127 protein-coding genes, 7 tRNA genes and 1 rRNA gene (1 of these 135 running past the window's edge) are annotated in these 111,878 nt (G+C 41.4%); 86 read left to right on the forward strand and 49 right to left on the reverse strand.

Annotated elements, in window-relative coordinates; all coding sequences use genetic code 11:
- Positions 1-406 precede the first annotated feature (406 nt).
- Positions 407-1,891 carry an HD domain-containing protein gene (locus VJH67_02025; GenBank protein ID HEY4515944.1) on the forward strand — a complete coding sequence of 495 codons (1,485 nt, stop codon included), beginning with the start codon at positions 407-409 and terminating at the stop codon, positions 1,889-1,891.
- 435 nt (positions 1,892-2,326) lie between these two features.
- Positions 2,327-2,545 carry a DUF378 domain-containing protein gene (locus VJH67_02030; GenBank protein HEY4515945.1) on the forward strand — a complete coding sequence of 73 codons (219 nt, stop codon included), beginning with the start codon at positions 2,327-2,329 and terminating at the stop codon, positions 2,543-2,545.
- Here the strand turns inward: VJH67_02030 and VJH67_02035 are convergent.
- Together VJH67_02035 and xerA are read right to left on the reverse strand one after the other, a co-directional pair.
- The gene (locus VJH67_02035; protein ID HEY4515946.1) at positions 2,537-3,346 is read right to left on the reverse strand and encodes an exodeoxyribonuclease III; all 810 of its coding nucleotides are present in this window, start codon (positions 3,344-3,346) and stop codon (positions 2,537-2,539) included. The two genes, VJH67_02030 and VJH67_02035, sit on opposite strands and share 9 nt — an antisense overlap.
- Before the next feature lie 37 nt (positions 3,347-3,383).
- Entirely contained in the window at positions 3,384-4,304 is a 921-nt protein-coding gene (xerA, locus tag VJH67_02040; protein HEY4515947.1) for a site-specific tyrosine recombinase/integron integrase, read from the reverse strand.
- A gap of 138 nt (positions 4,305-4,442) precedes the next feature.
- Between xerA and rpsO the strand changes: the two genes are divergently transcribed.
- From rpsO to VJH67_02065, 5 genes are read left to right on the forward strand one after another with little or no spacing between them, the layout of a single operon-like run.
- Positions 4,443-4,706: a 30S ribosomal protein S15 gene (rpsO, locus tag VJH67_02045; GenBank protein HEY4515948.1), complete on the forward strand. Its 264-nt coding sequence runs from the start codon at positions 4,443-4,445 to the stop codon at positions 4,704-4,706.
- Between the two features lie 9 nt (positions 4,707-4,715).
- On the forward strand, positions 4,716-5,228 hold the full coding sequence (locus VJH67_02050) for an NYN domain-containing protein (protein HEY4515949.1): 513 nt from the start codon (positions 4,716-4,718) through the stop codon (positions 5,226-5,228).
- 37 nt (positions 5,229-5,265) lie between these two features.
- Positions 5,266-6,210 carry a hypothetical protein gene (locus VJH67_02055; protein ID HEY4515950.1) on the forward strand — a complete coding sequence of 315 codons (945 nt, stop codon included), beginning with the start codon at positions 5,266-5,268 and terminating at the stop codon, positions 6,208-6,210.
- Positions 6,211-6,223: 13 nt separating this feature from the next.
- A complete protein-coding gene (locus VJH67_02060; protein HEY4515951.1) occupies positions 6,224-6,589 on the forward strand; it encodes a TraR/DksA C4-type zinc finger protein in 366 nt (121 codons plus the stop codon).
- A gap of 10 nt (positions 6,590-6,599) precedes the next feature.
- On the forward strand, positions 6,600-8,150 hold the full coding sequence (locus VJH67_02065) for a YifB family Mg chelatase-like AAA ATPase (GenBank protein HEY4515952.1): 1,551 nt from the start codon (positions 6,600-6,602) through the stop codon (positions 8,148-8,150).
- 263 nt (positions 8,151-8,413) lie between these two features.
- Here the strand turns inward: VJH67_02065 and VJH67_02070 are convergent, their stop codons facing one another.
- Entirely contained in the window at positions 8,414-9,325 is a 912-nt protein-coding gene (locus tag VJH67_02070) for a peptidoglycan DD-metalloendopeptidase family protein (GenBank protein HEY4515953.1), read from the reverse strand.
- Positions 9,326-9,660: 335 nt separating this feature from the next.
- Here VJH67_02070 and VJH67_02075 point away from each other — a divergent pair, with 335 nt between their 5' ends.
- From VJH67_02075 to VJH67_02100, 6 genes are all read left to right on the forward strand, one after another.
- Positions 9,661-11,604, forward strand: coding sequence for a UvrD-helicase domain-containing protein (locus tag VJH67_02075; protein HEY4515954.1), 1,944 nt, complete (start codon positions 9,661-9,663; stop codon positions 11,602-11,604).
- 12 nt (positions 11,605-11,616) lie between these two features.
- Complete coding sequence (gene rsmA / locus VJH67_02080; protein HEY4515955.1) at positions 11,617-12,417, forward strand: 16S rRNA (adenine(1518)-N(6)/adenine(1519)-N(6))-dimethyltransferase RsmA; 801 nt, start codon at positions 11,617-11,619, stop codon at positions 12,415-12,417.
- Between the two features lie 7 nt (positions 12,418-12,424).
- Positions 12,425-13,273: a hypothetical protein gene (locus tag VJH67_02085; GenBank protein ID HEY4515956.1), complete on the forward strand. Its 849-nt coding sequence runs from the start codon at positions 12,425-12,427 to the stop codon at positions 13,271-13,273.
- Between the two features lie 19 nt (positions 13,274-13,292).
- The gene (locus tag VJH67_02090; GenBank protein HEY4515957.1) at positions 13,293-14,576 is read left to right on the forward strand and encodes a hypothetical protein; all 1,284 of its coding nucleotides are present in this window, start codon (positions 13,293-13,295) and stop codon (positions 14,574-14,576) included.
- Positions 14,577-14,642: 66 nt separating this feature from the next.
- Positions 14,643-16,841 (forward strand): hypothetical protein, encoded by a 2,199-nt coding sequence (locus VJH67_02095; GenBank protein ID HEY4515958.1) that lies wholly within the window; start codon positions 14,643-14,645, stop codon positions 16,839-16,841.
- Between the two features lie 3 nt (positions 16,842-16,844).
- Entirely contained in the window at positions 16,845-17,369 is a 525-nt protein-coding gene (locus tag VJH67_02100; protein HEY4515959.1) for a hypothetical protein, read from the forward strand.
- 388 nt (positions 17,370-17,757) lie between these two features.
- Here VJH67_02100 and VJH67_02105 read toward each other — a convergent pair whose 3' ends face one another.
- Positions 17,758-18,180 carry a PrgI family protein gene (locus tag VJH67_02105; protein ID HEY4515960.1) on the reverse strand — a complete coding sequence of 141 codons (423 nt, stop codon included), beginning with the start codon at positions 18,178-18,180 and terminating at the stop codon, positions 17,758-17,760.
- A gap of 36 nt (positions 18,181-18,216) precedes the next feature.
- Between VJH67_02105 and VJH67_02110 the strand changes: the two genes are divergently transcribed.
- From VJH67_02110 to VJH67_02135, 6 genes are read left to right on the forward strand one after another with little or no spacing between them, the layout of a single operon-like run.
- The gene (locus VJH67_02110; GenBank protein HEY4515961.1) at positions 18,217-18,852 is read left to right on the forward strand and encodes a hypothetical protein; all 636 of its coding nucleotides are present in this window, start codon (positions 18,217-18,219) and stop codon (positions 18,850-18,852) included.
- 33 nt (positions 18,853-18,885) lie between these two features.
- Positions 18,886-20,706, forward strand: coding sequence for a DUF87 domain-containing protein (locus VJH67_02115; protein ID HEY4515962.1), 1,821 nt, complete (start codon positions 18,886-18,888; stop codon positions 20,704-20,706).
- 14 nt (positions 20,707-20,720) lie between these two features.
- On the forward strand, positions 20,721-21,182 hold the full coding sequence (locus VJH67_02120) for a hypothetical protein (GenBank protein ID HEY4515963.1): 462 nt from the start codon (positions 20,721-20,723) through the stop codon (positions 21,180-21,182).
- Between the two features lie 12 nt (positions 21,183-21,194).
- Positions 21,195-22,208 (forward strand): hypothetical protein, encoded by a 1,014-nt coding sequence (locus VJH67_02125; protein HEY4515964.1) that lies wholly within the window; start codon positions 21,195-21,197, stop codon positions 22,206-22,208.
- Positions 22,209-22,216: 8 nt separating this feature from the next.
- Complete coding sequence (locus VJH67_02130) at positions 22,217-23,011, forward strand: pilin (protein ID HEY4515965.1); 795 nt, start codon at positions 22,217-22,219, stop codon at positions 23,009-23,011.
- Positions 23,011-24,249, forward strand: coding sequence for a hypothetical protein (locus VJH67_02135; GenBank protein HEY4515966.1), 1,239 nt, complete (start codon positions 23,011-23,013; stop codon positions 24,247-24,249). Before VJH67_02130 ends, VJH67_02135 begins: the two co-directional genes overlap by 1 nt.
- Here the strand turns inward: VJH67_02135 and VJH67_02140 are convergent.
- Genes VJH67_02140 through rpmH form a run of 3 tightly spaced genes read right to left on the reverse strand, consistent with a single transcriptional unit; the run spans position 24,229 to position 25,419 of the window.
- Positions 24,229-24,960 (reverse strand): YidC/Oxa1 family membrane protein insertase, encoded by a 732-nt coding sequence (locus tag VJH67_02140; GenBank protein HEY4515967.1) that lies wholly within the window; start codon positions 24,958-24,960, stop codon positions 24,229-24,231. The two genes, VJH67_02135 and VJH67_02140, sit on opposite strands and share 21 nt — an antisense overlap.
- Positions 24,944-25,273 carry a ribonuclease P protein component gene (locus VJH67_02145; GenBank protein ID HEY4515968.1) on the reverse strand — a complete coding sequence of 110 codons (330 nt, stop codon included), beginning with the start codon at positions 25,271-25,273 and terminating at the stop codon, positions 24,944-24,946. The genes VJH67_02140 and VJH67_02145 overlap by 17 nt, the downstream gene beginning before the upstream one ends.
- 11 nt (positions 25,274-25,284) lie before the next feature.
- Positions 25,285-25,419 (reverse strand): 50S ribosomal protein L34, encoded by a 135-nt coding sequence (rpmH, locus tag VJH67_02150; protein HEY4515969.1) that lies wholly within the window; start codon positions 25,417-25,419, stop codon positions 25,285-25,287.
- A 78-nt stretch (positions 25,420-25,497) separates the two neighbouring features.
- On the opposite strand from rpmH, the gene dnaA reads away from it, so the two are divergent.
- From dnaA to VJH67_02165, 3 genes are all read left to right on the forward strand, one after another.
- Complete coding sequence (gene dnaA, locus VJH67_02155) at positions 25,498-26,901, forward strand: chromosomal replication initiator protein DnaA (GenBank protein ID HEY4515970.1); 1,404 nt, start codon at positions 25,498-25,500, stop codon at positions 26,899-26,901.
- A gap of 217 nt (positions 26,902-27,118) precedes the next feature.
- The gene (dnaN, locus tag VJH67_02160; protein HEY4515971.1) at positions 27,119-28,225 is read left to right on the forward strand and encodes a DNA polymerase III subunit beta; all 1,107 of its coding nucleotides are present in this window, start codon (positions 27,119-27,121) and stop codon (positions 28,223-28,225) included.
- Positions 28,226-28,291: 66 nt separating this feature from the next.
- On the forward strand, positions 28,292-28,543 hold the full coding sequence (locus VJH67_02165; GenBank protein ID HEY4515972.1) for a hypothetical protein: 252 nt from the start codon (positions 28,292-28,294) through the stop codon (positions 28,541-28,543).
- A gap of 126 nt (positions 28,544-28,669) precedes the next feature.
- Here VJH67_02165 and VJH67_02170 read toward each other — a convergent pair whose 3' ends face one another.
- Together VJH67_02170 and VJH67_02175 are read right to left on the reverse strand one after the other, a co-directional pair.
- Positions 28,670-28,981: a hypothetical protein gene (locus tag VJH67_02170; GenBank protein ID HEY4515973.1), complete on the reverse strand. Its 312-nt coding sequence runs from the start codon at positions 28,979-28,981 to the stop codon at positions 28,670-28,672.
- Between the two features lie 109 nt (positions 28,982-29,090).
- The gene (locus VJH67_02175; protein HEY4515974.1) at positions 29,091-31,220 is read right to left on the reverse strand and encodes a transglycosylase domain-containing protein; all 2,130 of its coding nucleotides are present in this window, start codon (positions 31,218-31,220) and stop codon (positions 29,091-29,093) included.
- A 48-nt stretch (positions 31,221-31,268) separates the two neighbouring features.
- Here VJH67_02175 and tyrS point away from each other — a divergent pair, with 48 nt between their 5' ends.
- Entirely contained in the window at positions 31,269-32,465 is a 1,197-nt protein-coding gene (gene tyrS, locus VJH67_02180; protein ID HEY4515975.1) for a tyrosine--tRNA ligase, read from the forward strand.
- On the opposite strand, the gene VJH67_02185 is transcribed toward tyrS, so the two are convergent.
- The 5 genes from VJH67_02185 to VJH67_02205 all read right to left on the reverse strand — a co-directional run bounded on the left by VJH67_02185 (position 32,443) and on the right by VJH67_02205 (position 36,731).
- On the reverse strand, positions 32,443-32,571 hold the full coding sequence (locus VJH67_02185; protein HEY4515976.1) for a hypothetical protein: 129 nt from the start codon (positions 32,569-32,571) through the stop codon (positions 32,443-32,445). The two genes, tyrS and VJH67_02185, sit on opposite strands and share 23 nt — an antisense overlap.
- A gap of 50 nt (positions 32,572-32,621) precedes the next feature.
- The gene (ruvC, locus tag VJH67_02190; GenBank protein ID HEY4515977.1) at positions 32,622-33,137 is read right to left on the reverse strand and encodes a crossover junction endodeoxyribonuclease RuvC; all 516 of its coding nucleotides are present in this window, start codon (positions 33,135-33,137) and stop codon (positions 32,622-32,624) included.
- The gene (locus tag VJH67_02195) at positions 33,127-33,660 is read right to left on the reverse strand and encodes a YebC/PmpR family DNA-binding transcriptional regulator (protein HEY4515978.1); all 534 of its coding nucleotides are present in this window, start codon (positions 33,658-33,660) and stop codon (positions 33,127-33,129) included. The genes ruvC and VJH67_02195 overlap by 11 nt, the downstream gene beginning before the upstream one ends.
- Positions 33,661-33,664: 4 nt before the next feature.
- Positions 33,665-34,681, reverse strand: a complete 1,017-nt coding sequence (gene ruvB / locus VJH67_02200; protein HEY4515979.1) for a Holliday junction branch migration DNA helicase RuvB — start codon at positions 34,679-34,681, stop codon at positions 33,665-33,667.
- Between the two features lie 370 nt (positions 34,682-35,051).
- The gene (locus VJH67_02205) at positions 35,052-36,731 is read right to left on the reverse strand and encodes a GspE/PulE family protein (GenBank protein HEY4515980.1); all 1,680 of its coding nucleotides are present in this window, start codon (positions 36,729-36,731) and stop codon (positions 35,052-35,054) included.
- A gap of 134 nt (positions 36,732-36,865) precedes the next feature.
- On the opposite strand from VJH67_02205, the gene VJH67_02210 reads away from it, so the two are divergent.
- The 4 genes from VJH67_02210 (at position 36,866) to VJH67_02225 (ending at position 40,960) form a co-directional block, all read left to right on the forward strand.
- Positions 36,866-37,300: a hypothetical protein gene (locus VJH67_02210; protein HEY4515981.1), complete on the forward strand. Its 435-nt coding sequence runs from the start codon at positions 36,866-36,868 to the stop codon at positions 37,298-37,300.
- Between the two features lie 88 nt (positions 37,301-37,388).
- Positions 37,389-37,829 (forward strand): tRNA (adenosine(37)-N6)-threonylcarbamoyltransferase complex ATPase subunit type 1 TsaE, encoded by a 441-nt coding sequence (gene tsaE / locus VJH67_02215; protein HEY4515982.1) that lies wholly within the window; start codon positions 37,389-37,391, stop codon positions 37,827-37,829.
- Positions 37,798-40,242 carry a DNA polymerase gene (locus VJH67_02220; protein HEY4515983.1) on the forward strand — a complete coding sequence of 815 codons (2,445 nt, stop codon included), beginning with the start codon at positions 37,798-37,800 and terminating at the stop codon, positions 40,240-40,242. The genes tsaE and VJH67_02220 overlap by 32 nt, the downstream gene beginning before the upstream one ends.
- A 1-nt stretch (position 40,243) precedes the next feature.
- The gene (locus VJH67_02225) at positions 40,244-40,960 is read left to right on the forward strand and encodes a hypothetical protein (protein HEY4515984.1); all 717 of its coding nucleotides are present in this window, start codon (positions 40,244-40,246) and stop codon (positions 40,958-40,960) included.
- 1 nt (position 40,961) lies between these two features.
- On the opposite strand, the gene VJH67_02230 is transcribed toward VJH67_02225, so the two are convergent.
- Together VJH67_02230 and VJH67_02235 are read right to left on the reverse strand one after the other, a co-directional pair.
- A complete protein-coding gene (locus VJH67_02230; protein ID HEY4515985.1) occupies positions 40,962-41,294 on the reverse strand; it encodes a hypothetical protein in 333 nt (110 codons plus the stop codon).
- Position 41,295: 1 nt separating this feature from the next.
- The gene (locus VJH67_02235) at positions 41,296-41,853 is read right to left on the reverse strand and encodes a sigma-70 family RNA polymerase sigma factor (GenBank protein HEY4515986.1); all 558 of its coding nucleotides are present in this window, start codon (positions 41,851-41,853) and stop codon (positions 41,296-41,298) included.
- A gap of 202 nt (positions 41,854-42,055) precedes the next feature.
- Between VJH67_02235 and VJH67_02240 the strand changes: the two genes are divergently transcribed.
- Positions 42,056-42,128: transfer RNA gene (locus tag VJH67_02240), tRNA-Lys, on the forward strand.
- A 3-nt stretch (positions 42,129-42,131) separates the two neighbouring features.
- Here VJH67_02240 and VJH67_02245 read toward each other — a convergent pair.
- Entirely contained in the window at positions 42,132-42,536 is a 405-nt protein-coding gene (locus tag VJH67_02245) for a DoxX family membrane protein (protein ID HEY4515987.1), read from the reverse strand.
- A 17-nt stretch (positions 42,537-42,553) separates the two neighbouring features.
- Here VJH67_02245 and VJH67_02250 point away from each other — a divergent pair, with 17 nt between their 5' ends.
- Together VJH67_02250 and VJH67_02255 are read left to right on the forward strand one after the other, a co-directional pair.
- Positions 42,554-43,033 carry a TrmH family RNA methyltransferase gene (locus VJH67_02250; protein HEY4515988.1) on the forward strand — a complete coding sequence of 160 codons (480 nt, stop codon included), beginning with the start codon at positions 42,554-42,556 and terminating at the stop codon, positions 43,031-43,033.
- Positions 43,034-43,176: 143 nt separating this feature from the next.
- Positions 43,177-43,854, forward strand: a complete 678-nt coding sequence (locus tag VJH67_02255; protein HEY4515989.1) for a hypothetical protein — start codon at positions 43,177-43,179, stop codon at positions 43,852-43,854.
- 364 nt (positions 43,855-44,218) lie between these two features.
- Here VJH67_02255 and VJH67_02260 read toward each other — a convergent pair whose 3' ends face one another.
- The gene (locus VJH67_02260; GenBank protein HEY4515990.1) at positions 44,219-44,584 is read right to left on the reverse strand and encodes a four helix bundle protein; all 366 of its coding nucleotides are present in this window, start codon (positions 44,582-44,584) and stop codon (positions 44,219-44,221) included.
- 35 nt (positions 44,585-44,619) lie between these two features.
- Between VJH67_02260 and VJH67_02265 the strand changes: the two genes are divergently transcribed.
- Positions 44,620-45,633 carry a reverse transcriptase/maturase family protein gene (locus VJH67_02265; protein HEY4515991.1) on the forward strand — a complete coding sequence of 338 codons (1,014 nt, stop codon included), beginning with the start codon at positions 44,620-44,622 and terminating at the stop codon, positions 45,631-45,633.
- Here the strand turns inward: VJH67_02265 and VJH67_02270 are convergent.
- The 4 genes from VJH67_02270 to ruvA are packed head-to-tail and all read right to left on the reverse strand — an operon-like array spanning position 45,623 to position 49,412.
- Entirely contained in the window at positions 45,623-46,552 is a 930-nt protein-coding gene (locus VJH67_02270) for a hypothetical protein (GenBank protein ID HEY4515992.1), read from the reverse strand. The two genes, VJH67_02265 and VJH67_02270, sit on opposite strands and share 11 nt — an antisense overlap.
- A gap of 17 nt (positions 46,553-46,569) precedes the next feature.
- Entirely contained in the window at positions 46,570-47,436 is an 867-nt protein-coding gene (gene mutM, locus VJH67_02275; protein HEY4515993.1) for a bifunctional DNA-formamidopyrimidine glycosylase/DNA-(apurinic or apyrimidinic site) lyase, read from the reverse strand.
- Positions 47,437-47,445: 9 nt separating this feature from the next.
- Positions 47,446-48,825 carry a UDP-N-acetylmuramyl-tripeptide synthetase gene (gene murE / locus VJH67_02280; protein ID HEY4515994.1) on the reverse strand — a complete coding sequence of 460 codons (1,380 nt, stop codon included), beginning with the start codon at positions 48,823-48,825 and terminating at the stop codon, positions 47,446-47,448.
- A gap of 20 nt (positions 48,826-48,845) precedes the next feature.
- Complete coding sequence (ruvA, locus tag VJH67_02285; GenBank protein HEY4515995.1) at positions 48,846-49,412, reverse strand: Holliday junction branch migration protein RuvA; 567 nt, start codon at positions 49,410-49,412, stop codon at positions 48,846-48,848.
- Between the two features lie 156 nt (positions 49,413-49,568).
- On the opposite strand from ruvA, the gene rpsT reads away from it, so the two are divergent.
- Positions 49,569-49,826, forward strand: coding sequence for a 30S ribosomal protein S20 (gene rpsT, locus VJH67_02290; protein HEY4515996.1), 258 nt, complete (start codon positions 49,569-49,571; stop codon positions 49,824-49,826).
- On the opposite strand, the gene VJH67_02295 is transcribed toward rpsT, so the two are convergent.
- Together VJH67_02295 and VJH67_02300 are read right to left on the reverse strand one after the other, a co-directional pair.
- Positions 49,823-50,371 (reverse strand): PsbP-related protein, encoded by a 549-nt coding sequence (locus VJH67_02295; protein HEY4515997.1) that lies wholly within the window; start codon positions 50,369-50,371, stop codon positions 49,823-49,825. The two genes, rpsT and VJH67_02295, sit on opposite strands and share 4 nt — an antisense overlap.
- 42 nt (positions 50,372-50,413) lie before the next feature.
- Positions 50,414-50,488: transfer RNA gene (locus tag VJH67_02300), tRNA-Arg, on the reverse strand.
- 49 nt (positions 50,489-50,537) lie between these two features.
- Between VJH67_02300 and VJH67_02305 the strand changes: the two genes are divergently transcribed.
- The 4 genes from VJH67_02305 to VJH67_02320 are packed head-to-tail and all read left to right on the forward strand — an operon-like array spanning position 50,538 to position 51,913.
- Entirely contained in the window at positions 50,538-50,771 is a 234-nt protein-coding gene (locus VJH67_02305; protein ID HEY4515998.1) for a type II toxin-antitoxin system HicB family antitoxin, read from the forward strand.
- A complete protein-coding gene (locus VJH67_02310; protein HEY4515999.1) occupies positions 50,755-50,868 on the forward strand; it encodes a type II toxin-antitoxin system HicA family toxin in 114 nt (37 codons plus the stop codon). Before VJH67_02305 ends, VJH67_02310 begins: the two co-directional genes overlap by 17 nt.
- Before the next feature lie 4 nt (positions 50,869-50,872).
- Positions 50,873-51,418, forward strand: coding sequence for a GNAT family protein (locus tag VJH67_02315; protein ID HEY4516000.1), 546 nt, complete (start codon positions 50,873-50,875; stop codon positions 51,416-51,418).
- A gap of 6 nt (positions 51,419-51,424) precedes the next feature.
- On the forward strand, positions 51,425-51,913 hold the full coding sequence (locus tag VJH67_02320) for an NUDIX hydrolase (protein HEY4516001.1): 489 nt from the start codon (positions 51,425-51,427) through the stop codon (positions 51,911-51,913).
- 4 nt (positions 51,914-51,917) lie between these two features.
- On the opposite strand, the gene VJH67_02325 is transcribed toward VJH67_02320, so the two are convergent.
- From VJH67_02325 to VJH67_02335, 3 genes are read right to left on the reverse strand one after another with little or no spacing between them, the layout of a single operon-like run.
- Complete coding sequence (locus VJH67_02325) at positions 51,918-52,385, reverse strand: hypothetical protein (protein ID HEY4516002.1); 468 nt, start codon at positions 52,383-52,385, stop codon at positions 51,918-51,920.
- Between the two features lie 27 nt (positions 52,386-52,412).
- The gene (locus VJH67_02330) at positions 52,413-52,781 is read right to left on the reverse strand and encodes a methionine--tRNA ligase (GenBank protein HEY4516003.1); all 369 of its coding nucleotides are present in this window, start codon (positions 52,779-52,781) and stop codon (positions 52,413-52,415) included.
- A 2-nt stretch (positions 52,782-52,783) separates the two neighbouring features.
- The gene (locus VJH67_02335; GenBank protein ID HEY4516004.1) at positions 52,784-53,299 is read right to left on the reverse strand and encodes an RNA polymerase sigma factor; all 516 of its coding nucleotides are present in this window, start codon (positions 53,297-53,299) and stop codon (positions 52,784-52,786) included.
- A 215-nt stretch (positions 53,300-53,514) separates the two neighbouring features.
- On the opposite strand from VJH67_02335, the gene VJH67_02340 reads away from it, so the two are divergent.
- The 4 genes from VJH67_02340 to VJH67_02355 all read left to right on the forward strand — a co-directional run bounded on the left by VJH67_02340 (position 53,515) and on the right by VJH67_02355 (position 55,452).
- Entirely contained in the window at positions 53,515-54,069 is a 555-nt protein-coding gene (locus VJH67_02340; GenBank protein ID HEY4516005.1) for a PAS domain-containing protein, read from the forward strand.
- Positions 54,070-54,079: 10 nt separating this feature from the next.
- Positions 54,080-54,439 (forward strand): YggT family protein, encoded by a 360-nt coding sequence (locus VJH67_02345; GenBank protein ID HEY4516006.1) that lies wholly within the window; start codon positions 54,080-54,082, stop codon positions 54,437-54,439.
- Positions 54,440-54,463: 24 nt separating this feature from the next.
- A complete protein-coding gene (locus VJH67_02350) occupies positions 54,464-54,715 on the forward strand; it encodes a GlsB/YeaQ/YmgE family stress response membrane protein (protein ID HEY4516007.1) in 252 nt (83 codons plus the stop codon).
- A gap of 62 nt (positions 54,716-54,777) precedes the next feature.
- Positions 54,778-55,452 (forward strand): peptidoglycan-binding protein, encoded by a 675-nt coding sequence (locus tag VJH67_02355; GenBank protein HEY4516008.1) that lies wholly within the window; start codon positions 54,778-54,780, stop codon positions 55,450-55,452.
- A gap of 119 nt (positions 55,453-55,571) precedes the next feature.
- Here VJH67_02355 and VJH67_02360 read toward each other — a convergent pair whose 3' ends face one another.
- The 3 genes from VJH67_02360 to VJH67_02370 all read right to left on the reverse strand — a co-directional run bounded on the left by VJH67_02360 (position 55,572) and on the right by VJH67_02370 (position 56,855).
- A complete protein-coding gene (locus VJH67_02360; protein ID HEY4516009.1) occupies positions 55,572-56,021 on the reverse strand; it encodes a pyridoxamine 5'-phosphate oxidase family protein in 450 nt (149 codons plus the stop codon).
- Between the two features lie 15 nt (positions 56,022-56,036).
- Positions 56,037-56,121: transfer RNA gene (locus tag VJH67_02365), tRNA-Ser, on the reverse strand.
- Positions 56,122-56,636: 515 nt separating this feature from the next.
- Positions 56,637-56,855 (reverse strand): DUF5652 family protein, encoded by a 219-nt coding sequence (locus tag VJH67_02370; GenBank protein HEY4516010.1) that lies wholly within the window; start codon positions 56,853-56,855, stop codon positions 56,637-56,639.
- Between the two features lie 28 nt (positions 56,856-56,883).
- On the opposite strand from VJH67_02370, the gene ruvX reads away from it, so the two are divergent.
- From ruvX to VJH67_02400, 6 genes are read left to right on the forward strand one after another with little or no spacing between them, the layout of a single operon-like run.
- Complete coding sequence (gene ruvX / locus VJH67_02375) at positions 56,884-57,273, forward strand: Holliday junction resolvase RuvX (protein HEY4516011.1); 390 nt, start codon at positions 56,884-56,886, stop codon at positions 57,271-57,273.
- A gap of 35 nt (positions 57,274-57,308) precedes the next feature.
- A complete protein-coding gene (locus VJH67_02380) occupies positions 57,309-58,265 on the forward strand; it encodes a hypothetical protein (GenBank protein HEY4516012.1) in 957 nt (318 codons plus the stop codon).
- A 6-nt stretch (positions 58,266-58,271) separates the two neighbouring features.
- The gene (locus VJH67_02385; GenBank protein HEY4516013.1) at positions 58,272-58,811 is read left to right on the forward strand and encodes a hypothetical protein; all 540 of its coding nucleotides are present in this window, start codon (positions 58,272-58,274) and stop codon (positions 58,809-58,811) included.
- 1 nt (position 58,812) lies between these two features.
- Positions 58,813-59,346, forward strand: coding sequence for a hypothetical protein (locus VJH67_02390; GenBank protein HEY4516014.1), 534 nt, complete (start codon positions 58,813-58,815; stop codon positions 59,344-59,346).
- A gap of 1 nt (position 59,347) precedes the next feature.
- Positions 59,348-59,629: a hypothetical protein gene (locus VJH67_02395; protein ID HEY4516015.1), complete on the forward strand. Its 282-nt coding sequence runs from the start codon at positions 59,348-59,350 to the stop codon at positions 59,627-59,629.
- Between the two features lie 45 nt (positions 59,630-59,674).
- The gene (locus VJH67_02400) at positions 59,675-60,022 is read left to right on the forward strand and encodes a hypothetical protein (GenBank protein HEY4516016.1); all 348 of its coding nucleotides are present in this window, start codon (positions 59,675-59,677) and stop codon (positions 60,020-60,022) included.
- Between the two features lie 147 nt (positions 60,023-60,169).
- Here VJH67_02400 and VJH67_02405 read toward each other — a convergent pair whose 3' ends face one another.
- From VJH67_02405 to VJH67_02425, 5 genes are all read right to left on the reverse strand, one after another.
- A complete protein-coding gene (locus VJH67_02405) occupies positions 60,170-60,448 on the reverse strand; it encodes a hypothetical protein (GenBank protein HEY4516017.1) in 279 nt (92 codons plus the stop codon).
- Positions 60,449-60,463: 15 nt separating this feature from the next.
- Positions 60,464-60,760, reverse strand: coding sequence for a hypothetical protein (locus VJH67_02410; GenBank protein ID HEY4516018.1), 297 nt, complete (start codon positions 60,758-60,760; stop codon positions 60,464-60,466).
- Between the two features lie 69 nt (positions 60,761-60,829).
- Complete coding sequence (locus tag VJH67_02415; GenBank protein ID HEY4516019.1) at positions 60,830-61,069, reverse strand: GIY-YIG nuclease family protein; 240 nt, start codon at positions 61,067-61,069, stop codon at positions 60,830-60,832.
- 154 nt (positions 61,070-61,223) lie between these two features.
- A tRNA-Arg gene (locus VJH67_02420) sits at positions 61,224-61,298 on the reverse strand.
- A 373-nt stretch (positions 61,299-61,671) separates the two neighbouring features.
- A tRNA-Val gene (locus VJH67_02425) sits at positions 61,672-61,744 on the reverse strand.
- A 79-nt stretch (positions 61,745-61,823) separates the two neighbouring features.
- Between VJH67_02425 and VJH67_02430 the strand changes: the two genes are divergently transcribed.
- Positions 61,824-62,567 (forward strand): RluA family pseudouridine synthase, encoded by a 744-nt coding sequence (locus VJH67_02430; protein HEY4516020.1) that lies wholly within the window; start codon positions 61,824-61,826, stop codon positions 62,565-62,567.
- 76 nt (positions 62,568-62,643) lie between these two features.
- Positions 62,644-63,354: a hypothetical protein gene (locus tag VJH67_02435; protein HEY4516021.1), complete on the forward strand. Its 711-nt coding sequence runs from the start codon at positions 62,644-62,646 to the stop codon at positions 63,352-63,354.
- Between the two features lie 443 nt (positions 63,355-63,797).
- Here the strand turns inward: VJH67_02435 and VJH67_02440 are convergent, their stop codons facing one another.
- On the reverse strand, positions 63,798-64,142 hold the full coding sequence (locus VJH67_02440) for a four helix bundle protein (GenBank protein ID HEY4516022.1): 345 nt from the start codon (positions 64,140-64,142) through the stop codon (positions 63,798-63,800).
- A 55-nt stretch (positions 64,143-64,197) separates the two neighbouring features.
- On the opposite strand from VJH67_02440, the gene VJH67_02445 reads away from it, so the two are divergent.
- The 4 genes from VJH67_02445 to VJH67_02460 all read left to right on the forward strand — a co-directional run bounded on the left by VJH67_02445 (position 64,198) and on the right by VJH67_02460 (position 65,874).
- Complete coding sequence (locus VJH67_02445) at positions 64,198-65,196, forward strand: reverse transcriptase/maturase family protein (protein HEY4516023.1); 999 nt, start codon at positions 64,198-64,200, stop codon at positions 65,194-65,196.
- A gap of 29 nt (positions 65,197-65,225) precedes the next feature.
- Positions 65,226-65,675 carry a 50S ribosomal protein L19 gene (rplS, locus tag VJH67_02450; protein ID HEY4516024.1) on the forward strand — a complete coding sequence of 150 codons (450 nt, stop codon included), beginning with the start codon at positions 65,226-65,228 and terminating at the stop codon, positions 65,673-65,675.
- 29 nt (positions 65,676-65,704) lie between these two features.
- A tRNA-Leu gene (locus VJH67_02455) sits at positions 65,705-65,786 on the forward strand.
- A gap of 14 nt (positions 65,787-65,800) precedes the next feature.
- Positions 65,801-65,874 (forward strand) — tRNA-His (locus tag VJH67_02460).
- A 545-nt stretch (positions 65,875-66,419) separates the two neighbouring features.
- Here VJH67_02460 and VJH67_02465 read toward each other — a convergent pair.
- Positions 66,420-67,073: a VTT domain-containing protein gene (locus tag VJH67_02465; GenBank protein HEY4516025.1), complete on the reverse strand. Its 654-nt coding sequence runs from the start codon at positions 67,071-67,073 to the stop codon at positions 66,420-66,422.
- Between the two features lie 18 nt (positions 67,074-67,091).
- Here VJH67_02465 and VJH67_02470 point away from each other — a divergent pair, with 18 nt between their 5' ends.
- Positions 67,092-67,955, forward strand: coding sequence for a class I SAM-dependent methyltransferase (locus tag VJH67_02470; protein HEY4516026.1), 864 nt, complete (start codon positions 67,092-67,094; stop codon positions 67,953-67,955).
- A gap of 46 nt (positions 67,956-68,001) precedes the next feature.
- Here the strand turns inward: VJH67_02470 and VJH67_02475 are convergent, their stop codons facing one another.
- The gene (locus tag VJH67_02475; GenBank protein HEY4516027.1) at positions 68,002-68,550 is read right to left on the reverse strand and encodes a DeoR family transcriptional regulator; all 549 of its coding nucleotides are present in this window, start codon (positions 68,548-68,550) and stop codon (positions 68,002-68,004) included.
- A 113-nt stretch (positions 68,551-68,663) separates the two neighbouring features.
- Between VJH67_02475 and VJH67_02480 the strand changes: the two genes are divergently transcribed.
- Positions 68,664-69,458, forward strand: coding sequence for an SIMPL domain-containing protein (locus VJH67_02480; GenBank protein HEY4516028.1), 795 nt, complete (start codon positions 68,664-68,666; stop codon positions 69,456-69,458).
- 70 nt (positions 69,459-69,528) lie between these two features.
- On the opposite strand, the gene rplK is transcribed toward VJH67_02480, so the two are convergent.
- From rplK to VJH67_02505, 5 genes are all read right to left on the reverse strand, one after another.
- On the reverse strand, positions 69,529-69,951 hold the full coding sequence (rplK, locus tag VJH67_02485; protein ID HEY4516029.1) for a 50S ribosomal protein L11: 423 nt from the start codon (positions 69,949-69,951) through the stop codon (positions 69,529-69,531).
- A 17-nt stretch (positions 69,952-69,968) separates the two neighbouring features.
- Positions 69,969-70,514, reverse strand: coding sequence for a transcription termination/antitermination protein NusG (nusG, locus tag VJH67_02490; protein ID HEY4516030.1), 546 nt, complete (start codon positions 70,512-70,514; stop codon positions 69,969-69,971).
- 47 nt (positions 70,515-70,561) lie between these two features.
- Positions 70,562-70,738 (reverse strand): preprotein translocase subunit SecE, encoded by a 177-nt coding sequence (secE, locus tag VJH67_02495; protein ID HEY4516031.1) that lies wholly within the window; start codon positions 70,736-70,738, stop codon positions 70,562-70,564.
- 97 nt (positions 70,739-70,835) lie between these two features.
- Positions 70,836-71,720: a hypothetical protein gene (locus tag VJH67_02500; protein ID HEY4516032.1), complete on the reverse strand. Its 885-nt coding sequence runs from the start codon at positions 71,718-71,720 to the stop codon at positions 70,836-70,838.
- On the reverse strand, positions 71,704-72,600 hold the full coding sequence (locus VJH67_02505; GenBank protein ID HEY4516033.1) for a hypothetical protein: 897 nt from the start codon (positions 72,598-72,600) through the stop codon (positions 71,704-71,706). The genes VJH67_02500 and VJH67_02505 overlap by 17 nt, the downstream gene beginning before the upstream one ends.
- Before the next feature lie 121 nt (positions 72,601-72,721).
- On the opposite strand from VJH67_02505, the gene VJH67_02510 reads away from it, so the two are divergent.
- The 16 genes from VJH67_02510 (at position 72,722) to VJH67_02585 (ending at position 95,147) form a co-directional block, all read left to right on the forward strand.
- Positions 72,722-74,215: a thymidylate synthase gene (locus tag VJH67_02510; protein HEY4516034.1), complete on the forward strand. Its 1,494-nt coding sequence runs from the start codon at positions 72,722-72,724 to the stop codon at positions 74,213-74,215.
- Between the two features lie 92 nt (positions 74,216-74,307).
- Complete coding sequence (gene argS, locus VJH67_02515) at positions 74,308-75,915, forward strand: arginine--tRNA ligase (GenBank protein HEY4516035.1); 1,608 nt, start codon at positions 74,308-74,310, stop codon at positions 75,913-75,915.
- Positions 75,916-76,185: 270 nt separating this feature from the next.
- Positions 76,186-79,656 (forward strand): class I tRNA ligase family protein, encoded by a 3,471-nt coding sequence (locus VJH67_02520; protein HEY4516036.1) that lies wholly within the window; start codon positions 76,186-76,188, stop codon positions 79,654-79,656.
- Positions 79,657-79,667: 11 nt separating this feature from the next.
- Positions 79,668-80,210 (forward strand): recombination protein O N-terminal domain-containing protein, encoded by a 543-nt coding sequence (locus VJH67_02525; GenBank protein HEY4516037.1) that lies wholly within the window; start codon positions 79,668-79,670, stop codon positions 80,208-80,210.
- A gap of 13 nt (positions 80,211-80,223) precedes the next feature.
- Positions 80,224-82,155, forward strand: coding sequence for a hypothetical protein (locus tag VJH67_02530; protein ID HEY4516038.1), 1,932 nt, complete (start codon positions 80,224-80,226; stop codon positions 82,153-82,155).
- A 41-nt stretch (positions 82,156-82,196) separates the two neighbouring features.
- The gene (locus VJH67_02535) at positions 82,197-83,531 is read left to right on the forward strand and encodes a glycine--tRNA ligase (protein HEY4516039.1); all 1,335 of its coding nucleotides are present in this window, start codon (positions 82,197-82,199) and stop codon (positions 83,529-83,531) included.
- Positions 83,532-83,582: 51 nt separating this feature from the next.
- A complete protein-coding gene (locus tag VJH67_02540; protein HEY4516040.1) occupies positions 83,583-84,998 on the forward strand; it encodes a sigma-70 family RNA polymerase sigma factor in 1,416 nt (471 codons plus the stop codon).
- A gap of 124 nt (positions 84,999-85,122) precedes the next feature.
- Positions 85,123-85,896 carry a hypothetical protein gene (locus VJH67_02545; protein ID HEY4516041.1) on the forward strand — a complete coding sequence of 258 codons (774 nt, stop codon included), beginning with the start codon at positions 85,123-85,125 and terminating at the stop codon, positions 85,894-85,896.
- Between the two features lie 295 nt (positions 85,897-86,191).
- Positions 86,192-86,722 carry a hypothetical protein gene (locus VJH67_02550; GenBank protein HEY4516042.1) on the forward strand — a complete coding sequence of 177 codons (531 nt, stop codon included), beginning with the start codon at positions 86,192-86,194 and terminating at the stop codon, positions 86,720-86,722.
- A 101-nt stretch (positions 86,723-86,823) separates the two neighbouring features.
- Positions 86,824-88,098 (forward strand): pitrilysin family protein, encoded by a 1,275-nt coding sequence (locus VJH67_02555; protein HEY4516043.1) that lies wholly within the window; start codon positions 86,824-86,826, stop codon positions 88,096-88,098.
- Between the two features lie 12 nt (positions 88,099-88,110).
- The gene (locus VJH67_02560) at positions 88,111-89,163 is read left to right on the forward strand and encodes an AI-2E family transporter (protein ID HEY4516044.1); all 1,053 of its coding nucleotides are present in this window, start codon (positions 88,111-88,113) and stop codon (positions 89,161-89,163) included.
- The gene (gene metG, locus VJH67_02565; GenBank protein ID HEY4516045.1) at positions 89,138-90,619 is read left to right on the forward strand and encodes a methionine--tRNA ligase; all 1,482 of its coding nucleotides are present in this window, start codon (positions 89,138-89,140) and stop codon (positions 90,617-90,619) included. Before VJH67_02560 ends, metG begins: the two co-directional genes overlap by 26 nt.
- Before the next feature lie 79 nt (positions 90,620-90,698).
- The gene (locus VJH67_02570; GenBank protein HEY4516046.1) at positions 90,699-91,049 is read left to right on the forward strand and encodes a hypothetical protein; all 351 of its coding nucleotides are present in this window, start codon (positions 90,699-90,701) and stop codon (positions 91,047-91,049) included.
- Between the two features lie 435 nt (positions 91,050-91,484).
- Complete coding sequence (locus VJH67_02575; protein HEY4516047.1) at positions 91,485-91,748, forward strand: hypothetical protein; 264 nt, start codon at positions 91,485-91,487, stop codon at positions 91,746-91,748.
- An 84-nt stretch (positions 91,749-91,832) separates the two neighbouring features.
- On the forward strand, positions 91,833-92,642 hold the full coding sequence (locus tag VJH67_02580; protein ID HEY4516048.1) for a TatD family hydrolase: 810 nt from the start codon (positions 91,833-91,835) through the stop codon (positions 92,640-92,642).
- Positions 92,643-92,657: 15 nt separating this feature from the next.
- Complete coding sequence (locus VJH67_02585; protein ID HEY4516049.1) at positions 92,658-95,147, forward strand: hypothetical protein; 2,490 nt, start codon at positions 92,658-92,660, stop codon at positions 95,145-95,147.
- 19 nt (positions 95,148-95,166) lie between these two features.
- Here the strand turns inward: VJH67_02585 and VJH67_02590 are convergent, their stop codons facing one another.
- Positions 95,167-95,952 (reverse strand): hypothetical protein, encoded by a 786-nt coding sequence (locus VJH67_02590; GenBank protein HEY4516050.1) that lies wholly within the window; start codon positions 95,950-95,952, stop codon positions 95,167-95,169.
- A 187-nt stretch (positions 95,953-96,139) separates the two neighbouring features.
- Between VJH67_02590 and VJH67_02595 the strand changes: the two genes are divergently transcribed.
- From VJH67_02595 to VJH67_02610, 4 genes are all read left to right on the forward strand, one after another.
- Positions 96,140-96,622 carry a 30S ribosomal protein S6 gene (locus VJH67_02595; protein ID HEY4516051.1) on the forward strand — a complete coding sequence of 161 codons (483 nt, stop codon included), beginning with the start codon at positions 96,140-96,142 and terminating at the stop codon, positions 96,620-96,622.
- Between the two features lie 56 nt (positions 96,623-96,678).
- Complete coding sequence (gene ssb / locus VJH67_02600; protein HEY4516052.1) at positions 96,679-97,137, forward strand: single-stranded DNA-binding protein; 459 nt, start codon at positions 96,679-96,681, stop codon at positions 97,135-97,137.
- 76 nt (positions 97,138-97,213) lie between these two features.
- Entirely contained in the window at positions 97,214-97,420 is a 207-nt protein-coding gene (rpsR, locus tag VJH67_02605; GenBank protein HEY4516053.1) for a 30S ribosomal protein S18, read from the forward strand.
- A 21-nt stretch (positions 97,421-97,441) separates the two neighbouring features.
- Positions 97,442-97,801, forward strand: a complete 360-nt coding sequence (locus VJH67_02610) for a hypothetical protein (GenBank protein HEY4516054.1) — start codon at positions 97,442-97,444, stop codon at positions 97,799-97,801.
- Between the two features lie 47 nt (positions 97,802-97,848).
- On the opposite strand, the gene VJH67_02615 is transcribed toward VJH67_02610, so the two are convergent.
- Positions 97,849-98,445, reverse strand: a complete 597-nt coding sequence (locus VJH67_02615; GenBank protein HEY4516055.1) for an elongation factor P — start codon at positions 98,443-98,445, stop codon at positions 97,849-97,851.
- A 45-nt stretch (positions 98,446-98,490) separates the two neighbouring features.
- Here VJH67_02615 and VJH67_02620 point away from each other — a divergent pair, with 45 nt between their 5' ends.
- Positions 98,491-98,784, forward strand: coding sequence for a hypothetical protein (locus tag VJH67_02620; GenBank protein HEY4516056.1), 294 nt, complete (start codon positions 98,491-98,493; stop codon positions 98,782-98,784).
- Between the two features lie 47 nt (positions 98,785-98,831).
- On the opposite strand, the gene VJH67_02625 is transcribed toward VJH67_02620, so the two are convergent.
- From VJH67_02625 to VJH67_02640, 4 genes are read right to left on the reverse strand one after another with little or no spacing between them, the layout of a single operon-like run.
- The gene (locus tag VJH67_02625; protein ID HEY4516057.1) at positions 98,832-99,164 is read right to left on the reverse strand and encodes a hypothetical protein; all 333 of its coding nucleotides are present in this window, start codon (positions 99,162-99,164) and stop codon (positions 98,832-98,834) included.
- Positions 99,165-99,185: 21 nt separating this feature from the next.
- Positions 99,186-100,232 carry a recombinase RecA gene (recA, locus tag VJH67_02630; protein HEY4516058.1) on the reverse strand — a complete coding sequence of 349 codons (1,047 nt, stop codon included), beginning with the start codon at positions 100,230-100,232 and terminating at the stop codon, positions 99,186-99,188.
- Between the two features lie 16 nt (positions 100,233-100,248).
- On the reverse strand, positions 100,249-100,644 hold the full coding sequence (locus tag VJH67_02635; GenBank protein HEY4516059.1) for a hypothetical protein: 396 nt from the start codon (positions 100,642-100,644) through the stop codon (positions 100,249-100,251).
- Positions 100,628-102,793, reverse strand: a complete 2,166-nt coding sequence (locus tag VJH67_02640; GenBank protein HEY4516060.1) for a DNA translocase FtsK — start codon at positions 102,791-102,793, stop codon at positions 100,628-100,630. Before VJH67_02640 ends, VJH67_02635 begins: the two co-directional genes overlap by 17 nt.
- 153 nt (positions 102,794-102,946) lie before the next feature.
- On the opposite strand from VJH67_02640, the gene VJH67_02645 reads away from it, so the two are divergent.
- The 11 genes from VJH67_02645 to VJH67_02695 form a co-directional block, all read left to right on the forward strand.
- Complete coding sequence (locus tag VJH67_02645; protein ID HEY4516061.1) at positions 102,947-103,603, forward strand: DeoR family transcriptional regulator; 657 nt, start codon at positions 102,947-102,949, stop codon at positions 103,601-103,603.
- A gap of 292 nt (positions 103,604-103,895) precedes the next feature.
- Positions 103,896-105,881, forward strand: coding sequence for a peptidoglycan-binding protein (locus VJH67_02650; protein ID HEY4516062.1), 1,986 nt, complete (start codon positions 103,896-103,898; stop codon positions 105,879-105,881).
- A gap of 105 nt (positions 105,882-105,986) precedes the next feature.
- Entirely contained in the window at positions 105,987-107,324 is a 1,338-nt protein-coding gene (locus VJH67_02655) for a PKD domain-containing protein (GenBank protein ID HEY4516063.1), read from the forward strand.
- Positions 107,325-107,512: 188 nt separating this feature from the next.
- Positions 107,513-108,001, forward strand: coding sequence for a 50S ribosomal protein L10 (rplJ, locus tag VJH67_02660; GenBank protein HEY4516064.1), 489 nt, complete (start codon positions 107,513-107,515; stop codon positions 107,999-108,001).
- Positions 108,002-108,023: 22 nt separating this feature from the next.
- Positions 108,024-108,431: a 50S ribosomal protein L7/L12 gene (gene rplL, locus VJH67_02665; GenBank protein HEY4516065.1), complete on the forward strand. Its 408-nt coding sequence runs from the start codon at positions 108,024-108,026 to the stop codon at positions 108,429-108,431.
- 275 nt (positions 108,432-108,706) lie between these two features.
- Positions 108,707-109,294: a hypothetical protein gene (locus tag VJH67_02670; protein ID HEY4516066.1), complete on the forward strand. Its 588-nt coding sequence runs from the start codon at positions 108,707-108,709 to the stop codon at positions 109,292-109,294.
- A 117-nt stretch (positions 109,295-109,411) separates the two neighbouring features.
- A complete protein-coding gene (locus VJH67_02675; GenBank protein ID HEY4516067.1) occupies positions 109,412-109,630 on the forward strand; it encodes a hypothetical protein in 219 nt (72 codons plus the stop codon).
- Positions 109,631-109,633: 3 nt separating this feature from the next.
- A complete protein-coding gene (locus tag VJH67_02680) occupies positions 109,634-109,885 on the forward strand; it encodes a type II toxin-antitoxin system RelE/ParE family toxin (protein ID HEY4516068.1) in 252 nt (83 codons plus the stop codon).
- A gap of 60 nt (positions 109,886-109,945) precedes the next feature.
- Entirely contained in the window at positions 109,946-110,524 is a 579-nt protein-coding gene (locus VJH67_02685) for a hypothetical protein (protein HEY4516069.1), read from the forward strand.
- A gap of 101 nt (positions 110,525-110,625) precedes the next feature.
- Entirely contained in the window at positions 110,626-111,312 is a 687-nt protein-coding gene (locus VJH67_02690; protein ID HEY4516070.1) for a hypothetical protein, read from the forward strand.
- 486 nt (positions 111,313-111,798) lie between these two features.
- Positions 111,799-111,878 (forward strand): 23S ribosomal RNA (locus tag VJH67_02695) (its annotated part continues 2,730 nt past the right edge of the window); the annotation flags it as partial.

A 111,878-nucleotide genomic window follows, 5' to 3' on the forward strand; every position in this document is an offset into this window, starting at 1 on the left:
TTCATACCATTTCTAAAAACACCCCCCGCCAAAAAAGAAGAATGATTGCATTTGCGGGTGAGGGCGAGGGGCAGAACGGCGAGGCTCTGCGAGCCGTGAGCGGAATTCATTTTAGAGTTAAGTGGCGATCCGAGCGTAAGAAATGATACAAAGTTACGAGGCGCGCGGAGCGTGCGAGTTGTTCACAATTTTTCAACATTCTGCCCTTCGTAAAAAGTTCGAGCAAAGTGTAGTATTAGGGCACAGAAATAGAAATCTTAAAGACAGAGTCCTTAATTTATTAAAATAGGCCTAAACTGTGGATAAAACTGTGTACACTGTGTAAAAGTCAAAGTCATTATAAAGGCCTAGAAATTACTAAATGGCTCAAAATAAGGAGAAAATAAAAAGACAGACAAAATAAGCTATGAATAAGGCAAAAATAGACAAATTCGATATACCAGAAGAAGTTTCCCGTGTAACAAGTGCTTTAAAAAAAGCTTCTTTTAAAGCACACCTGGTAGGAGGATGTGTCAGAGATCTTTTTATGGGGAAAAAACCAAAAGACTGGGATATAACTACAAACGCAACCCCAGAACAAGTAATCGCCCTTTTTTCTAAAACATTCTACGAAAATAGTTTTGGCACAGTGGGAGTAGTAGACGAGGAAGCCAAAGAAGAAACATTAAAAATCATAGAAATTACTCCATATAGGCTCGAAACTACTTACTCAGACAAAAGACATCCAGATTTAGTCACTTTTACAGACAAAATAGAAGATGATCTGAAAAGAAGGGATTTTACTATAAACGCTATCGCTTATGATCCTGAAAATGGCGAAATCGTAGACCCTTTTGGAGGAGTGGCTGATCTTTCACGTGGAACAATAAAGGCTGTAGGTGAGGCAAATGACAGGTTTAACGAAGATGCTTTAAGAATACTGAGAGCTATTAGGTTTCATGTGGAACTAGACTTCCCTATTGAACCGTCCACAGAGAAGGCAATTTTAGAAAACTCCCATCTAATATCTAAAGTTTCCCGTGAAAGAATAAGGGATGAGTTTGTAAAGATAATTATGTCTAAAAGACCTATGGATGGTTTATTGATTTTAAACAAATTAAGGCTTCTAAGCTATATTGTGCCAGAACTAGAAAAATCTATAGGTGTAGAGCAAAATAAGGCCCATTCATATGATGTTTGGACTCATTTGCTTAAAACACTACAACATTCAGCTGACAAGGAGTACCCATTGCATGTGAGGTTAGCAGCTTTATTTCATGATATATCAAAGCCAGAATGCCGCAGGTGGAATAATGAAACAAATCAATGGACATTCTACGGCCACGAAGTAGTAGGTTCACGTGTAACAAATAAGATACTAGAAAGTCTAAAGTTTTCACGTGAAACTATTAATAGAGTCACGAGTCTAGTTAGATGGCACATGTTCTTCTCCGACACTGAAACAATCACTCATTCTGCAGTAAGAAGACTGATCGTAAGTGTAGGTAAAGAAAATGTTTGGGATTTAATAAACGTCAGACTTTGTGATCGAATCGGAACTGGGAGGCCGAAAGAGAATCCATACAGGTTAAGAAAATACCAAGCCATGATAGAAGAGGTAATGGAGGATCCAATATCTTTAAGCATGCTTAAAGTAGACGGTAAAAAAATCATGGAAATCACGGGTATAAAGCCAGGACCTGAAATAGGACACATCCTGTACGCTCTTTTTGAAGAAGTGGTAGAAAATCCAAAACTCAATAACGAAGATTACTTATACAAAAAGACAACGGAACTACTAAAAATGTCTCTTAAAGATCTACGGGTACTTGGTGAAAAAGGTAAGCAAATAAAGGATTTTAAGGAAGAAGGAAGAATCAAAAATATAAGAGGTAAGCACTATGTAGATTAAAAAATAAAGTTTGAATTGACAGAAATCTTGTCAAGCTTATCCACAGTTGTCCTTTACAATATTTTAAAAGACAATATGATGTATATCAGACGTCGCCGCAAATTGCCTCGTACATAAAATAATGGGGCGACATTGATCTTTATAGTTGTACAACTGGGAGAAGTTCTGGTAGACCCGAAGTACTTGTTACACACACCCTCACTTTTTTATTAAAATAGGGGTAACGTGACGACTTTGGTCCGCGCGTAGTTTACTGGACCTTTCTTCTTAATTAGCCGGCTCTCATGAGCCTTAGCTTGTAAACCGCCTTGACGCCATCCTCCACTGCGTCGGCGGTTTTGTGCTTTACATAAAATTAAGGGTTTTCAACAGAAAAATTACTCTGAAACAGAATGGCCAGATATAATTAGCTCATTATCAAATAGTACACAAAGTATGAAAAGTAAAGGTTTACACACGATTACTTACATTCTCCTTATAATAGGAGGCCTAAACTGGGGACTAGAGTTCCTAGGATGGGGGATAGGTAGCTTCCTACCGTCAGGACTTGCAAGCCTCATATACTTGCTAGTCGGACTTTCAGCTCTATACGAGCTTTTCACTCACAAGAATTCCTGCAAACACTGTGAGGTAAAGCCTATGCAATCAATGTAGTTCGATCATCACAGGACAGTGGTCTGAACCCAAAACATCGGCAAGAATGGCCGATGTTTTGATTTTAGGCAAGAACTCTTTATTTACAAAGAAATAATCGATCCTCCAACCAATATTCCTCTCTCTAGACTGCCTCCAGGGAGTCCACCAAGTATAATGCCCTTTGCCCTTAGTAAAATGTCGAAAAGTATCTACAAAACCTGAATTTATCACATTATTTAGCCCCTCTCTTTCTTCTACAGTAAATCCATGCTCGCCTTCATTTTCTTTAGGGTTTGCAAGGTCATCTTCAGTGTGGGCTACATTTAAGTCGCCGCAGAAAACAACATTCTTTTTCTTCTTTAGGCTAGAAACGTACTCGAGAAAAGCCGGGTCCCACTGTTTGTGACGAAGGGGGAGGCGAGTTAGATCACCCTTGGAATTCGGAGTGTACACGCAAATAACATAGAATCCGCCAATCTGCTGACTACCAAATTCTAAAGTCAAAATCCTACCTTCTTTGTTTGGGTCGCCATAACCATCCTCCGTTAGCTTATATTTTTTGACCAAATCTTCTGGTAAACCGTAAAGCACTTTTAGAGGCTTTTCTTTGGTAAAGATGGCAGTGCCACTATAGCCAGCCTTTTCGGCTGAATTCCAATATTCTTCATATTCAGGCAGATCAACCTCACTTTGATGCTCTTGAGCTTTGGTTTCCTGCAAGCAGATAATATCCGGCTTATATTTATCCACAAAAGGAGCAAAAAGCCCCTTCCTATGCACTGCCCTTATACCATTCACATTCCAGGAAACAATTTTCATTTGGATATTGTAAACCTCCTCAAGGTTTAGAGCAAAATCATCTCTTACTATGGAATTTTTGATGGATTTCTTTGAGGTGTTTGTCAGTAACGTGAGTGTATATCTGGGTAGTGCCAATATGAGCGTGGCCCAGAAGAGCTTGCACGGAGCGGAGGTCGGCGCCGTTTGAGAGAAGATCGGTAGCAAAGCAATGACGGATAATATGCGGAGTGACTTTCTTCGATATCCCAGCTTTCACTGCATAATATTTTACTATCCTAGCCACCGATCTTTTATCAATTCTGAGACCTTCTTTATTTTTGGAGTTTTTATTTTTCGAAAGTTGAATAAACATAGCATCATCGAAATCAGTACGTTTAGCCAGATAACTTTTTAAAACATCTTTAGCCATATCAGAGAAAAAGACTACTCTTACTTTACCTCCTTTGCCTCGAATGGAGTGCTCGCTTTTACCTAGATCAATATCTCTATCAAGAGAACAGAGCTCGGAAACACGCAAGCCGGTAGAAAAGAGAAGCTCTAGCATGGCCCTATCCCTCAAACTTTTTAGATCACTGCCTTTGGGGGATACAAGTAATCGGGAAAGCTCTCCGTCGCTTATAAGGTCGAGTGATCTTTCGGCCACTTTCGCAAGCTCAATCCTCTCCGGAGGCAAGCTTGCGACCCCCTGCCTTGCCAAATATTTTAGGAAGGAACGCAGAGCAATAAGGTAATAGTTCTGAGTTTTTTTACTCAGAGTTTCCCTGATCTTGTAGGTACGGACCGGCTGACGATTGAGCCAGAGCCTAAATTCCCTTACTGCGGTATCACTAATATCATTTGGCTTGGTCGCTTTAGTCTGCTTCAAAAAAACAGTCAAATAATGGCCATAATTTTCAACGGTTTTTAGAGATCTGCCTTTTTCTATCTCCACATATTCCAAAAACTGCCTTTTTAATTGTTCTAATGTTTGAGCCATATCTCAATTATTCTAACACTTAACCCACCCCACCCTGCACCCTCCCCTTATTAAGGGGAGGGAATACGGAATCGGGTACATTTGATAAAGATTTGATGACTTGCTAGTGCTTAAGCTTCGTGCTATGGTATTAGGGCAATGTTAACTAAAACAAAAAAAGCTAAGATTATAAAAACTGTAGCAGTACATGATACTGACACCGGTTCTGCAGAGGTGCAGATAGCTGTACTCTCACGCAGGATCGATGACCTGACCTCACATTTGAAAAAAAACAGGAAAGATAAACACTCGAGAAGAGGACTCTTAGGACTTGTGGCTGATAGAAAATCACACATGAAGTATTTGGAAAAAAAGAACCTAAAAAGGTACAGCACTCTCGCCAAAAAACTCGGCTTGAAGTAAAATAGAAGAATGGCGGTAATAAAACAGAAGGAACAGCGCGTAGGAATTTTTATAGATACACAAAATCTCTACCATAGCGCTAAAAATATTTATAATGGGAAAGTAAATTTCGGTAATGTCTTGGAAGACACTTTGGCCGGAAGGATACTAGTGCGAGCTATAGCTTACGCAGTGACCACCGAGGCGGGAGACGAGAGCGAATTCTTAGAAGCCCTTGAAAGAGTAGGTATCGAAACCAAAACAAAAGATTTGCAGGTTTTCGCTGGAGGAGCCAAGAAAGGCGATTGGGATGTGGGCCTGGCTGTCGATTGTATCAAGTTTGCTCCAAAATTAGATGTCGTGGTCATCGTGTCGGGTGATGGCGACTTCGTACCTCTCGTTGAACATTTGAAATCAGAAGGTTGCCAAGTGGAAATAGCTAGTTTTGGCAAATCAACTTCAGCTAGACTGATCGAAGCAGTTGATGATTTTATCGATTTGGACGAAAACCCTCGCAGATATCTATTACGAATGAGGAGGTAGATTTCGATTTTATGGCCACCCATTGTAGAATAGAGTGGTGGAAGAAGAACTTAAACCAAATGCGGAAAATCTAGAGGACGTAGGCCTTACTCTACCTAAGGTTCTGCCCACTTCAGAAGAAAAAATGGGGGCTCTCGCTCAAAATTTACATAAAAAAGGTTTGTTACCTAGACTGCGAACTTTCAAAGGAGACATAGCCAGCTTGATACAAAGAAAGGATGAAACTGTTACCAGTATCGCAATCAAAGAAAATGAAAAAAGAAGGGAAGAGAGGACAGAAGCAAGAGGTAATTCTCATTCAACTAATTTTTTAATTTATATAATCGGTATAGTCCTGATCGTGGGGACAGTAGCGACTATGGTATACCTCACCGTACTCAAAATGCGCCAAATCCCAGTAAATGTAGTGCTGGAAGAAAATATAATTCCTAGCAGAGACACCATTTCAATAAATTTAAGTTCACTTTCTCCATCATCGGTAAGAGAAAATCTCAGGGAATTGAGAATAAAATCAGTAGAACAAGAAGGTATTGTCGCATTAAAAATAGGGGAGGCAAGCGGTAAAGAAATTTCTAACTCAAAAGAATTTAATGCCAGTATGCAATTGAAAATGCCTAGCGCCTTAGAAAGAACTCTGGGAGAAAAAATGTCGATTGGACTCTTTCAAGGCAGAGACTTTTTCTTCGCTTTTAAAGTAAAAGATTTCGGCATCGCTTTCCGCGACATGCTGGAATGGGAAAATAGTTTGGTCGACAATTTCAATCCATTTTTGAAAGAAATTTCCACCAGCACAGCTAGCACAATATATACTTTCAGAGATTTAATCGTCAAAAATAAAGATACGCGAGCAGCAATGGCTAGCAAGGGAGAAGTGAGGATGATTTATACCTTTCTAGACAAGGAGACTGTGCTCATAACAGAATCAGAAGAAGCTTTAAAGGCACTGGTAGATGCATACGTTGAAGGGAACACTGTAAGGTGATAAGATAGGCTCAATGGAAATAGAAAAATTAAATCATTTTAAGGAAAAACTTGTAGAAGAACTGGCTCTGTTGGAAAAAGAACTCGAGCATGTTGGCAAAAAAAGGCCCCTCAATGGAGAGGTGGATTGGGAAGGTAAGCCTGCTGATTTTGACACTGACTCGGCTGACGAAAGCGAACTCGGTGATAAGATGGAAGAATACGAAGAAAATACAGCCATAGTCAAAAACCTCGAAATACGCTACAACGAAGTTAAAAAAGCTCTGCAAAAAATAGAGGCTGGAACCTACGGCACTTGCGAGGTAAACGGAGAAGCGATAGAAGAAGATAGACTGGAAGCCAATCCTGCGGCTACGACCTGCAAAGCTCATATGAATTAAGACAAAAGATATGAGTTATGCGAAAGTTTACAGCGCGCAGACTCACCTCCTCACTCCTTATATTGTCGATATAGAAGCCGATCTGTCGCGTGGACTTCACGCTTTCAATATAGTCGGTATGCCGGACCAAGCGGTAGAGGAATCGAAAGATAGAATTTCAGCAGCTATAAAAAATAGTGGTTTCGAGTCGCCCAAGCAGCAAAACCATAAAATAGTTATCGCTCTGGCGCCAGCTGAAATAAAAAAGGAAGGGGCTGGGCTTGATTTAGGTATCGCACTCTCTTACCTCTTGGCTAATGAGGAAATAGATTTTAGGCCTGATAAAAATATTTTTCTGGGAGAACTTTCCTTGGACGGAAATTTAAGAAGAATTAAAGGAGTGTTGGCCCTAACCCGAGCAGCGAAAGAAAAAGGATTCGAGGCTATATTTCTACCTAAAGAAAATGCTTATGAAGCGGCTCTTGTAGAGGGCATAAAGGTTTTTGGAGCAAGTGATCTAAGAGAAGTTATAGATCATGTAGAGGGGAAAGAGGTTATGAAAGCTTCGCCTCAAACAAGAATAAAAGGAGGTATTCTTGACACAGAAAATGATTTTTCTGATATTAAAGGAAATCAAGCGGCTAAGAGGGCCCTCCAAATCGCAGGAGCAGGTAGCCACAACATCGCACTTTACGGACCTCCGGGAACAGGAAAGACGATGCTCGCTCGAGCGTTTGCTTCGATATTACCACCCCTCTCATTTGAAGAAATGCTGGAAGTAACCGAAATTCATTCTATATCAGGAAATTTAAAAGGAGCGATAGTAACAGAGAGGCCATTCCGATCGCCTCACCACACTTCATCCTATGTTTCCTTAGTAGGGGGAGGAGCGAGCCCAAAACCTGGGGAAATAACACTGGCTCACAAAGGAGTACTTTTCCTTGATGAGTTTCCAGAGTTTGAAGCGAGAACAATCGAAGCTCTACGCCAGCCACTCGAGGATAGGTTTGTTTCCGTTTCCCGAGCTCGAGGTTCGGCTCGTTTCCCGGCTCATTTCATATTAGTGGCAGCCATGAACCCATGTCCTTGTGGCAACTTCGGAGTAAAAGGAAAGCCCTGTATTTGCAGCCCGATCCAAATACAAAGGTATAAGAAAAAAATGTCGGGCCCTATTATCGATCGCATAGATATGTGGATAGAAGTTTCAAAAGTAGAACACGAGAGTTTGAGTAATTCGGATGCAACCCAAACAAATAAAATTCCAGAAAAAGAGAGCTCGCTCATGAGAGAAAAGATTTTAAAAGCAAGAGAAATAGCTAGAGACAGATTCAAAAAAATAGGAAGCAAAGTAGGATCGAATGGAGAAATGGGAGCAAGGGAGGTGGTACTGCACATAAATCTTTCGAAAGAGGCCAAAGAAATCCTCGATCGTTCAGCCAAACAACTCGACCTTTCCGCTCGCTCTTATCACAAAATAATGAAAGTAGCCCGCACAATCGCCGATCTCGATTCATCAATTGATATCACTCCTTCCCACATCCTAGAAGCTATTTCCTACCGCCCCAAATCTCAGATGTATTAGAAAAATTGATTTCTAAACAAAATAGAGTATCTTTATAAAAAGAAGTTTACGTCTTGTATCGCATTCCACCAACAGGAGCAAGTTACATGGCCAAAAACGGCGGCAATGACCCCAAAAGAGCGGCGGCACGAGCGGCGCGCAAAATCGCTCGCAACAGAGCGGTAACAAGCGGCATCCAGGTATCCGGGCGTCGAGGAGAACCGAGAAAGAGATGACGGGAAGGGGGGTTCGATCACTGATCGAACCCCCCTTGAATTTTTTAATTAAAAAGGATTCTTGGCGCCGCGGATTTCGAAGTGAAGATGGATGCCGGTAGATTTACCAGACTGACCCATGCCGCCGAGAACATCACCCTGACTTACAGATTCGCCAACAGAAACTTTGACACTTGAGAGGTGAGCGTAGAGAGTTTGAGTGCCGTTGTCGTGCTTCAGAACCACATAACTACCATAACCACCATTCCAGCCGGAACTCCGGGCGATAATAACTTGACCATCGGCAGCGGCCATAATAGGAGCACCGAGAGAAGCAGCAATATCGATACCATTGTGACCATGAATACCTTGGGTCCTCCTACCTCCAGCAACTGGTCGAAGGTAATAACCAACATATTCTTTCAATCCTGAAGAAGGTCTAACCGTAGAGCTTGTACCAGGAGTAGACGTGACTTCACCATCAGGAACTATGATAACTGTACCCAAAGCAAGAGAGGAGCCTTTTTCTAAACCGTTGTAACTAGCGATTTCTTCTAGATCACCTTTATATTTTTTAGAAATAGAAGCCAGAGTATCACCCTTTGCTACAGTATGTCGCACTCCAGAAATAGGCAGGATAACTAAAGTTTGGCCAGGCTGAACCACAGAACCTTTTAAATCATTATTCCATCGTATGGTATTGACTGTGACATTAAACATCGAAGCGATCTGAGAGAGAGTGTCACCTTCGCGTACAATATATACACTGATTTGATCGGATGTCGGCCTATTTTCAGATTCCTCCAAAGAAGAATCCGCTCCTTCTGCCTGTAGAGCACTCTCGTCAACCAGGATACCCCTATCTTGTTCTTCCGAACCACCAGGGGAAATAGATGAAGTGAGAAGTGCTATGTGTTGGATGTTTTTTTGGAAGCTTGGATGTGCTTCTTCTTCCATAAACATGCTGGATAAAGCACTCATCAGACCAGCAGATGCAGAGATTGGCAAGGAGGTAATGGCTACAAACAGAAATAACCTCTTCCACGACAGAGTACTCCAAAAACCTCTATTTTTCTCTTTTAGCCTTGAAAACTCGGCCTTTTTCCAGAGAGGGTGATTCGCGTTGGGTAAAATAAGCCTAAGATTAATGGTAATTTCGCTTTTTCAGAGAAAAATGGCTCTAATAGGCCATTTTACAGCAATTCAGTGGTGTCTTCAGACGCAGTTCATTATACCCTTTTGAATCAAAAACTCAAAAAGAAATCCCCACCTGCCCGAATGTACCTTTCGGTACGGGCGAGTGCTAATATGGTGGAATGAATTTTATTTCTGAATTAAATCAACGCCAAAAAGAAGCGGTGGACACAACCGAAGGACCAGTTTTGGTACTAGCTGGAGCGGGAGCAGGCAAAACAAAAACAATCACACACAGAATATTAAATCTGGTAAAAAAAGGAGTGGCCCCAGAAAATATTTTAGCTATCACTTTTACAAATAAGGCCGCTCAAGAAATGAAGGAGCGAGTACTTTCACTTATCCACAAAGAAGGCAACTTAAACCGACACTTGGGTTACGAGGAAAGGCCATGGGTAAGTACATTCCACTCACTGTGCGTAAAAATTATTAAAGATAATGCCACATTACTAGGAACCAAAAGACACTTTTCTATATACGATAGAGATGATTCAAAAAGAGCAGTACGAGAAGCTCTGAAGGAGATGGGCCTAGACAGCAAAGAGTACGAGCCGGGTAAAATCCTTTCTATAATTTCAAGAGAGAAGGGTAATATGGTATCAGTAAATGAATACAAAGAGAGGGAAAGAGGAGATTATATGGGAGGAATAGTGGCAGAAGCCTGGCAAAAGTACGAAAAAATTTTAAAAAAAGAAAACGCCTTCGATTTTGACGACCTACTCGCAGTGGCTGCAAAATTATTGAAAGAAAATGAAATAGTAAGAAAAAATTATGCAAAAAAGTGGCAATACATTCATGTAGATGAGTACCAAGATACAAACGAAGTGCAGTACCAAATTGCTAAGTATTTAGCCCAAGAACATAGAAATATATGCTCTGTTGGCGACGGAGATCAAAATATATATTCATGGCGGGGAGCAAATATAAAAAACATATTGAACTTTGAAAAAGATTATCCTGAAGCAAAAATAGTGGTGCTAGAGGAAAACTATCGTTCGACCCAAACCATACTGGCCGTAGCCAACAGGGTAATAGAGAAAAATAAACTACGCCGCAAGAAAGTGCTTTTTACTCAAAACCTAATGGGGGAAAAGATAGGTCTTTTCGAAGCTCTAGATGAAAACCACGAAGCACAATATATAGTGAATAAAATAAAAACCTTAGTAAAAATAGGAACACCTTTAAACGAGGTTGCTGTTCTTTATCGAGCAAATTTTCAATCACGAGCCCTTGAAGAAGCCTGCCTAAGAGAAGGACTTCCTTATCAAGTGGTGGGAACAAGATTTTACGATAGGAAAGAAGTGAAGGATGTCCTTTCTTTTATTCGTTATGCATTGAACCCGGAAAGTACAGCTGATCTGGTGCGTGTTATAAACGTGCCAGCAAGAGGCATAGGAAAAGTAACTCTTTTGAAAATAGTAGAGGGAAAAGAAAATGAACTTCCAATAAAAATAAAAGAAAGGGTTTGGCAATTTAGAAAAATAATGGAAAAAATAAAAGAAAGCGCTATGACAAAAAAACCCTCCGACACTGTAAAGTATGTGGTCGAGGCAAGCAAGATGGGAGAATCGTTAAGTAAAAGTGAAGAAGATATTGATAGACTAGAAAATTTGAAAGAATTGATTGTTTTGGCCAAAAGATATGATGAGTTGGAAGGGGAGGAGGGAATAGAGAGATTTATAGAGGACATTTCTCTGGCTTCTGACCAGGACGGTATAAAAGAGAACGAGGCGGTAAGACTAATGACGGTACACGCCTCAAAAGGACTGGAGTTCGATTGTGTATTTATATCTGGCCTTGAAGAAGGTTTGTTCCCGAGCGATAAAAATAGAAACGATAATGTGAGTGAAGAAGAGGCTGAAGAAGAAAGAAGACTATTTTATGTAGCGGTAACAAGGGCGCGCAAAAAACTCTTTTTGACCTATGCCCAAAGTCGCACTATTTTCGGTAGCCGAGGAGTAAACATACCTTCAGAATTTATATTCGATGTGGATGAGACCTTTATAGAAAGAGACTACTTAGATTTTACTCCGAGGAGAAAGCCTTTATTAGAAATAGAATTTTAATATACTAAAAACATGAGAGTAAAAAAACATTTGGGGCAAAATTTTTTAAGAGATCCTAAAATTTTAAAGAAAATCGTAGATTTTGCAGAAATCAAAAAAACAGACACTGTACTCGAAATAGGACCAGGAGAGGGTACTTTGACTAAAATTCTTTTAGAGAGAGCGGGCAGGGTAATCGCTGTGGAAAAAGATCATGAGCTAGCGGAAAAATTAAAGGAAAGATGGAAAGATTTAAAGAAGGAAAGAAAATTGGAAATATTAGAAGGAGATATATTAAAATTTCCGACTAGCATTACCAAGGGTCACCCTTGGCCTGAATCCACTTGGCCAAAGGTGACCCTTGGTAATTACAAACTCATAGGTAACATCCCTTACTACATAACTGGGGAAATATTTAGAAAATTTTTAGAGAGTGAACACCAACCTCAATCAATAACATTTGTGGTACAAAAAGAAGTGGCAGAAAGGATAATGGCTCGGGACAAGAAAGAAAGTATTTTAAGCATATCTATAAAGGCATTCGGTACTCCTGAATACGGAGGAGTAATAAAAGCGGGTTCTTTCGTACCGGCTCCTAAGGTGGATTCGGCTATCATCGCGATAAGAAACATAAGCATGGAAAAATTTAAAGAAGTAAAGATAGAAAAGTTCTTTGAAATACTTAAAAAGGGCTTCGCACATAAGAGAAAGTTACTTAAGAGTAACTTGAGTGTAGAAGATGCCGATCTACACCAATGTGGTATTCCAGTAAAAGCCAGGGCTGAAGATTTAAATATTGATGACTGGATTTGTTTGTCAAAAAGACTGATATAATTAGTAAATGCCGAGTCGTAAAGTCATATCACTGTTCATTGTTTGTGTTGCCTTAGTGGTATCTATTATTATTGCTTCAGGAATCAAAAGCCCATCTACTATCGCTTTAAACACAGGCCTCTTATCAAAAGGGCCAGAAATAAATTTGCCTCAAAATACAAACTGGGAAGGAGACGTTTCCGCTCTTTCCTTAGCAGAAGTTAACGTTTCCGAAATACAAAAATCCTCTACTGGCAATACAACTGACGCTATCGCAGAGTCTCTTATGTCAAATTATCTTGCCTTGCGACAAAATGGGGAATTAAATAACGGATCAGTACAAAAATTAATAGACCAAGCATCAGATTTCAGTGACGATACTGGCGCTACAAAAAAAACATACTCAAGTAAGGACATTGTGGTTTCGGTCGACAATAGCAAAGAAGCAACAAAAGAGTATGGCACAGCACTTGGTAATATATTAAAAATAAATAACTCTAGTCAGAAAGGTCGGGCGGAACTACAGGCGTTTAGAGAACTCACTTCAACAAAAGATATCTCAAAAGGAAAGGAATTAAAAATAATAGGTGAGGATTACAAAAAAATAGCCCAGAGCTTTGCAAAAATTAAGGTGCCATCTTCTTACGTAGAGTCACATTTAATATTCATTAATAGCATAGAAGGCCTAGGTGGAGCTGTAAATGATATGGCTAAAGTTTTAGAAGATCCAATAAAAGGTCTTTCTGGAATCGGAATATACCAGAGCAACCTTTCGATCATGCTATTAGAGATGAATAGAATAAGGGTAAAAATATTGAAAGATGGGGTCGTTTATAAACAAGGAGAACGTGGTTATTACCTATATTACGGAATATAATGAATAAGAATCAAGAAGTATGAACCAAGAATCAAGAAAAATAATCGCCAATTTTTTACTTTTTTCTGTGATTGGTATATCACTTTCACCTCTTTTTACAAGAAAAGCAGAGGCTCAGTGGGTAGTATACGATCCAGCAAATTTTGCTGTCAATGCCATGACAGCGGCAAACACTACGGCCAACACATGGGGTAAAGAGTTTGGTCTAGACACCATCGCCTTCATTATCATCAACATGATAATCGAAAGAGTAGCTGCTTCCACAGTCAACTGGATAAACAGCGGCTTCCAAGGAAGCCCCGCTTTCGTTACCAACCCTGAAGCCTATTTCAAAAAAATAGGGGATCAGGTGGCAGGACAACTGATTTTTAACCACCCCGATACCCGTTTTATGTGTGCTCCGTTCAAAGCTCGGGTACAAATTGCTCTTTCCCAGGCTTACCTCAACCCATTTGGCAATTTCCAATGTTCTCTTTCGAGAGTAGTGAGAAATTTTGATAATTTTATGAATGATTTTTCCGATGGAGGATGGGAGGGATTCATCGAATTAACACAGAATAGCCAAAACAATCCTCTTGGAAGTTTTAATCAACGAATGAATCAGATCAATCTTTCAGTAGGAAACAGCCTAGGCCAAGCCAACAAAGAACTTGACTGGGGGAAAGGATTTTTGTCGTTTAGAAAACCTTGTACTAAACTGAACGAGTTTGAAAGCAGAGAGTTTTTGACTGATGAGCAGTATGACGCACTACCATGTTTGGACAGCCCACCGATCGAAACACCGGGGAGTGTAGTCGAAAGCCAACTCAATCAAACCCTTCAGATTGGTAATAGTAGGCTACAGGTGGCAGATGAAATAAATGAAATAATAAGCGCTCTTTTGAACCAACTTGTGGGCAAGGCTTTGGGAGGATTACTTTCACTCGGCAAACCTGACCCCTCAAATGCAAATAGCCAAAGTTATCTAGAACAACTGCAAACAGCGACAGAAAACAACGATGCCGACCCTTATTACAATACGAGTAACAACAATAGGATAAGAGATCTAAGCACAAATATAGAAAACCAGACAACGAACCTTGGAAATTCACTCGACTCAGCAGAAGATATCGGAAATTCTGTTTTCGGAGGAAATTATGTTCCCCCACCTGACACAAGCGGTTTCGGCGCAGGAACTGGTGAGACCGGGGGAAATGGAGGGTCGGGTAACACTGTCACTCTGCCTGACGGCACGGTAGTAAATTGTGCTAGCCCACAAACAGAGCCTGGTCTTGCGGCCTGCATAAGCGCAGGAAAGATATAAAAGATGTCAAAAAAACTGATTACAATTTTGTTCCTGACACTAACACTAGGAGTATCTTTTTCTCCAATGTTTTCGAATAATGTTACTGCACAACTTACTGAAGAACAGCAGGCAATTCTGGAAAGGGCTGGAAGATCAGAAAGAGGGCAGCTAACTCAGGAAGAGTCAGCAGATCTAGAAAGTTTGTCGGCCAGAGGTAATTCTAGCTGCGATCTATTACTTAATTTTAATGCCTGCGTAAAACAATTTTTAAGTGGATTAGCAGAGCTCCTGCTTACAATCGGAGCTTTGATACTTGCACTAGCTGGAAATATTTTTAATCTCGTCTTGAGCTTTACCATAGTAGAGTTTGCGGGCCAGATAAATAACGCAGAGGGACTAGGCGGAGCTATAAATAGCGCCTGGAGCACACTAAGAGACATCGGAAATATTATTTTCATTTTCGTACTCCTCTGGGCAGGCATACAAACTATCCTTGATATTGGTGGGGATTTGAAAAAAACAATAGTAAACATAATACTTATCGGCCTTATAGTAAACTTCAGCCTTTTCATTACCAAAGTAGTAATAGATACCTCCAATATTGCGGCAGTCGGATTTTATAATTCGATCATGAATAGCGGAGAGGCTGGAAGAACAGTACCGACAATAACATTGGCCGGAATAGATTTTGAAACAAGAGATTTTGCTGGAGTTTTTCTTCGTTTTACCGGAGTTCAGAGTTTTTTTAAAGCAGATATTCTAACTGGGGCAAATGATGACATATGGGGGAAAAAACCTTTCGTCACCGGCATACTGGGCATGATAACCATGATAGTCATGGCTATAGTTCTTTTTGTCGCAGCCATTATGTTCCTGGCAAGATTTATCATACTTCTATTCCTGATGATTTTGTCCCCTGTGGCTTTTATTGCTTTCATATTGCCAGCAATGAGAGGCAAGTTTAAAGAATGGTGGGACACACTAATAAGCCAGGCGTTTTTTGCACCATATTTTATGATCCTGATTTGGGTAGCATTCAAAGTAATGGCTGGAGCAAGTGGAGCAATAGGAACACGAGAACAGAGCTTTGCTGGTATAGCCAATTCACCTTTTAGTGCCATCGGCCTTGTGTTCAATTTTGCTTTAGTCATGGGCCTCACCATCATGGCCCTGGTCCTCTCCAAACAACTAGCCGGCAAAACCAAAGGCTTTGGAGCTGTTGCGGGATTTGTGGGTGGAGCCACTATCGGTGTCGCAGGCATGGCCGCAAGACAAACTGTGGGTAGGGGATCAAGAATGTTGTTAGACAGTAAATACAAAGACAGATTAGCAAAAACATCATACGGAAGAGGTGCGTTGTGGATTGCGAATAAAGGACAAAAATCAAGTTTCGATGTAAGAGGAATTTCTGACTCTAAACTAGGGAAGGCAACTGGAGCTAAAAACTTACTCGGTGGGATAGGAGATATGAGTGGTAAAGATGGCTACAAAAAAGCTGTGGAGGATAATGCAAAAGCAAAAGCTCAATATGCTAAAGATGTTTATGGTTCCACAGCACAAGAAGAAAAAGCTCATAAAGACGCAAAAGAAAAAACTAAAGAAACAAAAGAAACTTCGGCAGAATCATACAAGAATGCTAAAGGTAAAGAAAAGAGCGAGGCTCAAAATAGTGTGAACGAAGCAGAAAACAATAAGAAAAAAATAGAAATACTAGTAAAAGAAAAGAGAGAAGCTCATGAAAAATTAGGAGTTGTAGCTGGTAGCCCTGCCGAAATAGCGGCAAAGAAAGAACTGGACGAAGCAAATGTAAAACTTGCCGAAGCTGAAACAAAACGAGCGGAAGAAATGGAAAAGAAAACTAAAATAGACGAAGGTAATTATTCTGACGCGACAAAGGAACTCGGAAAAGTAGCAGAAGAAGCTGAAAAAGCATGGAAAAATCTCAAGTCAGCAGGGGAAGCAAGAATGCGAGAATTTGCCGATAGAGTAGAAAAGAAAAACAAAATAATGGGTAGAGCCGCTATGGGAGGAATAATAGGAGGAGTAGCGGCCGGACCACTTGGAGCTGCAATAGGAGCTGCCCTTGGAGGAGTGGTGGGAGCTGCAATCAAACAAGGGGTACGAGGCAACATAGAGGCGGCAAGAGCAATTAGAAAGGCGGCGGGAGGTAAAACAGAAGAAGAAGAGGCGGCAGAGATTTTGAAAAAATTGGATAAGAAAAAGAAAGAGGCAGAAGGAAAAAGTGATGAAGATAAAGGTGAGGCAAAACCTAAAGAAAGTTAAAGCATGAACAGCGAAACAGAAAAAATAATAGAGGAGCGCTTTACTCAACTACCTAATACTTTGAGTGATTTTGTGGCAAATAAGGATTGGCGATCTACGGTAAATAGGATTGGGGAACAGAGTGGAATATCAGAAGAAAAATTACTGAAGTTACGAAATGAGGTATTTATGGTATTACTCTGTTTCGAAAATTGGCAAGATTTAAAAAAAAATATAGTCGACAACCTTTTAATTGAAGATAGCACCGCACGCAAAATTACTGATTCCATAAATGGTTCAATTTTAGGTTCAGTCATGAAAGAAATTAAATCAGTTTGGGCTGAAATTCAAAAAGAACCTACGGAAGTAAAATCCTACGACTCGTTTGAACAGACTATATTGAGACAAGCGCAGGCGATGAGGCCGATAGGGGAGAGAATCATGAATCAAGAGGCTAGTATCAAGAATGGGACAGAAGAACAACAAAGAAGAGAGTTGCCAAAGCAATATGTTGGGAACAACGACCCGTATAGGGAATCGATCGAGTAATTATGCTATAATTATAGATGTAGAAGATGATTTTAAACAAGGAACAAATCGATACTACATCAAAGTATTTTTCTGATATTTCTAAAGTTCTTTTTGCTTCTATTGTCATCGGGTACTTCATCCATTCAGAATCTGTTAGTGTAACCTTACCAGCTTTTGTTTTCGGATCTATTATTAGTGTGGCGTCATTCCTCTTCAGTATAAAAATGTTAAGCCATAACAAATAATCATGAACTTACTTACCATATACATAGTGATAGGAATTATTTTGACAATTATTTTTATAATCGCCATGAAGGCTAAAAAATAGTATGGAACTAAACTATATAATTGCCTCTGCTGTAGTCATAATTATGTTGCTTGTAGGTTTCTTTTATAAAGGAGGGCACTAGGCTCCAGAGGTTTTATCGTTTTCTTCGGCTTTGCGAACATCGAGGCTCCAGGTCAGGTCTTTCAATTTACTATTTGAAAGATGAGGAACTAGAAGCTCTACAGGAGTAGAAGGAGCTATTTTGTTTTCATTTTCTTTTTTAGGTATTTTCTTCCAAATATAAAGCTTTTCACCAAAAAAATATCGAATCATAGCTTCAAGTTGTAAAACGAAAGGTTGATTGTTGGGCTTATAAAAGGCCAGGGCAATAGAGAGAGCAATAAAAGGAGCGGCTAAGACAAAAGCCAGGAATTTCGGAAGTAAGGTAATGAAGACAACTAGGACACCCACCCCTCCAGCAAGATAAACAAATTGCTTGATGGTAAGAGGGCCAAAAATTTTATCTTCAACATCGATAAATTGGGGCACTTGGAATCGCATATAACAATTATACTAACATGTGATAAAATTTAATACATGCCAGCTGTCAAAAGCAATGCGACTCAAAACTTCGTACCTATAGAGGACATCCGGGAAGGGGTCATCACGCTAAACAATGGGGGAATGGTGGCCATTGTCATGGCTTCTTCTCTAAATTTTTCCCTTAAATCAAATGATGAAAGGCAGGCCATATTGCTCCAGTTTCAAGATTTCTTAAATTCCCTCGATTTTTCAGTCCAAATTTTTATCGAGTCGCGCAGACTCGACATCAGACCTTACATCGCTCTCCTTGAGGAAAGGTATAAGGCCCAAACAAACGACCTGATGAAAATACAAACGGAGCAATACATAAATTTTATAAAGAATTTTACCGAATCGACCAGTATTATGACTAAAAACTTTTTTATCGTCGTACCTTATGGCGCAGCTATAGTGAACACTTCCCAAAGTATATTCAGTTTCTTTGGAAGCAGTGGTAAAAATGAAAAGGAAAAATCAGAGAGTGCTTTCAAAGAAAATAAAATCCAGCTAGAACAAAGGATATCGGTAGTGGAACAGGGACTGGTACGCTGTGGCATAAGAGTAGCCAGACTCGGAAACGAAGAAGTGGTCGAATTATTTTATAAAATATTCAATCCAGGCGAAACGGAAAAGCCTATCAAAACTGGCTAGCCAGTTTTGATCAGAATAAAGAATTACGAATCAATGTTTGATTTTTTAAAGAAAAAACAAGGGGAGAGAGAAGAAGTATCGACATCGATACTGCCGTCGGGAGTATACGAGGCTTCTTCATTGGAGCTGAGAGACGTAATAGCCCCGAGTGCTCTCAAAGTTACTCCTAAAGAACTATCTTTGGGAGAAAAAATAGTGAGAAGTTTCTTTGTCATTTCCTACCCACGATTTCTGGGGGAGGACTGGTTTTCACCAATCATAAACCTTGATCGAGTATTCGATATTTCTATATTCGTCCACCCGCTCGAAACATCAAAAATACTTCGCTCATTTCAAAAAAAGGTAGCTGAAGTACAAAGCCAGATACGAAGCAGGGAAGAAAAAGGCCTAGTGCGTGACCCAATGCTCGACACTGCCTATCAGGACCTAGAGAGCCTGCGCGATCAGCTACAGCAAGCCCAGGAAAAGATGTTTGACGTGGGAGTATACATATCGATATACGCCGATTCGTCGGACGAGTTGGATAAAATAGAGTCAGAAATGAAATCGATACTCGAATCAAAGTTGGTATATGTAAAACCAGCTCTTTTCCAACAGGAACAAGGTTTCCGAAGTGTATTACCTATAGGGAGCGATGAACTTTTAGTACACTCAAAATTAAACTCCACTCCACTTTCATCACTCTTTCCTTTTATTTCCTTCGATCTCACCTCGGATAAGGGCATACTATACGGAATCAATCGCCACAACTCATCCCTAGTGCTCTTCGATCGCTTCTCTCTGGAAAATTATAATTCGGTCATATTCGCAAAATCAGGTTCCGGTAAGTCATATATGACTAAACTGGAAATTTTGAGAACTCTCATGTTCGACGCTGATGTCATAGTGCTCGACCCGGAAAGAGAATACGAATATATGGCCGAAGCTGTAGGAGGCAGGTATTTCAACATATCTTTAAACTCCGACCACCACATAAACCCATTTGAATTACCGATACCAGCTGAAGATGAGTCAAGTGCTTCCGTACTTCGATCGAACATCATAAACCTGGTAGGTCTTTTCAGAATCATGCTAGGAGGCCTCACGGCCGAGGAAGATGCTTTGATCGATAGAGCCATCACCGAAACATATGCACTGAAAGATATCACTCCCGATTCTGATTTCAGATCGGTGGAGCCACCACTCCTTTCTGACTTTGAGCTAGTGCTCGGCGGTATGGAAGGAGGTGAGTCGCTTGCCCAGAGAATTTCAAAATATACAAAAGGTACCTGGTCAAACTTCATCAATAAACCATCGAATGTCGATATAAACAAAAAATTTATCGTTTTCTCTCTGCGTGACATGGAAGACGAGCTGAAACCGGTAGCTATGTACATCGTCACTCACTACATATGGAACGCCGTGCGCAGAGATATAAAGAAGAGACTCTTGGTAATCGACGAAGCTTGGTGGATGATGAAAAGTGACGATACGGCTTCTTTCCTACTCAGTATGGCAAAAAGAGGTAGGAAATATTACCTGGGGCTTGCCACTATCACTCAAGACGTGGACGACTTTCTCAAGTCGCCTTACGGTATGCCCATTGTAACCAACTCATCTATACAGGTGCTCCTGAAGCAGTCAGCCACCTCAATGGATCGCCTGCAAGAAGTATTTAACCTCACTGATGAAGAAAAATACTTGCTTCTGGAGTCAGGAGTAGGGGAAGGCATATTCTTTGCCGGCTTGAAGCATGTAGCTATAAAAATAATCGCCTCGTACACGGAAGATCAAATAATAACCTCTGATCCTTCTCAAATACTTGCCATCAAGAAGGCGAAAAAGGAATTGGAAGAAGCGGGGACAACAAAGTAAACTGACTAAAATAAATGGTTGAAGTCACAAATATAGAAGAACATAGAAATAGATACCCGAAATATTCGCAAGTGCGTCAAAATACCGAGGAGCAAGAAGAACCAGAAAAAAAACAAAGGATTAAACTATGGATGGGAGCGTGCCTTATAGCGGCAGCTGGATCTATCGACCTGATACAAGCGTTACTTACTCTTGTTGCTATCGGAATAGTAATTTCTCCAATCATATCCGTGGGAGCAACATTCTTATTTTGGCTATGGCTGACTATTTTAGGAGTACCTTTTGGCACAAGCCCGAAAAGGCTAGCTATAATGGCTACACAAGCTGTGGCTGAACTTTTTCCTGCTATTGACGCACTTCCAATACTAACAACAGGAACAATATTGTTAGTCTTAATCACCAGATCAGAAGACAGGGGTGGTATAATTGGAAAAGTCGCCAGTAAAGCGCAGGGCACTTTGAAGAAAGCGGCCTAGTTTGTATATTTTATGAATATAAAAAAAATAATAACTTACTTTCTACTTTCTACTTTCTACTTTTTCCTGCCTGACCCAACCTACGCTCAGATAAATTTGGGTGGTTTAAATATGAGTCCAGGGATATCACTCCCTGATGAATTAAGTGTAGAAATAGCACCTGAATTTCCAAAACCAAATGGCAACGTTTTCATACGTTTAAGAATGTATACAGAAAATTTGAATACAGCGAATATAAAATGGTCGATAGGAGGAGTAAAAAAAGCTGAAGGCATTGGCTTGACCAGTTTTAATGCAAGAATGGGAAATAAAGGTTCGGAAAATAAAATAAAGATAGATATAATTTTAGAAAGTGGTGTTAGTTTTTCAAAGACAGTCACACTCCGGCCAGCAGAAATCGACCTTCTCTGGCAATCGAACTCGTACACGCCACCATTTTACAGAGGCAAAGCTCTCTTTCCACCACAAGGAGAAGTGGTGATCACAGCCATGCCTAATTTCTACTCTGGCAGCACTAAAATAGACGCTAGTACTTTGATATACAAATGGACAGTGAATGACACTGTGCTCGAAGGACAGTCAGGGTATGGCAAAAATACAGTAAGAGTTTCGGGGCCTCTTCTAGGAAGCGGTATCGAAGCGGAAGTTTTAGTAACCGACAATAAGCGCGGCATTAATTCGGAAGAAAGAATAATACTCAACCCCACCACGCCATCAATAATTTTTTACAAAAACAATCCTTTGTACGGCATAATTTTTGAAAAGGCAGTGAATGGCGGTGTCGCGATAGAAGGAGAGGAGATAAATGTTTTGGCCAGCCCATACCACATGAACATACAGGACCAAGTTTCTTTAGAGTGGCAGATGAATGGTAGATCGGCCTCTGAAGTTACCGGCTTATCAGCCACTTTTAGAAAACCTGCTGAAGGTAGTGGGGAAACCTTTCTATCCCTCAAGGCTGAAAATTTAAACAAAATGCTACAGTTTGCTGAAAATGGTTTTAATATAAAATATGAAGATAATTAATTATACAAATGATTAAACTTGCTCAACAACGACAACAACTGGAGTACAAAGTGCTTGCTCCGTTACCTGGTACAACCATTGGTAATAGAGGGGAGAAAGCTGACTTACAAAGTTATATTCCTGGTATTTTTAATTTGATTATAGGTCTGGCGGCAGTCATCGCCGTAACTAAAATAATTTTTGGCGGTTTCCAATACATAACCACTGACGCCATTGCTGGTAAGTCGGAAGGAAAGAAACAAATCCAAAGTGCGGTGTATGGGCTTATCATGATAATCGCTTCTTGGCTTATTCTCTACACCATAAACCCCCGCCTCCTAACATTTGATTTGAATGTGGGAACGGTCAATGTACCAGAAGCCGCAGTTACAAGTGGCACACTTGCTGCGACAGTCAGTTGTAACGACTGCATACACGTTACCGATGGAAGCATCGAGTTCAGAAATACGGGAACAAACTTAAGTGCCGGTATTATACCTCAAACAACTTCATTAGATTTTGGTATGGATAATAACGGTATTAATTGGTGGATAAGCGAAGGTAATCCACCCACGGGAACCCACAGAGATCCATGTCATAATAATGGCACTTGTTTTGACGCAAAAATAGATAACATGTTGACTCTTAACAAAGATAGAGCCGATGAGATTAATATCTTTATACGTGAAGCAAAACAAAGTCAGTTTTCTGTTGTTTCTTTCGAAGTGACTAGCCAAGAACATGTGGCAGAATGGGCAAAATTGGGGGTAACTGCAATTTATAACGAAAATGCTACCGGTCCACACTTTCATGTAGAAAAATAATGTCCACTAAAAAGAAAATTTTAATATTGGGAATAGTCGTGATGGTGGGACTAGCGGCGTTTTTGGTTTTGTCATCCGAAAAAAGTAGCACTCCGATGGAAGAAAGAGGGTTTAGTTTAAGAAATTTCTTCCCCTTTGGTAATCCAGAGACTGATTTCGTAGAAACACAGAATACAAACGAGGAAGAAGTGGGACCAGAAACAAATTTTACCAATGATGGAGAAACAAAATTGCCTAAACTTAGAAAAATTTCAAACGAGCCTGTAGCTGGAGCAGTATTATTGAATTCCGGTTCAACTACAATCGTAAGATTTGTTTACAAAAGTACTGGAAACGTATACGAGGCTCGTTCTGACTCTTCTACAATAAGTCGTATTACAAATACTACCATACCTAAAATAAACAGGGCCATTTGGCTACCTGATGGAAGCGGCTTTCTGACCCAAAAAGCAGGAGAGAGCGGATTTGTCGAAACTTCTTATATTAGACTTAGATCGAGCACAGCTACTTCAAGTGAAATCACGACTCGCTATGAAACAGTGACCTCAAATTTACCTTCAGACATAGAAGAAATAGCTCCCAGTCCTGATAGTAAAAAAATATTTTATTACACCGCCGAGGCCGGAATGAAAGGTTTCTTAGCTAATCCTGATGGCACCAACCCATCTCTGGTTTATAGTGGCACTGTAGCAGAATGGACAATAGAGTGGTTTGGAACAAATTCGATACTACTTACAACTAAAGCTAGTTTCGGTTCTGAATCATTCGGCTATTTACTTAATCCAACAAACAAATCTACAAGCAAGATATTCGGGGGAATCATGGGAGGGAGCGCCCTCACAAGAGGAGATGGTAAATATATTTTGACCTCTTCTGGAGGAAGCTCTCCCTTCTTACTATCCATCAATACAGCTTCTTCAGAGACAGCAGCAGATCTTTTGGTAAAAACTTTTAGTGAAAAGTGTGCTTGGAAAGGAAATACATTGTTTTTGATTTGTGGTATACCCAAAGTAATACCTTCCGGTAATTACCCTGATGCTTGGTACCAGGGGATACTCAGCACAAACGATTTCGTCGACATGATAGATATAGAAAGAAAAACTGTAACTCCTATATCCGACCCAGAAAAAGAAACGGATGAAAAAATAAATGTAGATAAAATGATGATTTCTAAAGACGGGCGATACGCCTCTTTCCTAAACAAAGAGGATCAATCGTTATGGCTTTTGGAAATTTAACCTTTTCTTTATCCAAAGATCTTGGGCAATACCAAGAAGATTGGACACGGCCCAATAGAGAGCAACTACACCAGAAATACGCCAAGAGACAAAAAATACTATGGCTGGAAGGAAATACCTCATCTGCATAGACATAACACGGGAAAGATCGTCTTTGAAATCAGGCTTCTTACCTGGAACAACAGGGGAAGGAGACGGGGTAGTAATTTTCATCTGGAAAAAGCTGGTGATCGCGGCAAGAAAAGCTAAAAAAATATTTTTACTTGCCACATCTATGAGGCCTAGAAAATTGGTAGAGACCACCTCTGGCGCCTGAACAAAAGAGTACAGCATTTCACTATTTACCGAAGGAAAACCGGCGTAAGTAAATATGTGATAGAGAGAATAAATAATGGGAATTTGGATAAGAATGGTGACAAAACTAGAAAATGGATTGATTTTATACTTTTTATAAAACTCCATCGTCTTCAGAGCCTGCGCCTCTCTATTGTCCTTATACTTTTCTCTTATTTCATCAAGCTCACTCTGGTGTTCCTTCATTTGAAGCTGAGTAACAGAGGTTTTCTTCGCGAGAGGGTAGAGAATGACCTTGACGAGAAGAGTAAGAACTATGACAGAAAGACCTATGTCAGCCACAGGCAAGACATCAAGAATAAAGACTAAGGCATTATAGAGGGGAGTATAAATTATTATTTTAAAGAAGGATATCATGTGATTTTAATAGGAGGGTTTTTACTTCTTGCTCTACTTCTTTATACTCTATAGGAACGTTATAAAATGATAGTTTAAAAAGAAAACCAGGTTTTATTTTTAACATAAATTCGCTTAAAGCCCTATAACCCCAACGCCTTATCCTATTCCTATCGACAGCCCTTTTGGCTGTCTTTTTAGAAATAGAGACTGCGAACCTTGTATGTCCTTTACCTTCGAAAACATAGAGGGAAGATAGTTGTCCTTTATAGACCTTGCCGGGTCGACTGGAAGGCCAAAGGTTGCGAGGGATTCTCCTTGTCTTCGGTAACATTGTGGTTAAAACTAAACCGAAAGCTTCTTCCTCCCTTTGCGGCGGCGAGCCAGGACCACTTTCTTTCCGCCAACCGTCCTTTTTCGTACTAGAAATCCATGGGCTTTTGCTCTTTTCCTTTTTTTTGGTTGATAGGTGATTGACATGATCTTTAATTTGATTCTTTCATTACCGTACTAATGCTTATACACACATTATAAACAGCATTTAAGATTTTAACAAGTTTGAAAAAAGTTAGACTTATATATAATTGGTTTCAAGAAGAAATCTTCAAACACGTTATGATGGACACAAAACAACTTTGGGATAAAACTTTAGAAGAATTGGAAGCGTCTATCTCAAAGGCTAACTTCACTACCTGGTTCCGGGATACATATATATTGAGGTTCGAGGAAAGTGTAGTTTTTCTGTCAGTCCCAAACACCTTCGTTCAAGAATGGCTTCTCAAAAAGTTTCATCAAACCATATTGCGAACCCTACGAGCTCTTTCCCCAGGAGTACATTCAGTGGAATACATGGTTTCCAAAGACGAAAGGAAGAAAAATACCATACCAGCTAAACCCATCGTCTCTCCCACTAGAGCTATGCCTCTCAACGATTTCTATATCAACAAGGAGGACAACCTAAATCCGCGTTACACCTTCGAATCATTTGTTGTGGGGCCATTTAATGAACTGGCAAACGCGGCAGCCCAAGCAGTAATCAAAAATTTAGGTATCGCCTACAACCCACTCTTCATTTACGGATCAACTGGCCACGGCAAAACTCACTTGATACAAGCGGTAGGAAACTACGTGAAAAACAATTACCCCTCAAAGAAAGTTTTCTACACCACTTCGGAAAAATTTTCAGTAGATTACATAAATTCTGTCCAAGCAAACAAAGTAAACCTTTTTAAAGAAAAATACAGGAAATACGATGTCATCATCATGGACGATATCCAGTTCTTCTCCAACAAAGAGAAGACTCAAGAGGAACTGTTCCACCTTTTTAATACCTTTCACGATAACAACAAACAAATAATATTCTCTTCAGACAAGCATCCAAACATGATCCCAGATATAGAAGCTCGCCTCAAATCCAGATTTGGCGGAGGCATGATCGTCGATATACCAGAACCTGACCACGAATCGCGTATGGCTATAATCAAATCGAAGTTTTCCTCGACTGGCTTCATGCCTTCCCAAGAAACCCTGGATTTCCTGACTAAAGAGGTGTTGGGCAACATACGAGACATAGAAGGAATAATAAACTCCATAGTGGTCCAGACTGAGCTAAAGAAAAGGGAACTTAATTTTAACGAAATAAGAGATCTGATAAAGAACAACACTAAACCAAAAAAGACCCTCTCATATAAGGAGGTAATAAAAATAATTTCCGACTTCTATAAAATAAACGAGGAAAGTATATATGAGAAAACTAGAAAAAAAGAGATCATCAAGCCACGGCAGATAATAATGTACATACTACGAGAAGATTTCAGCATCTCCTACCCATCTATAGGGGAAAAGCTCGGTGGCCGTGATCACACCACTGTAATCCACTCCTGCGAAAAAATAAAAAACGATATCAAGTCGAATGATTTATTGGTAAAAGAAATTCAACAGATAAGATCGATGATAACCTGAAGATAAAATGTGTATAAGGTGTTTAAAAAAATTAATATAATTGGATTATAGAAAAATAAAAATGTTAGATTCACAGTTTCCACAAAACAATACCCAACTCAAAAATAAGTTATATCCATTAAAAACGTTTGGATTAAACATTTTTAGTGGATATCCACATATACACACCCATAATAAGGCTTAATAAATTTTTATTTGAATAATTAATTAAAAAGAGATGAAAATCGAAACTACAGTAAAACAAATTTTCGGAATAATCGATAAAGCCGTAAGAGCTACAGGGAAAAATCTCTCCCTACCAGTACTTTCTTGTGTGTATATGACTGTGGATAAAGAAAATGGAATGTTGAAAGTAAAATCAACTAATTTGGATATTGGGTTGGAACTCAGTTTGAAAGTAAAATGTGAAGAAAGTGGAGTAGTGGCAGTACCGGCCCAGGTTTTCCTTGGTTTCCTTTCTTCTATCAAAAACGATTCTACTCTCACTCTGGCTTTGAATAATGGAAATCTTTCTGTTTCGACCAAGAACAATTCAAGTGTTATCAAGTGTATTCCGAGTGAAGATTTCCCAGAGATTCCTAAGGTTTCTTCTGGTAAAGAAACAACGATAAAGCCAAAAGAATTTATAAATGGCATAAAATCGGTTTGGTACAGCGCCTCAAATTCCAGCATAAAACCAGAACTCTCAAGTGTATACATTGCTCCGGGGGAACAGGAACTACTTTTTGTTTCCACTGACTCGTTCCGTTTGGCGGAGAAAAAGGTGCACTATAAAAAACCTACCGACTTCCAATCTATACTCCTACCTTCTAAAAATATTCCAGATATTATAAAAATCATAGAGAGTTATGATGAAGAAATAAAAATATCTTTTGATAAAAATCAGGTCAGCTTTACTTTTACTGACGGTTTCCTGGTATCGCGAATTGTGGAAGGCTCGTTTCCTGATTACAAACAGATCATCCCTAAATCATCGGATACTTTTGTCACTGTACTCAAAAATGATTTTGTTTCGACCATACGCTCGGCCCAAGTGTTCTCTGACGCGTTTAACCAGGTCAGGTTCAAAGTAAATCCGAAAGACAGGAAGTTTACCATTGCCACCAAAAATAATGATGTGGGGGAATACACGGAGGATGTGCCGGCAAAAATAGAGGGGGAAGAGATGGAGATAAGTTTTAATCATAAATATATACTGGATTGTATGCAGTCGATTGATTCGGATAGCCTAGAGCTTAAGCTCTCTGGAGCCGGGAAGCCGATGATTATACAGGGGGCGGGGGATAAAAGTTTTAGCTATGTGGTGATGCCGATGAATAGATAGACCTCACCCGTCACTATCGTGTCGACCTCCCTTTGAGCAGGGGAGGTAAAGCGGGGAAGAAACAATATGTTAAACATTAAAAGTTTTTTTCAGAAGTTTGCAAAAATACAAGAAGAGAGTGCGGCCTCGAAGGAGGGGATTACAAATGCTATTAAAAAAGTTACTGGTATAAACCTCACTCCAAATAATTTTACTCTCGAAGAAGGCGTCCTTCGCCTTTCCGTAACTCCCATCATCCGAAACGAACTCTATATGCGCAAAGACAAAATCATCTCCGAACTCACTTCTGCTGGTTTTAAAGTAAAAGAGATTAGATAATCTTTTTAAAAACTACATAAGGCAAGACCCCGCGACTTTTGACGGTCGCGGGGCTGTTGGCGGGAACTTTTTTTGGAGGGGATTTGGCAGGGCTTGTGGCGGCAACGAATGTGCCGCCGGCGGGATTTACTCGACGTTCTTTTTGCGGCGCAGGACGATGAATCCCAAAAACATCACAGCTAGAACTGCAGAGATGATGCGAATCATCACGTAGTCATCGTCGATCGCGATGGCCGCCTTGATCGGTGTCTCGCCGTACATGGCACTCTCGATCCTTCCCATGATGTTTTTGATGGACGCCGCTACTCCCGGCATTATTGAGGCCGCGGCGACGGTCACGAAACCGGCCATCAGGGCGTATTCGATGAGATCCTGGCCATGCTGGCCTTTGCTCCGCAAGTAGCGGGGCGACGTTCCTGAACCATTCGGGTTTAGCATTGGGCTAACCCTCCTTTCCTCTGTCCTAAAGTATAGCAGAATACAAGCTATATGTCAATAGCAAATTGTGCAAAATTATAAAATAAGCCTAGAAATAGGAGTTTTATAGCTATTGGCCTTGGAAGTTTACAGTTGATTGGATGAAACTATTCTCCTGAAGCCACTTTTGAACGCCGTATTCCCAGTTGGCAAATTGAGAATCGTTTTGAGGGAATTCTGGCTTTGGACCTCGAGGGTCAGCTCTATTTACCCAGTATAGAATCGAATGTACTCCTTCACTCCCACCTTCGGCTTGCCACACTCCTCTTAATATTGGTTTTAGTAAAGTAGTATCTTCCGGAGTTGGTTCTTCAAAAGATTCGTTGGGATAGAAGTGAAGAGCTCGATCCATAAAAGCGCGCCAGAGGGGAGCGACGATAAAGCCGGCTACTTGTTTATCCATCGGAGAGTTGTCATTGTTGCCAGCCCAAGCACCGACAGCGATGGAGGGAGTGTAGCCGATGATCCAGGCATCACGATAGTCGTTGGTGGTACCGGTTTTGACAGCTACATCTTGAGAAGGAAAATGGAGGAAGGAAGAAGCACCAAAGGCGGGAGCCCTAGCTTCATTATCGGAAAGAATGTCGGAAATTTTGAGAGTAATCTCTTTTTCCAAAACTTGAGTCGGATGAGGCTCTAGTTTTTCCACAATGTTTCCTTGTTTATCAGTGATTTCCAATATCGGATTGACTTCATTCCTCATACCTTCATTGGCAAAGACGGAATAAGCTGAAGTAATTTCAAGTGGAGTAACTTCGCCACCTCCGAGAACGAGGGTGAGGCCATAGTCGCCTCTGTTTGAGAGGGATTGCATACCCATGTCGCGAGCTAGCCTTATAGAATCCTGCACTCCTGCTAGGTATAGAGCTTTCACTGCAGGGATGTTTACTGATTGAGCCAAAGCATTCCTTATAGTCATCGGACCAGTAAATTTGAGGTCGTAATTGTCGGGGGAATAACAAGTGTTTAGACTAGTAAGATTATCGGGGGCACAAGCGGTAGCAAACTGGGTTTTAACATTAAATAGAATTGTTTCCGGAGTGTAGCCTTTTTGAAAAGCGACAGAGTAGACGAAAGGCTTGAAGGTGGAGCCTGGTTGCCTTTTGGCCAAAGTAACATTGAAAGCCCCATCGATTTCAGGATCGAAATAATCGCGACTGCCGACCATGACTAAGATGCCTCCAGTTTTCGGGTCGATAGCGGTGAGAGCAGCATTCTCAGCTTTAAACTTGATAACATTTTCGAGAGCATAATCGTGAGCGATATCCTGAGCCATCACCTGCAGTTCATAATTTAGAGTAGTTTTGACTTTGAGGCCTCCTTTTTCCAGGACGTCGTTACCGTATTTGTTTTTCAAGTGACTCATGACATAGAAAACAAAATGAGGAGCTTTAATACTCGAATCCTCTTTTGGTTTAAACTCGATCACCTCAGCTTTTGATTTGTTGTATTCTTCCTCCGAAATTACTTCTGTTTCTAGCATTTCGGCCAGGACTAAATTCTTTCTTGCTTCTAGTTTGTCGCGATTTTTACCGTAAGGCGAATAAAAAGTAGGAGCTTTAGGAATAGCGGCAACATAAGCGGCTTCAGTCAGATTTAATTCCGAAGCGTTTTTACCAAAGAAGGTTTCGCTAGCTTCCTCGATGCCGTACATGGTGCCTCCGTACGGAATTTCATTTAAGTACATGGAAAGGATTTCATCTTTGGAAAGAACTTTCTCCAGTCGGATAGCAAGCACCCACTCCTTTAGTTTTCTTGATATCCATTTCTCATTTGTCAGAATAGAATTTTTAACCACCTGTTGAGTAATGGTGGAGCCACCTTGGCTGAAAGAGAGTGAAGTCAAATTGACGAGCATCGCTCTTATAAAAGAGGTCGGCTTCACTCCTTTGTGATTATAAAAATCCTGATCCTCTATTGCTATGGCGGCCTTTTTAGCATAATCGGAAATTTCCTCTATCGGTACAACCGTCCTTTTAGTGTTTTGTGATACATCGTAGAGAAGGACATTCCCGGTAGAGTCGTATATTTTGGTCGATTCAGCCACTCTGCGTTCCTGGATAGCTTGGAGAGAAGGTACTTTGAAGCTTGAAATCCAAAGGATGGCTACTGCTCCTATAAGCAAAGCGCAACCTAATAAAAAAATAGCGGCTGTTTTGAGCCCATGGCGGTGTTTAAAGTAAAAAATACGGAGATTCATGTAAATGCGATTATACCAAGAATTAGCCTTTTATGATAGAGTTTTTGTATGAATGAAAAGGAGAAAATAGAAGAATTACTTACTCGTGGGGTAGCGAAGATTTACCCTAGTAAAGAGGAATTGGAGAAAGTTTTGCAGAGTGGCAAGAAAATAAAACTTTACCAAGGCTTTGATCCAACCGGAGACAAACTTCATCTAGGTCACATGGTCGGTTTGCGTAAGCATAGGCAGTGGCAAGACTTGGGACATGAGGTGGTTTTTCTTATTGGTGATGGTACTGGAGAGGCGGGAGATCCTACTGGCAAAAAGAAAACAAGAGAGAAATTTTTTACCAGTTCAGAACTTCGAGAAAATGCCAAAGGTTATCTTGAGCAAGCTTCCAAAATAGTGCGTTTTGACGGGCCGAATCCAATTAAAATTTTGTATAACGGTGATTGGCTAAATAAATTAACAAAAACAGACATTCTAAATATAGCCGAGCATTTCTCAGTCCAACAGCTTATTGAGCGAGATATGTTTCAGGAACGTTTGAAAAACGGAGAGTCTATAAATGTTCGAGAGTTTCTTTACCCTTTACTCCAAGCTTACGATTCTGTAGAGATGGAGGTTGATTTGGAATTGGGGGGCACCGATCAGACTTTCAATATGCTTGCTGGTAGGAGTTTACTCAAAGCTATGAAAGGTAAAGATAAATTTGTCATGACAACCCCGCTTCTTTCTGATTCTAAGGGAATAAAAATCGGTAAAAGCGAGGGTAATGTGATCGGTTTAACAGATGAACCAGCTGATCTTTTTGGTAAAATTATGGCCTTGGGTGATGATGCCGTTATACCTATGTTTAATCTACTGACAGATATATCGACAGAAGAAATAAATGGTTTTAATACAGATAAAGACGCTATGAATTTGAAAAAACGCGTCGCTACTATTATCATCGGGCAGTTGCACGATGAAGAGAAAGCAAAAGAAGCACTAGCAAAATTTGAAAACACTTTTTCTAAAGGGGAGTTTCCAGAAGATGCGGTGGTAGTAGAGGCAGATAAGGAGGAGAAACTTATTGATGTACTGACAGAGAAAGGGCTTGTAACATCCAAGACTGAATACCGGAGGCTTGTGGAAGCTGGAGCTGTTTCTGACCAAACAAGTTTACCTGACACAAAAATCACTGATCCAAATGAAGCCGTAGGAAGAGAGAGAAAAATAAAAATAGGTAAGAAAACTTTTATTCTTCTTCGTCTTCGCTAGGGTCCTCTTCCTCCTCTTCATCATCATCTAGATCACCTAGATCGTCACCTTCTGCATCGTGTAAATTTAGATCAATTTCTCCTAAATCTTTTTCTTCGTCTGGCATGTTTAAATTTATTCTAACTTCTAATGTGTTTTTATTTTGCTTCAATCAAATTATTTTTCAAATACTTTTTCCTTAAAGTTGTGGATAAGCGCTTCGGAGGTGAGGGCGATGGCGATGGCATCGTACTCATCATCGTATTTCAGATGCTTAGTTATTTTTAATATTTTCTCCAGCATAAAAATAATTTGTTTTTTGTCGCTCCTGCCATATCCTGTAACCGCCATCTTTATTTCATTTGGATGATGCTCTGAAATTTGTAGACCTCTTGAAGCACTTTCAGCTATTATTAGTCCCCTTACTTCTGCCACTTTTAGAGCAGTCTTCACATTTTTACTAAAAATAAGAGTTTCGATGGCTAATACGTCAGGATCGTATTTAGTTATAACTTTTATTATTTTTTCTAAAACTAGAGCTAGACGTTCTGGATGGGGAAGCTTGCTATCTGTTTCAAAGCATTCTGAATGAATAAGTGTCGATTTTCTAGCGATGCTTTCTATGACTGCAATTCCTAGCCGGCCATAACCCGGATCGATACCGAGAATTTTACTTTTAACTTCACTCAGCATTGGTGTAAACTTCTTGAACTTCATCATTATCTTCCAGTTCTTCTATTAGAGTAGATAGTTTTTCTCCGTCTGCTTCATTTACGTTTACTTTTATATTTGGAGTCCATTCTCCACTGGCACTTTTGGTAAAAGCCCACGAGGCGGCGCCGGGTGTAGCTAGTTCGTAACCATTTTCAGATAAAATGTGTTTTATTTCTTGTGCTGCTTTATTTCTATTATCTGTCAGAGCTTCTATGATGATAGCGCATCCTCCTGGGCCGTATGCTTCGTATGTAATTTGTTCCATTTCACCACTATCGCTACTCAAACCTTTTTTTATAGCCCTATCGATATTGTCGCTCGGCACATTTTCAGCTTTTGCTTTTTCTATAGCCGTGCGCAGACCGGGAGAGTTTATATCACCCTTAGCCTTCTTTGATTCTACTGTAATAAACCTCACAAGTTTAGAAAAAACTTTAGCCTTATAAGCATCAGTAACCGCCTTCTTATTCTTTATCTTTGACCATTTATTATGCCCGGACATATTTTTAAAATAACTTATTTTTAGGAAAATCCAAGTCTAAGTGCTCATAACCTAGTTTGGTGAGGGTGCGGCCGCGGGGAGTGCGTTCGAGGAGGCCGAGACGCAGAAGGTAAGGTTCATTGAATTCTTCTATGGTAGCTTCTTCTTCAGCTAGAGCGGCGGCTAAGGTGCCGAGGCCGACAGGGCCTCCTCCGAACTTATCAGCCATTACTTGGAGGAGCTTTCTGTCGGAATCGTTTAATCCGAGATGGTCGATGCCTAGGAGTTTCAGGGCGTCATGTATAGCATCCTCATCTAACTCTTTTTTATAGACCTGAGCGAAGTCGCGACTTCTTTTCAAAAGATAGTTTGCTGTTCTTGGGGTGAAGCGGGCTCTCCCCGCTATTTTCTTGGCTCCTTCTTTACTCAAAGATACACCTAAAATTTTAGCTGACCTTTCAATTATTTTTGATAACTCTTCTTCGGTGTAAAACTCTAATCGGAAAACTCCTCCAGAAAAGCGACTGCGAAGTGGGGAAGAGAGCATAGCGATGCGAGTGGTGGCAGCAATCAAAGTGAAAGGAGGGAGCTCCAGCTGAATAGTGCGTGCCGATGGGCCCTTGCCGATAATAATATCAAGTGAGCCTGATTCCATAGCCGGGTAAAGTATTTCCTCTACGGTTTTATTCAGGCGATGTATTTCGTCGATGAAAAGAATATCTCCGGCAGAAAGATTGGTCAGGATAGAAGCTAAGTCTCCTACTTTTTCTATTGCTGGGCCGGAAGTAATTTTCATTTGCGATGAACTCTCTTTTGCAATGAGGTGAGCTAGAGTGGTTTTACCAAGTCCTGGAGGGCCATAGAATAAAATATGTTCTGGGGGATGCTTACGTTCTTTGGCAGCTTCCAAAAGAATGTGAACGTTTTTCTTTATTGTTTCTTGACCGATATATTCATCCCACTTCGAGGGGCGCAGTGTTTGATCGAGAAAATCACCGCTTGCTCCTTCCTCACGCTCTTCCTTTTTGGTGCTTTTAGCCATATGGAGACTTGATTATAACTCAAAAAAGCCTCATTTTATCTCGGCTTGACATAATTAAGCTAGTATGCTATACTTCTGTTCGAGTTGAAATAAAGCAAGCTGTAAGGTATAAAACTCTTGCTTTCCAGAATCTTTCACAATCAGCGGCATGAATCTCTAAGCAACGGAAGCCTTACGGCTTTTTGAGCGTTTCTGCGTGGACATTCTGGTACTCTATTTCGGTAGAGTGTGCTGGAATTATCCTTGGCGAACCACTTAACTTTTGATGACTATTGAAAGTGTTGCTTAGAGATTCATGCCGCTGATTTTCTTTTAGCACTTTTTCTCTATAAGTTTAATTCTTCACATAAACTGTGCCGAATCAATTATTTTATCCCCATAGGTCGATTACTCGCTCCAACTCTTCTAATGAAGTTACTCCTTTTATTACTTTTATGACGCCATCCTGCTTCATGGTAAGCATGCCTTGATTTTCGGCGGCTTGATTTATCTCTCGTTCGCTTGGATTTTCTCTAACTATCTTTTCTATATTCTCGTCGGTAATAATAGCTTCGAATATTCCAATTCTGCCTTTGTATCCTGACATATTACACTTTTCGCAACCGCCAGGTTCAAAAAATTTTTCATAATGTAAATTATCTGCAAAAACTCTATCCTTTACGCCAGAGAGTATTTTGTCGACGATTTCTTTTTCTTGCGGTTTTGGAATGTATTCTTTACGACAATCGGGGCAAAGCTTCCTTACTAGTCTCTGGGCCATGGCGATATTTATAGCTGAAGTAATAACTTTTGAGTTTACTCCGAGGTCTACAAGCCTGGGGAATGTGCCGGCGGCATTGTTAGTGTGTAGGGTAGAAAAAACTAAGTGGCCGGTCAAGGCAGCGTTTACTGCTATCTCTGCTGTTTCGCTGTCTCTAATTTCGCCGACCATTATGACATCTGGATCCTGACGCAAGGCGCTGCGCAAACCTTCGAGAAAAGTGTAACCTTCTTTTTCGTTTGTTTGAGTCTGCACTATTCCAGGAAGATGGTATTCAATCGGATTTTCGATGGTGATTATTTTTATATCAGGTGTGTGTATTTTTTTTAGGAATGCATAGAGAGTAGTGGTTTTACCGCTTCCGGTTGGGCCGGTGTTTAATATCATGCCATTTGGTTTGCGAAGCTCGTGCAATATATTTTCCAGTAATTTATCGGGGATACCAAGTTCTTCAAGAGGGACAGAGATAGCGTTTGGATTGAGGACCCTTAGTACCACTGATTCACTATAAGCGCCTGGGATGATAGAGGAACGTATTTCTATCTCCTCATCCCTTATCTTGATACTGAACCGGCCATCCTGAGCTTTTTCTTTGGTGTTCAACTTCATTTCCGAAGTTAGTTTGATACGAGAAATAAGTAATTTATAAGTGTCGCTGTCGAAGTTCAAAATATCTTTCAGCACTCCATCGAGCCTGTAACGCAAACGCACATAAGTGTCCTCTGGTTCTAGGTGAACATCGGAAGCGTTGAGAGCGATCGCTCCAGCTAAAATTATTTCTAGTATTTTCGATATACGGTAGCTTTTCTTCTGGGATAGAACTTCCTCGATCATTTTCTTCACATCTTCTATATGGCGAACATTTTCAGTGATGGAGAGTATTTCTTCGTTGGAAATATCAATCGCTCCTGATTTGGTTTCGAAAGAATAGGAAAGATCTTTGTAGCGCAACCAGACTTTTTCTAAACTATCTTTAGAGGACATAAAAAGATTTGGGATAAAACCGCGTCTCTTCATATCCTCGATCACTTCGATTGTCATCGGATTGTTGGGAGAGAATATGGCTAAAGCTACTCTTTTGTCCACGATGTTAAATGGAGCCACTTCCGCTTTGCGAGCTACATCTTCCCTCACTACACGCAGAGCGTCGATATTGATAGGGGAGACAGAGAGGTCGATATAGGGCAAGCTATATTTTTTAGAAAGTTCTCGCGACAAATCTTCTTTTTCTGCATCGCGTATTTCATCCAACTTCTGATTCTGCTTTTCTTCATTAAAAATAACAGTCATAAATTAATTGTAACACATGACCTCACCCTGCCCTCCCCTTGTTTAAGGGGAGGGAATGCGGGATCGGGTGTATTTTTTGTTTACCTTGCAAAAAAGCAGTGGGTGTGATATAATATATAGCAGAGGAGATTAGTATGAAAACGAAATCTTTGGTTTTTACCGTGGTCATTTTGGCCATGGTCCTATCCACCGGCTGTCTAACCAAGGTGAGTGTGTCGGGAGGGCCCAATATCTATACCCCCTCGATCCCAATTCGCGGGGGGCTGTTTCCACCCCAACTCTTGCTCACCGTGAACAACATCACCACGTTTGTTCTGCGGGTGGACGCCATCTCTTCGGTCGACAGCGTCGCCGTAGAGATCGTTCAGGGGCAGAAGGCAAACTTGCCTTTCAGGCAGTTTTCGGGAGACTGCCGCGGGCTCAACGTGACGGTTGCCGCTCACAACCCGGAGACTGGGGCATTTGTCACGTCCGTCACGCGGACGTACAATGTCTGCGGGGGTCAAAACTTGACCCAGTTCTGGGATGTTCGCCAGGCTGGGAATCAGCAACAAAACGCGATCTTTTAAGTTCCTCCCCCGACAGCTGGACAAACCGCCTCGCGACATGGCCAAAGAGCTGTGCGCGAGGCGTTTTTCTTTGTGCTAAAATGCCTTTATGAAAGAGTATCTCTCCACAAGCACTGAAGAAACCGCCAAGATTGCTCATGATTTTGCTCGCTCCCTTTCCTTTGGAGAGCATCAAGGAGCGAGAGTAGTGGGGCTCTATGGTGAATTAGGATCGGGCAAAACTACTTTTATGAAATATGTGGCAGAGGCTTTGGGTGTTATCGAAACTGTTCAGAGCCCGACTTTTGTTATTATGAAAATATACAAGACCTCACCCTCTAGCATCTTTTCCCATTTGATACACATAGACGCATATAGAATAGAAAAAGAAGAAGAGATGGTACATCTCGGTTGGTATGAAATAACAGCTCTCCCCAAAAATTTGATTTGTGTCGAGTGGCCAGAAAGGATAGAAGGAATAATGCCTCCGCATAACAAAGTGTTTTTCGAACACGTGAATGAAAATGAAAGAAAAATTAAAATCCAATAGTAATCAGAATAAAAAATTGGTCCTGCTTGATGCGCACGCTATTATCCATCGGGCATATCACGCCTTGCCTGACTTTGCGACGAGTAAGGGGGAGCCGACGGGAGCTCTCTATGGACTTGTCCTGATGGTACTTAAAATAGTGGCCGACCTAAAACCCGATTACATCGTAGCTGCTTATGACTTGCCTAAACCGACATACAGGCATGAAGTATATAAAGACTATAAAGCCGGCAGAGTAAAAACTGATGATGCGCTCGTGGTGCAACTTGAAAAATCGAAAGAACTGTGCGAAGGCCTTGGCATACCAGTGTATTCCAAAGAAGGCTTTGAAGCCGACGATGTACTCGGTACTATTGTAGAAGAATTGAAAGGTGATTTAGCAAAATCGGGCATATCAGTGCCAGTAGACATAATTATTGCATCGGGTGATATGGACACGATGCAACTTGTGGGCAAGGGGGTAAAAGTATATACCTTAAAAAAGGGCCTAACAGATACTATTTTGTATGATGAAAAAGCAGTAAAAGAAAGATTTGGATTTGAACCTAAGCTCTTACCCGATTTTAAAGGACTTCGTGGTGACCCATCGGATAATATTATCGGTATAAAAGGTATAGGCGAAAAATCAGCCACAGAACTTATTGTAAATTTTGGTAGCATTGAAAATATATATAAAGAATTAGCGAAGAAAGGGGCGGAAGCTAAATTTGAAAAAGTCGGAATCAAAAAGAGGATAGTAGAACTTTTGAAAGAGGGTAAAGAAGAAGCGGAGTTTAGTAAAATGCTCGCAACCATCAGGCGAGACGCACCGATAGATTTCAAACTACCAGAGAAAACATGGAAAGAAGGGGTGGATTTGGCGAAAGCTAAGAAACTTTTTCAGGAACTGGAGTTCAGGAGTATGGGAGGGAAGTTGGAAGCGGTAATAGGGCAAGGAAATAAGCCCGCCCGCCTCGATAGCGAGAGCGTTTCGGGCGGGGAAATAAGAAAAGAAGAAAAGATTGAAGAAAATATAAACAGAGAAGAGTTGGAGGAGGCGAAGGTGGCGCTGTGGGTAGTGGATTCAAATAAGACTGATCCGAACTTGGAAGACATTTTGTTTTTTGGTAAGACGGAAGATTTCGCCAAAGCCAAAGAGGAGATATGGAAAGAGATGAAAAAAAGAGAAAGCGAAAAAGTTTTTGAAGAGATAGAGAGACCTCTCCTGCCTGTCATAAAAAAGATGCAGGAAAGGGGTGTGCTTATCGACGCTAAATTTTTGAGGGATTTGGACAAAAAATATTCCGATGAGCTTTTCGAGATACAGAAGAAGATTTGGCAGGAAGTGGGAGCGGAATTCAACATCAGTTCTCCGAAGCAACTGGGGGATGTTTTATTTAATAAATTGAAATTAGAAGTCAAAAATCAAAAGAAAACAGCTGGAGGGGCGAAATCGACCAAAGAATCAGAGCTTGAGAAGATGAGGGATTTGCACCCTATCATCCCTTTAGTTTTGGAATATAGGGAACTTTCCAAACTACTTTCTACTTATATCCAGCCGATACCAGAGCTTTTAGACAAGGAAGATAGACTTCATGCCACATTTATCCAAACCGGAGCGGCTACAGGCAGAATGGCTTCCAAAAATCCAAACATGCAGAATATCCCTATCGGCTCGGAGAGAGGTAGAGTGATAAGGAACGCTTTCCTAGCTCCCAAAGATTTCAAACTAGTAGCTTTCGATTATTCTCAGATAGAACTTCGGATCGCTGCATTTTTATCGGGTGATAAGAAACTCATAGATATTTTCAAAAGAGGAGAAGACGTACATACGGGCGTGGCCAGTTCTGTTTTTGGAGTCGCTCCTCTAGAAGTGACTAAAGAAATGAGAAGAAAAGCCAAAGTGATAAACTTCGGCATACTTTATGGTATGGGGGTGAATGCTCTTAGGGTAAATTTGGGGACAGAAAGGAAGGAGGCCCAAGAATTTTACAATAAATATTTTGAAGAATTTTCTGGCCTAGCTAAGTACTTGGAAAGTACTAAAGAAGAGGCATATAAAAATGGATTTACCAAAACATTTTTTGGTAGGCGCAGATATTTCGAGGGCATCAAATCCAAACTACCTTTCATCCGAGCTTCAGCAGAGAGGATGGCTATAAACGCGCCTATACAAGGCACGAGTGCTGACATCATAAAAATTGCTATGAATAGAGTGGACGAGTGGGTAGAGAAAGAGGGGTTAGCAGGAAAAGTGTATCTGACAATGCAGATCCACGATGAACTGATGTATGAGATAGAGGAAGGCGTGGTGGAGAAGGTGGTGCCGGAAATAAAAAAAATAATGCAGGACGTTATTTTACCTGACGATATTAGAGGAGTACCAATTATCGTCAATTCAAGCGTGGGTAATAATTGGGGAGAGATGAAATAAAATGCTGTATTTAATAATCGGAGCGAATAAAGAAGGGGTAGATAGAGAAATCGCTAAAGTGGCGAAAGGGGAGAGTATTTTGAAGATAGATAGCCTGTCGTGGGAGGTTGATATGGTGAGGGGGCTTATTGAGTCGAGCTCTTTGTTCGGAAGTGATGCAGAAGCTATCGTATTTGAAAGTGTTTTGGAGAATGAGGAAGCTAGGAATTTGATGGCAGGATTTGCGCTAAGGATGAATGGTTCCTCAAAAAAGTTTTTTATAGTGGAAGGTGAGACAGAAAAAGAAATGATAGAAGTCTTTGAAAAAGTTGAAGCAAAGATTTTTGATTTGAGAGAAGAGAAGAAAAATAGTTGGCAGAAGAAAGGGAAAGAAGTGGCGGGCTACAGTCCCTTCGCTTTGGGGGATGCTGTAGGCAAGGGGAGTGCTAAAGAGGCCTGGATAGAATATGTAAAAGCGAGAGGTTTTGGAGTGGGACCGGAGGAACTGCACTCACGGGTGTGGGGAAAGGTGAGAGATATGATCGCATCAGAGACTGCTCTTCCAGAAGAAATAGGCATTCATCCCTTTGTTCATAAAAAAGCTAAAGCAGATTTGAGGAATTGGCCAAAATTAAAATTACAAAATTTCGCCGACTCGCTTGTAGCTATTTATCACCTTGCGCGTATGGGAGGTGAGGACCTCGATGTGGCTTTGGAAAAAACTCTCCTTACCATCTAAACTAGTATCTAAGTCGGAGAAAATTTATATTTTTTATAAAGCTGGTATTACGATAAGTAAAACGAGATAGACTGACAATACTCCAAGCAAAAACGGCTGCCAGGATGATTTGGGAAACAGCCTCAGTATTTTTGACTGCAGCGAGAATAAAATTTAAGGCTCCTTCAAGATTATCCTTGGGCAAGTTCTGAACAACATTTTGAATAGAGACAAAAGAAAAAAGCCAAAAAGCAAAAGCTAAAGGCAATGCATACTCTGCATTTTTCATAACAAAATTTTTACCGTAGATTATGTAAATGCGTCGCATGACGCGAGTTTGGAGTTCGATGTTCATATTAATTCAATGTTTTATATAGAGGTTTGTCGAAGCTTTTGTGCATTTCGACGAATTCTTTTTTGGCCCTATGGGCGCGTACTCTGGCGGCGGCGCTCGATATGCCTAGGAGTTTACCTATTTCTTTGAAAGATTTGCCAAGCATGTAGTGTAAATTTAGTATTTCAGAGGCGCCCCTGTCTATCCTGCCTAGAATAGAACGAACATAATTGGTACTCTCTCGCACTTCAGCATCGCTTTCGACAGCGACTACGCTTACGATTTCCTCCGATAGAGGGATTTCCTTTGTGCGCCTCTTCCTTATTTGGTCGAGGATGCAGTTCTTCAGAATGGCGTTTGACCATTGTTTGAAATTTTTCTTGCCACTTTCGTTTTCGAGAAATTTCTTGCCATGTTTGTAAACTCGAACGAATGTTTCCTGGACTATGTCATCAGACTCGTCTTTTGAATGAGTCATTTTCCTTGCTATAGCAAGAAAGCGACCACTGTGCCGGTTGAATAGCTCGGCGAACTGGGTCGGCTGTTTGTATGAAAGCTCTAATATTTCAAGATCACTCATTTAATATAAGCTTTAACTTCTTGCTTGTACTTGTATAACTCGAGCACAAGCTTAAATGTTACATACATAATACTCTTTGTAACTTTTGGTTTCAACTTTGAGTTATATAGGCACCGAGGTCGAATTATATATCCATGTGGCAAAAGGCACTTTACGAGGTGCCTTTTGTTTTGGCTTATTTTATAGTATATTTTTTCTCTATCCGCCCGTAGCTCAGTCGGTAGAGCAGCTCCCTTTTAAGGAGAGGGTCGCAGGTTCGATTCCTGCCGGGCGGACAATTATAGTGGTAGGTCGAAAGCGAAGGCGCCGGCGCTGGAGAATAGAAGGGAGAGTGTGATAGCAAGAAGCATTGTGTAAAAGGCAAAATTGCGTTTAAGTAAATTTGGGTCTTTATACTCGATGTAACCTTCGGTCAGAGTGAGGAGTGCTAGAACTAAAGCGACTAACTGGGTGTAAAGACCGATAAATAGTAGAAGCCCGCCTACTATTTCAACTGTTCCCAAAATTTTTACCCATATGTGTGGGCGTGATATACCAAGAGACAGAAAAGAATTTACCCATCTTTCCTTCTCATTTTTGAAAGCTAGGCTGCCGAGGTTAACAAAAATAAGGCCTGCTACCAGCCTCAAAATAAAAGGAGCGAGCATGGAGTAGGTCAGTAGGTCTGGAAATACGTTTAACATAAGGCTAGTATAACATTATGAATACTGTTTTGATACTAAATAACATAAGAAGTAATGAAAATGTGGGCTCTATTTTTAGAACAGCCGATGCGGCAGGAGTGAGTAAAATTTACCTTTGTGGTTACACTCCCGCTCCCATAGATAGGTTTGGCAGAAAAAACAAAGCTCTTTCAAAATCAGCTTTGGGAGCGGAGGAGTTTGTGGGGTGGGAGAAATTAACTTCCTTAAAGAAGTTAATTCAAAGATTGAAAGAAGAAAAGATGGAAAGATTAGGGAAACAGAAATTTAAGATAGTTGCTGTGGAGCAAAGTGAATACTCAAAAAATTATAAAAAAATAAAATACCCAAAAAATGTTGCTTTTGTTTTTGGGAATGAAGTAACAGGCCTTTCTAAAAAAGATTTAGAAATGTGTGATGAAATTGTAGAAATCCCCATGAAAGGGAAGAAGGAGTCTCTCAATGTAGCCGTAGCAGTGGGGATAGTTTTGTTTAGATAATTCACCCCACCCTTTAAAATAAGGAGTTTATGGCATAAGTTTGCTTTTTGGGTTAAAATATGATATGATTAGATGTAGATTGCAGAAAATGCCAAGAGGCAAATTTGCAATGATCTCACACAAAAAGGAGCTGTAAAAACGGTATGACCGAACAACAGACACCGAAACTAATGGGGGTTCTCGTCGAGCACCAAGACGCATTCTCCCCGCTACCGATCGAAGACGCCCAATGGGTGATTCGGAATCCCAAAGAAGCAATCTCACTCTTCTTGATTGCGGTGAAAAACCGAGTACGAGAAGCGGCGACTACGATCAAAAACATTCTCTCTCCAGTCAAAAAGATCACCATCGCGGCGACGGCGGAGAAGAGGACGGAGGAGTGTTTCGCGGACAGCAAGAAGTACTACCGCGACCCCAGCGTTCTCTCGTTGCTTCCGGAATTTCAGCCAGCACGGGGGGTCGAGCAAGGGCAAGTGAGTCAGCTCAACGAGAGATCCAAGTTTTTGGGGATGGTGCAGAGTCTCCTCGGTGTAATGGAAGACGGTATCGCCGTTCTCTCACGGCTCATCATTGAGTCTTTCCACATCTATACCTTGACCCAAATCGAGCAGCTCGTCGAGCGGCAAGAGGCAGGTGAGGATGTAGGCCTTCTCACGAACGGCTGGGGCAACTTCTTTCTGGTGCTGAATCGGGAAGGTAGCGTCTCGGTCGTCGATGTCATTCGGGCTGGCAGTCAGTGGCTCTTCTTCGCTTACGTCCTCGGCTTCGTCCGCGTCTGGTCTGTCGGGCGCCGCTTCTTCTCTCGCAACAAGACCCTGTGATCCTTTGAATCTTTTTGGACACTTGGTCTTACTTCCCCAGTCTGTTTCGGCAGGCTGGGGATTTCATTTATAATAAATAAGAATACGCTGGCATCTTTGGGTTATTCTAAAGGTGGCGATTCAAAGCCAACAATTTTTGTCGGCTTCAAAAAATAAATAGTTGGTGCACTCCTTCAAGAAGTTAAAAACTTCAAAGGCGAAATCAACTCAGAGAGAATTCAATGAGTGGTGACTATAGAAGGTGGGGTGTACAAAGCGTCTCGGTCGTCAATGTCAATCGGAATGACAGTCAGTGGAACTTCTACGCTTACGACCTCGGCAACGACAACGTCTGGAATGTCGAGAACCGCTTCTTCTCTCGAAACTATCTGTTTTCCCCAAAGGAATTAACTCCTGAGGGGTTTTTCTTTTCTAAATATTCTTTCCAACCAGAGAGCATTTTGCCTGCATCTACCAGTACTGGAGAAATTCTTACATATTTTTTGTCTACAAGTATTTTACATTCCCACATGAGGAGAAGGAAAAACTTGGCCAAATCATTTTTTATCATAGCCTCTGATACCAGTTCAATTTTTCGAATTCCTTTGCTGTAGGCGGCTCTAAAAGTAAGATCGAGAGTTTCTAAAAGAAGTCTGTCTATTTTTACCCCTATCGTTTGCCTGTGGCTTTTAGAAATGTGAGGAAGTATCTCCTGCCAGACCTTATACCCAAGTTTTAAACACTCTAGCACTGGCAAAGAGCTGCGGGGGGGGTAGCATTTGAGGAATGAAAATTCAGCTTGCTCACAGTTATGATGATATCATTTCAATCAAAAATTTACTCGAAGCTTGGGAAGAATTTATACCGGGGAAAAGAAATAAAGAAGATGTGGCTAAGTTTGCTCTCGACTTGATGGATAATATTGTTTCCCTGCATAAGGATTTGGAGAGCAAAAAATATAGACATGGTGCCTATACTGCTTTCAATATATCTGATCCAAAACCTAGGAATATTCACAAAGCTAATGTGAGAGATAGGCTATTGCATCGCGCTTTGTACAGAATCCTTTACCCTCATTTTGACAAAACTTTTTATTCAGAATCATATTCGTGCCGAGTAAATAAAGGTACTCACAAAGCGATGAATAAGTTTAGGAAATTTGCCAAGAAAGAATCTTTGAATCACTCAAAAACTCTATGGATATTAAAATGTGATATAAGAAAATTTTTTGCTTCCATTGACCACAATATTTTGTGTAAAATTGTCGAAAAATACATACCCGATCAAAATATAAACTGGCTACTTACTGAAATTATTGAGAGTTTCCATTCTACTCAAAGAGGTTTCGGCTTACCTTTGGGTAATGTAACTTCACAGGTATTGGTGAATATTTATATGAATGAATTTGATACTTGGGTAAAACATGTAATGAAAATAAAATATTATATTAGGTATGCGGATGATTTTCTGATTTTAAATAAAGATAAAGATTATTTACTCGAGCTTATTCCAAAAATTGCAGATTTTCTGGAAGAAAATTTAAAACTTTCTCTACATCCCCAAAAGGTTTCTATTCAAACTTTTGCCTCAGGGACTGACTTTCTAGGTTGGGTAAATTTTGTTGATCACAAAGTGTTGCGCACAAGTACAAAAAGAAGATTACTCAAAGCTTTATCACAGAGTGAAAATATAAATGTCTTACAATCTTACAGTAGCCTTTTGAAACATGGGAATCAATTTAGGCTTAAAAGTAAGATAAATGAAAAAATTGAGATTTTAAGAGGGGGAGTTAATAATTAATTTTGACTTCGGAGATGAGGAGACCTTCGCGATCGCGGAGCTGGATAGTTTCTCTTTTGTTCCGCCAGAGCGGGCCGAAGCGTTCGAGGTATATGTACCACTCTCTGCCGGCAAAATCGGAATCGTACTTATAATTTGCAACGCAGGAATTGTAATTTATTTTAGTTTCTAAATATATTCTGCAACCTGAAGGTAGGGGAGGCTCTATTTTGTTTAAGTTTCTAGGCTCGGTGCAAACTTGAAGGCGGTCAATGTAGTCGAGGCAACGGTCGTTCTCGTCCATGTCGCTGGAGAATGTCGGTAAATCGACATCGTCAGCGCTTGGACACTGTCTTCCTATGTATGGATAGAAAGTCCTATCTTGAGCAAAGTAACCAGTGCATTTGTTTGTTCTGAAAGAAGTATTGATAGGAGAAAAACCTTTGATGATGTAAATACTCTCACCTTGCTTCACTACTATGTTTTCAGTGCCTTTAATGTAAGGAAATGGCAGAGTCGAAGCTTTGCCGATAACGGCGGTATTGTTAGTCACAGTGCTTTTGAAATACCAACCAGTGATGTCGACATACTCATTCTTTTGTAGGTTGTTATTCAGAGTAAAATATTCTTTGCTTGGATCGGGATCGCCAAGGCCGGCAGGGGAGTAAAGATAAAATTTGCCATAGTATGGTGACCTATTTAATTCACCCACCTTCTTTTCTATCTCCTCTACTGTTTTTTCAGCATTTTGGATTTGCTCGATTGCAGTAGAAGCTTCTTTTTCTTCCTCATAATTTTGAGGGCTGTTATTTATAGAAGAAGTGCCAAAAAAACTGCCGCCTCCTGATCCAGAATAACTACCTTTAAAATTATCCCAGCCCAAACCCATGATAATTACTATGGCAACTATGATCACTATTCCATCCTTGTTTCCTTTCATTTAATTTATCTTTTTTATCAAAATTTTATTTGATGCTTGGGGCAAAAGTGGGCGCTTCGGCCCTTGACCACTAACCTCTCTATTATAGCTCCTTTTTTATTTCGACATCCTGGTTTTGGGCATTGTTCTTTTCTTTTACCATAAACTTTGTGAAAATTTTGAAAGTTGCCCTTCTTGCCGAAAGCGTTGAGATAATCGGATTTGGAGTCGCCGCCGTGTTTGATGGAGAAACGCAGAATTTTCTGCATCACTTTAAACATTTCTCCGAATTTATTTTTAGGGATTTTGCCGGTATGAGAGAGGGGGTGTATACCTATTTCCCAAAGTATTTCGTCGGAATAAATATTGCCTATACCGGCTAATACGGTTTGGTCGAGCAAAGCTGATTTGATCGGCCAACTTTTCCTTTTTTGAAGTTGAGTAAGAAGTTTTTCTGCACTGAAACTTTTTGAGAGTGGTTCGGGTCCCAATTTACCTACCGTCTCATGTTTCTCTAACCCTTCTGTTTTACAGAAAGTGACAGAGGCGAACTTTCGCATGTCGGAGAGGACTAGATTTTGGGAATTTTTAAGTTTGAAAATAAGATGCACAAATTTATCTTTTACTCCGTACATCAGATGCCCCGTCATTTTCATATGCACTATGAAGGTATAGTCGTTGCTTAAGTGAACTAAAATATTTTTACCTCGCCTCTCCACTGATTTTATTTTTGCCCCTTTTACTAATTTCCTAAATTTCTCAAAATATTTTTTGTTTTTTATGGTCTGCCTCTTGCCATGACTCGTGCCCACATGAAAATCGGACCATACGTCCGTAATGGTTTTGCCTACTATCACTCCTTTCAAACCTTCTACCGTCGTATGTACTTCAGGCAGTTCTGGCATACTTTTTCTTTATAATTTCAATACTTTTTGGAGTTCTTCTCTTGCGACTGTCGCATCGTCCCAAGGTTCTTTGGTGCCATTAGGGCCGCAGATGTACGGGTCGGTGCCTTTGCCAGTAATGAGGACGGCTACTTTAATTTCTTTATTTAATTTAGTTTTGGCAAGAGCAGATTTGATGGCGGTACGGATGGCTTTCCTTCTGTCCATAATTATTTCTGGTTTATTCTTAAGCACGCCTTTCTTCATATCTTCCAGGATTTGTTTCGGATCCTCATCGTAAGGATCCTCATTTGTGAGAATTATTTCACTGCAATAATCGTCGGCGATTTTAGCCATCATAGGCCTCTTCCATTTATCCCTACCTCCCCCAGTGTTGCCTAGAACCGCGATAATATAAGTTTCTTTGTATGTTTCGTATACCGCCTTTAGTGAATCGGGAGTGTGAGCGTAGTCGACTACTACATCGAATCCGCCATCCGCCAGCTGGCGGAGCGGATTGACCGCTAATTCTATTTTTTCCATCCTGCCTCTTACCGTGTGTACGTTTTCAAGGCCTTTTTTTATGGCTTCCTCGCTTATGCCTAGGAATTTGGCACATGCTATGGCGCCGAGCATGTTGTAGACGTTGAACTCGCCCGGAAGACTTGAATGAATAACCGTTTTGTCGATTTGGAAAGAAGAACCGCTATCGCTTGTGTGCATATTGAAAGCATCGGAGAGGGAATAGGTGATTTTGTTCTTCACCTTTAAATTTAAAAACCTTTCTGCTTCTTTATCGTCTTTGTTGATTATAAGGGCTGGATAAGCAGAAAAAGTTTCTTTAAAAAGTCCTCGGTTCTCCGAGCTAGAGCTCGGCCAGACTTTTTCTATAAACTTTTTCTGCTTACCTGCCTCCAGTTCGCGGGCGATAGAAAGCTTGGCTTCGACATATTTTTCGTAAGAGCCGTGGGATTCTATATGCTCGGGAGCCAGGTTGGTAAAAATGAGAGCATCGACGTCAATAAATTTGTGGCGGAACTGCTTGGCTCCTTCGCTTGTCAGCTCGAGGACGGCATGGCTGCAACCGGCTTTCACGGCATCGGAGAGGAAATTTTGCATAAAAAATCTGCCTGGCATGGACATTTTGTACATGTTGCGACTTTCTTTTTCTCCAATTTTAAAGCGCACTGTGTTTTGGAGAGCAGTTTTGTAACCAGCACTTTCTAAAATAGAATTGATGAGCTCGGTCGTGGTGGACTTACCTTTGGTGCCTGTCACCCCTACTACTATAAGTTTGCGAGAAGGGAAGGAGTAAAGTAGAGCGCCCACGAGAGCAAGGAGGTAGTGGTAGGTAGGCTGAAAGAATTCGAATATTTGCCTTGGTATTATTTTTTTAAGTATTCCTAACATAAATTCAATTAGAAATTAGTTTAATTTTTCCCTAACATCTTCAAAGCTCCTTTTATTTTCTCATTAGCACCGGAAAGATTTTGAGGCAAATTTTTAATCACATCTTTCACTTCATGCTCTCGATAACCTAGCGCGCGTAGAGCTTCGAAGACATCGAGATCGTCCTTCAAGCCCTCGCTCATTTCGTGAGTGGCTACTTTACCAGAAAGTTCGAGGACTAGCTTGTCAGCAGTTTTCTTGCCCACACCTGAAATTTTGGTCAGGATGGAAGTGTTGCCTGAAATTATGGCGTCTTCAATATTTTTCAGGCCGGCTACTGAAAGGAGAGCTAGAGCTGATTTGGGGCCGATGCCGGAAACGGAAATCAATTTTTCAAACATAATGAGTTCTTCTTCGGTTTCAAACCCGTAAAGTGAAATATCATTTTCCCTCACCGCTGTATGGGTCCAAAAGTTTGTCTCTTTTCCTACCTTTTGTTTGCCGAGTGTATTTATGGTCGAGTGAATAATGAAACCCACACCTCCTACCGAAACCAACACTCTTTGAGGAGAAGCATCTATAACTTTGCCAGTAATGAAGCCAATCATGGCATTAATATACCAGAAACTATGGCTGTTTGCTTTGTTTTAGTTGTTCTGTTATTATTGATGAATTAATGGAGTTCAGACTGATTTTTCTTTAAGTTATGAGAAAAATCAGTCTGGCGATTTTTATAGTCGTTCCACTCCTTAAAAATCAGCCATATGCCTATAACAAAAGGAGCCAAAAAAGCACTCAGAGCTTCGAAAAAGAAGCGGGTTTTTAATTTGAAAAGAAAGAATGAAATGCAGTCGGTCATCAAAGAGTATAAAAAATTAGTCTCTGAAAAAAAGAATGACGAGGCTAAGAAACTTTTACCCGCACTCCAAAAAGCAATCGATAAAGCCAAAAAGAAGGGAATCATCAAAGGTAACAACGCTAGCCGCAAGAAGAGCCGGCTGATGAAGAAACTGAAAGTCTAATTTGTGAATTTGAAAGTTAAAAGAACTTTATTCAAATCACTATCGTTTGGATAAGAATCAAACATAAACACAGTCTGATTTTGGATGATAATGGTCTTCTCAAAATCTAAACCAATATCCGTAGAATATATGATTTGTTTAGCCTGAATTGATCCAATATTGATGTCTTTTGTACTTTTAACTTCTGTAGGAAGATCATAATTATTAATTCGATCGATCTCCTTATTTACTGACCAATTTTCTCGAATTGAAATGAATGGATATCTTTCTACTTTTGTTCTACTTGTTGTGAAAACTAATACATACGGTCCCTCATCATTGTAGCCTTCAGTATATTTATCTACCCCCCAATTTTGAGGATATTTAATTTCAAAATTATATTTTGAATCATTATACGTTTTTAAATTAGAAGTTTCACTGGTCTGTGTTGGTTGTTGAACGATGGGTTCCGACTTTTTAATAAAAACAAAATATCCACTAACAGCGACAATGGCAACAATTGCTATTATTAAAACAATGTTCGTAAAACCTTCCTGATTATTCATGGCAATATATTTATTAGTTAATAATTTTTGATTTTTTCTATGTGGTGCTCCCGAGAGGAATCGAACCTCTATCGAACCCTTCGCAAGGGTTTATCCTATCCATTGAACGACGGGAGCGATTTTGAACACAATAGCAGAAAATGCTTTATTATGCTATAATGTGAATATGAAAAATATTATCCACTTTCATATCTCCAAAGGAAAGAAATACTATACAGCTGAAGGGGCGGATGTTGCCATTGTAACTCAAGGTAAAACTCTTGATGAACTTGCTAAAAATATACGAGAAGCGGTAGAGTTATATTTTGAGGGAGAAGATATGGCTTCTCTCGGTTTTGGAAGGACCCCATCAATTCTCACTAATTTCGAATTATCTTTGAGTCATGGGGTCAAAGCTTAAAATTCTTTCTGGACAGGATGTAGTAAAAATCCTGTCTTCTTTTGGGTTTTCCGTATTTAGTCAAAAAGGCAGTCATATAAAATTTGAAATAAACTGACTCTATGAAAATAGATATTAGAGAAAACCTTGAACTACGAACCCTAGAAATCCCTGATGCACAAGTTCTTTTTGATGTCATAAGAAAAAATGATGCATATCTTCGTGAGTGGCTTCCGTGGCTTGATGATGATAAGGCTGTCACAGATATCGTAAAATATATCGAAGGAAGTAACAAAAGATTTTCCAAAAAACAAGGCGTTGACCTCTCGATTTGGTATGACAATCATTTAGTCGGGGGCATCGGATTATATCCTTGGGATAAAACTCATAAAAAAACTTCCATCGGATATTGGCTTGCGGAAGAATTTCAAGGTAGAGGTATTATGAATGACTCTTTAAAAAAAGTTTTAAAATACGGATTTACAGAAATGGGTCTGAATCGTATTGAAGTTTGCTGTGCCGTCGGAAATACCAAAAGCTCTGCGCTTCCCAAAAAACTTGGGTTTACGTATGAAGGCATTGAACGACAAGGAGAATTTCTGTACGATCATTTTGTAGATATGGAAGTTTATAGTTTATTGGCTAAAGAATGGCAGAAGCAGAACTAATTAAAGATGGAAATAAAATCAACTTTCATAAATCGGCTCGGGCAAAAACTTGAAGTAATTTATAAAGAAGAAGATCCACTTTTGGATTTAGAAGGTAAAACTCTACAAGCTGTTCATGCATATTGTTTCTATAAAGATAAACTGGTCGTCGTATATGCAGAGAATAAAAAGTATTGGACGCCACCTGGAGGAGGAATTGAACCAGGAGAAAGTACTGAAGAAGCAGTAATTAGAGAAGTGAAAGAAGAAACAAATATGAAAGTATTGAGCCAAAAACTCATCGGCTACCAAGATATTTATGAAGGAGATAAAGTAATCAGGCAAACAAGGTCATTTTGCATGGTAGAACCAATGGGAGATTTTGTTACAGATCCAGATGGAGATATTACTGAAATTAAATTAATTAATCCAGAAGATTATAAAAAGTATTTTGGTTGGGGTGAAATCGGAGACAGGATAATGGCGAGAGCTATTGAGATGTTTAATAATAGGTAAATAATCAAATCCCCAATTTATCAAAGAGGTGGTGGAGGGAGGATTCGCGGAGAGGCTGTTCGTCGAGGTAGTCATTTATGACATCGCGCAGGTGATCGATGTTTACTTCGTCGGCGATCGGGATAGAAAGTAGGGGAATGAAATTGCTCAAAGGGTGGAGCAGGATGCGGGGGCCGTGCATATGATCGTCCTCAATCCAAAAGGAGCGGTAATTTGGAAAAGGGTATTCATATTTACCGACCACGATACTGCGAGGGGTAATTCGTACATTTACTTCATTCGGTTTTCTTTTAGAAATGATACCGAGAGAGAGGGCTCCGAGGATAATAAAAATGCCGAAAAGGAAATTATCGAAATAAAAAGCTAGTACGGCGCCGGCGACAGCTAAGATACCCAAATACCAAAACCAATCGGTACTTTTTTCAAAATGAGGACGCTCTAGACTGTGCCATTCAAGTAAGGACTCTGTCATTACCTAAATTATATCACGAAGCCCATTTTACTTTACAATACTGCCTGGAGGAACATCCATTTTTAGCAAAGAAAAGAAACTTTCCTCGTTTTCCAACTTCCCGGAAGAAGCCATGAGCATAGCCTGGCTTTCAAGGCCCATGATCATACGCGGCTCTAAATTGGTAACAAAAGCAGAGGTGACGCCTACTAAGCTTTGTGGGTCTAGGAAATACTTTTTTATACCGGAAACAACTTGTCTTACATCTCGTTCTTCCTTGTCCGCCGAAATTTCAATGGAGGCAGACCCAAAATCAACACTAAGTTTCAACAGCTTATCCGAACCCTCTACCTCCTCCACAGAAAGTATCTTCCCCGCCCTTATTTCCACCTTTGCAAAATCATCAATGGAGATCATGATTACTGTAGATTATACAATAATTTTAGTTTTTCAAGGCCTCGATAGGCTTGGACTGCGATGGTGTTTTTTGATTTACCGGTGATGAGAGAAATTTCTTTTATCGACAAGTCGCGGATATAGCCCATATTCATCACTTGGCGATATTTTTCAGGCAGACGAGTGATGAGGCCGAGAGCGGCTTTGCCATCGATCATATTGAAAAGACTTTCGGAAGTGTCGACACTCGGTTCAAAACCATCTTCAATCAAAAGATCGAGTGAGGAATGTTTTCTTTTTCGGTACTCATCGATAATCAGGCCGTTTAGCACATGATAGAGGAAAGATTTCATGACATCGATTTTGCCGCCTTTGATCAAGTATTTCCATGTTTTCATAAAAGTGCTTTGCACCAAATCCTCGCCAGTCGTATGGCTACTTGTTTTGAAAAAGGCCCTTGCATTCAAACCTTTCTCATAATCGTGGTGAGCTAAGGTCAGGACCTTTTTCTGTTCGGTTTCTTGTTTGCGATTCAACATATATTACTTGAAGCCGTATGGGGAACAGCTTTATTACATCGGAATTACGCCTAGGCGACAGTGGCCTATCGGGGCATAGGTTTATTTTCGTTTACTAATTACAGCTAGGTTACAAATAGTAGTGAGAGACTCGCTTACAAGTATAGCACACTTTGTAAATTATTACTCGGACATTTTTATTGAAATAGTTTGGACTTTAGAACGGCGTAGTTTGTATGGAAAAAACTAAAGATGATTTTATAGATAGTTTGTGGGAAAAAGGTTGGACTTATATCAAAACGGTGGTGGATGTGGTGCGAGAACCGATTTTAATCTTGGACAAAGATCTTCGTGTGATGGCGGCCAATGAAGCATTTTACTCGATGTTCCAAGTAGAAAGGAAAAATACTGAAAATAAAGTGGTGTATGAGCTCGGTAATGGCCAGTGGAATATCCCAGCTCTGCGGAAACTGCTTGAAGATATTTTACCTAAAAATACTTTCTTCAAAGGTTTCGAAGTGTCGCACGAATTTCCTTTGATCGGACAGAAGGTGATGATACTAAATGCTCGCCAGATTCATACTGAAGATGATACGGCCAAACTTTTTCCACCCATTATCCTTCTCGCTATGGAAGATATCACTGAAATCATCGCTGTGGCAGAGAAGTTGGCACAGCATACAAGCCAGTTTGAAACTAAAATGGCGGAAAGAACGGAAAAAATAGAACAGCACATTTCTGCTTTGTCGATAGAAATTAATAGGCTAAAAAAGAAACCTTTAAAAGCATAATATAAAAAATATGGATTCATCATTTAATTCTTCCTCTACCAAACCTTTATTCAAAGGGACTCAAATTGTGTGGTACCTGCTTTCTCTTCTCGAAATATTGTTAGCCTTTCGTTTTGTGTTGAAGCTCGCTGGAGCAAATCCAGCAGCGGGATTTAGTAGCTCTATCTACACCCTCACTTGGCCGTTTACTGCTCCATTCTTAGCAGTATTTCCAAAAACTGTTGTCCAGGGAAGTATTTTCGAGTGGACCACGATTTTGGCTATGTTTGTCTATTGGCTTGTTGGGATTGGACTGGTCAGGCTTCTTGTTATGAGTAAAACCATCTCTACTCCCGAAGCGGCAGTGAAATTAAACAACGAGGAGAAGTAGATTTATTAAAATAATTATAAATATATGGGATTAATTCTATGGATTGTGTTTGGAGCTTTAGTTGGTTGGATCGCATCGATCATAATGAAGACTAATGCTGAACAGGGATGGGTACTTAATATCGTAGTCGGTGTTGTCGGTGCGGTTGTCGGTGGCTGGATCATGAATATCTTGGGCAATACTGGAGTAAGAGACTTTAGCCTTCAGGGGTTCCTGGTAGCCCTTCTTGGAGCGGTTGTTTTTATCTTTATTGTTAAACTTTTGCGACGAGTGTAATGGGCTTGTTTCCGGAACGGCTTCTATGGAAGAGGTAATTAATTATAAGTAAATAAAATAATATGATAAATGTCACAAAGTCTCTAAAAGAATCGTTTCGTTTCCCAGTCCTAGCGGGAGCGGTTTTCGTCGCCTTCTCTGTACTAGGGGCGCCGCTTTTTGCAGAAGCTGCTGTGCTTACTCGTCAATTGGAAATAGAAATGTCAGGACCTGATGTTTCGACACCCCAGACATTCCTTGCTAAAGATAGCACTATCTATCCACAAGGTTTGGTGACGGGGTACTTCGGTTTCCTTACTAAGTCGGCTGTTTCGAATTTCCAATCTAGAAATGGTATCGATGCTGTCGGCCGAGTCGGCCCTATCACACTGGTTGCGATCAATAACCAAATGAATAACGGTATGACTTCAGGCCTTGATCGACGCGCACCTGTGATCAGCGGAGTAAATGTCAGCGTGGTAAATACCAATGCTACATTTAGCTGGAATACAAATGAAAATGCTGCGGCCCTAGTTTACTACAGCACTTCACCACTCCTCATGGCTGAAGCTAGTATCAACATGGGAGTGAATATTTCTGGCTCAACTCTCTTGGTCCACAACGATCTGCGGATGACTCACTCTGGCACTTTGACTGCGCTTCAATCAAATACCAGGTACTACTACGTGATCTACTCTAGAGATGGTGATGGTAACGTTTCCGTCACAACACAACAGTCTTTCCAGACTGGAAACTAATTGAAGTAAAGTCTCTTCAAACAAAGTCTCAAGAAAAACCGCCGATTCCTCCTCGGCGGTTTTTCTGTTTCCACTTTCTACCTATCTTTATCAAAATATGTCTAAGAATAAGGAGTTATTTAATATAATTCAACTGTTTCCTTTTTGTAACCAAAAGATTTGCTGTGGATGACCTCTATTTTAGTTGGTTTGAGAACATACCAAGACTGACCTTTTTCTAAAATCTCACCTGCTCTCTCGGGAATTTTAAGACCCCTTTTTTCTTCCAATTTCTTTTCATATTCAAAAAGTGACCCTTCAATTTTTTCGACAACTCCTTCAATTTGCAAAGCTCTTTCATCATGAGTTTTACGACTTGCGGTAATCGTGCAAGCAACTTTATTATTTTTCTCTATTGCTTTTGAATGTCTTGTGTTTGGAAGCGAAATCCAATAAAGATTAAATTTGTCATCCTTAATATAAATAACATCTGCTACCCAAACGCCACCTTCATCCACAGTTCCCAAACTCATAACATACCCATCTTCCAAAACTTTCTCCGCTAGATTTCTAATTCCTTCTTTATTCATAACGTAATTATAACTTGGCGGAAGGGGCGAGAGTCGAACTCGCAAGCCCTTGCGGGCGACAGTTTTCAAGACTGTTGGAATACCATTATCCGACCCTTCCAATATTATTCTGCGACCAACTCTTTTCAGAGTGGTGTTCTGCGTAATGACAATTAGGACAAACTATCTCTAAATTGCACTTGTCATTATTACTGCGATTCCTGTCTTTGTGATGCACTTGCAGTATCTTCTGATCATTATAACCACACCTCTCGCACACCGCACCTCTTTCCCTAAACAAGGCCAACTTGATTGATCTTTGGTTGAAGGCATTGTCCCTTGGCCTACCAATTTTATACTTTATTCCTTCCCTGTGTTTATTCGAACATGCTCTACTACAGGTTTTCTTATTAAGACCGCCCAAGATAAGGTTTCCACAAACCAGGCAAGGTATTTCCTTCCTACAAGAAATACCATAACATTTCTGACCACAGTATGCTTTACCAGAGCTTTCGACTAGAGCAGAAGGCCTTCTATATACAGGCTTTTTACATATAACGCAAGAAATATTAGGGTTTCTTTTGTATTGCTCTGGCACTCATCCAGTATACCACAAATTAGTGATGTTTTGAGAATTTATTTCTCCACTGTTTCCACTTCGTATTTGCGGGCGATTAAGAAGATGTAGATAAAATCGAGGATGGCGAAAGTGTTGGAAATAAAGAGGATAGCAAACCACCACTTTTGGCCAAGGCGGGAAGCGTACCAAAGGGCGAAAGCCTTCACTGGTAAGGTGATGAGCGAAAGAATCAAAAGCTCATTACTTGATGTCAGTGCGGTGACTAGAGTATCCATGCTATGATTTTATCACAATAAAAAACTGATGCGATATCTCGGAATTGACTATGGCAGTAAAAGAATAGGGCTCTCTATTTCAGATGAAGAGGGCAGGATGGCTTTCCCTCACTCGGTGGTGGAAAACGACTCGCATGCTCTAGAAAATATATCAAATATTATTATTGGTAACGCAGTGGACACGGTGGTAGTAGGGGAATCAAAAAATTTCAAAGGAGAAGCAAATGAAATACAAAAGAGTATCGATAAGTTTGCTAAAGCTTTGGAAGCGAAAGAAATGGAACTTGATATCGTTTTCGAACCAGAATTTATGACTAGTAGCCAAGCGGAAAAAATACAGGGCAAAAATAATATGCTCGATGCCTCGGCGGCCACTATAATTTTACAAAGCTTCCTGGACAGAAAACTCTCTAACTAGAATTTTTGTCAGAATTGTTTGGTATAATTGAGAGCATGTCGCTCCGTGACAAATTCCTCAAAAGTTTTCCGCCACCTCAATATATAGATGTGCCTTATAGCAGTATCGCTTTTTCTGATTCGCACTTGCGCTTACTTTCCCTCGATCGGCTAAAACATCCAGCCTATCATGCTGAGGTGAAATTGGAATCGGGCATCATAGACAAAGGGGAAGTGAAGGATATGGAAAAATTGATTAGCCTTTTGGTAGCTCAAAAATCGAAACTGCCAAGCCCTTTCATAAAATTTTCCATTCCTGATGACGCTTCGTATATTTTTAATTCAGAAGTGCCGGCTTCCCCCGGGAGGGACCTTCGGGAAAGTGTGCGTTTTGTGTTGGAAGAGAATGTGCCGTTGCCTCTCGGCGATGTGGCTTTCGATTTTATTCCGCGTGAAGTACAGAAAACAGCAGATGGTTATAAAGCTCGGATCGTCGGGATCGCCGCCTCGAGCTCGCTTATCGCTTCATATGTGGAGAGTTTGCGAAAAGCTGAGCTAGAACCGATTGCTTGTATGCATGAGTCGCAGGCGACGGCGAACGCTGTCATAGCCAAAGATTTTCACCAAGTGGCGGTGATAGTGCACATCCACCTTCAGTCGGTCGGTATCTACATAGTGAAGGATAGGGTGGTGGAATTTTCTTCCGCGGTACTCGTCAGTATGGAGGATGCGACGCTGGCTTTGAAAGTTATAAAATCAGAAGTACTAAAAGCTTTGGAGTATTGGTCTTCCCGTTTGCATTTGATAGCCGAGACAGATGAAGCCTTGCATTGTTTTGTTTGCGGCAGGCACGACATAGGTAAACAACTTGTTTTCGAAATCGGAGAAGCAAGCGGGATGACAGCTGAACTGGCCCAAGTATGGAATAATTTATTCTCCTTGCGAGAATACATACCGGAAATTTCTTTCGAAGATTCTTTAAAATACCCATCGGCCATTGGCCTCTGCGTTTAAAATAAAATGGATACCAATATTTTACCTGAACAGGAAATAGAGATTTTAGAAAAAGGTTACCGTCGTAGGGTGCTCATCGTGTTCTTACGCGCCACCTTCCTTTTATTTATCGCGCTCTCTGTTTTGATGTTGTGTTCCTATATAATCGCTAGATATAAATTAGAGGAAGCTCTCGAAAGTTCTAAAGCAGGCTCTCTTTCAAGCGGATACGCTGAGACGGCTATAGCCCCTGTGGCTATAAATGAAAAAGTGGCAATAGTGCTCGGTTTCGAGAGTCGGCCTTCGCTTGCCATGAGAGTAACTAGTTTTTACAAAGCGGCTTCGGCTCAAATATCTCTCGTCGGTGTTTCTTACAAACAAAAAGGAAAAAATAATGATGCGGAGGAAGTGGTACTCACGGGAACTGCTTTGAATAGGGAAGCATTGCGTTCTTTTGAAAAAGAGGTCAGCAAGCTGGAATTTGTAGCAGGCACTTCCGTGCCGGTGTCGGCCTTTACCCGCGATAAGGATTTGTCTTTCAGTATGAATGTGGAGATAAAAAAGTAAAATGCGAAATAAATATTTACCTGCAAAAAAAGATTTCTTTTTCGCTCTCAGCTTGGCCTGTCTTTCCTTGCTTGGATTTTTAGCTACTATTTTCCTACTCAATTCTAAAAGTGCCTCTCTGGTCGAGGCTTTGCCCGGCTCTCTCGATGCTCCGCTCGATATCGAAACCGTGCTGGCAATAAAGAAAACTCTGGCAGAAAAGAAGGTGGATATAGAGACTCTAAATTCTTCCTTCGTTACTTCTAGTGGCGAAGTTGCTTTTATCGAGACGGTAGAAAAGATAGCTGCTCTTTCAGGTGTGGATGTGGAAATAGTTTCTGTGGATGTGGGGGAATATGGTGGATCAAAAAACTTTGAAAGTTTGAATTTGCAAGTCCGTTTCGAAGGAAATTGGAGTGAGGCTGAGGGATTCCTCTCTTCTGTCGAAGATGCTCCTTACGCCGTCACTCTCGGTGACATCGAGATGACGGCTTCGCAGAACGCAGTTTGGCTTGGCGAAGTAGGGCTTTCTGTACTGAAAGTGAAAAACAAATAAAATGTTGAAAATTCCTTTTTTAAAAAATAATAAGGCTCCGACCTTGGTAGGTTTGCACAAAAAAGCTACTTCTCCTGGTGCGGTATGGATAATTATCATTCTGACCTCTGTTGCCCTAGTTTTTATTTGTGCCTTGTATTCTCTATATATATCGGTGCGCCTCTTAAATAATGATCCGTTTGTGCGCGCCCGCGATACCTCTCTTGAGCTATCAAAAAATATCAATGTAGAACGCTTGGAAAAAGCAGTGCAAATAATAAAAGAGAAACAAAATCAATTTTGACACCTGACTTGGTTCAGGTAGATTGATAGGAGGAAAGGAGGGCGCATGCCCATCGATCAGAATAAACTAGCTTTCTTCATCGAGAAGGGACTCGTGTTTGTCGAGAGTGGGCTGGTCGGAGAGGCGAGGGACTGTTACATACGCATTGCGGTGGGTAGTAGACCTCTCTTTCAGGCTTGTGTCCTCGGCATCGCTCTCGCTGGGAAGCTTAGAAGTCCGGCTGACGCCGTGAGCCTTTTTCCGAAAGATGGAAGTTGGCCTCATTTGGCCCACCTTCTTGATTGTGATTTGGAACTAGCTCGGCGGGTCGTGGCTTACCACATGTCGGGTGAGAGTGCCAAAGAAATCATGCTACTTCTTCGGGCTGGTCCCCTCGAGCATCTCACTTTCTAGCCCCCAACTAAACGATCCCGGGTCGCCCTCACAGGTGGCCCGGTTTCTGTTTGTGTAAGGAGGTAATTAATTTAAGGAGTGCGTGTAGTTATAAAAACAGAAACCGCCGAAGCAGGTTTCTGCTCGGCGGAATTAAATAATGAAGAGTCAGACTGAGACTGGCTTGATCCCGCCAATCCCAGCCATTTCAGATGCGAATCGGAGAGCTTTGCGAGCGACCTCATCGGCAACTGTGGCGATTGCCAGCGGTGTCTCTTGTAGATCACCATTCTGGTAAACATTCACCACTCCCATACCAGTCGGAAGTTGGGTTACCATTACAACTGAAGTAGTTATCCCTTCCTCCTCTTTGGCACGCTTGCTCCAGTAGGCAAGCAGAAGTATGGTTTCCTGGAGTTTCTCACTTGCTGAGATTGTTGCGGGCATAATCTTCTGTCCTTTCTAGTTATTACCCGGAATGATCCAAGCGACGAGTCGCAGACCCTCCGTAGTTCCTTTCTCGTTCAGATGAGCTACAACTCTCTCTTTCTCCACATCCGCTTCTTCAGCAGTTTGGAAGATCTGAAAGAAAGTCTTTGGTTCTCCGCAGTGTTCTTGAGGCGGAGCTCCGAGGAGATACTTTTTGCTTTCCTCGCCCTCTTTGACGATGAGTCCGATGGCAAAGTTTCCTTCCAAGAGGACGGTTTGGCACTTCTTACAACCTTGAGTGATGCCGTGAGGGTGTGTTACCACTTGCACGACTAATGAATTTTCCATTGAGAACGGTTCCCCTTTCCGCAACAAAATTACCTTTTTGGGAAGGGTTTGTCAAATCAATCTTTTGTTTCTAAAAGCAAATCCTGAACTGGATTTTAGATACCTCTCAAATTCTTGTGATTTGGTTTTGTTTTCAAAAGCTCCATACCAAACTAATTTAAATGGAGCCTTTGTGGAGGAGTATGTGGCCTTACTATTATTATGTTCAGTAATTCTTCTTTTTATATCCGATGTTGAACCAATATAAAAAGTTTTATCTTTTAAACTTTGAATTATATAACAGTAGTACATAGGTATTTGCCCCACGTCGCCCCACTCCACTACGTTACGCGGGGCTATGCGGGACCACTTCGCTTTTTATAATAACGAAATTAGTACTATTTTGAAAATTGTTTTTCTGGTGCTTGCACCGCGAAGCTTTTGGAGCATAGCGGAAAAAGCGAAGTGGTGCTCCCGGCAGGAATCGAACCTACATCAACTCCTTAGAAGAGAGCTGCTCTATCCATTGAGCTACGGGAGCAATCTTACTCACGCGCCGATTGCTGTGGCGTTGGAACCAGTTTAATACAAAAAGGAAGTACGAGCTAGCCGTACTCCTTTATGAGTTTTGCCACTTCTTCTTCGGAGATCGGCCCGTAAGTGTAACACCGATCTTCTTCCTCTGGTTCGCAGCAGTCGCATTCAAAGTCGTCTTCCCACTGAATGTAACGACCGTCTGGCAACTTGAAAACATGAGCGCACCAATGAGCTGTCGGCAATATGCAACTAGTGTCGCACTTGCCGTAGTCTTGGAAAATATCCTCTTTTCGGGGAGGATTTGCGTAGCAAAGTTCAGCCATATCGATCCTTCCCTTCTGAAGACTAATCTACCCTAGATAGTATCAAATTCAAAGTGCGGGATGCAGGACTCGAACCTGCGACCTTCCCAGTGTAAATGGGTTGCTCTACCAACTGAGCTAATCCCGCAATCGGATGAAAGCTAAATGTGCGATATTTAAAACAGGAACAAATATACCATAACATTAATTTATGGCATAGTATATAAATGCAACCGGAAATAATCTATGAAGATGAAAGTATCGTGGCTGTAAATAAGCCTTCTGGACTCTTGGTCCATCCTGCTTCATCTACAGAAAGGCCGGACGCTATTTCTAAAGAAGAAACTCTTTCTGATTGGGTATTGGCAAAATATCCTGGAACGGCTGAAGTGGGTGAGCCGATTATTTTAAAAACAGGAGAAATCATAAAAAGGCCGGGTATCGTGCATCGGTTGGACAAAGAGACGAGCGGTGTTATCCTCATCGCTAAAACAGAGGAAGCTTTCCAGCATTTGAAATCGCAATTTAAAAACAGGCAAATAGAAAAAACATATCGGGCTTTTGTGTGGGGGAATTTTAAAGAGCTCGAGGGAGAAATAAATAAACCTATTGGTCGAAGCGTTTCTGATTTTAGAAAGAAGTCGGCTGGCCGCGGAGCTACTGGCTTACAAAGAGAAGCTCTTACTTTATACAAAGTCATAGCTCAAAATAATGAGAATGCCTATTTGGAAGTGTATCCTAAAACGGGACGCACTCATCAGATAAGGGTACATTTGCAGTCGATAAGCCGGCCTGTTGTCGGTGATACTCTCTATGCTCCGAAACTGCCTCTAGCTTTGGGCTTCGAGCGCCTTGCTTTGCATGCTCTTTCAGTCAAGTTCCTCGACCTTTCTGGGAAAGAAATCTCTGTCTTAGCTCCTCTGCCCCAGGATTTTAAAGAGGCGGAAGCTTGCTTTTTAGACAACAAATGATATAATATAGGTAGATGCAGAAAGGACCCCAAGCCCCTGCACAAGTGTGTTTTTAACGAAAGATGAGGGCGACTATATGTCGATTGCATCTACTGTAAAAGAAGGTCAGATCGATGAGATCTGCCGGACTGCCGACGCATTTACGAAATCCGTGGTGCGTACTGCTCTCGAAGAATTGATTGCCGAAGGCGAACTCGAAACTGAGGGAGCTCAGCGGGTAATCTCAAATGGTGATCGTCTGAGAGCCAAAATGATCCCCGCCTACAAGGTGGCGATTGCGGAACTCTCAACGAAAAGAACGAGCTGTCTTGCACTCATTTCGAGTGGCAAGAAGGTCGTCATCAAGGCTACGACTGGCAAGAAATTGATCAGTGGGGCTAAGGACACGTTCCCTGGTTGGATCGATGCCGACTTTACAAATTACGGCTGCGATGTTCTCGGAGAGGCGAAGCCGGAAACGCCAGTCGAAGTCTTCGAGATGACAGCTGCCGCTGATTTCTCGGGCATATTTGGGAGTTTCGATGTTGAGCTCGATGATCTCGCCTTCGACCAAGAGCAGGTGATCGAGTTTGCCCGCGAAAATACAGACTGGCTTCATCCGGAAGGCTACGCCACCTTGCTTCTTTTCAAAGTTGGAAAAGGTGGGAAAAAGAAGTTCTTCGTGGCGCGTGTCTGCCGGAGTGCCGGCCGTCTCGAGGCCTATGCCCACCACTTTTCGATCGACTATGTCTGGGATGCCGAGCACCGGTATCGTGTGGTTGTCCCGCAACTGAAACTCAAATCTTAGGGCTCGACCCTTTGATTCTCAATCCCTTGGACCCTCTATCAACTTTGGTTGGTATGGCCCAAGGGATTTTTGTTATACTAATATTCCAATATATGGATGCATCGCGGTCATGACTTCGATGCCATGATTGGGTGAAAATATTATTTGAGAATTTTGTTGGCTACGGCTTATAGAAGAGTAGATATATTTTTACAAACAAAAAATATTTAGTTGGTGTAGTAAACTGGAGGACTTTTATGTCCCAAATAATATAGCTTTTTGTCGTGATTCGGCAGATTGCTTTTTGGATGGTTTACTGCACATTTCTTCGTGGCGAATGTCTACCGGAATGCCGGCAATCTCAAGGCCAATGCCAACCACTTTTCGAACGACAATGTCTGGAATGCCGAGAACCGGAATCGTGTGGTTGTCCCGAAACTAGTTATTTCTTCCCGAGAAATTTATTACTTCGCGGGGAGTTTTGTTTCCAAGCCTTTCTTCCATCCTCCGAGCATTCGACCTATCTCTTCAAGTTTCACTGACAGTTCAGAATGTTTTTCTGTCGGTATGAGTTTATTCTCCCAAGCTAGTTGCACGAAGAATTTTACTGCATCGAGTTTTGAGATCGTCTTCCTAAGTGCTATAATTTTCTCTACTGTTGGCAGATAAGCTGAATTTAGAGTGTATTCCAGGAGAGATAAGAGACTCTGGTCTAATCTATAACCGATTCCGAACCTTTCGACCCTAGGGAAGTTCCTTAAAATATTGAGCCAGAGAGAATAAACCTCTTTTTCTTTTATAATTACCACGGGCGGTCGTGCGGGGGGGGGGCATTATTGTCATATTTTTTGTGTTCTAATTTTTATGAAAAATAAAATAATCATCTCTTATCTAGATATTATATCAGTTCAAAATCTTTACGAAGCATGGGAAGAATTTCTGCCCGGAAAAAAGAAGAAAGAAGATGTGGCAGAATTTGCATTAAATTTGTCTAGTAATATTTTAAAATTGCATTCCGATCTAGTTAATAGAAATTATACCCATGGAGCTTACAAAGCTTTTAACATTTCTGACCCAAAACCTCGTAATATTCATAAAGCCTCTGTTCGCGATCGGCTCTTGCACCATGCTATTTATAAAATCCTGTACCCATACTTCGATAGGCTTTTTATTTTTGACTCATATTCCTGTCGTGTGGCTAAAGGAACACACAAAGCCATAGAAAGATTTAAAAAATTTGGAAACCAAGTCTCCAAGAGCAATACCAAAACTTGTTGGGTTTTGAAGTGTGACATACGAAAATTTTTTGCAAGTATAAATCATAAGATTTTGCTAGACATTTTAAAAAAATATATAAAAGACCGAGAAATCATTTGGCTTCTAGAAAGAATTATATTAAGTTTCTTTTCAACAAAGGTTGGGGTCGGTTTACCTCTGGGCAATCTTACGTCTCAACTTTTGGTGAATATTTATATGAATGAATTTGATCAATATATAAAACATATATTAAAAATTCGACATTATATACGTTATGCCGATGATTTTGTTTTTCTTGATACTGATAAGGATCGGCTTTTGGAACTTATTCCTAGGACAGCTGATTTTCTAGACGAGCACCTCAAACTACAAATTCATCCTGACAAACTGTTTATCCGAACTCTTGCTTCTGGCTTGGATTTTCTCGGCTGGGTACATTTTCCGAAATATCGAGTATTGCGGACCGTAACAAAAAGGAGAATGTTCAAAAGAATAAAAGAAGTAGAGTGGAATAAAGAGACGGTAGGTTCTTATCTTGGGATGCTAAGATGGGGGGATAATTACAATCTGGAGCAGATTATAGAAGATGAAAAATCGTTGCACTGAAGCACTTTATGTGTTAGATTTGTCCAGTCATGATTATTTCGCCTGTAAATATCGAAGAGAGAGAAAAGCTCGACCTCCGCAGTGGGGACACTATTCGCGTTACTCAGAAAATCACTGAAAAAGATAAGAAAACAGGCAAACCTAAAGTTCGTCTCCAATTGTTCGAAGGCTTGTGCCTCGCAGTAAAGCACGGCAAGGAAGCGGGAGGCACTTTCACCTTGAGAAAAGTGGCGAGTGGGGTGGGGGTAGAAAGAATTTTCCCTTTGTATTCTCCATCTATCGATAAAATAGAAGTTACAAAAAGATCAAAAGTGCGCAGAGCCAAGCTCTATCACATTCGCGAAAAAGCTGCCAAAGAAATCAAGAGGCAGATGAGGAATATAAGAACTCTACCTGAAGTTTCCGTGCCCGAAGAAATACTTGAACCTATAGAAAATATCGCTCCGGAAACTCAAAAACAAGAAGCCAAAGTTGAATAAAGCTCAAATTTAAATATACTTTAGCTATTGCCCAGGTGGAGAAATTGGTAGACTTACTACCTTGAGGTGGTAGCGCCGAAAGGCATGCAGGTTCGAGTCCTGTCCTGGGCACTCGGTTATTAATGGTGGCTATAGTTTAGTGGTAAAACTCCGGTTTGTGGAACCGGTATCGAGAGTCCGATTCTCTCTAGCCACCCCAAAATTACAAATATACGGATTTTGAAAATTTAATACGTGAGGGGCCTGGAGTGACCAGGCCCCGGGGCGTTATGCTCGTTCCACATTCTTCATCCACCATACGGAGTAGAGCATTTCATCTTCGGTCACTCCGCTCTGTCGCCTTGAGACGACTTGAACGTAATCAGGGTGTGAACGCATCAGTTTGCGTCCCTTTCCTCTTACCACGGCGATGGACCCGGACACCCTGTTCTTCACTAAGTCCCCAGGTTTGAGCGAACTTTTTTCAGTTGCGCTGATAGGGCGACACAGCGATTCTATTGATGCCAATACGAAAAATATGGTCGGCTTCGAAATTGCGTTTCGAAACCGACCGCGCCGCTCACAAGGAGCGGGGCTGGCGGAAAGGATGAGACCCTTGCCGACAACATGCACGCCTCGTGTATCCTCGCGGTCGAATGGTATCAAGAGAGCCGCCCGCGGTCAACAAGTTATCCACAGTTGCCGTCTGGAGTGGAACCTAGTCTGCCAACCAAGTCCGCGCTGCCACTGCCCAACCCCTGCGCATCATGAGTTGACTGGCTTTTTCCACATAACCCAAAACATAACAACAAGAAACATAGCTATCGAAAGGTAGAGTGAGAATTCTCTAAAGGCTTCCGTCAGCACCAACGATCCGAAATAAACTGTCACAAGGTGACTTGGTATCAAGCCTATCAAAGTACCGAGCATATAATCGCTGAAACTTATTTTGGTAATACCCATTAGGAGGGAGAGGATATTGAAGGGCATGATCGGAGTGATGCGTAAAATCACGACCGCAGTCAAACCTCTTTTCGATACTCTGTCGTAATAGCCGTTGAATTTTTCTAAAGATTCTTTTTCCAAAATATTTTCGATGAAAAGCCGACCCAAGAGGCGAGAGACGATGAATATAATGGAAGCACTCACCATCCCAGCTACCAAACTGTAGAGTGTGCCTTCGGTAAATCCGAAAAGTACTCCAGCGATCGCCATGAGTGGGGTGGTCGGCGTGACCATACTGAGGAAAGCGTAGAGACTCATGAAAATAATCGGCGCTTTTTGGGAAGCTTCGACATAACTTCGGATTTCTTCTATCGGGATACGATCACCCCATACTGAATAACTGAAAAGACCGACAATGATGACGCCGGAAAATATGAGAAAGAGGATTGTTCTAAATTTGCCCCACTTTGACATACGTGTATCATATCATTTATGGATTACTCACTTCTAGATTCGGGGGATCAGCGCAAGCTCGAGAGGTTCGGAGAGTTTGTTCTCTCCCGTCCTGAAAGCCAGGCTCTTTGGAAAAAAGCTCTATCTGACGAAGAGTGGCAGAAAGCAGATGCTACTTTTGAAAAAGGTGTGGGTTGGCAGACGCAGAAAGGATTACCAGATGGCGGATGGACAGTAGAGATAGGAGGAATAAAATTTAAAATAAATCTCAAATCATTCAAACACACTGGTGTTTTCCCTGAGCAAATTGAAAATTGGCATTTTATTGAAAATTTATTAAAAATTAAAAATTCTAAATTAAAAATTTTAAACTTATTCGGTTATACGGGTGGGGCTACTATTGCCGCGGCTCGAAGTGGCCGAGAGCAGAATGCCGAGGTGGAAGTAGTGCATGTCGATGCTTCCAAACCTTCAGTTTCGGCCGCTAAAGAAAACGCCATTTTAAATGGCTTAGAAAAAGCAAATATCAGGTATATTGTCGACGATGCACATGCTTTTGTAAAAAGAGAAATAAAAAGACAAGAAAAAGGAGTAGCTAAGTATGATGCCCTCATTCTTGATCCTCCTTCGTTCGGCCGTGGAGCCAAGGGAGAAGTGTGGAAAATAGAAGAGGATTTGGTGCCACTTCTTGAAGCATGTAAAAGTATCCTCTCCGACAATCCTGCTTTCGTTTTATTAAATGGCTATGCCTCGGGCTATTCTCACACTACTTATGCAGAGCTTCTACAGTCAGTATTTCAATTTACTTCTGGTTCTATAGAATCGGGCGAACTTTCTCTAAAAGAAAGTTCGCCCCGCGCTTTCTCCCTCCCTGCAGGGATTTTTGCTAGGTGGAAAGCTTAAAACTTCCAACCACTCAAATACCGGTATTTGAGTGGTTCACGAGCGGTTAGATTTTTATATAGTGAGTATATTTTCCCGCTTTTCCAACCTGTTGCAACTTTCCTTCTTTTTCTAAAATATCTAAATATCTTCTAGCTGTCGCGTCCGACACTCTCAAAGTTTTTTCAACATCGTCGTTAGTTATTTTTATTTTCTTATCGACCATATTCATAATCTTCTCCAATTTCCTCTTTTTCCCAATCTGTATTTTTTCCAATAAATTTCTCCACAAAGTTTTCTGCTTTGCCTCGACGTAGCCTTGAGCGTAGGCGGGCTTCGCCTCGCCGTAGCTCGACTCTAAAGGAGATGTGGAGGCTGGCATCACTTCAGTTATCGTCACTGTCTCCGGAGTTTTTATAATAGTAATGTTCTCATTCACACTTTTTTCTACAACCGGCTCAATATTTGGTTTCTCGTCTTCAGCTTCTGTTGCGTCTTTAGCTTTAACTTCAGATACGGAAGTTGTTTCTTCCTCTGGTTTTACAGGCGCGACTATTTCAGGTACTGATTCTACAGGAGTATCGACTGTAGGTGTAGGCGTATTTTCTTCTGACATATATAAATAATACTTCGTCGCGTCCTGGCCTACAAGATGAAGGAGGTGAGGTATTTCCCCCATATGCTATAATCTCGGCATTAAAAATAAACACTAATAATATGTTCAATCAAATGTTCCAAGGTACGAGCGGGGAGAGGATTTCCAAATATACAGCCTGGGCTATATTTTTACTGGCCTGTTTTCTCTTGGTCCAGGTAATTACTGGTCTGAAAAGAATGAGTTACATCGGTAAAGAAATTTATCCGCAACGAACCATTATGGTCATGGGTGAAGGTGAAGCTTTCGCCGTGCCTGATATCGGCAGTTTCTCTTTCTCTGTCACTGAATCAGGAGCGACTGTGAAAGAGGCTCAAGAAAAAGCTGATACCAAAATAAACAAAGCGCTCTCTTCGGTGCGAGAAGCTGGAGTGGAAGACAAAGATATTAAAACTACTGGTTACAACGTTTACCCAAGATATGAATGGGAGCAGATCTATTGCATCACTACTCCTTGTCCTGGAGGTAAAAATGTCCTGAACGGTTATGAAGTGAGTCAAACTATCACCGTGAAAGTAAGGGATACTGAAAAAGCAGGTGACTTGGTGACCAAGGTGGGGGCAGTAGGAGTGTCGAACATAAGCGGACTTGATTTTACTGTGGATGATAGAGAAAAATATGTGGCCATGGCCCGCGAGCAAGCGATAGAGAAAGCTAAAGAAAATGCCAAGAAATTGGCTAAAGATTTGGATGTCCGCCTCGGCAAAATGCTTTACTTCAATGACAATAGTGGCTACCCGACGCCTTACTATGGAGAAGGTATGGGAGGTGATATGGTGAGGAGCTCAGCTGCACCTATGAAAGCTGAAATCCCTGTCGGCGAGTCGAAAATAACTTCGCAAGTCAGCCTGACTTACGAGATCAAGTAATATTTAAAGACAAAATTAAAAAGGGTCCCCTTTGGTACAGTAGCCCAAGGAGGACCTTTTTTAATTTAAACTATTTGATTTCTACTCCCATTGACCTTGCCGTGCCGGCGATAATTTTCATTGCCGCTTCTACGTCGTGAGCATTTAGTTCTGGCATTTTTGTCTTAGCAATTTCTTCCAGTTGTTTCTTAGTCAAAGTGCCTACTTTTTGTGAAGGGGCTTTGCCCGCTCCTTTTTCGATGCCTAGAGTTTTGAGGATAAGGCTGGAAGCAGGAGATATTTTCAGTATGAAATCGAAAGTCCTGTCCTCATACACTGAGAGTTCCACTGGTATAGTGTCGCCCATCCTGTCGCGAGTCTGTTCATTAAACTTGGTGACGAATTCACCGATGTTGATACCAGCTGGGCCGAGAGCTGTTCCCACAGGAGGGGCAGGAGTAGCCTTGCCAGCAGGTAAAACGAGCTTTATTTTTTTGGTTACTTTTTTTGCCATAGATAGACCAATTTACATTAAATTTTCTTAATTTGCAAGAAGTCGAGTTCCACTGGAGTCTCCCGACCAAACATCGGTACCAGTACTTTTACTTTTCCTCTTTCTTGATCTACTTCACCCACTTTGCCTTCCAAATCTTTGAATGGGCCATCAGCTATCTTCACTGTGTCGCCCTCAGATACGTCGATATTGTGCTTCGGAGTGTCTGAGTTCATCCTTCTAAAAAGTTCGTCTACCTCCTTTTCTTCGAGGGGCACAGGGAACACTCCTGATCCGACGAAGCCAGTGACGCGGGGTGTGTTGCGTACCACATACCAAGAATCATCGGTGACGATCATGTTCACCAGTACATATCCAGGATATATTTTTTCTTCCTCTTCCACTCTTTTACCACCTTTCACTTTTATTTTTTTCTCTGTTGGCACCACCACATCGAAAATTTTATCTTCCATGCCGAGCGATTCGATTCTTTGTTTCAAATTCCTAGAGACGGCGTTCTCATAACCGGAGTAGGTATGGATGGCGTACCAATTTTTACCTTCTTGTATTTGTTGTTTAGACATAGTTTTAAAATTAAAAGATGGAAAAAAGAAAAGAAGCAAAGATTAAACTACACGATGAGGGCGAGAAGTTTTGAAAATATAAAGTCGAAGAGTCCGAGGAATAGTGATGTCAAAATCGACACGATGATCACGACTACGGTGAAAGCCAGCGCTTGGTTGCGAGTCGGCCAGCTGACGTGGGTAAGCTCTGCTCTGGTTTCTTTCAAATATGTTCCTATGCCCATTTTGTTTTTATTATTTCAGATCTATTAAAAAACCCCTCTCGGGGCGCCTCGGAAACTGTGACTCCATTATATCAAAATGAGCTTTCCTGTCAACTAGCTACTTCCACTTTTTGCTTGTCCATGACGATGGCAAGTATTCCTCTATTTTATATGTTCGATACTCGTCTGTATCTTTGGAGAAACAATGTAACTTAGGAGAAATATCGAACTTGGCGCATATTTCAGAAATGAATTGGCGACAGATACCACACATATCGCAGGGACTGTCAGGATATTTTGATGACACGATGCCTATGTCTGTTATCTCATGATTTTTATCCATGAGTGCACTTAATATAGAAGTGACTTCGGAGTGTAAGCCTAGCCTTTTGTCTGGGCTTGAATATTGTCCGCCGAAATACACTTTGCCGTTTTTTGTAGCTACTGCTGTGCCATAACCTGAAGCTCCATCGTATAGAGGGAAATTTCTGTCTAGACCTTGTATGGCATACGGCTTTAGTTCCAAAGGCTCGCTTATATTTAACTGCAGATGATTTTCCTGAAATTTAGAATTTTGGAATCTACCTATAATTATTTTTTCTGGTTTATAATTACTAAATTCTTTTGAGATATCTTTACTCTCAAATATATTTTCTCCCGATAAATTCACGATCTTGTATTCTATGGATTTTTCGATTCTCATACTGTGGTCAATGATTATTTTGCCGACGATAGGTGAAAGAGAAGTGTCACCGGAAGCCTCTCTTATCGTCACTATTCTTTCTATCCCGTAATCAGTATTTAAAGCTGACAACACAAGGACAGCTTGTTCGGAACTTATGTTTAAAGAATTTGTATCCGAGGCCACGGACCCAGCGCAATACATTTTCCCACTGCTCGAGTAAGCGATGGAGGCAGTTCGCTCCCCCTCTTTTTTTGTTACAGAAAGGGAGAGGGTTTCCTTCAATTTTTCTAGCTCCTTATCTTTAGTTGATATCTGCATTACTTCTAAGTTTACTTACACTAAGGCCTGCTGGTGACCAGTCATAGTGAAGAGTTTTTTTAATAAAATCATTTAGTAAGTGTATTTTATCGCGTTCTAGTCGAGGATACATTTTTTCCGACTGCTTACTTGAAAGCCTGATAGTAGGGAAGAAGGGCATCGGGAAAGCATAGTAAGGCACTAGGCTTCTTTCTTTAGGTTCTACTAGGATGACGGTTATCGGTTTGTTTAAATGCTCGATGGCATAATCGATTCTGTGTACCCCATCGCAAACGATATGAAAGTCGTGCTTGCCGTTAAATTTCAAACCATAATTGATAAGGCCTGCATTAGAATTAAAAATATCAAGATGTTTGATAGCGCTTACTTCGTCTATAAAATAATTCTTAAAATATCGATCTGTAATTGCATGTAAATTGAATTTAGCGTCTTTGACATAGAAATCTTTAAAAAGTTTTAACATCTTGTCTAAGTCGATATAGCCATCCTTCAAATCATAAGTATGTTTTTCTATAATAGGTGGCAACATATGAAATACGCCTCGATTTTGCCAATCGTATTCTATGGCACAATCCATCTTGTCGATACTCATTTTCTTGTTCGATAGAAAAGCGTCAACTGTCTTTATGATATCTACTTGATTTAGATATACAGTCGGTTGAGGGGAAAATAGTATTTCCTGTTTATTTTTCGTTTTTATGGTGGGGTAACTTCCCATCGATTTTGGAGGGTACACAGTGGCTAAGGAAAATTTAGCTTTTTTATAGGGTTTTATTATACGGCCGTCCTTTTTGTACAAGCCTCTAAATTCTATATCCTTCAATTTTTCATAGAGCTCCTCAAGTGGCATTTTCCTTATGAGGGTTATTTTCTCTTTCATGAACTCAGTATATGACGAGCGCTCCCTGGATACAAGTTTTACATTTAGGTTTCAATTTGGTCTTGTAAATGGTATAAAAACCTAAGACCCTGAACCCACACAGCAGAATAGAAAGGCTACAATGCTCAAGTTTGAATCGCTTTATTACGGCGATCGGCTGCTGCCGATCGTTAATGAAACTGGAGACGTGGCTATATGCACTCTCTGGTCCAAAACTGAATCGGCGCGAAAGATTTTAGGAGAAGCTGGGGTTGATCTCGACCCCGCTACTTCTCGCATCTCTGTCATCGCCAATCTCTACGGCAACGGCTTGCCCCAGATGCTGCGCAACCTGCTTCACAACCCGCAGATTCGTTACATCGTGATAGTCGGCAAAAATTTGTCCGGCTCACTCGAGTGGCTCGTCAACTTTTTCGAGCAAGGTCTCGAGGAAGTGGAATTCCTGGGAGCCAAGGCTTCCAGAATTCGCGGTACCAATCGCGTGATCGATGGAGAAGTAACTCCCGACATGTTTGTCCAGGAACCGCAGTTTTCTGTTTTTGGAGATGTCGGTGATCCGGCGACGAAAGAGTCTCTCCAGACTTTTTTCGGGGAACTGCCGGAACAAAAAGAATGTGTCCTGCCCCGTATCGAACCTCCGGAAATCCCGGAGCCTCAAGTCACACGCTATCCCTCCAATCCTCGAGGGCACACGATCGTTCGCGCCACTCCGATGGAAGCTTACGCCGAGCTCATCTTCCGCCTCTACCGCTTTGGTCATCGCAACATGGTCGCGAAGAAGACGGGCCTCGAAGGGCGCGTCGAACTTCAGAATGTGAAGGTGGTGATCGAAGAGGCACGTGAAGAATCCGACGAGGTTCTGCGTGGTTACGGTTTCCTGCTGGAAAAGTTTAAAGCTTACCAGTGTCGCATTCTCGATCCGGGGAAGCCATATGACCTGGGCTACACCTACGGCAACCGCCTCCGCCAGCACTTTGGTAGCGATTCGCTCGAAATCGTGGCCAAGCGCCTGCGCGAAAAACCCGACTCGCGCCACGCTTACTTCACGCTTTGGGATAACACCCGCGACCTTATAGAAGGTACGGACACGCCCTGCTTCGTCACGGCTTTCTTTCGCCGTTTCGAAGGTCGCCTCACTCTCACCGCCACCTTTCGCTCACACAATGCCATGGAAGCCTGGCCGGAGAATGTCTACGGTCTGATTGCTATCCAGAGATTTGTCGCGAACCTTGCAAATATGGAGCCTGGCGCGATCACCGTCGTCAGCCACTCCATCTCGATCGATCTGCCTTCTCTTGAGAAGGCCAAGCGCATCGCGACGTCGAAGGAATCGGACGAAGTGTACGACCCAGCGACCGGCAAGCACGGTCCTCGCATGGATCCTCATGGTGAGTTTACGATGACCATCGATCGCGACACTTGGGAGATCGTGCTGCAGCATTCCTACAAAGGGATGCCACTTACCGAATATCGAGGTAAAACGGCGGAAGAGATCGAGCGAAAGCTCGCTCGTGATGTCGCTATCTCCGAAATATCCCACGCCCTCTACATTGGTCGCGAGCTGGCTCGCAAACAAGAAGAGATGAAGCGAGCGCTGGCTAATAGCAAGAAGTAGCCCTTCCTTTCTGTTCCTGTTCACCATTCCCACGCTCGGTTACCGCCGCGCGTGGGATGGCTTTTTATACTCATTTTCGATAAGATTTCTTTGTGATTAAGCAAAAAATCGAAAGCTGGATCAAGGAAACTTTGGCTATAGAAAAATTAGTCCTGGAACACCCGGCAGATATGGAACGCGGTGATTTTACTTTTGTATCGCATTCTACAAATCCCCAAGACGATTTTGAAAGTTTAAACTCTAAAAAACTACCAGAAATAGAAAAAATAGAACTCGCAAATGGTCGCTTCATAAATATTTTCCTGACTGAACAGTTTTTCACTGATGTGATAACAGAGGTAGTAGAGAAAGGAGATGATTATGGAAAAAGTAATTTGCTCGATGGCCAGAAAATCTTTATAGAACACACTCAACAAAATCCTTTTAAAGAATTTCATATCGGTCACCTTATGCCAAACACGATTGGTGACTCTGTAGCGAGGATTATCAAGGCAAACCGCGCTGAAACGAAAGTGGCGAGCTATCATGGTGATGTCGGGCTTCATGTGGCCAAAGCTGTATGGGGTAAGTTGCAGAAGCCGGAAGTTAGTTGGGGGGAAGCCTATGCTTATGGAGCGAGTCAGTATGAAGATAATAAAGAGAAGATAGTAGAAATAAATAAAAAAGTGTATGACAGGAGTAGTGAGCAAATAAATAATTTATACGATACCGGAAGAGCCGAAAGTTTAGAAAGTTTTGAGAAAATTTATTTAAAATTAGACAGCCATTTCGATTTTCACTTTTTTGAGAGTGAAAGCGGTAAGCTGGGTCAAGAAATCGTTAGTAAAAATATCGGCAAGGTTTTTGAAGAGTCGGAAGGGGCAATTATATTTAAAGGGGAAAATTTTGAACCTAAGACACACACACGAGTTTTTTTGAGTAAAGAAGGTTTACCGACATATGAAGCGAAGGAAGTGGGGCTCGCAAAGATAAAGAAAGAAAAATGGCCAGATTACACGCAGTCGATCACGGTGACCGCCAATGAGCAGGATAGTTTTTTTGATGTGGCGGAAGTTACTATCGGAGAAATATTTCCAGAGCTCAGGGGTAAACTTAAACATTTGTCCCACGGCATGCTCAAGTTAAAAGAGGGCAAGATGTCTAGCCGAACAGGTAACATTATTACAGCCGAATCGCTCATTGATCAGGTCAAAGAAAAGATCAAAGAAAAAATCGATGACGATAAGATTGCGGAGGAGATAGCGATTGGAGCTATCAAGTTTTCGATATTAAGGCAGGCGATCGGGGGGGACATTATTTTTGATTTTGATACTTCTATTTCTTTTGAAGGTGATTCGGGGCCATATTTGCAATATGCAGCTGTGAGAGCTAACTCTGTTCTTGAAAAAGCAAATTACACCACAAAATCCCCAACACCAAGGGTGACCCTTAGTGTTGGGTGGAAAACTACTGATTTAGAGAGAATGCTTTACAGATTCCCAGAAGTAGTCGAGACAGCCTATAAAGAATACGCTCCACACAAAATAGTTTCCTATTTGCTTGATCTCGCATCTCGCTTCAACAGTTTTTATGCTAACGAAAAAATAATTGACGAGTCCGACCCTGCTTCTCCTTACAAACTGGCTCTTACCCAAGCTGTTGCCACTGTCCTAAAAAACGGTCTCTACCTTCTCGGAATCAAGGTTCCCGAGAGAATGTAAATTTGCCCACAAGCAAATTCATCCCGAAATTACAGGATCGTAGGCCTATTTAATTTTGGGGTAAGTTTTTTAAAATCAACTATGCTATCATTATACTAGGTGAAGCCCTTGGCCCCGGTAAAAAGACCAGCTAGGCGCCTTTCTTGGATTGCTCGAAGTTTCAGGTCCAGGAAAATTAGGACTGGGCGGTTGCTTCACCTACTAGCGCGTTCCTTCGGGAGCGCGCTTATCTTTTTTGTAAAAAGCCTTTAAAACTGTTATATTTTTGGAATGTCAGAAGAGTCTAAAGCCAAAAGCAAAATAGCTGAACGAGAAGAAAAAATACTGAAATTCTGGAAGGAGAATAAAATTTTTGAGAAGTCTTTAGAGAAAGTAGCTCCTCATGGGAAGTTTGTGTTTTATGATGGTCCGCCGTTTGCCACTGGTTTGCCTCATGCCGGAAGTTTACTTGGATCAATAATAAAAGATGTCATCCCTCGTTATAAAACTATGCAGGGTTATAATGTGCGCCGTCGTTGGGGTTGGGATTGCCACGGCCTACCGATTGAATCTCTTGTAGAGAAAAAGCTCGAGCTAAAAACTAAGAAGGATATTGAAACCTTGGGAGTAAGTAAATTCAACAAAGAAGCGAGAAATACCGTTCTTCAGTATGCCAAAGATTGGGAGCAATATATTGAACGCATAGGTCGCTGGGTTGAGTTCGAGAATGCCTACAAAACTATGGACAATTCGTATATCGAATCCGTCTGGTGGGCGCTTTCTCAAATGAATGAAAAGGATTTGCTTTACGAAGGCAGGAAAGTTTTGATGTACTGTCCGCATTGTGAGACGCCACTCGCCAAAGCTGAAATCGCTATGGACAATTCGTACAAAGATATTACCGAAGAAGCAGTTACTATTAAATTTCATCTAAAATCTGGTCAAAAGATTGGAGATTTTACTTCAGATGAAAATACTTATCTTCTTGCCTGGACTACCACACCATGGACTCTTCCAGCGAATGTTGCTTTGGCGGTTGGAGAGAATATTTTATATCGCAGGATTCACGATGCGCCTTTGAGTAAATTTTATTTTGTAGCGGATGGTTTAGTCACAAGTGTTTTTGGAGAGGATCCAAGATATCTAAAGGCTGAAGTAATAACAGGTGCTGAATTAGCTGGTTTGGAATACGAGCCATTATTTGACGTGCCGAAAGTAGGGCAGTCAGATAAAGCATACAAAGTTTATCTAGCCGATTTCGTAAATACAGAAGAAGGTACCGGTGTCGTCCACACGGCTGTGATTTATGGAGAGGATGATTATCAACTTGGTTTGAAGGAGGGGCTTCCTATGGTGCCACTACTTAACGCTGGAGGTAAATACAACGATGACGCTCCAGAATTTCTGCGAGGCAAATTTATAAAAAAGGCTGAAAATGAAATAAAAGAAGATTTGGAAAATAGAGGATTACTTTTTGAACGCAAGAATAATACGCACTCTTACCCACACTGTTATCGTTGCGGTACAGCTCTTATCTACAACGCCGTTTCTTCTTGGTTTATAAATATTCAGAAAATAAAAGAAAAACTTCTGAAATTAAATGAAAAAATAAATTGGGTACCTGAGCATTTAAAACATGGGCGTTTTCAAAACATAGTTGAGAATGCTCCTGATTGGACGATATCTCGCAATCGTTATTGGGCCTCACCTTTACCTATTTGGAAAAATGAAAAAGGAGAGAAAATAGTGATCGGCTCGATCGAAGAATTAAAAAAGCACACAAAGAAAAGTGGTAACAAATATTTCGTCATGCGTCATGGGCGAGCGCAGAACAATGAGCTCAATATCGCAAGTGGGAAGGCAACAAATTTGCATCATCTCACTGACGATGGCAGAGAAGCTGTTTTAAAAAATTCTCAAAAATTTAAAGAAAAGGTGGATCTTATCTTTGTCTCACCATTTGTACGTACCAAAGAAACTGCAGAGATAATTCGAGAGTCCTTGGGCTTGCCAACAGAAGCCGTCATTGAAGATGTCCGCTTGTCAGAATTAAATTTCGGTGAATTTGAAGGCAAGACCATTGATGAGTATCAAAAGTGTTACCCCAATACGCCAGAGCTTTTCGATAAACACCCAAGCGGCGGAGAAAATGAATTAGATGTTAAGAAGCGAGTAGGAGATTTTCTCTATGAGATTGAAAGTAAGTTCACGAACAAAAATATTCTCATTATTTCTCATGGAGATCCTGTGTGGATGGCTCAGGCTATAGCCGAAGGGGCAAGTATTCCCAGCATGCTTTGGATTCTTGAAGAACATTATCCAAAATACGCTGAGATAAATGAACTTAAATTTGTTCCACTCCCTCACAACGAAAATTATGAGCTCGATCTGCACAAGCCTTATATAGACGAAGTGGAACTTGTGGATGAGAAGGGGAATGAATTGAAGAGGATACCCGAAGTTGTTGATTGTTGGGTCGAATCAGGCTCAATGCCGTTTGCCGAATTGCATTATCCTTCAGAAAATAAAGAAGAATTCAAATCGCGTTTCCCGGGAGATTTTATTGCAGAATATATCGCTCAAACGCGAACATGGTTTTACTATATGCACGTTTTAGGAGTAGCTCTTTTTGATTCGGTTTCCTTTAAAAATGTAGTAACAACAGGCACTATTCTTGCCGCTGATGGCAGTAAAATGTCGAAATCGAAGTCTAACTATACCGATCCACTAGTTAATCTTGATAAATTCTCAGCTGATGCTTTTAGGTTTTATCTTATGAGTAGCGTGGTGATGCAAGCTGAAGATCTAAATTTTAGAGATGAAGAGTTGAGAGAAGCTCATAATAGAGTAGTAAATATTTTATGGAACTGCCTTAGTTTTTTTGAAATGTATAAAGGAAGTTCTGAAGAAGATGTTCAAAAAATAAAAATCAAAGAAAGTGTTTTGGACAGATGGGTTATTTCAAGATTGAACCAGACGATAAAAGAGACTACGGATTCGCTCGATAGTTTTAATACAGCTAAGGCGTGTCGGGCGATGAGAGATTTTATTGAAGATTTTTCTACCTGGTATTTGAGGCGTTCTCGGGATCGTTTTAAAAGTGAGAATGCGGAAGAGAGAGGACAAGTGATTCAAACAGGAAAGTTTGTGTTGGGCGAATTTTCCAAAATCATCGCTCCTATAATCCCTTTCATCGCCGAACACATACATCAATCGCTCGGTGGCCACGGCGAGAGCGTGCATCTTACCTCATGGCCTAAAGTGGGTGAGATTGATGAAAAATTAATTTCAGATATGGAGCTGACTCGCGAAGTTGTTTCTGAGGCACTCATGGCTCGCAATGCTGCAGGCATAAAAGTTCGTCAACCTTTGCAGACCCTTAAAATTCAAGATGATAGATTGAAAGATAAAAATGAGTTTATTGAATTGATAAAAGATGAATTAAATATTAAAGAAGTTATTTTTGATCGAAATTTAGAAAACGGCTTTTGGCTTGATACGACTATTACTCCTGAACTTGCCAGGGAAGGCCATGTGCGGGAATTTATTCGTGCGGTGCAGGATTTGCGTAAAGAGAAGGGCCTGACTCCAGATCAGAAGGTAGTTTTGCAAGTGGAAACTTCTGCCGAAGGTCAAATTTTCATCGAATCTGCCAAATCCGAAATCTCCAAACCGACCAACCTATCAGAAATAGTTTTCCAAAACAACGACGGCCCAGAATTGAAAATCGAAAATTATGAATTGAAAATTAAAATTGGGTAACCTCAATTTTCATGTATCACAAATACAACACCGAAGGCATAGTGATGCGGGGCAGTGAAAGAGGCGAGGCGAGTAGAAGTGTAAATATTTTCACAAAGGAGTTTGGTATTATTTATGCCAGTGTCCAAAGTGCTCGCAGTATCAATTCCAAGTTACGCTCTTCTACCACTGATTTTGCGGAGGGTAACATTACTCTTTTGCGAGGTAGGAATGAATGGAAGGTGGTCGGCGCGGAAAATAGGAAGAACCTTTTTTATACTCTAGATTCTTCTCAAAAGAGAGCCATCGCTTCTCGAGTATTTCTTTTGCTTTCCAAAATTACAGGCGAAGAAAAAAATACGGATTTGTATGAAATAGTTTCTGATTTTCTTCTCTCTCTTGAAAAGTCGAGTGAGCAGGCAGTCGACGCTGTCGAGCGACTGGGAGTTTTGAAAATTTTAAAAAACCAAGGGCTTGTGAGTGAAAGCGAGGAGGAATTGGAGCAAATCTCCAAAGATGCAAAACGAGCAATAGTCGTTATAAATAACTCGCTTAAGGCTGTGTACGAGTCGTGATATAATCGTATTAATGGAAGATTTCAAACACAACGAGCCCTTGGATAGGCTCAAAAGAGGTATATACTCGAGGAAAACTCCTGATATTATCGATACTCCACGTTCTCAATTCAAAAAGGAGGAATTTGAAACTCCTCAAAGTTGGGATAGTAAAGGCAACAGCAAGTTCGACGCTCTAGCTTCTCGCTTTGCCCATGTAGCGGAAAAGCGTCACACTTTTGCCAAGAAATTTCTCACTATTACTGCCTCTCTTTTCGTCATCGCTGTCGCTGTTGCCGTCTATGTTTTCTCCGGCGGGGTGAACACCATCTCCTCTAAAAATGTCGATATCGAAGTGGTCGGCCCGGTTTCCGTGGGCGGCGGTCAAAATGTCAGCTTCGATATCAAAGCTATCAATAAAAATAATACCGACCTCGAAGCAGTAAAACTGACAGTCGAATACCCTACTGGTGCGAGAAGTATCGACGATCTTTCCAAAGAGCTCACTAGTCAGAGTTTCAACTTAGGCACAGTAGAATCTGGCGATGAGGGAGTGCAATCAGTCAGCCTTTTTCTTTTTGGTGAAAAGGAGGAAGTCAAAAAGTTCAACATCGTGGTCGAGTATCGAGTGAAAAACTCCAGTGCTCTTTTTTATAAAGAGAAGTCACATGAGATTTCTATCAGCTCTGCTCCTGTCATAGTCACTTCCACTTATCCCAAGGAAATAAATTCAAATCAAAATATTAATTTCTCTGTCGAAGTGGCTTCCAATTCAAACGAAAACATCGAGGATTTTCTTTTGAATGTCGAATATCCTTTCGGTTTCACTTTCACTAATGCTTCTCCTAGCCCATCATTCAATAACAATACTTGGAAAATGAGTTTTAAAAGTGGGGAGAAAAGGGTCATTCGTATTTCTGGCGTTTTGGCTGGCGTCGACAATGAGGAAAGAGTATTCAAAGTCAGTTCTGGTACCGCGAGTCCCGATGACGAAAGGAAAATAGGTGTCCTCTTTACCTCCACCAACGAATCGATTGTTGTAGAGAAACCTTTTGTCGGCATTGATCTCACGGTCGGCTCTTCTTCAGGTGAGCCGGTAGTTACGGGTGTCAGTACAGTGAATGGGGAACTTTCAATAATAAATAATTTGTCCAGCAGACTTTTCAACGTGGGTGTAGAAGCCGCTCTTTCCGGAGGAGCTTTTTCAGAGAGCTCGGTCTACGCTGGGAATGGCGGCTTTTTCCGTTCAGTCGATGACACTATTTTGTGGGATGCGAGGTCGCTTTCAGAACTAGGTAGCCTCGCTCCGGGCGAAGATGTCGATTTGAATTTTCGTTTCAATCCTATCGCGTACCAAAGCATTCCTGCTGGTACCTTGTCTCAAATAAAAGTAAAAATAAAAGTAGTGGGGGAGCGAGTGCTCGATTCCGGCGAGCCCGAGAAAATAGAATTGACCTTGGAAAAAATAGTGCGTCTTGGTACAGAACTTTCTCTCGTTCCCAAAGTAGTGCGAGTGGAAGGCAATATTGAAAATACTGGCCCCATCCCTCCGAGAGTGGATCAGAAAACTACTTACGCCATCGTTTGGTCACTTGCCAATACTTTCAATGCCGCCACCGGTGTGGAAGTCATTGCCACTCTGCCTTCATATGTGGAGTGGACAGGGGCCAAAAGTCCGGGGACAGAGGATATAGTGTTTGATCCTATCTCTCACCAAGTCATATGGAGGGTGCCGCAGATTGTGGCTGGGGCAGGGTACAAAGGTCCTGCAAAACAAGTCGCTTTTCAAGTCGCTCTTTTACCGAGCGTCAGTCAGGTAGGTACCAATCCTGAAATAATCGGCCCAGTGACAGTGCGAGCTAAAGATAAAATTACGACTATCGATATTTTCTCAAACGCCTCGGCTCTCACCACTCGCTTCACTGACTCGAGCTTTAAAGAGGGTTATGATAAGGTAGTTCAGTAAATTTAAAGAAGTAAAGATTTAAAGAAGGAAAAATTAAAAAAATGAAAGAAGAGGATAAATTAAGTAAGATAGTGGCGCTTTGTAAGAGGAGGGGGTTTATTTTTCCTGGCTCCGAAATCTACGGTGGCCTTTCCGGTACTTGGGATTATGGTCCGTATGGAGCTGAAATGGCAAACAACATAAAAAATCTCTGGTGGAAAATGTTCGTGACGGATAGAGAGGATATGTATGGGGTTGATGCCGCTATCATCATGAATCCTAAAGCATGGGAAGCCTCTGGTCATGTTTCTGGCTTTTCTGATCCGCTTGTCGAATGCGAAAAATGCCACCATCGTTTTCGAGCCGATCATTTAGAAGACAAAAATACCTGTCCTGATTGTGGCGGAAAATTAGGAGGTGAGAAGCAGTTTAATATGATGTTTAAAACTTTTGTAGGGGCTACGGAAGACGAAAATTCTGTTTCCTATTTGAGGCCGGAAACTGCTGGTGGCATGTTTGTAAATTTCAAAAACGTGGTGGACAGTATGCATCCCAAAATTCCGTTTGGCTTAGCTCAAATTGGTAAAGCATTTAGAAACGAAATAGCTCCGCGAGATTTTATTTTTCGTTCTCGTGAATTTAGGCAGATGGAAGTGGAGTATTTTGTTCGCCCTGAAGAATGGGAGAAATCTTTTGAAGAGTGGAGAATGGTGATACATTCTTGGATGGAGGCAATTGGTTTAGATAAATCTCACATTCACGAATTGGAAGTGAAAGATGAAGATCGGGCACACTATTCAAAAAGAACTATCGATTTTGAATTCGACTATCCATTCGGCAGGAAAGAGTTGTACGGGTTGGCTTATAGGACCGACTTTGATTTGAAAGCCCATGCCGCCGCTTCCGGTATTGATCTGTCATATTTTGACGAAGATCCGCCAGCCGGCGGAAAAGAGCGTTTTGTGCCACATGTTATTGAGCCGTCTCTTGGAGTAGACAGGACTATTCTTGCTGTCCTTTCCGATGCTTATACTGAAGATGATCCGCCAGCCGGCGGAGAAGGAGTAAGAGAATATTTGAAACTGAAACCTGCTATCGCTCCGGTGAAAGTCGCTGTGTTCCCACTTTTGAAAAATAAGCCGGAGCTTGTAGCCAAAGCCAGAGAAATTTATAAAAGTTTGAAAAAAGAATTTGGGGCAGTGGAGTTCGACGACAATGGCAACATCGGTAAGCGTTATCGCCGCCAAGATGAAATCGGCACACCATTTTGCATTACTGTCGATTTCGATACTCTTGAGAAAAATGGAGGCGTCACTGTTCGCGATCGCGACACTGGAAAACAAGAAAGGGTTGCCGAATCAGAACTCGTACAATTTTTGAAAGGCAAGTTATCTTAAAAATTATACTTGTGATAATATCGGAGCAGAACCTTAGAAAGGAGGTTTGCCATGAGAAAAGCTCGAGTTGTATCAATCGATGAGTTCCGGGATCCGGAGCTTGTCGAAGAAGTTGAAACAGAGCCAATTTCAGACGAGCCACCTCTAGAGGAGCTCTTCGAAATTGAACAAGAGACTGATCTTGAAGAAGAAGTCTCTACGCTAGATGAACCTGACAATGACATTGTGCGAAAGTACCTTGTCAGCATTGGTGGGTGGAAGATCCTGAAAATGGAGGACGAAGCTCGTCTTGGCAAGAGAATACTGAAAGGTGACCTTTCTGCCAGGAATGAACTTGTCGAGCACAACCTCCGTCTTGTCATAGCAGTTGCTAAGAAATATACAAGATGGAGCGGTATGGATTTTCTGGACTTGATTCAGGAAGGCAATGTCGGCCTGATGAAAGGTGCAAAGAAGTTCGACTATCGTAAAGGGTTTAAGTTCTCGACCTGCGCCATGTGGTGGATCCGTCAGCAAATCACGAGGGCCATTGCCGACAAGTCGCGGACCATTCGAGTTCCCGTACACATGAATGGAGTCTTGAGTAATGTCCGCAAGGCAATCCGTAAAATTGCTGCCGGTGAATCCATTGACCAACTCCTTGTTTCCCCAGAAGCTATCATGGCTGAAACGGGAAAGTCCAGACAAGAAATTCTCAGGGCTTTGGATATCATGAAGAGATGTGATGTTTACTCTCTCGAACATCCAGTAGGTTATTCGAAAGGAGTCTCTTTTGAGGATTCTAATTTGGGTGATCTTGTCAAGGACGACAAACCCGATGCCGTGCTTGTTTCTCAAGCCGCGAAGGAGTTGAGGAATCTCGTTTGTGACCATTCGAACTTCCTCTCTAGCTTGAGGAAAATCGTGAGTAAAAAGGTTTTCATAGCCTTTTGCTTGCGATACGGCATGAACGATGGCTCGCTCGAGCACAAGATCCTAGAAGAAATAGGCGACCTCTTGAATTTCACCCGTGAGATGGCACGCCAGTCGATCGAAAGTGTTTGGTTTAAACACGGTCCCTCTTGTGGGTATGTTCGAATCGAATTCGAGGAGGAGCTTGCTAGACGATCTGCGCTTATGGAAATACTTTTAGGTTACGGTTTTCAAACTCCTAAACCAAAAGTGTTTTTCAAGACTCTTGATCTAGTGCTGAAGTTGATCGTTAGGCGTACCCGCCTCACTTTTAATTTCACCCTTCAAGAATTCGTCACGCTTTATGCATCATCCCCCGCCAAACAAGCAGCAGTTTTTGCTATGAGGCAGAGGGGCGTCGATTTCAATGAGATCTGCGCAGTCTGCATGATTTCCAAGGAACAAGCACAAGCAGCATTCATGATGGCCGACATGGAGCAGGAAAAGAATCCGAATTTCAGGGAAAAGCTCCAGTCCATAGCAAGGCCTATTGGTGCCGATATGTCTAGATCGTGAGGGGGCATTTGCATGTTTGTGTGCGAATGCCCTTTTGATTTATGAATGCAGTTAGTGTGTTTTGATTGACTTTATTTTAAATAAATTTATACTTCTGCTGGGTTTGTAAATTGAAGGAGGCCTTGTGGCGCAAGATTTTTTGGCTACTACCGCAGAGGCTTGGTGGAAAAGGAAGGCAGAGGGATTTACTGGTGGGATGATCTCTGCCAGTGCCGCTTCTGCCCTTGCAAGAGAGTTAGCGAATAAAATTGACTGCGACGTTCCTACGGCTCTGCTTTATGCGGCGTCGTCGGGGGTCATAGGCGAATCTCTTGAATCACCACCACTCGGCGCGGGAGGGGTAAAACCCGAAGCGTCGAAACCGAAACCGGAGCCGCTACCGGTTCCACAACCAGGGAGTGATTCCCCGGAAGAAGATCCAGACTTCGAAGAAGAAGATGATGATCAGGGGATCCCTGATCCAGAAGGAGAGAATCCGATGCCGACACATCCCGACGCTGGCCTAAGCGTCAAAGATTTCATCAGGAAGTATTCAGCCGAGTGTGATGGGGGTGACGTTAATCTGCTCCTGGAAAAGAGCACGAAGCTCGGCCGCAATACAAGCAAGCCGAGCATGGCTTCGGCCAAGTCACTGCTCAAGAAGGAGGGATTCAAATTCTCCTCCAAGTCCAAAGACTCGCCTCCGCCTCCACCACCCGAATCTCCCAAAGTTCCGGGGGGAAGGGGCCGTGCTTCTGGCAAAGCTGGGAAAAAAGGTGGGTCGGAGGAATCTATCGACACTCTGATCGCCCGGCTCCAGGGGGACATCGTCGCCCTGCAGTCCAAGCTCAACGCCACAGAAGCTGATCTTCTTGCCGCTAAGAGAACCAAAGATCTCATCGGCAGTAAGCTCGGTTGAGGCAAGTAGTTCGTCCCCACGCCCGTCCGCAACATAAAGCCCGTTGCGAGACGGGCTTTATGTTGCAGGCATGGTTGACACGTAACAATTTTAATGTTAGCTTCACGCACAGATTGTTCCAAGCTGTAAAATAAAACCAAGGAGCGGAAGCATGAAGAAAAGTAAAATCCTACTTCCGTATCCCACGGGAGTAACACTCATTGTCGTACCAGTTTTCTATCTATTCAGTGACAGGGAGCTTCGGCACCCTTCCACTGTTTGGCTGAATCTTTACCAACTCTACTCCCTCTGTTCTATGAAGGGGGATGAAGACGCTTCCATGCTGAAGGAGTTCATTGACCCGGCCGACATTTCTCAGGTCCTTACTTATCTTCCCGTGTTAGCCCAAACGGAAGAAAAGTACCTGCAGTACGAACAGTACATCCGGTCTCAGGGCTTCGTCCATTCTCGCAGAATTCAACATGAATTTGCGTTGCACACGTGGTGCGCTGGTTTGCCAGATCATGAGGCAGAAAAAGCACCTGTGGTGCTGAGCGATAACGATAAACCTAGCAACATTTTCGCAAAGAACGTCTGCAAGATTTTTTCCATGACGTTGCAGGAGTTCTTTGAAGCCCCATCTACCTCTCCTGGTAAGCAAGCCCTCGTCCTTGCCATGCGACGTAAGGGTATTGATTTCAAACAGATCTGCGCCATCTGTCTCATCTCTAGACAGCAGGCCCAGATAGCTGCCATGCAAGCTGACATCGAGCAAAGCAAGAATCCAAAGTTCAAAGAGAAGCTCGAGCGACTGGAACAGCTCTTGGGGGAACACCCCACAACTTGAGGGCTTACTGATGCACCCTGTGTGTCGGTAGGTCCTTTTTGGTTTTGGGTTTTAACCCTCTCCTTTGCAAGGAGAGGGTTGGGTGAGGTAGAGTATTGTTTATGAATTATCAAAAGAAAGTTTTAGAAAATGGTATGAGGATCGTCGTGGTACCAGTGCCGGGTGCGCCTTCGCTCACTGTCGCCGCTATGGTTGAGGCTGGTTCAAAGTATGAAAGTAGGAAGGAGAATGGCATCTCCCATTTCCTAGAGCATATGTTTTTCAAAGGCACTAAAAATAGGCCGACTACTCTTGCTATCACCAAGGAATTCGATGGCTTAGGAGCGGAAAACAATGCCTCTACTAGTCAAGAATCGACCTACTACTATGCCAAGTCGCACCCAAAACATTTTGATCAAATGCTCGATGTTATTTCCGACATCTATCAAAACTCCTCTCTACCAGGAGCTGAAATCGAAAAAGAAAAAGGGGTAGTGATCGAGGAAATGAATATGTATAAAGATTTACCTCAGGAAATTGTCGGCGAAATTTTTCAAGAACTCTTGTACGGTGATACTCCAGCTGGTCGAGAAATATTGGGTACTGAAGAAAACGTAAAATCTTTCACCCGTGAAAATATTTCAGATTATATGCAAAAACATTATGTCGCTTCTGCTACTACTGTGGTAGTCGCAGGCGATATTTCTCCAGCAACTGCTTTTGAAAAAGTGACAAAGGCTTTTGAGAATATAAAAATAGGCGAAAAGATAGAAAAAGAAAAGGTAATCGAAAAACAAGCAGAGCCAAGAGTGAAACTAAAATTCAAAGAGACGGATCAGTCACATATTATTATTGGTGTAAGGGCTTTCGATATGTACAATCCTCGTTCCCGAACTTTAAATCTGCTCGGGGTCGTTCTCGGCCAAGGTATGAGCTCTAGGCTTTTTCAAAAAATGCGGGAAGAACTTGGCATTTGCTACTACATCGGAGCGGGTGCTCGTAAACTGACCGATCATGGATTTTTTGCTATCTCTGCTGGAGTAGATAAAAAGCGTATCGAAGAAGCGGTGAAGGAAATCCTGAAGGAAATGAAAAAGATTAGGGATGAGGAGGTGGGAGAGGAGGAATTGCGCAAGGCCAAGGATTATATGCTGGGCCATTTGTATCTTGGCCTCGAGTCCTCCGATTCTTTAGCAGAGTTTTATGGTTTTCAAGAGTTATTTAAAAAAGAGATAAAAACTCCGAAGGATATCGAGGAGGAAGTGGAAAAAATAACGGCGCAAGATTTGCAAAAAGTAGCTAGGGATATCATGAGGAACGAGGGCCTCAACATGGCGGTAGTCGGTAATTATGGAGAAAAGGATTTAGAAAATTTTATTAAAATACTGACATTGTGATATAATCTATTCATGGCTGTTTCTTCTCCCAAAATGACGAACATTGCTACGAGCACCATGTTTAGGGCTGTGCTGGTACTTCTTTTCTTTGGAGCTCTCTTCTACTTACGTGACATTGTGCTTGTGGTTATTCTCTCTATCGTGGTCGCTTCGGCTATCGAGCCGGGTACTCGCTTCTTGTCACGGCGTAATGTGCCGAGGCTTCTCTCTGTCATCTTGATGTATCTCCTCCTTATCGCTTTGCTTGCTGGCGTTTTTTACTTCCTTTTCTTACCGATTCTAAGCGAAACCTTAGGTTTTCTCTCTAGTTTACCTGGCTACTTGGGCGATCTTAAAGTGTGGAATCCACTTGAATCTTCTGGTTTTCTTGCTGACAGTCCTCTCCAAGAAATTACTAAAAGTTTTTCTCTGGTTGATATCGTCAGTCAGCTCGATACCGTTATCAATAAATTTTCTGGTGGCTTCTTCTCTACCGCCAGCGCTATTTTTGGTGGCATCTTTTCTTTCGTTCTGGTCATTGTTCTTTCCTTTTATTTATCGGTTGAGGAAGATGGTGTCGCTAGTTTTCTCAAAATTGTCATTCCTAAAAAGCAGGAGGCCTATATCATCGATTTGTGGCGCCGCTCTCAGCATAAAATAGGTTTATGGATGCAAGGTCAGCTGGTGCTAGCAGTCATTGTCGCTGTATTAGTTTTCCTTGGCCTCACCTTGCTTCGAGTGGAAAACGCCTTGCTTCTTGCTGTCGTGGCGGGATTGTTTGAAATAATTCCTGTATTTGGTCCTATTCTTGCTGCCATTCCTGCTGTCGCTATATCGATAGTGAGCGGTGGCATCGCTCCAGCTCTCCTTGTCATTGGTCTTTATGTCATCATCCAACAGTTTGAAAACCAACTTATTTATCCTCTGGTGGTCAAAAAAGTCATAGGCGTGCCGCCTATTGTTTCCATCCTGGCCATTATTATAGGTGGCAAGCTGGCCGGTTTTATGGGTGTTATTATTTCAGTTCCTATCGCCGCCGCTCTTATGGAATTCCTTTCTGATGTCGAAAAAAGTAAAAGTGCCTAAACCATTTTACATCACTACTACTCTGCCTTATGTAAATGCTGATCCGCATGTTGGTTTTGCCGCTGAAATTATTCGAGCTGATGCCGTTGCTAGATACAGGAAGCTTGTAGGACAGGAAATATTTTTTAACACAGGTACCGATGAACATGGTCAGAAAGTTTGGACTGAAGCTGGGAAACAAAACAAAAATCCTCAAGAATATGTCGACGAATATGCTCAAAAATTTATCGACTTGCTTCGAGTTCTCGATATTTCCGAAGAAGTACACTTTACTCGTACCACGAGTGAAGCTCACAAAAAAGCTGCTCAATATTTTTGGAAAGTATGTGCTGATAAAGGTGATATTTATAAAAAAGAATATAAAATAAAATACTGTGTTGGTTGTGAGCTTGAGAAGCAAGATTCTGATTTGGATGAAGGGGATAAGTGTTTAGTCCACCCACACTTGGAACTAGAAATCCGTGAAGAGGAAAATTATTTCTTTAAATTTTCAAACTATCAGAAGCCTCTTTTAGAGTTATATGAAAAGAATCCGAACTTAGTCATTCCCGATTTTCGTTTTAATGAAATAAAAAAGTTTGTCGAAATGGGTCTGCATGATTTTTCTATCTCTCGTCTCAAGTCAAAAATGCCATGGGGAGTGGAAGTTCCAGGTGACTCTGATCATGTTATGTATGTTTGGTTCGACGCCCTCGTAAATTACATTTCTTGTTTGGGGTGGCCCCCCTCTCCTTTACAAGGAGAGGGGTCGGGGGTGAGGTCATTCCAAAAATTTTGGCAGGAAGGAGAAACAGTTCAATACTGTGGTAAAGATAATTTACGCCAACAGTCCGCCATGTGGCAGGCCATGCTTTTGAGTGTTGGCCTCAAAAACACCGATCACATTGTCATCAATGGTTTTATAAATTCTGGTGGCCAAAAAATGAGTAAATCTCTCGGCAATGTCATTTCTCCATTTGATCTGGTTTCTGAATACAGCACTGATGCTCTTCGTTATTATTCTCTTCGTGAACTCTCAAATTTTGAGGATTCCGATATGACCATCGAAAAGTTTAAAGAAGCTTATAATGCTAATTTAGCCAATGGTTTGGGTAACTTGGCTTCTAGGGTTCTTACTCTTTCTCAAAAATATTTGGATAAATGTCCGGAAATTCCGGAGGAGTCCGATTTTGTCGAATACTTCAAATTCTACGAGAATTTTGATTTAAATGGAGCCACTAATTATGTTTGGAATGAAATAGGTAAACTAGATAAATTTATTCAAGAAACTGAGCCATTTAAAGTAGTGAAAGTGGATGAGGTGAAGGGCAGGGAACTTATCTCTAAAATGGTGCAGGATCTTTATACTATTGCTAGGATGCTAAATCCTATAATGCCAGCGACCAATGTTTTGCTCAAAAAATTAATCAAAGAAAACAAAGCTCCCGAAACTCCGCTCTTTCCTAGGAAAAACTAGGTAACTCCTAATATTAGGGTCTTTTTAGAATACTTGCTTTTCTATGGTATATATGCTACAATGTATACTAGGAGGCTGTATGAGACTAGTGGTGTTTGCTCTGATTTTGATGGCAGGAGCCGGAGGCTTCTACCTTTACCAAAATCGCGAGGAGGTGTATGGTCAGTCGTCCGACCTGCCTCGCGGTTGTGTCGGGGAGATAGAAAACCCCGATAAGACATTGCTTTGTGACGAGGCCCACAAGGTCTCGATGCGGGTAACGGACGGTGCGTGCCACAAGGTGCGACTGCACGTCGCAAAGCACGCTGAAATCTACACTCGTGTCCCCGGCGCTGTGGAGATGGTGCGCGTTGTCAAAGGTGATGGCACTCAGGTTTGTGCGCGAGGGCCTCATCCGATCATAGAAGTTTGGGCCAAAGCGATTCCATAGCGCTAGCGCCATCCAGTAACTGCTTCCCCCTGAGCTCTTGGTTGAGCTTGGGGGGACTTTCTTTTTATCTGATATTTAAGGATTGATTTTAAATATAGAAAGTGGCATATTGTTCCCAGGTGCTCTTTTGCACTAGTCTAGTTTTGGAGGTCCTCCCCCGTGGTTACAATTGAAGGTATTTCTGTGGCAACTTCTTTAGCGGTTCCTCAGCCGCTCCTAGTGTTCGAGTCCAGCTTTTACATTCCAGCCCTCGATTCGAGTCTGTCCTCACATCGCTTTGGCAGGATCGAGGGTTTCCGTCGGGACCCAGATTTTCATCGCGTGGTTCCTACAAGAGAGGGCCCCACTTTTCGCAGGGAATGCCTGGCCTACACTCTAAACAAGGGTGGCTGTATCTCTCTGGATTTGGTCCTTGCCGCTTACGGTTCTCCCGAAGTGACCGCGGAAGAACTTTCCGCTCTAGCCATCGAGAAAGGCAGCCACCTTTCATTCAGGCAGATGGAGTGGATTCACGCTAACAGGCGGTCGCTCCTCATGGAGCGCGACAATCTTTTCCTTGGTCGAAGCAAGGACGGAAGCATTATGATTTTCGGTCTACGCCAAGAAAGGGATAAGTGGCTTGTTGGGCCTTCCCCCCTTCGAGCCGGTGAAGTGTGGAATGCAGGCACATCCTTTTTCATGCTCGAGTCCTGGACGTAGTTCCTAGCGGCCAGTCCCGCCATCTTTTACAGGGTGGCGGGGCGGTTCTTTTACATTTTTTGTAGTTACCTATACTCTATTGTTATGAATTTAAATTACATCGACATACACTGCCATCTTGATTCTCCTGATTACGGAGAGGAATTACCCAAAGTTTTAGAAAGAATGAGAGAAAAAAATATTGGGGCGATCACCATTGGCACTGATCTGGAAAGCTCTCGCCGAGCGGTTCATATTGCGGAAGAAAACGAAAATATCTGGGCTTGCATCGGGGTGCATCCGATTCCGACTCCCTCTCCTTCGCAAGGAGAGGGTTGGGGTGAGGTCCAGCTTGAATTCGAAAAATTAATCCAATCCGCCAGCCGGCGGACCAAAGTCGTCGCTATCGGTGAATGTGGCCTCGATTTTTTCAGAGTCGCCCCAGAGAATTTGGAAAAAGAAAAAGAAAGACAAACAGCACTTTTCAGAAAACAAATCGAGTTTGCTTTAAAGTACGACAAGCCACTGATGCTTCATTGTAGGCAGGCGTACGATGAGGTGCTTGAAATCCTGGAGGAGTATAGGGGAGCAAAGCTTAGGGGAGATTGTCATTTTTTTGCAGGGAATGTAGATCAAGCCAAAAGATTTGTTGAGTTGGGTTTCTCTTGCTCTTTCACTGGGGTCATTACATTTACTCATGATTACGATGAAGTTATAAAATCTTTGCCCCAAGATATGATTATGTCTGAAACCGATGCCCCTTTTGTCGCTCCAGTTCCTTATAGAGGCAAGAGGAATGAGCCAAGCTATGTCGCAGAAGTAGTAAAAAAGATGGCTGAAATAAGGGGAGAAGAGCTAGAAAATTTGGCAAAAGTGCTTGTGCACAATGCAGAAAGGCTTTTTGGTTTAAAATGATAGAATGTCTATATCATGAAAAAAAGCATTTTCTTTCTTATTTTGCTCACTCTCTTTCTGGTCCCGTCAACCGATAAAGCTGAAGCAGTCGGTTGTCCTGAAGGCTTAGATTTATTTTCCATCACTACGGGAGTCGCTTGTAGAAAAGTTTATTTTCCAGGGGACACTTTGCCTCCAATGTGTAGAGAAGATCAGAAATATAATTTTATGGATATTTTTTGTCATTCTTACATGAAGACTAATCCTTTGTTGCCAGGACAGGAATTGGGGATGCCCGACCAATTTAATGTCAGACAATCAAATGGTGCTTTCCCAGCTGGTTATGGTTGGTTTAAGTATGGAAATTCTGTCGTTTGGAATGGACCTGGCCCTGAACCTTCTATCAAGCCAATAGCAGAAGATGGATCTCAGGTATGTGATGCCGTGAGATCTCTTATTGCCGGGAGAAATGTTTTTGAAACTAGGCCCAATAATGGCGTGGGTCTATTGGATTTCGGTGATGCGAGTAGTCGTTATGATTTTGAGGGAGCTCATGCTTGTAACTTGGAATGGACAGCAAGACAATGTGGTTTAACTATTCCTGATGTTGTCGCAAACAAGGTTTTTGATCCTTCTTACCTCGGTACTTCTTATCGCACTTCTTGCCAATCTGCGACTGATCCTGCGGGTGCCCCATCGAGTAGTTCTGGTGTCGGTAGTGGTAATCAGGTGCCGCCACCTAGCAGTAATCAGGTTTCTCCTCCATCTACCCAAACTCTGCCTCCTGTTTCTGGAGCGGGTGGCCCAAGCTCTTATGTGAGTGGGGCCTTGGGCATAGTAAATACTACCCTTGATCGGATTCTAAATCCGAACAGAACTCCAGCTAATCAATCTCAGGGTACTAGCGTTACTATAAATGTAAATAAGCTCAACGTGCGATCTGCCTCGAATACGACTGCTCCTGTCGTAAGGCAGTTATCGAGTAACACTACCTATGTGCTTTCCTGTTACGTTTTAGGAGAAACAGTTGATGGTTCAAACAAGTGGTGGAAAACTGTTGATGGTAATTATGTTTGGGGTGGGGGGGTTATAGAAAGTTCGGGAGGAGCTACTCTCTGTGCCGGCGCAGTATCTGATGTTCCTGTAGTCCAAGCGCCACCTTCTAGTTTTGTCACACCTCCTTTAGTCAGTCTTCCTAATGCAGGACCATCGATAGATGCTGAGCCTCTTTCAACCAAATTTACGTCTGGTCAAAAAGTTCAAACAAATTCCAATTTAAATGTAAGAGGTAGCGCTTCTGTAAATGGGACTTTACTTGGATTACAAAATACAGGTTCGACAGGCACGGTGATAGGAGGTGGGTTATTTGTCGGCGGCTATTATTGGTGGAATATAAATTATGATAATGGTGTCGATGGCTGGAGTGCAGAAAGTTTCTTAAATATTTTCTCCGCATCTCCACCTGTGGCTGATTCTACTCTTCCTCCACCTCCTCTTCCTAAAGATGTTCCACCTCCTGGAGCGAGTTCTGTTACGAATAGCAATATTGGAATTTATTTCTGGGGAGGTACTCTCGATAGTCCTGGTTCAAATATCATCCAAGCTGGAGCAAATTTAGTTAAAAATCTTGGAGTGGATAAAATACGTTTTGCGTTAAGTGTTAAGTCGGACAAAGATTATAGTGGAGGGGTTATGGTTAGTAATTTCTCTTTAGTCAACCTAGCCAAAAGAGATGATTTTACTTCCATCATATCCGATCCCCAGTTTAAGACGATCATGATCACTGCTTACGATGGAGTTTCTTTACCGCACGAATATATCCCAAATCTGCTAGATCCAGCTTTTATGTCGGCAAGTAGTAATATTGAAAAAATAAAGAATGAGTACAGAGATTTGGCCAACTACCTGAAGGGTTTTTCTGGAAAAACATTTATCATTTCAAACTGGGAGGGCGATAATACTGTCTACTGTGGTTCTTCTTACGACACTACTGCTGAAAAATGTCCCAATCATGCAAATAATATAGAAGCTTTCAGAAGGTGGGTAAACGCTTACGCCGATGGCATCAGGCTTGCGGGAGCGAGTAATGTTTTTAGCGCTGTCGAATTCAATCAAGTCAATCTTTTAAAAAATAAAGGTTTGCCGAGCATTCTCTACGATGTCGTACCACAAGTGAATACTGATTATGTTTCTTACTCTTCTTACGAATCACTTGACCCGATCATTTCTGGTAATGGTGGCAATACTCTTTCTACTGATATCGACACTATTATTAGTGTTTCCGGTAGACCTCTAAGTAAAATTATAATTGGTGAATATGGATTTGCGCGTGGAACGGCCGAACAAAATAAAGGTTATCTGAAGGTTGCTACCGAAACTATTCAAGCAAAAGGAGTTCCTAATTACTTTGTCTGGGCTCTTCTCGACTATCCTTCCGGTTTCGGTCTTGTTTATCCTTCAGGAGCAAAGACCCCTGCGGGTACATATGTATGTGAAGTAGCTGGCGGGGTAAACTGTAGTCAATAGGATTTGGCGTACGCTGTTTTTATTTGAGAACTTTTTTTAGGGCTGGCTCTTGAATAATAAGGTGACCACTACCAAAAGCCACGAAGATACTTTTACCCTCATTCCAATATCTTTCGATTTCTGAAGCGACATTTGCATCTCTCAAATCACTTTGAGCTCGTGCAATCTTATTTACAGCAGTTTCGGTTCTATTTGGATTTACTAAATCATTAAAATTGTCGTTTTGGTCAAATTCTTTTCCAATATTTTCTTTATATAATTGTTTCATTCTTTCAAAAGAAGTGTCCATACCTTCCCAAATTTTTCTTTTATTTTGAGTTTCGAGCCAAGAAGAAGTATATTTTTCAAAATCAGGCTTTGGGTCAGATTGTCCTCTCCATTGATTCGCAAAACTTAAAAAATAATATAACAGAACAACCTCTTTTGAATTATTAGGAAGAAGTTTAACTAAATCATTATCTATAATATCAGGACAGTCTACTGGTATATTGGCCTGGTGAGCAAAGAAGGTGACCAGTCCTGCTTCCGAATCTTCCTTAATCGCTTTTTCCTCGTTATTCGCAGGTCGTCGCAAACCACCCTCTACTAATACAATTCTGTCTCGGTCTTCCGTGGATTTTAAAAACTTATTCCAATATTTACGAAGTACTGAATATTGAGAGTCATTTGGATCTCTTGAATGATTCGCTCCAAAATAAAAAAGTAATTGTTTATAATTCTCGATCTCAAACATAAATGGTGCCCGGCCATGTTTTTTATGGACCTCGCGGTATTGTTCTCTGGGAAGTAAAAGGGATATATCCATATATATGTAGGTTACATATTATATCAGACAGATTGAAGTGCGACTTCCTCGCTGTATCATATTGTAAATATGCCAAATAAGTGTTAATGTGGCTTCTCGGGATCGAAGTGGCAATTTTATAATAACAACCATTTCTCCCTCTTATCATTTTTGCAGAAAGTGTTGAGGGGTCCCCCGAAATTAATATATGAAAGATACAGAAGCGAAGAGGGAAGTTTATGAAGTGAGTTTTCATTGTTTACCGACTGCAGAGGAGGTAGGAGCAGTCGAGGTAGCTACAAAAATAAAGTCTGCCATAACTGAAAGGGGAGGGGAAGTAATTTCCCAAGGGGAGGTAGAGCCCATGACTCTCTCCTATGAGATGGTTAAAAAGATAGATTCCAAGAACCACACGTTTTCCAAATCTTATTTTGGGTGGGTGAAGTTTGAGTTGGATACAAATCTCTTACAAGAGATCAAATCTCTTATTGAATCTCTTCCAGAAATTCTTCGTTATCTTCTAGTGAAAACGGTTAGAGAAAATACCATGCCATATCCTAAGGCTCCTTTAGCAAGGAGAGAAGTTCCAGAAATTAAGGAAGAAGTGTTGAGCGCTCCAATCGAAGTCGAGAAGAAAGAAATTTCCGAAGAGGAAATTGATAAAAGTATCGACGCTCTTGTTGTAAGTTAAATGATTGAAAATTATACTTTATAAACATTTGACTTTATAACTTTAAAACTTAAATCATGTACATCAACAAAGCAATCCTCTATGGCAACCTCACTCGCGATCCAGAGTTGCGCTCCCTTCCATCCGGTTCTCAAGTTACGGAGATAGGGGTGGCCACAAACAGAGTTTGGAAGGATAAGAACGGAGCTAAGCAGGAATCAGCTGAGTTCCACAATGTTGTCGCTTTCGGCAAGCAGGCAGAACTGATCGCTCAATATCTTCGTAAGGGTCAGCCCATCTTCCTCGAAGGCAGGATCCAAACTCGAAGTTGGGATGCCCAGGATGGTACCAAAAAGTACAGGACTGAAATCGTGCTTGATAATTTCCAGTTCGGGCCTAAGTCTATGGGTGGAGGAGCTTCGACTTACGATAAGTCAGCTTCAGCAGTTCCTGCTAAAAAAGAAGAGGATAAAAACAATAGTTCAGTGATCGATTATCCAGAGGAAGAAGTAAATGCTGAGGATATCCCGTTTTAGAAACTAATTAAAAGAAGCAAAGATGGAAAAAAGAAAAAATTAATCTTTCCATCTTTAAATCTTTCCATCATTCAATATGAAATCAAATAACTGTTACTTCAAGCAGAATGGCATCAAATACATAGATTATAAAGATACGGAACTCTTGAAAAAGTTTCTCAACCCTCATGGCAGGATACTCTCTAGTAAGAGGACTGGTACGTCAGCCAAATATCAAAGACTTCTATCCGAATCTATAAAAAGAGCTAGATTCATGGGCTTGCTTCCATATATCAGTAGATAAGAAGGGTGTTATCATTAATGAATGAGAGAAAAGCTTCAGCTTAAGAAGATAATCTTAGCCGCTCTTTTTGTTGCTCTAGGCATTTTGATTTTGAAATTCTTACCCATGATTATTTGGGGCAAGGGAATACTTTTCGATGCTTCCCTACATATCGCCACTGCTTGTCTTGCCCTATACATTATTTGGTTTTTTGTCGATCAGAATGAAGAGTGGCACTTACCGTTTTTTGTCTTCAGTGCTCTTATCCTCTTTGTTATATCTGTTCAGCGCATTATAGCCGATGCTCATAACGACATTGGCCTCCTCCTCGGCTTGCTTATTGCAGTTGGTTCCGTTGCTATTGTCGAAAGGAAAAATTTGAAAGGGAAGGTTAAGTTTTGATCATACTCGTCCGCCCTTCGGCCTGCTGGCCTCAGGATCTCACTCGTCTACACTCGTTCGACGTACTCTCCAGTTTCCGTGTTGATTCTTATGATGTCACCTTCGTTTACGAATAGGGGAGTATTGACCGAAGCACCACCTTCTACTGTTACTACTTTGTTACCACCTTGAGCGGTATTGCCCTTAGTCGAAGGTGGCGCTTCGGTTACTTTCAATTCTACCTTGATCGGTAATTTCATTCCTATGATTTTTTCTTCAAAAATCAGCGCTTTAGCTACGGCATTTGTTTTTAAAAATTTGGCTCCTACGCCTACCTGCTCTTTTGTTAGAGGGAATCTTTTTGAAGCATCTTTTACTTCATTGAACCAGTATTCGCCCTTGGCTTCATAAATAAATTTTATATCTTTACTCTCAAGCTCGGCTTCTTCGGCTTTTTCAGAAACATGAAAAGAGTTCTCTGTTATTCTTCCGGTAATCAAGTTTCGTAGTTTGGTAGCGTTCACAGGCTTCCTCTGTTGTTTTCTAAAAACATGGGCACTCAAAACCTCCCATGGCTCTCCATTAAAAATAATAAATTTCCCGACTGTAATTTCGTTGTATTCTAACACCTCAAAACTATAGCCTAAAATAAGGCCAATATACACTTGACTAATATAGCAAAAAGGTGTATAATTGAAGTAGAGGTGGTTATGACCCAAGAAGAGATTTTCGAGATGGTTTCTGATCTCTGGCGGGGACGAAAGTTGTCCTTGTCAGAACGTGAGTATTCGGCAATTACTGCCAATACTGCCGACGCCAATGAGGCGGTTCGGAAAGCTTCGGTCTACTTTTCCGTAACTGAGGATGTTATATACGGGGAGGTAGAAAATGTACGAAGCAATACCCACGACCAGAGGCAGTGGATTAAGCAGTCAAGGCAGGAACGCCAGATGATTCTTTCTGGAGGAGTGCCTCCCTCTGTGTTTTATCAGAGATGGCGCTAAGAACAAACCGGCGAGAGCGGGAAACCAGCTCCACCGGTTTTCTGCTTTTATTTTATTCCAGCTTTATGTTCTAGGCGTGCTACTCTAGAATTAAGATTACGAATTTCATTTTGCATGAGTGAGGAAACTCTCATAAGCGGCCCAAGTATTTTTTCAATAGCTTCCAATCTTTGATCCACAGTTCTTAATTTGTTATCAATATTGAATAATGTTGTGTTTATTTCATCTTTGAAATCTCCAAACTCTGTTTTAGAAACCATATTGTCAAAACCATTTTTGGCAGAAATAGCCAAACTATCAACAGTATCAGAAACATCGTTGATAGATCCAAGGATTTCTCTCAAGGTAGGCTCTTTTGTTTTAACTGCTTTCTTTTTCATGATTGCCAATTATATCCTAATCTAAACTTCCTTCAACTTTTCTCTTATCTCTTTTAATATCCCATCAGAAAGTTTCTTGTCTTCTTTTAGGAGTTGGCGGGCGGCGTCGTAGCCACGGCCGATGGTAGTTTCGCCGTATTTGTAAGAGTTACCCGATTTTTGAATAAGGCCATATTTTTCTCCGAGAGCTAGTATTTCTCCTTCGGTAGAAATACCCTCGTTATACATTAAGTCGAACTCGGTTTGGCGGAAAGGTGCAGCTACTTTATTTTTCACCACCTTTACTCTGCACCTACCTCCCATCACTTCCTCGCCTTTTTTGATTTGGGCGATCCTTCTTATGTCTAACCTTACAGAGGTATAGAACTTGAGAGCTTTGCCTCCCGGAGTCGTCTCTGGGTTGCCGAACATCACTCCGATTTGCATTCTTATCTGGTTTATAAATATAACAATGGTTTTCGATTTCGAAGTAATGGCTGTCAGTTTGCGTAAGGCTTGCGACATCAGCCTAGCCTGCTTTCCCATGTGTTGCTGGCCCATCTCACCTTCGATTTCATCTTTTGGAGTAAGAGCCGCGACTGAGTCGATCACGATCACATCTATTTTTGCTGAACGCACCAAGGACTCGACTATCTCGAGAGCCTGCTCTCCAGTATCAGGTTGTGATACAAGTAGGTCGTCTATCTTTACACCTATTCTTTTGGCATATTCTGGGTCGAGGGCATGTTCTGCATCGATGAAGGCGCAGATACCTCCCTGTTTTTGAGCTTCAGCTATTACATGGAGAGATAGAGTAGTTTTCCCTGATGATTCAGGTCCAAATATTTCAACTATCCTACCACGTGGTAAACCTCCTACACCGAGGGCGGCGTCGAGGCCGATCGAACCAGTAGGCACTACTCCTACATCTACTTTTGGTGCTTCGCCCAGTTTCATCATCGCCTCATCTCCAAATTTATTTTTTATTTCACGCAGGGCATCGTCGATTTTTGTCGATCTTGAACTTGTAGAGTCTGTTTTCTCTACTTTCTTTTCTGTCTTTTCTGATGTTTCTTTTTTTCTTAACATATTATTTTTGTTAGGATTATTCTAATTCTGTTTCTGTGCTTGTGCTCACTTTATCGTTATTTTCTATCCACTCAGGAAAAGGCCCATTATAATAAAATTCTATCTTCTTTGATACACTTTCTCCAAACCGATCTTTCACTTCTAGTACCAGTACATTATATCCCGGATAAGCCAAAATCTCTTCTGAAAAAATACCCTCTTCGTTGCTAAATATAGGGTAGTCATTCAGGGTTATAAAGGAGGCGTTATCTACGATTCCGGCTACTTTTATTGGGTTTTGGTTCAGTGTGGCTCCAGAAGAAGGCTCTATTATTTCGATGGTGGGTCCTGTCAAAAGGTTTCTGCCGCTCCACAGGCCATAAATGCCGATTATGATCAAAACTAGGACTCCTATTTTAGTTTTGTTTTTCATTTGCGGTTTCTTCGGTAGGGAATTCAGTATTTTCTGGCAGGGTACCCTCAGGCTTTATTAGTACATCTCTTGGCTTGGCTCCTTCTCCCGGACCTATTACTCCTCTTTCTTCCAGTATATCCATTAGTCTTGCTGCACGAGCATAACCGACTCGTAATTTTCTTTGTAGATATGAAGTCGAAGCTTTACCCGCTTGGATCACTATTTCTTTAGCTTCACTATATAAATCATCCTCATCATCTCCGTCAGCGTCACTACCTATAGTAGAGGAAAAAACTGCATCAGCTTTTTTGGCCGCTTCCATATCGATCTCTCCCGGTAATTCATCTTCATATTGTTTTGCTAGGTATTCCACTACATTTTTTACTTCCGTTTCTGAAATGTAAGGCGACTGTAAGCGGATAGGTTTCGACATCTCGCCTGAAAGGTAAAGCATATCTCCCGCTCCCAAGAGTTTCTCTGCTCCCGCCGCGTCGAGGATGGTGCGAGAGTCTATCTGTGAAGCCACCTGCAAGGCAATTCTGGATGGGATATTGGCTTTGATCAATCCGGTGATTACGTTGACGCTCGGTCTCTGAGTCGAAAGTATGAGGTGGATGCCGACGGCCCTACTCATCTGAGCCAGGCGTACGATAGCCGATTCCAGTTCTCTCGGGTAAGCCTGCATGATATCAGCAAGCTCGTCGATTATTACCACAATATAAGGCATAGTTTCTCCTCCTTCTATATTTTTATGGTATGAAGCGATGTCGCGCACCTTACTTTTCTCTAATATGTCATAACGTCGATCCATTTCTTTGGCTGCCCATTTCAGAGCCATGATAGCTTTCTTTGCGTCAGTTATTACCGGTGTAAGAAGGTGGGGGATTTTGTTATACAGAGTGAGCTCCACTCTTTTAGGATCGATCATTATAAATTTCAAATTGTCTGGAGTGTTTCTAAACAAGAGTGAATTGATGAGTACGTGTATGGTGACCGATTTTCCAGAACCAGTTGCTCCTGCGATAAGGAGGTGGGGCATTTTGGCTGTATTATCGAAATAACCGAGGCCGGAAATGCTTTTACCTAGAGCGATGAGTAAAGGTTTTTCCGAGTCCTGATAAGTTGGTTCCGAAAGTAGTGAACCTAGGCCTACTGTCGTTTTTGCGCTGTTTGGTATTTCTATACCGACAAGTGACTTACCTGGTATCGGGGCCTCTATCCTGACTGGGTGAGCAGCTAGAGCAAGCTCTAAATTATTTTGCAGCCCAAGTATTTTTGAGAGCTTCACTCCCTCAGCCGGTTTCAAGGTATAACGAGTGACTGATGGACCGATCGATATTTCGTCCATCTCAACTACGATACCGAAGTTCTGTAGAGTCCTCTTTATGATGTTGGCATTGGCTTTGATGTCCCCGACTCCTGGTTTGCCCCTGTCTTTTTCTAGGAGTGAAAGAGGTGGAGGACTGAAAGCTCCCTTTGAATATGTCTTAGAGTTCAGTCCAAGCTCACCAAATTCTTTGTCTCCCACTGTCTTCATAGGTTGGAGTGGTTTTTCTAGCTTCATGTCTGATTGGGCCTTATCGTCAGGTCGTATGGCGGCAAGTGATTCTTTCGATAATTTAAGTGGTTCGTCTTTATCTTTAGATGCCCCCTCTTCAGCATTCTTTTTCTTAAATAAGAATGAAAATATTTCTGATAGGCTAAATGCAAAATCGAGCATGGCTATAAGCGAAGCTACCGATATGGCTACGAGTATTATAGATGTGGCATATATGTCAAAAAGTTTTAAGAGTGGGGTAGAAAATAAGTTACCTACGACCCCTCCTTTTCCTGAAAGGCCTAAATTTATAAGAGAGAGCGATGAAATAAAGAAAACTACCGCGGCTATTATCTGAGTCTTGCCTATGGGTTTTACTCTAGCTTTGGCATAAGCTCCTCCTTGGATCAAGAACAAAATTGGCAAAAGGAAATAACCTACTCCGAATAGGTAGTCGAATAAGGAAAAGACTCTGTCGCCAACGAATCCAGCTTTATGAATGGAGGCCAGTATAAAGAATAAGGTTAGGGTAAAGAAACATATGGCTATCATCCAACCGGTAGTTTCTTCTCGTAGGTTGACCTTAGAAACAATTCCATCTTCAACCTTTTCTTTCTTATTTCTACCCATAGATGAATATAATATCACAGGAGTGTTCACAAACTGCTTGCACTAAGGGCCGACCTGTATTATTGTCCTTTATGAGGGTTTTTAGGGACACTTGATTTTTAAAAGACAATATGATACAATATAAAAGACAGTTTACAATAAATATAAAATACGATGTCTTTTATTAATGAGCTTTACATACACAACAGATCGGAAAAACTAGTAACGGCTATTTTTCTTGTACTCAAATTTATACCAGATTCAAATAAGTTAAAGCCTAAAATTGAAGATTTAGCCTTAGAATTAGTATCCAGCACTGCCTCTTTAAAGGACAATTTTTCTTATGAAAAATCTAAGGTTCTTTCTGTTATTGAGACAATATTGCTGCAACTTTCTTCTTTGATAAACATCTCTTCAGTATCAGGTTTTGTCTCAGAGATGAACGCTTCAGTCTTAAAAACTGAATTTGACTCCCTGATTAAGACTGTAAACCAGTCGGTTAAAGATAATGATCTCAATACTAGAATAGGTAATAATTTCTTTGAAAATAAAGAAGTAAATACTCTAAATCAAGTAAATCAAAAATATGCCTTGAATGTTCCAATAGAAAAGTCAGTAATAATAAAAGACAAAAATACTAGAAGCGAAGCTAGGGAAAAAGCCATCATTGATACAGTTAGAGAAAGAGGTGAGATCAGTATAAAGGACATAGCTAAGAATATCAGAGGTTGTAGTGAAAAAACAATACAGAGGAATCTGATTTCGCTTATAGAAAGTGGCGTTTTGAAAAGGACAGGCGAAAGAAGGTGGAGTAAGTATTCTATTGCATAAGTAGTGAACTCCTAACCTTTAAATTGACTATTTGCCTCAAAAATGCAATGATAGTAGCAATTACCTTTATTGGTACTTGAAGTTTCGTAGCCGTTATCCACAATGGTTTTTGCGATAACTTGTATCAATAAGGTATTATTTTACAGTCGAAACGGCTTTCTTGGCTTTTAATTTTTAATTAAAGTCAGGAAACCGAATTATAAAATGCAGAATTATAAAATGTAGATTAAATTTTTTTATCTCACCAAACTTATTAAAATAAAAAGGTGATTTAAAAAATTCAAAAATTAGAATGATATCAAAATCAAAAACCGCAAGAGTTGTCGCTGGGTTTGTAGGTATCGCTATGGCTTTGTCTTTTGCTGTTCCAGCAGGAGCACAGTCTGTAGCTGAACTTCAAGCTTTAGTAAACAGCCTTCTTGCACAAATAAATGCTCTTCAGGTACAGATTTCCGCTCAAGGTGGATCTATGGGAGGAGCATCATTTACTAGCGATCTTACTATCGGTTCAAAAGGAGCTGATGTAACTGCTCTTCAGACTTGGCTTGTAGCTAAAGGTTACTTGTCTATGCCTGCTGGTGTAGCTATGGGTTACTTCGGTGCTCTTACACAGTCAGCTGTTGCTAAGTTCCAAGCTGAAAACGGAATTTCTCCAGCAGCTGGATATTTTGGTCCTATCACTAGGGCTAAAGTAAACGGTATGGCTGGTACTGGAACAGGTACTGGTACTGGTACCGGAACTGGTACTGGAACAGGGATATCTACTCCTGGAGTAGAAGGAACAATCAGTGCTTCTTCAAACAGCGCTGGTCTAGCTTCGACTGCTTACGAGGGTGATAGCATGGCTCCTATCTTGGGTATCAAGGTAGAGGCTAAGAATTCAGACGTTGCTGTTCAAAGAATCAAGTTAAGAATGGATGAAACAACCAACGGTACTGACACCATGTTCTACAACAAGATATACAAGAAATTGTATGTAACTGATGGTACAAATGTACTCGCTTCTGTTGACCTTAACTCTGGAACAGTTGTTAAGGACGGTAGCAACTACTACATCACTATCGCTGGTTTCAATCTTGTGATTCCTAAGAACAGCTCAAAGACTTTGGTCATAAAGGCTGATCTTCACTCATCGATTGACTCTGCTGATTACAGCAACGAAGTTTATCAACTCGGTCTTGCTGCAAACGGTATAAGAGGCGTTGATGGTGCTGGTATCGATCAATATGCTGGAGGTACTACTGATAACGGTATAGCTAGGACTACTACTATTGCTGCTACTCTAGTTGACTCTGCATCTATCATCGTTACATTGAATACATCTTCACCTAGAGTGCAGGATGTTATCTGTGCCGGTGCTGCTACTGAAAACGAGTGTGATAAGCTCACTCTCCTTACCTTCGATGTGAAGGCTGAGAAGGATGCTGTTACATTGACTGATATAAACATCGCTATCGCTAAGACTGTTACTGGTGCTGCAGCTGCGAGTGCATCTTCTACTGTTTACCTTTTCGAAGGTTCTACAGAGCTTGATAATGCTACTCTTTCTGCAAACACTGCAGTATTCGGCGATTTCGATTACGTAGTTCCAAAGGATACAACCAAGACTTTCACAGTTAAGGCTGATATCCGAAGTGCTACTGCTGCTCGCGCAAGCTTCGTAGCATCAGCATCTTCAACTGGAATTACAGCTGAAAACTCTGTAGGAGACTCAGTCTCTACAAAGAGTGGTACAGCTACTGGTTATTCGATCGGTGTAAGAGATGTTGGTCCTGAGATCACATTGGTCTCGAAGAGTATCGTAGCTCAAGGTGCGCCTCAAGCTAACGGAGCTACCACAAACGTTTCAACCTCTACTCTCACAGCTACATTTAACGTAAAAGTTAAAGCTGTCGGAGGTGCGATTGAATTCGGTACCAACCAATCTACTACTAGTCCATTCGTGTCTAGTACTACTGGATTCGGTATTTACAGGAACGGTGCGGTTGTGACAGACGTAGGTAGTAACTCTACATCTACTTCTATCACTATCCCTACGACCTGTTCTACTTCTGGATTTACCAACAGCTGTTCACTCGCTGAAGGTGCAGAAGTTACAGTACCTCTATCCTTCCAGTTCCAAGGCAGAACACTTCTTGGAGGTATCCTTACTAGCGGACTCTACTCGATTGATATTGCTCGTATCAACTGGATCAACCCAGCTGATGGCGTAAGCACTAACTCGACTTGGATGTCTGGTGAAGTTGACTGGAGAACTTCTGATGTAAGCTTCCCTTAATCGGGTCTCTTACTTCGCTTTCTCCTAGCTTCTGCTAGGGCAAAACCCCACCGTAAGGTGGGGTTTTGCTTTGTGTCTATTTTTAACTTTGTATATAATTTACGTATGAGATTCTTTAATAAAACTTTCTTCAAGTTTACTTTAGGTTTTCTCTCCATTGTTTCTCTTAGTCTTCTTCTTTTGCTTGCTGTTTCCGTCTATGCCGCCGAAGTTTCAAAAATATCTTTTATTACAGAAGAAGTTTCTGTTAAGCCGAATGAAATTTCAGAAGCCATAACCATCCAAAGCCAGGACTCTTCAGGTGCTTCTTTGCAAACTCCAGAAACTATTGATCTGGAATTTCTTTCCACATCAAGTACTGGAGAATTTTTAAATTCTGCAGGCAATCCTGTGAGCAAAACCATGAGTAAAAATACTGCTAACAGGACTTTTTATTATAAGGACTCTAACATAGGCACTCATACTTTATCGGTCAAAGCTGTCGGTAGGGATTCGCAGAGAGAGTGGAACACTAGTCAAAAAATAACAGTTTCCTCTGGTGCCTCTACTCCTTCTGCGAATCAAAATCAAACTCAAAACCAAAACAACTCAAATTCCTCTGGTGAGGTTTTAGGTGAAGATTCTGAAGAGGATGGTTCAAGTCTGTCCTCTACTGGAGGACCTTCTTCTCCTCAATATGGTTCACAGGCTTCATCTCTCGAAGTTCTAGCTGGGCGTGACAGAGTCACTGCTCCAGGTAGTCCTCTCATGTTTCAGGCTTACGTGAAGAAAAATGTTAACTCAAACTCTTCTCTCGAATTCGACTGGTCGTTTGGCGATGGTAATGTCGGTCGTGGGGCTATGGTCTACCATACATATATCCATCCAGGGGATTATGCAGTTGTCCTAAATGTTAATTCAGGAAGTAATTTTTCTACTAGCAGATTGAAAGTGAAAGTAGTTTCTCCTAGGATGTCAGTCTCAGCCAAAGAAGGTTATGTAGAAGTTTCTAATGAAGGCAATACTGAAATCAATTTGTTTAACTGGAGGCTAGAGAGCGATGGCAGGGGGTTCATTTTCCAGCCTGATACGATTATTTTGCCTCATTCCTCAGTCCGTTTTGAAAATTCTTTATTGGGTATGAAATGGGCCGAGAGTGAGGGTACTGCCCTCCGGGATTCTTTCAATAGAGTATTGACTAGTGAGCCGGGCCTCTCTGCGCAGGTTGATAGGGATAAGGGTAACGATTTCCTACTAGAACTTGGATTAATCCGCAATCAGGCTATTTCTTTGAGAGATAAACTTTTAGCTCTATCGTTACCTACTCCTATTACTGTGACCGATATTGCAGAAGAAATTCCTCAGGCTGAAGCCGCCGCTACGGTCCTTTATGAATCTGAATCCGATGAAAGGGAATCTGGCAAAGGATTGACAAATTTTATAAAAAGTATATTCTCTGACTAAAGCTTCGAAGACCACTGGTTTATCCTGAGCGTAAGCGAAGGGCTGTAAAATTTCCGGTGCAGTAGCAAAACTATTTTTGCTTTTCTCGAGCTTGGTCGGTTCTAAGAATTTTCAGACTTTCTGTTTGAAAATTAAAAATTAAAAACCAGCCCGACGAAGTCATTCTGGCGGGTTGTAAACTAAAAATCGTGCCAATAAATAAAGAAAAAAAGAAGGAGATAGTTTCTGATCTTAAGAAAGCGATGGGTGACGCTAAGTCTATGGTGTTCGTGAATTTCCACGGTCTTTCTGTAGCTGATTCTAGTGTCATGAGGAAGGCTCTTAGAAAAGAAGATGTAAATTTTTCTGTCGCTAAGAAAACTTTGATCAAGATAGCTCTGGATGAAGTTGCCCCAGAAGGTGAGAGGCCGGAGTTCAAGGGTGAGCTTGCTCTCGCTTGGAGCGACGACCTGCTCGCTCCCGCAAGAGGCGTTTATGAATTCCAAAAGAAATTCGACGGTAAAATATCTATTCTTGGAGGAGTCTTTGAGAAGAAATATATGTCGGCTATCGAGATGCTAGGCATCGCTTCCATTCCTCCTCTTGATGCCCTGAGAGGGATGTTTGTAAATATTGTAAATTCACCGATACAGAGATTTGCAATAGCATTGGGTCAGATAGCAGAGAAGAAGAATTAAAAGAAAAATTAATCTTAAAATTATGTCAGAAGAAACAACAGAGATAAAAACAGAAGTAGTAGTGCCGGAAAAATTCAAAAAAATTGTAGAAGAAGTGGAAAAGATGTCTGTTCTTGATTTGAACGAACTTGTGAAAGTTTTTGAAGCTAAGTTTGGTGTTAGTGCGACTGCTGTTGCCGCCGCTGGTCCTGCCGCCGCTGGTCCTGCCGCTGAAGAGAAATCGACTTTCACTGTCGAGCTTGCCGATGGTGGTGCACAAAAGATTGCTGTTATCAAAGTAGTGAAGGAGCTTCTTGCTCTCGGCCTGAAGGATGCGAAGGATAAGGTTGATGGCGCTCCAATAGTACTTGTCGAAGGTATGAAAAAGGAGGAAGCCGAAGCCCTCAAGAAAGCGGTAGAGACGGCTGGAGGTAAAGTAAATTTGAAGTAAGCGAAGCTTGCTGAAAGTAACTTTACCGAAGGCCGTAGTTTGATGAGGACGAAGGTGTCTGAGTCAGCAGACGAGGACAAGGATTTTCCTCCCCAGGCAAATTCTGCCAAGGAGGTAACTAACTACCAAAAAAGCCCTGTTTCAAGGGCTTTTTTGGTACCCATATTTATCCCTATTTTTCTCCTTGACTTTATACCAGAATGGGTGTATAATTAAGAACAGAGATTAGTCCTAAGTTGTGCATTCTAAATTCAGAGGAAAGGATACGCAGAAAGATGTTGCTGATAATCGAAGATACTTTGCGGCACCAGATGGCGGCCAAGACCCAGTTTCCGGAAGCCAAGGTCGTCAACTATGACGAGGCTTACAAGATTTTGGAGCAAGCTCAGCCGGGAGAAATTTCGGCTATTCTTACCGACCTGCATTTTAAGGTCGAGGTGAATCGAATCATTCCATCGGCTGGTTTCTACTACCCGGAGAACTTGGAGGCGATCGGTAAGCAATTGCCTTTCGGTCTCGCCTTCGTACTGAAGGGGATCGAGCTCCAGACGCCGGTAGTACTCTACAGCGATACCGATCATCATTCAGACCTCGTGACGGGGCTTATGGATATGTTCGGTCGCAATGACCAGATTTCCGATCCAAAGTTCTTGCTCCTACGCGATGGCGGATGTGAGATGGCCAAGGACATGTACTGGGACGGGAAAGGGATCGTCTGCGAGGAGCTGCCATCTTGTGCGGGAGGTTCCCATGAGATTTGGGAACAGTATCATGAGAAGATGAAGGGCAAAGAGAAAGTCAAGGACTGGCGACACGCTCTCAATCAACTCTCGGAACTGACGCAGAAATCCGCACCGGCCTGACCAGCCACTCCCAATGGTCGACGGGCCCCACTTCGGTGGGGCCTTTACTTAATAATCCTAAGGTTTCTCCTTAGGAAATTTTTGTAAAAGTGTTTTTGATTTGATACAATGGGAAACATGTTGACTACTAGTCTAAAAGGCATAAGAAATATAAAGAAAGTCGGTGATTTGCCGGCAGTCATTATTTCTTTGTCTGAATATGAAAATATGAGGGAAGATTTGGACGTACTTCACTCTAAGACTTTAGAAAGAAGTATAGAAAAAACTAGAAAGGAAATAAAAGAGGGCGGAGTAATTTCTCTGAAAGAAATAAAAAAAAGATTAAAGATCAAATAATTTATGAAAGTTGAGTTTTCTAAATCAGCTTTCCGTGAATTAAAGAAGTTTCCGAAGGATATTCAGAAAAGAGTTATTAATAAAATTGAATTTTACTCTGAACAGAGTGATCCTCTGAAATTGGCAGAGCGTATGATTGATGTAAAGTTTGGGAGCTATAGATTTAGAATTGGAGATTATCGGGTGATTTTTGATATTATAAAAGGTAATATTTTTGTTCTCAAAATAGGAAACAGAAAGGATATTTATAAGTAAAAACAAAATCCCCAGATGGGGATTTTGTTTTAGGAGGTAAAGTGTGTAGAATGCACCCCTATGCCAGAAGAGTTAGAAAGAATTTTTGGGAGTGGGGTAAGAGTAAAATTGCTCAAGTTATTTTTGTTTAATCCTAATTCTTCATATTCTGGAGCAGAGGTGGCTGATAGATCCAAATCCACAATAAACTCAGTAAGGAGAGAAATGGGAAATTTAGAAAAGTCTGGATTGATTAGAAAATCTAAGATTTTGAAGAAAGGTAGTAGCACCTGGTCTCTCAATCAGAAGTTCCTATACATCAAAGCGCTAAACGATTTCTTCTCGTCCTCTGAACTTTTGGGTAATAAGCAGATAGTTTCTAAAATATCTAAGGTGGGGAAAGTGCAACTCCTTTTGATTTCAGGTATTTTTATCAAAAATCCTGAATCACGAGTCGATATTTTTATTGTCGGTGACAATTTCAAAAAAGGAGCGTTATCGAAAGTTATTGGTATTATCGAATCTGAAATGGGTAGAGAAATACGCTATGCCTTTTTTACTACAAATGATTTTAAGTATCGTTTTGCCATGTTCGACAAGCTTATCCGCGATGTTTTGGATTATCCTCATGAAAAAGTAGTAAACAAACTTAATATTTAAGCTTATCTCTTCTCAGATAAGGTATCCACATATTTTATTGCGTAAGTGTTCAAAAGGGCTATATTTTATTGTGTAATTATAAGTAATTAATAATAATAGATATGACAGTAACAACATGGAGCCAAGTCCTAACCGATTCTTTTCAGGACTTATGGGTAGGGGTAATCGGTTTCGTTCCTAATCTTGTCGTTGCGATTCTCATTGCCGTTATTGGCTGGGCTATCGCCGCTATTTTAGGAAAGGTAGTTTCTCAAATTATCAAGTCTCTAAAGCTTGATGATGGTTTGCGTAAGGCGGGCGTAGAGGATTTTCTTACTCGTGGAGGTATAAGCCTAAACTCAGGTTCCTTCCTTGGGGGCCTAGTAAAATGGTTTATTTTCCTAGTTTTCCTTGTCGCCGCTCTCGATGTTCTTAGTCTTGATCAGGTCACTGATTTCCTACGCAATATTCTTGACTACATTCCTCAGGTAGTCGTCGCTGTTCTTATTCTTCTTGCGGCTGGGATCATCGGTGATGTTTTGAAGAATATCGTTGTTTCCTCAGCAAGGAGTGCGGATGTAAAGTCTGCAGGATTCTTAGGTAGCGTTACCAAATGGTCTATCTGGATTTTCGCTATTCTTGTCGCTCTGACCCAACTTGGTATTGCCCCTATGATCATCAATACCTTGTTTACCGGATTTGTAGTCGCTCTCTCACTTGCTTTCGGTCTTGCTTTTGGCCTTGGTGGTCAGGAAGTAGCAGGTAAAGCAGTAGAAAAAATGAGCAAAGAACTAGCTCATAAAGACTAATAAGTATCTTTAATTTCCTTTAATTTAAAGACCAAAAATCCCTTGAAAACTCAAGGGATTTTTGGTATCCACAGGATTTCCCCATAAATTAGCGCTAGATTTGACAGGCTATTTTATATAAGTATACTTGTTCCTGTACTTATGATGAATATAAAAAGGCTCAAACGGGATAAAAGATAGAAAACTATCGCGTTTTCTCTTAGTCCCGCGAAAGCGGGTTTTTTGTTCTCATCGTAGGCACTGAACTTTGACAATAGCATGCCATCGCAATACGACTTTCTCCTAATCCGCCAGCTGGCGGAGAGGGAGAGGGGTCTTTTCAGTATTGTAGGTGGATTGAAAATCCTGATCCCGAACGTAAGTGAGGGAGAAGGGCTAAGAAAATGTAAGAAAATGTAGGTTGCCGTATGGTTTCATACGGCAGGATAAAATAAAAAATCCCGCCTAGCTCGCAAGAGCGAAGTGGGAGAGGTTTTTAAATTTCCTAATAGGAAATTTAAGGGCGTATGGTGGATGCCTTGGCTCCAATAAGGCGATGAAGGACGTAGCTTGTCTGCGATAAGCTT

The organism is Candidatus Paceibacterota bacterium (genome assembly GCA_036517255.1).
GTDB lineage: Bacteria > Patescibacteriota > Minisyncoccia > Phycocordibacterales > WO2-35-19 > DATDXE01.

Coding starts and splice junctions, on each gene's coding strand:
- VJH67_02415 (HEY4516019.1), bottom strand. CDS start 61,069: ATGTACTACTGTTATATAATTCAAAGTTTAAAAGATAAAACTTTTTAT.
- VJH67_02645 (HEY4516061.1), top strand. CDS start 102,947: ATGTCTTTTATTAATGAGCTTTACATACACAACAGATCGGAAAAACTA.
- VJH67_02235 (HEY4515986.1), bottom strand. CDS start 41,853: ATGAGTGATCTTGAAATATTAGAGCTTTCATACAAACAGCCGACCCAG.
- rpsT (HEY4515996.1), top strand. CDS start 49,569: ATGCCTATAACAAAAGGAGCCAAAAAAGCACTCAGAGCTTCGAAAAAG.
- VJH67_02205 (HEY4515980.1), bottom strand. CDS start 36,731: ATGACTGTTATTTTTAATGAAGAAAAGCAGAATCAGAAGTTGGATGAA.
- VJH67_02145 (HEY4515968.1), bottom strand. CDS start 25,273: ATGTTACCGAAGACAAGGAGAATCCCTCGCAACCTTTGGCCTTCCAGT.
- ruvX (HEY4516011.1), top strand. CDS start 56,884: ATGCGATATCTCGGAATTGACTATGGCAGTAAAAGAATAGGGCTCTCT.
- nusG (HEY4516030.1), bottom strand. CDS start 70,514: ATGTCTAAACAACAAATACAAGAAGGTAAAAATTGGTACGCCATCCAT.
- VJH67_02140 (HEY4515967.1), bottom strand. CDS start 24,960: ATGATATCCTTCTTTAAAATAATAATTTATACTCCCCTCTATAATGCC.
- VJH67_02570 (HEY4516046.1), top strand. CDS start 90,699: ATGAGACTAGTGGTGTTTGCTCTGATTTTGATGGCAGGAGCCGGAGGC.
- VJH67_02560 (HEY4516044.1), top strand. CDS start 88,111: ATGGCTGTTTCTTCTCCCAAAATGACGAACATTGCTACGAGCACCATG.
- VJH67_02555 (HEY4516043.1), top strand. CDS start 86,824: ATGAATTATCAAAAGAAAGTTTTAGAAAATGGTATGAGGATCGTCGTG.
- VJH67_02120 (HEY4515963.1), top strand. CDS start 20,721: ATGGTTGAAGTCACAAATATAGAAGAACATAGAAATAGATACCCGAAA.
- VJH67_02225 (HEY4515984.1), top strand. CDS start 40,244: ATGCTGTATTTAATAATCGGAGCGAATAAAGAAGGGGTAGATAGAGAA.
- ruvC (HEY4515977.1), bottom strand. CDS start 33,137: ATGCTGAGTGAAGTTAAAAGTAAAATTCTCGGTATCGATCCGGGTTAT.
- VJH67_02210 (HEY4515981.1), top strand. CDS start 36,866: ATGAAAACGAAATCTTTGGTTTTTACCGTGGTCATTTTGGCCATGGTC.
- VJH67_02330 (HEY4516003.1), bottom strand. CDS start 52,781: ATGATCTCCATTGATGATTTTGCAAAGGTGGAAATAAGGGCGGGGAAG.
- mutM (HEY4515993.1), bottom strand. CDS start 47,436: ATGCCAGAACTGCCTGAAGTACATACGACGGTAGAAGGTTTGAAAGGA.
- murE (HEY4515994.1), bottom strand. CDS start 48,825: ATGTTAGGAATACTTAAAAAAATAATACCAAGGCAAATATTCGAATTC.
- VJH67_02370 (HEY4516010.1), bottom strand. CDS start 56,855: ATGGATACTCTAGTCACCGCACTGACATCAAGTAATGAGCTTTTGATT.
- VJH67_02655 (HEY4516063.1), top strand. CDS start 105,987: ATGAGATTCTTTAATAAAACTTTCTTCAAGTTTACTTTAGGTTTTCTC.
- xerA (HEY4515947.1), bottom strand. CDS start 4,304: ATGGCTCAAACATTAGAACAATTAAAAAGGCAGTTTTTGGAATATGTG.
- VJH67_02670 (HEY4516066.1), top strand. CDS start 108,707: ATGTTGCTGATAATCGAAGATACTTTGCGGCACCAGATGGCGGCCAAG.
- VJH67_02355 (HEY4516008.1), top strand. CDS start 54,778: ATGATAAATGTCACAAAGTCTCTAAAAGAATCGTTTCGTTTCCCAGTC.
- VJH67_02130 (HEY4515965.1), top strand. CDS start 22,217: ATGATTAAACTTGCTCAACAACGACAACAACTGGAGTACAAAGTGCTT.
- VJH67_02585 (HEY4516049.1), top strand. CDS start 92,658: ATGAAAAAAAGCATTTTCTTTCTTATTTTGCTCACTCTCTTTCTGGTC.
- VJH67_02305 (HEY4515998.1), top strand. CDS start 50,538: ATGAAAAATATTATCCACTTTCATATCTCCAAAGGAAAGAAATACTAT.
- rsmA (HEY4515955.1), top strand. CDS start 11,617: ATGAGAGTAAAAAAACATTTGGGGCAAAATTTTTTAAGAGATCCTAAA.
- rplL (HEY4516065.1), top strand. CDS start 108,024: ATGTCAGAAGAAACAACAGAGATAAAAACAGAAGTAGTAGTGCCGGAA.
- VJH67_02255 (HEY4515989.1), top strand. CDS start 43,177: ATGACCGAACAACAGACACCGAAACTAATGGGGGTTCTCGTCGAGCAC.
- VJH67_02525 (HEY4516037.1), top strand. CDS start 79,668: ATGTATCACAAATACAACACCGAAGGCATAGTGATGCGGGGCAGTGAA.
- VJH67_02385 (HEY4516013.1), top strand. CDS start 58,272: ATGGATACCAATATTTTACCTGAACAGGAAATAGAGATTTTAGAAAAA.
- VJH67_02400 (HEY4516016.1), top strand. CDS start 59,675: ATGCCCATCGATCAGAATAAACTAGCTTTCTTCATCGAGAAGGGACTC.
- VJH67_02220 (HEY4515983.1), top strand. CDS start 37,798: ATGAAAATGAAAGAAAAATTAAAATCCAATAGTAATCAGAATAAAAAA.
- VJH67_02595 (HEY4516051.1), top strand. CDS start 96,140: ATGAAAGATACAGAAGCGAAGAGGGAAGTTTATGAAGTGAGTTTTCAT.
- tyrS (HEY4515975.1), top strand. CDS start 31,269: ATGAATGAAAAGGAGAAAATAGAAGAATTACTTACTCGTGGGGTAGCG.
- VJH67_02105 (HEY4515960.1), bottom strand. CDS start 18,180: ATGCGATTCCAAGTGCCCCAATTTATCGATGTTGAAGATAAAATTTTT.
- ruvA (HEY4515995.1), bottom strand. CDS start 49,412: ATGATTGGCTTCATTACTGGCAAAGTTATAGATGCTTCTCCTCAAAGA.
- VJH67_02085 (HEY4515956.1), top strand. CDS start 12,425: ATGCCGAGTCGTAAAGTCATATCACTGTTCATTGTTTGTGTTGCCTTA.
- dnaN (HEY4515971.1), top strand. CDS start 27,119: ATGAAAATCGAAACTACAGTAAAACAAATTTTCGGAATAATCGATAAA.
- VJH67_02265 (HEY4515991.1), top strand. CDS start 44,620: ATGAAAATTCAGCTTGCTCACAGTTATGATGATATCATTTCAATCAAA.
- secE (HEY4516031.1), bottom strand. CDS start 70,738: ATGGGCATAGGAACATATTTGAAAGAAACCAGAGCAGAGCTTACCCAC.
- VJH67_02230 (HEY4515985.1), bottom strand. CDS start 41,294: ATGAACATCGAACTCCAAACTCGCGTCATGCGACGCATTTACATAATC.
- VJH67_02270 (HEY4515992.1), bottom strand. CDS start 46,552: ATGAAAGGAAACAAGGATGGAATAGTGATCATAGTTGCCATAGTAATT.
- VJH67_02380 (HEY4516012.1), top strand. CDS start 57,309: ATGTCGCTCCGTGACAAATTCCTCAAAAGTTTTCCGCCACCTCAATAT.
- VJH67_02035 (HEY4515946.1), bottom strand. CDS start 3,346: ATGAAAATTGTTTCCTGGAATGTGAATGGTATAAGGGCAGTGCATAGG.
- VJH67_02395 (HEY4516015.1), top strand. CDS start 59,348: ATGTTGAAAATTCCTTTTTTAAAAAATAATAAGGCTCCGACCTTGGTA.
- ssb (HEY4516052.1), top strand. CDS start 96,679: ATGTACATCAACAAAGCAATCCTCTATGGCAACCTCACTCGCGATCCA.
- VJH67_02070 (HEY4515953.1), bottom strand. CDS start 9,325: ATGAGTGCTTTATCCAGCATGTTTATGGAAGAAGAAGCACATCCAAGC.
- VJH67_02480 (HEY4516028.1), top strand. CDS start 68,664: ATGTTCCAAGGTACGAGCGGGGAGAGGATTTCCAAATATACAGCCTGG.
- VJH67_02640 (HEY4516060.1), bottom strand. CDS start 102,793: ATGGGTAGAAATAAGAAAGAAAAGGTTGAAGATGGAATTGTTTCTAAG.
- VJH67_02175 (HEY4515974.1), bottom strand. CDS start 31,220: ATGAATCTCCGTATTTTTTACTTTAAACACCGCCATGGGCTCAAAACA.
- VJH67_02500 (HEY4516032.1), bottom strand. CDS start 71,720: ATGCAGATATCAACTAAAGATAAGGAGCTAGAAAAATTGAAGGAAACC.
- VJH67_02125 (HEY4515964.1), top strand. CDS start 21,195: ATGAATATAAAAAAAATAATAACTTACTTTCTACTTTCTACTTTCTAC.
- VJH67_02675 (HEY4516067.1), top strand. CDS start 109,412: ATGTTGACTACTAGTCTAAAAGGCATAAGAAATATAAAGAAAGTCGGT.
- VJH67_02505 (HEY4516033.1), bottom strand. CDS start 72,600: ATGAAAGAGAAAATAACCCTCATAAGGAAAATGCCACTTGAGGAGCTC.
- VJH67_02335 (HEY4516004.1), bottom strand. CDS start 53,299: ATGTTGAATCGCAAACAAGAAACCGAACAGAAAAAGGTCCTGACCTTA.
- VJH67_02110 (HEY4515961.1), top strand. CDS start 18,217: ATGCCAGCTGTCAAAAGCAATGCGACTCAAAACTTCGTACCTATAGAG.
- VJH67_02310 (HEY4515999.1), top strand. CDS start 50,755: ATGGGGTCAAAGCTTAAAATTCTTTCTGGACAGGATGTAGTAAAAATC.
- VJH67_02090 (HEY4515957.1), top strand. CDS start 13,293: ATGAACCAAGAATCAAGAAAAATAATCGCCAATTTTTTACTTTTTTCT.
- VJH67_02115 (HEY4515962.1), top strand. CDS start 18,886: ATGTTTGATTTTTTAAAGAAAAAACAAGGGGAGAGAGAAGAAGTATCG.
- VJH67_02390 (HEY4516014.1), top strand. CDS start 58,813: ATGCGAAATAAATATTTACCTGCAAAAAAAGATTTCTTTTTCGCTCTC.
- VJH67_02530 (HEY4516038.1), top strand. CDS start 80,224: ATGGAAGATTTCAAACACAACGAGCCCTTGGATAGGCTCAAAAGAGGT.
- VJH67_02170 (HEY4515973.1), bottom strand. CDS start 28,981: ATGCTAAACCCGAATGGTTCAGGAACGTCGCCCCGCTACTTGCGGAGC.
- VJH67_02610 (HEY4516054.1), top strand. CDS start 97,442: ATGAGAGAAAAGCTTCAGCTTAAGAAGATAATCTTAGCCGCTCTTTTT.
- VJH67_02650 (HEY4516062.1), top strand. CDS start 103,896: ATGATATCAAAATCAAAAACCGCAAGAGTTGTCGCTGGGTTTGTAGGT.
- VJH67_02050 (HEY4515949.1), top strand. CDS start 4,716: ATGGCGGTAATAAAACAGAAGGAACAGCGCGTAGGAATTTTTATAGAT.
- VJH67_02245 (HEY4515987.1), bottom strand. CDS start 42,536: ATGTTAAACGTATTTCCAGACCTACTGACCTACTCCATGCTCGCTCCT.
- VJH67_02690 (HEY4516070.1), top strand. CDS start 110,626: ATGACAGTAACAACATGGAGCCAAGTCCTAACCGATTCTTTTCAGGAC.
- VJH67_02100 (HEY4515959.1), top strand. CDS start 16,845: ATGAACAGCGAAACAGAAAAAATAATAGAGGAGCGCTTTACTCAACTA.
- VJH67_02535 (HEY4516039.1), top strand. CDS start 82,197: ATGAAAGAAGAGGATAAATTAAGTAAGATAGTGGCGCTTTGTAAGAGG.
- VJH67_02475 (HEY4516027.1), bottom strand. CDS start 68,550: ATGTCAGAAGAAAATACGCCTACACCTACAGTCGATACTCCTGTAGAA.
- VJH67_02430 (HEY4516020.1), top strand. CDS start 61,824: ATGCAACCGGAAATAATCTATGAAGATGAAAGTATCGTGGCTGTAAAT.
- VJH67_02060 (HEY4515951.1), top strand. CDS start 6,224: ATGGAAATAGAAAAATTAAATCATTTTAAGGAAAAACTTGTAGAAGAA.
- VJH67_02325 (HEY4516002.1), bottom strand. CDS start 52,385: ATGACAGAGTCCTTACTTGAATGGCACAGTCTAGAGCGTCCTCATTTT.
- VJH67_02540 (HEY4516040.1), top strand. CDS start 83,583: ATGAGAAAAGCTCGAGTTGTATCAATCGATGAGTTCCGGGATCCGGAG.
- metG (HEY4516045.1), top strand. CDS start 89,138: ATGTCGAAAAAAGTAAAAGTGCCTAAACCATTTTACATCACTACTACT.
- VJH67_02095 (HEY4515958.1), top strand. CDS start 14,643: ATGTTTTCGAATAATGTTACTGCACAACTTACTGAAGAACAGCAGGCA.
- VJH67_02685 (HEY4516069.1), top strand. CDS start 109,946: ATGCCAGAAGAGTTAGAAAGAATTTTTGGGAGTGGGGTAAGAGTAAAA.
- VJH67_02580 (HEY4516048.1), top strand. CDS start 91,833: ATGAATTTAAATTACATCGACATACACTGCCATCTTGATTCTCCTGAT.
- VJH67_02025 (HEY4515944.1), top strand. CDS start 407: ATGAATAAGGCAAAAATAGACAAATTCGATATACCAGAAGAAGTTTCC.
- VJH67_02340 (HEY4516005.1), top strand. CDS start 53,515: ATGGAAAAAACTAAAGATGATTTTATAGATAGTTTGTGGGAAAAAGGT.
- recA (HEY4516058.1), bottom strand. CDS start 100,232: ATGTTAAGAAAAAAAGAAACATCAGAAAAGACAGAAAAGAAAGTAGAG.
- rplS (HEY4516024.1), top strand. CDS start 65,226: ATGATTATTTCGCCTGTAAATATCGAAGAGAGAGAAAAGCTCGACCTC.
- VJH67_02065 (HEY4515952.1), top strand. CDS start 6,600: ATGAGTTATGCGAAAGTTTACAGCGCGCAGACTCACCTCCTCACTCCT.
- VJH67_02135 (HEY4515966.1), top strand. CDS start 23,011: ATGTCCACTAAAAAGAAAATTTTAATATTGGGAATAGTCGTGATGGTG.
- VJH67_02345 (HEY4516006.1), top strand. CDS start 54,080: ATGGATTCATCATTTAATTCTTCCTCTACCAAACCTTTATTCAAAGGG.
- rpmH (HEY4515969.1), bottom strand. CDS start 25,419: ATGTCAATCACCTATCAACCAAAAAAAAGGAAAAGAGCAAAAGCCCAT.
- VJH67_02075 (HEY4515954.1), top strand. CDS start 9,661: ATGAATTTTATTTCTGAATTAAATCAACGCCAAAAAGAAGCGGTGGAC.
- rpsO (HEY4515948.1), top strand. CDS start 4,443: ATGTTAACTAAAACAAAAAAAGCTAAGATTATAAAAACTGTAGCAGTA.
- VJH67_02435 (HEY4516021.1), top strand. CDS start 62,644: ATGTCGATTGCATCTACTGTAAAAGAAGGTCAGATCGATGAGATCTGC.
- tsaE (HEY4515982.1), top strand. CDS start 37,389: ATGAAAGAGTATCTCTCCACAAGCACTGAAGAAACCGCCAAGATTGCT.
- VJH67_02185 (HEY4515976.1), bottom strand. CDS start 32,571: ATGCCAGACGAAGAAAAAGATTTAGGAGAAATTGATCTAAATTTACAC.
- VJH67_02360 (HEY4516009.1), bottom strand. CDS start 56,021: ATGAATAAAGAAGGAATTAGAAATCTAGCGGAGAAAGTTTTGGAAGAT.
- VJH67_02465 (HEY4516025.1), bottom strand. CDS start 67,073: ATGTCAAAGTGGGGCAAATTTAGAACAATCCTCTTTCTCATATTTTCC.
- VJH67_02165 (HEY4515972.1), top strand. CDS start 28,292: ATGTTAAACATTAAAAGTTTTTTTCAGAAGTTTGCAAAAATACAAGAA.
- VJH67_02510 (HEY4516034.1), top strand. CDS start 72,722: ATGCTCAAGTTTGAATCGCTTTATTACGGCGATCGGCTGCTGCCGATC.
- VJH67_02520 (HEY4516036.1), top strand. CDS start 76,186: ATGTCAGAAGAGTCTAAAGCCAAAAGCAAAATAGCTGAACGAGAAGAA.
- VJH67_02295 (HEY4515997.1), bottom strand. CDS start 50,371: ATGAATAATCAGGAAGGTTTTACGAACATTGTTTTAATAATAGCAATT.
- VJH67_02405 (HEY4516017.1), bottom strand. CDS start 60,448: ATGCCCGCAACAATCTCAGCAAGTGAGAAACTCCAGGAAACCATACTT.
- VJH67_02030 (HEY4515945.1), top strand. CDS start 2,327: ATGAAAAGTAAAGGTTTACACACGATTACTTACATTCTCCTTATAATA.
- VJH67_02315 (HEY4516000.1), top strand. CDS start 50,873: ATGAAAATAGATATTAGAGAAAACCTTGAACTACGAACCCTAGAAATC.
- VJH67_02620 (HEY4516056.1), top strand. CDS start 98,491: ATGACCCAAGAAGAGATTTTCGAGATGGTTTCTGATCTCTGGCGGGGA.
- VJH67_02550 (HEY4516042.1), top strand. CDS start 86,192: ATGAAGGGGGATGAAGACGCTTCCATGCTGAAGGAGTTCATTGACCCG.
- VJH67_02320 (HEY4516001.1), top strand. CDS start 51,425: ATGGAAATAAAATCAACTTTCATAAATCGGCTCGGGCAAAAACTTGAA.
- VJH67_02470 (HEY4516026.1), top strand. CDS start 67,092: ATGGATTACTCACTTCTAGATTCGGGGGATCAGCGCAAGCTCGAGAGG.
- rpsR (HEY4516053.1), top strand. CDS start 97,214: ATGAAATCAAATAACTGTTACTTCAAGCAGAATGGCATCAAATACATA.
- VJH67_02250 (HEY4515988.1), top strand. CDS start 42,554: ATGAATACTGTTTTGATACTAAATAACATAAGAAGTAATGAAAATGTG.
- rplK (HEY4516029.1), bottom strand. CDS start 69,951: ATGGCAAAAAAAGTAACCAAAAAAATAAAGCTCGTTTTACCTGCTGGC.
- VJH67_02635 (HEY4516059.1), bottom strand. CDS start 100,644: ATGAAAAACAAAACTAAAATAGGAGTCCTAGTTTTGATCATAATCGGC.
- VJH67_02590 (HEY4516050.1), bottom strand. CDS start 95,952: ATGGATATATCCCTTTTACTTCCCAGAGAACAATACCGCGAGGTCCAT.
- VJH67_02625 (HEY4516057.1), bottom strand. CDS start 99,164: ATGAAAAAGAAAGCAGTTAAAACAAAAGAGCCTACCTTGAGAGAAATC.
- VJH67_02680 (HEY4516068.1), top strand. CDS start 109,634: ATGAAAGTTGAGTTTTCTAAATCAGCTTTCCGTGAATTAAAGAAGTTT.
- ruvB (HEY4515979.1), bottom strand. CDS start 34,681: ATGGCTAAAAGCACCAAAAAGGAAGAGCGTGAGGAAGGAGCAAGCGGT.
- VJH67_02350 (HEY4516007.1), top strand. CDS start 54,464: ATGGGATTAATTCTATGGATTGTGTTTGGAGCTTTAGTTGGTTGGATC.
- VJH67_02195 (HEY4515978.1), bottom strand. CDS start 33,660: ATGTCCGGGCATAATAAATGGTCAAAGATAAAGAATAAGAAGGCGGTT.
- VJH67_02445 (HEY4516023.1), top strand. CDS start 64,198: ATGAAAAATAAAATAATCATCTCTTATCTAGATATTATATCAGTTCAA.